The 113,784-nt window shown below is 64.9% G+C and carries 104 protein-coding genes, 3 pseudogenes and 1 CRISPR repeat array (2 of these 108 only partly in view); of the genes and pseudogenes, 37 read left to right on the top strand and 70 right to left on the bottom strand.

The features are described from left to right. On the top strand, window positions 1–651 hold the 3' portion of the coding sequence (locus ABID37_RS09815; RefSeq protein ID WP_354194111.1) for a glycoside hydrolase family 108 protein. Its footprint begins 99 nt before the window's first position; 651 of the gene's 750 nt are visible here — the last part of the coding sequence; its start codon lies beyond the left edge, outside the window; its stop codon occupies window positions 649–651. Next, window positions 648–1,172, top strand: a complete 525-nt coding sequence (locus ABID37_RS09810) for a 3TM-type holin (protein WP_354194109.1) — start codon at window positions 648–650, stop codon at window positions 1,170–1,172. The genes ABID37_RS09815 and ABID37_RS09810 overlap by 4 nt, the downstream gene beginning before the upstream one ends. A gap of 42 nt (window positions 1,173–1,214) precedes the next feature. On the opposite strand, the pseudogene ABID37_RS09805 reads toward ABID37_RS09810, so the two are convergent. Both ABID37_RS09805 and ABID37_RS09800 read right to left on the bottom strand, forming a co-directional pair. Then, window positions 1,215–1,723, bottom strand: a pseudogene (locus ABID37_RS09805) (GNAT family N-acetyltransferase). Continuing rightward, window positions 1,720–2,001, bottom strand: a complete 282-nt coding sequence (locus tag ABID37_RS09800; protein WP_354194107.1) for a type II toxin-antitoxin system TacA family antitoxin — start codon at window positions 1,999–2,001, stop codon at window positions 1,720–1,722. The pseudogene ABID37_RS09805 and the gene ABID37_RS09800 overlap by 4 nt, the downstream one beginning before the upstream one ends. A gap of 69 nt (window positions 2,002–2,070) precedes the next feature. On the opposite strand from ABID37_RS09800, the gene ABID37_RS09795 reads away from it, so the two are divergent. The 5 genes from ABID37_RS09795 (at window position 2,071) to ABID37_RS09775 (ending at window position 8,171) form a co-directional block, all read left to right on the top strand. Further along, window positions 2,071–2,955, top strand: coding sequence for a phage/gene transfer agent baseplate hub protein (locus ABID37_RS09795; protein WP_354194105.1), 885 nt, complete (start codon window positions 2,071–2,073; stop codon window positions 2,953–2,955). Then, window positions 2,952–3,416 (top strand): NlpC/P60 family protein, encoded by a 465-nt coding sequence (locus tag ABID37_RS09790; RefSeq protein WP_354194103.1) that lies wholly within the window; start codon window positions 2,952–2,954, stop codon window positions 3,414–3,416. Before ABID37_RS09795 ends, ABID37_RS09790 begins: the two co-directional genes overlap by 4 nt. A gap of 3 nt (window positions 3,417–3,419) precedes the next feature. Continuing rightward, window positions 3,420–7,376 carry a baseplate multidomain protein megatron gene (locus tag ABID37_RS09785; RefSeq protein WP_354194101.1) on the top strand — a complete coding sequence of 1,319 codons (3,957 nt, stop codon included), beginning with the start codon at window positions 3,420–3,422 and terminating at the stop codon, window positions 7,374–7,376. Window positions 7,377–7,378: 2 nt separating this feature from the next. Continuing rightward, window positions 7,379–7,738, top strand: coding sequence for a helix-turn-helix domain-containing protein (locus ABID37_RS09780; protein WP_354194099.1), 360 nt, complete (start codon window positions 7,379–7,381; stop codon window positions 7,736–7,738). A 142-nt stretch (window positions 7,739–7,880) separates the two neighbouring features. Further along, on the top strand, window positions 7,881–8,171 hold the full coding sequence (locus tag ABID37_RS09775; RefSeq protein ID WP_354194097.1) for a hypothetical protein: 291 nt from the start codon (window positions 7,881–7,883) through the stop codon (window positions 8,169–8,171). 334 nt (window positions 8,172–8,505) lie between these two features. Here the strand turns inward: ABID37_RS09775 and ABID37_RS09770 are convergent, their stop codons facing one another. Both ABID37_RS09770 and ABID37_RS09765 read right to left on the bottom strand, forming a co-directional pair. Further along, entirely contained in the window at window positions 8,506–9,297 is a 792-nt protein-coding gene (locus tag ABID37_RS09770) for a methyltransferase domain-containing protein (RefSeq protein ID WP_354194095.1), read from the bottom strand. A gap of 376 nt (window positions 9,298–9,673) precedes the next feature. Continuing rightward, window positions 9,674–9,952, bottom strand: coding sequence for an NAD-dependent epimerase/dehydratase family protein (locus ABID37_RS09765; RefSeq protein ID WP_354194093.1), 279 nt, complete (start codon window positions 9,950–9,952; stop codon window positions 9,674–9,676). Window positions 9,953–10,292: 340 nt separating this feature from the next. On the opposite strand from ABID37_RS09765, the gene ABID37_RS09760 reads away from it, so the two are divergent. From ABID37_RS09760 to istB, 3 genes are all read left to right on the top strand, one after another. Next, window positions 10,293–13,886 carry a glycosyltransferase gene (locus tag ABID37_RS09760; protein WP_354194091.1) on the top strand — a complete coding sequence of 1,198 codons (3,594 nt, stop codon included), beginning with the start codon at window positions 10,293–10,295 and terminating at the stop codon, window positions 13,884–13,886. Window positions 13,887–14,392: 506 nt separating this feature from the next. Further along, window positions 14,393–15,922: an IS21 family transposase gene (istA, locus tag ABID37_RS09755; RefSeq protein ID WP_133676467.1), complete on the top strand. Its 1,530-nt coding sequence runs from the start codon at window positions 14,393–14,395 to the stop codon at window positions 15,920–15,922. Further along, window positions 15,912–16,694 carry an IS21-like element helper ATPase IstB gene (istB, locus tag ABID37_RS09750; RefSeq protein WP_035028556.1) on the top strand — a complete coding sequence of 261 codons (783 nt, stop codon included), beginning with the start codon at window positions 15,912–15,914 and terminating at the stop codon, window positions 16,692–16,694. The genes istA and istB overlap by 11 nt, the downstream gene beginning before the upstream one ends. 81 nt (window positions 16,695–16,775) lie before the next feature. Here istB and ABID37_RS09745 read toward each other — a convergent pair. The 4 genes and pseudogenes from ABID37_RS09745 to ABID37_RS09730 all read right to left on the bottom strand — a co-directional run. Continuing rightward, window positions 16,776–17,510 (bottom strand): annotated as a pseudogene (locus ABID37_RS09745) (ISAs1 family transposase); the annotation flags it as partial. A gap of 188 nt (window positions 17,511–17,698) precedes the next feature. Then, window positions 17,699–18,022: a type II toxin-antitoxin system RelE/ParE family toxin gene (locus tag ABID37_RS09740; RefSeq protein WP_354194088.1), complete on the bottom strand. Its 324-nt coding sequence runs from the start codon at window positions 18,020–18,022 to the stop codon at window positions 17,699–17,701. Next, the gene (locus ABID37_RS09735; RefSeq protein WP_354194086.1) at window positions 18,022–18,303 is read right to left on the bottom strand and encodes a type II toxin-antitoxin system Phd/YefM family antitoxin; all 282 of its coding nucleotides are present in this window, start codon (window positions 18,301–18,303) and stop codon (window positions 18,022–18,024) included. Before ABID37_RS09735 ends, ABID37_RS09740 begins: the two co-directional genes overlap by 1 nt. A gap of 145 nt (window positions 18,304–18,448) precedes the next feature. Next, a complete protein-coding gene (locus tag ABID37_RS09730) occupies window positions 18,449–19,192 on the bottom strand; it encodes a glycosyltransferase family 25 protein (protein WP_354194084.1) in 744 nt (247 codons plus the stop codon). A 320-nt stretch (window positions 19,193–19,512) separates the two neighbouring features. On the opposite strand from ABID37_RS09730, the gene ABID37_RS09725 reads away from it, so the two are divergent. Then, the gene (locus tag ABID37_RS09725) at window positions 19,513–20,103 is read left to right on the top strand and encodes an antitoxin Xre/MbcA/ParS-like domain-containing protein (RefSeq protein ID WP_354194082.1); all 591 of its coding nucleotides are present in this window, start codon (window positions 19,513–19,515) and stop codon (window positions 20,101–20,103) included. A 63-nt stretch (window positions 20,104–20,166) separates the two neighbouring features. Here ABID37_RS09725 and ABID37_RS09720 read toward each other — a convergent pair whose 3' ends face one another. From ABID37_RS09720 to ABID37_RS09680, 9 genes are all read right to left on the bottom strand, one after another. After that, window positions 20,167–21,348, bottom strand: coding sequence for a porin (locus ABID37_RS09720; protein ID WP_354194080.1), 1,182 nt, complete (start codon window positions 21,346–21,348; stop codon window positions 20,167–20,169). A gap of 785 nt (window positions 21,349–22,133) precedes the next feature. After that, window positions 22,134–23,072 (bottom strand): ABC transporter permease, encoded by a 939-nt coding sequence (locus tag ABID37_RS09715; RefSeq protein WP_354194078.1) that lies wholly within the window; start codon window positions 23,070–23,072, stop codon window positions 22,134–22,136. Further along, the gene (locus tag ABID37_RS09710) at window positions 23,073–24,197 is read right to left on the bottom strand and encodes an ABC transporter permease (protein ID WP_354194076.1); all 1,125 of its coding nucleotides are present in this window, start codon (window positions 24,195–24,197) and stop codon (window positions 23,073–23,075) included. Continuing rightward, window positions 24,194–25,726: an ABC transporter ATP-binding protein gene (locus ABID37_RS09705; RefSeq protein WP_354194074.1), complete on the bottom strand. Its 1,533-nt coding sequence runs from the start codon at window positions 25,724–25,726 to the stop codon at window positions 24,194–24,196. The genes ABID37_RS09710 and ABID37_RS09705 overlap by 4 nt, the downstream gene beginning before the upstream one ends. 88 nt (window positions 25,727–25,814) lie before the next feature. Then, window positions 25,815–26,831 (bottom strand): BMP family protein, encoded by a 1,017-nt coding sequence (locus tag ABID37_RS09700; RefSeq protein ID WP_354194072.1) that lies wholly within the window; start codon window positions 26,829–26,831, stop codon window positions 25,815–25,817. A gap of 52 nt (window positions 26,832–26,883) precedes the next feature. After that, window positions 26,884–27,669: a 5-formyltetrahydrofolate cyclo-ligase gene (locus ABID37_RS09695; protein ID WP_354194070.1), complete on the bottom strand. Its 786-nt coding sequence runs from the start codon at window positions 27,667–27,669 to the stop codon at window positions 26,884–26,886. Window positions 27,670–27,804: 135 nt separating this feature from the next. Beyond that, entirely contained in the window at window positions 27,805–28,752 is a 948-nt protein-coding gene (locus ABID37_RS09690) for a LysR family transcriptional regulator (protein ID WP_354194068.1), read from the bottom strand. A gap of 172 nt (window positions 28,753–28,924) precedes the next feature. Continuing rightward, window positions 28,925–30,229 carry an MFS transporter gene (locus ABID37_RS09685; protein ID WP_354194066.1) on the bottom strand — a complete coding sequence of 435 codons (1,305 nt, stop codon included), beginning with the start codon at window positions 30,227–30,229 and terminating at the stop codon, window positions 28,925–28,927. A gap of 25 nt (window positions 30,230–30,254) precedes the next feature. Further along, window positions 30,255–31,856, bottom strand: coding sequence for a GMC family oxidoreductase (locus tag ABID37_RS09680; RefSeq protein ID WP_354194064.1), 1,602 nt, complete (start codon window positions 31,854–31,856; stop codon window positions 30,255–30,257). A 156-nt stretch (window positions 31,857–32,012) separates the two neighbouring features. Between ABID37_RS09680 and ABID37_RS09675 the strand changes: the two genes are divergently transcribed. Beyond that, on the top strand, window positions 32,013–32,771 hold the full coding sequence (locus ABID37_RS09675) for an IclR family transcriptional regulator (RefSeq protein ID WP_354194062.1): 759 nt from the start codon (window positions 32,013–32,015) through the stop codon (window positions 32,769–32,771). 3 nt (window positions 32,772–32,774) lie between these two features. Here the strand turns inward: ABID37_RS09675 and ABID37_RS09670 are convergent, their stop codons facing one another. The 6 genes from ABID37_RS09670 to ABID37_RS09645 are packed head-to-tail and all read right to left on the bottom strand — an operon-like array spanning window position 32,775 to window position 39,302. Beyond that, on the bottom strand, window positions 32,775–33,446 hold the full coding sequence (locus ABID37_RS09670) for an RraA family protein (protein ID WP_354194060.1): 672 nt from the start codon (window positions 33,444–33,446) through the stop codon (window positions 32,775–32,777). A 12-nt stretch (window positions 33,447–33,458) separates the two neighbouring features. Continuing rightward, the gene (locus ABID37_RS09665) at window positions 33,459–35,093 is read right to left on the bottom strand and encodes a dipeptide ABC transporter ATP-binding protein (protein ID WP_354194058.1); all 1,635 of its coding nucleotides are present in this window, start codon (window positions 35,091–35,093) and stop codon (window positions 33,459–33,461) included. Then, window positions 35,090–35,911, bottom strand: a complete 822-nt coding sequence (locus ABID37_RS09660; protein ID WP_354194056.1) for a creatininase family protein — start codon at window positions 35,909–35,911, stop codon at window positions 35,090–35,092. The genes ABID37_RS09665 and ABID37_RS09660 overlap by 4 nt, the downstream gene beginning before the upstream one ends. A 16-nt stretch (window positions 35,912–35,927) precedes the next feature. Beyond that, window positions 35,928–37,502 carry an ABC transporter substrate-binding protein gene (locus ABID37_RS09655; RefSeq protein ID WP_354194054.1) on the bottom strand — a complete coding sequence of 525 codons (1,575 nt, stop codon included), beginning with the start codon at window positions 37,500–37,502 and terminating at the stop codon, window positions 35,928–35,930. 40 nt (window positions 37,503–37,542) lie between these two features. Then, window positions 37,543–38,382: an ABC transporter permease gene (locus tag ABID37_RS09650; RefSeq protein WP_354194052.1), complete on the bottom strand. Its 840-nt coding sequence runs from the start codon at window positions 38,380–38,382 to the stop codon at window positions 37,543–37,545. Continuing rightward, complete coding sequence (locus tag ABID37_RS09645) at window positions 38,379–39,302, bottom strand: ABC transporter permease (RefSeq protein WP_354194051.1); 924 nt, start codon at window positions 39,300–39,302, stop codon at window positions 38,379–38,381. Before ABID37_RS09645 ends, ABID37_RS09650 begins: the two co-directional genes overlap by 4 nt. Before the next feature lie 104 nt (window positions 39,303–39,406). Here ABID37_RS09645 and ABID37_RS09640 point away from each other — a divergent pair, with 104 nt between their 5' ends. Then, complete coding sequence (locus tag ABID37_RS09640) at window positions 39,407–40,336, top strand: LysR substrate-binding domain-containing protein (RefSeq protein ID WP_354194050.1); 930 nt, start codon at window positions 39,407–39,409, stop codon at window positions 40,334–40,336. Window positions 40,337–40,354: 18 nt separating this feature from the next. Here the strand turns inward: ABID37_RS09640 and ABID37_RS09635 are convergent, their stop codons facing one another. The 6 genes from ABID37_RS09635 to ABID37_RS09610 form a co-directional block, all read right to left on the bottom strand. After that, window positions 40,355–41,314, bottom strand: coding sequence for a 2-hydroxyacid dehydrogenase (locus ABID37_RS09635; protein WP_354194049.1), 960 nt, complete (start codon window positions 41,312–41,314; stop codon window positions 40,355–40,357). A 20-nt stretch (window positions 41,315–41,334) separates the two neighbouring features. After that, window positions 41,335–42,948, bottom strand: coding sequence for a gamma-glutamyltransferase (ggt, locus tag ABID37_RS09630; RefSeq protein ID WP_354194294.1), 1,614 nt, complete (start codon window positions 42,946–42,948; stop codon window positions 41,335–41,337). A 262-nt stretch (window positions 42,949–43,210) separates the two neighbouring features. After that, on the bottom strand, window positions 43,211–43,771 hold the full coding sequence (locus ABID37_RS09625; RefSeq protein ID WP_354194048.1) for a sarcosine oxidase subunit gamma: 561 nt from the start codon (window positions 43,769–43,771) through the stop codon (window positions 43,211–43,213). 9 nt (window positions 43,772–43,780) lie between these two features. After that, on the bottom strand, window positions 43,781–46,780 hold the full coding sequence (locus tag ABID37_RS09620; protein WP_354194047.1) for a sarcosine oxidase subunit alpha: 3,000 nt from the start codon (window positions 46,778–46,780) through the stop codon (window positions 43,781–43,783). Then, window positions 46,777–47,079, bottom strand: coding sequence for a sarcosine oxidase subunit delta (locus tag ABID37_RS09615; protein ID WP_354194046.1), 303 nt, complete (start codon window positions 47,077–47,079; stop codon window positions 46,777–46,779). The genes ABID37_RS09620 and ABID37_RS09615 overlap by 4 nt, the downstream gene beginning before the upstream one ends. 13 nt (window positions 47,080–47,092) lie before the next feature. Continuing rightward, window positions 47,093–48,346, bottom strand: coding sequence for a sarcosine oxidase subunit beta family protein (locus tag ABID37_RS09610; protein ID WP_354194045.1), 1,254 nt, complete (start codon window positions 48,344–48,346; stop codon window positions 47,093–47,095). Between the two features lie 126 nt (window positions 48,347–48,472). Between ABID37_RS09610 and ABID37_RS09605 the strand changes: the two genes are divergently transcribed. Beyond that, the gene (locus tag ABID37_RS09605) at window positions 48,473–49,477 is read left to right on the top strand and encodes a GlxA family transcriptional regulator (protein ID WP_354194044.1); all 1,005 of its coding nucleotides are present in this window, start codon (window positions 48,473–48,475) and stop codon (window positions 49,475–49,477) included. A gap of 66 nt (window positions 49,478–49,543) precedes the next feature. Here the strand turns inward: ABID37_RS09605 and ABID37_RS09600 are convergent, their stop codons facing one another. The 6 genes from ABID37_RS09600 to ABID37_RS09575 all read right to left on the bottom strand — a co-directional run bounded on the left by ABID37_RS09600 (window position 49,544) and on the right by ABID37_RS09575 (window position 56,032). After that, window positions 49,544–50,869, bottom strand: a complete 1,326-nt coding sequence (locus ABID37_RS09600; protein ID WP_354194043.1) for an MFS transporter — start codon at window positions 50,867–50,869, stop codon at window positions 49,544–49,546. A 129-nt stretch (window positions 50,870–50,998) separates the two neighbouring features. Further along, window positions 50,999–52,093 carry an ABC transporter ATP-binding protein gene (locus ABID37_RS09595; RefSeq protein ID WP_354194042.1) on the bottom strand — a complete coding sequence of 365 codons (1,095 nt, stop codon included), beginning with the start codon at window positions 52,091–52,093 and terminating at the stop codon, window positions 50,999–51,001. Next, the gene (locus tag ABID37_RS09590) at window positions 52,090–52,926 is read right to left on the bottom strand and encodes an ABC transporter permease (RefSeq protein ID WP_354194041.1); all 837 of its coding nucleotides are present in this window, start codon (window positions 52,924–52,926) and stop codon (window positions 52,090–52,092) included. The genes ABID37_RS09595 and ABID37_RS09590 overlap by 4 nt, the downstream gene beginning before the upstream one ends. Then, on the bottom strand, window positions 52,923–53,768 hold the full coding sequence (locus tag ABID37_RS09585) for an ABC transporter permease (RefSeq protein ID WP_354194040.1): 846 nt from the start codon (window positions 53,766–53,768) through the stop codon (window positions 52,923–52,925). Before ABID37_RS09585 ends, ABID37_RS09590 begins: the two co-directional genes overlap by 4 nt. Before the next feature lie 122 nt (window positions 53,769–53,890). Beyond that, window positions 53,891–55,027, bottom strand: a complete 1,137-nt coding sequence (locus ABID37_RS09580) for a polyamine ABC transporter substrate-binding protein (RefSeq protein ID WP_354194039.1) — start codon at window positions 55,025–55,027, stop codon at window positions 53,891–53,893. A 90-nt stretch (window positions 55,028–55,117) separates the two neighbouring features. Beyond that, the gene (locus tag ABID37_RS09575) at window positions 55,118–56,032 is read right to left on the bottom strand and encodes a LysR substrate-binding domain-containing protein (RefSeq protein WP_354194038.1); all 915 of its coding nucleotides are present in this window, start codon (window positions 56,030–56,032) and stop codon (window positions 55,118–55,120) included. Between the two features lie 96 nt (window positions 56,033–56,128). Here ABID37_RS09575 and ABID37_RS09570 point away from each other — a divergent pair, with 96 nt between their 5' ends. Continuing rightward, window positions 56,129–56,908, top strand: coding sequence for a creatininase (locus ABID37_RS09570; protein ID WP_354194037.1), 780 nt, complete (start codon window positions 56,129–56,131; stop codon window positions 56,906–56,908). Window positions 56,909–56,965: 57 nt separating this feature from the next. On the opposite strand, the gene ABID37_RS09565 is transcribed toward ABID37_RS09570, so the two are convergent. Both ABID37_RS09565 and ABID37_RS09560 read right to left on the bottom strand, forming a co-directional pair. Then, window positions 56,966–57,169: a hypothetical protein gene (locus ABID37_RS09565; protein WP_354194036.1), complete on the bottom strand. Its 204-nt coding sequence runs from the start codon at window positions 57,167–57,169 to the stop codon at window positions 56,966–56,968. A gap of 17 nt (window positions 57,170–57,186) precedes the next feature. Continuing rightward, the gene (locus tag ABID37_RS09560; RefSeq protein WP_354194035.1) at window positions 57,187–58,425 is read right to left on the bottom strand and encodes a M24 family metallopeptidase; all 1,239 of its coding nucleotides are present in this window, start codon (window positions 58,423–58,425) and stop codon (window positions 57,187–57,189) included. Window positions 58,426–58,723: 298 nt separating this feature from the next. On the opposite strand from ABID37_RS09560, the gene ABID37_RS09555 reads away from it, so the two are divergent. Beyond that, a complete protein-coding gene (locus ABID37_RS09555; protein ID WP_354194034.1) occupies window positions 58,724–59,500 on the top strand; it encodes a Crp/Fnr family transcriptional regulator in 777 nt (258 codons plus the stop codon). 9 nt (window positions 59,501–59,509) lie between these two features. On the opposite strand, the gene ABID37_RS09550 is transcribed toward ABID37_RS09555, so the two are convergent. From ABID37_RS09550 to ABID37_RS09525, 6 genes are read right to left on the bottom strand one after another with little or no spacing between them, the layout of a single operon-like run. Further along, complete coding sequence (locus ABID37_RS09550) at window positions 59,510–59,746, bottom strand: cytochrome C oxidase subunit IV family protein (protein ID WP_354194033.1); 237 nt, start codon at window positions 59,744–59,746, stop codon at window positions 59,510–59,512. 3 nt (window positions 59,747–59,749) lie between these two features. After that, window positions 59,750–60,286 carry a cytochrome c oxidase subunit 3 gene (locus ABID37_RS09545; RefSeq protein ID WP_354194032.1) on the bottom strand — a complete coding sequence of 179 codons (537 nt, stop codon included), beginning with the start codon at window positions 60,284–60,286 and terminating at the stop codon, window positions 59,750–59,752. Beyond that, on the bottom strand, window positions 60,286–62,208 hold the full coding sequence (locus tag ABID37_RS09540; protein WP_354194031.1) for a nitric oxide reductase activation protein NorD: 1,923 nt from the start codon (window positions 62,206–62,208) through the stop codon (window positions 60,286–60,288). Before ABID37_RS09540 ends, ABID37_RS09545 begins: the two co-directional genes overlap by 1 nt. A 3-nt stretch (window positions 62,209–62,211) precedes the next feature. Next, window positions 62,212–63,015: a CbbQ/NirQ/NorQ/GpvN family protein gene (locus tag ABID37_RS09535; protein ID WP_354194030.1), complete on the bottom strand. Its 804-nt coding sequence runs from the start codon at window positions 63,013–63,015 to the stop codon at window positions 62,212–62,214. Between the two features lie 6 nt (window positions 63,016–63,021). Beyond that, entirely contained in the window at window positions 63,022–64,392 is a 1,371-nt protein-coding gene (locus tag ABID37_RS09530; protein ID WP_354194029.1) for a cbb3-type cytochrome c oxidase subunit I, read from the bottom strand. A 10-nt stretch (window positions 64,393–64,402) separates the two neighbouring features. Continuing rightward, the gene (locus ABID37_RS09525; protein ID WP_354194028.1) at window positions 64,403–64,855 is read right to left on the bottom strand and encodes a c-type cytochrome; all 453 of its coding nucleotides are present in this window, start codon (window positions 64,853–64,855) and stop codon (window positions 64,403–64,405) included. A gap of 21 nt (window positions 64,856–64,876) precedes the next feature. Here ABID37_RS09525 and ABID37_RS09520 point away from each other — a divergent pair, with 21 nt between their 5' ends. The 6 genes from ABID37_RS09520 to ABID37_RS09495 all read left to right on the top strand — a co-directional run bounded on the left by ABID37_RS09520 (window position 64,877) and on the right by ABID37_RS09495 (window position 70,950). Next, complete coding sequence (locus tag ABID37_RS09520; protein ID WP_354194027.1) at window positions 64,877–65,218, top strand: hypothetical protein; 342 nt, start codon at window positions 64,877–64,879, stop codon at window positions 65,216–65,218. Between the two features lie 247 nt (window positions 65,219–65,465). Then, window positions 65,466–66,890 carry a UbiA family prenyltransferase gene (locus ABID37_RS09515; protein WP_354194026.1) on the top strand — a complete coding sequence of 475 codons (1,425 nt, stop codon included), beginning with the start codon at window positions 65,466–65,468 and terminating at the stop codon, window positions 66,888–66,890. Between the two features lie 3 nt (window positions 66,891–66,893). Further along, entirely contained in the window at window positions 66,894–67,310 is a 417-nt protein-coding gene (locus tag ABID37_RS09510) for a GtrA family protein (RefSeq protein WP_354194025.1), read from the top strand. A gap of 3 nt (window positions 67,311–67,313) precedes the next feature. Then, on the top strand, window positions 67,314–68,636 hold the full coding sequence (locus ABID37_RS09505; protein ID WP_354194024.1) for an FAD-binding oxidoreductase: 1,323 nt from the start codon (window positions 67,314–67,316) through the stop codon (window positions 68,634–68,636). Between the two features lie 38 nt (window positions 68,637–68,674). Then, window positions 68,675–69,421, top strand: coding sequence for an SDR family oxidoreductase (locus ABID37_RS09500; RefSeq protein ID WP_354194023.1), 747 nt, complete (start codon window positions 68,675–68,677; stop codon window positions 69,419–69,421). Continuing rightward, on the top strand, window positions 69,418–70,950 hold the full coding sequence (locus ABID37_RS09495; protein ID WP_354194022.1) for a hypothetical protein: 1,533 nt from the start codon (window positions 69,418–69,420) through the stop codon (window positions 70,948–70,950). The genes ABID37_RS09500 and ABID37_RS09495 overlap by 4 nt, the downstream gene beginning before the upstream one ends. 8 nt (window positions 70,951–70,958) lie before the next feature. Here the strand turns inward: ABID37_RS09495 and ABID37_RS09490 are convergent, their stop codons facing one another. The 13 genes from ABID37_RS09490 to ABID37_RS09430 form a co-directional block, all read right to left on the bottom strand. Then, window positions 70,959–71,573 carry a biliverdin-producing heme oxygenase gene (locus ABID37_RS09490; RefSeq protein ID WP_354194292.1) on the bottom strand — a complete coding sequence of 205 codons (615 nt, stop codon included), beginning with the start codon at window positions 71,571–71,573 and terminating at the stop codon, window positions 70,959–70,961. Window positions 71,574–71,627: 54 nt separating this feature from the next. Further along, window positions 71,628–74,264: a TonB-dependent receptor gene (locus ABID37_RS09485; protein ID WP_354194021.1), complete on the bottom strand. Its 2,637-nt coding sequence runs from the start codon at window positions 74,262–74,264 to the stop codon at window positions 71,628–71,630. A gap of 217 nt (window positions 74,265–74,481) precedes the next feature. Continuing rightward, window positions 74,482–75,411 carry a FecR family protein gene (locus ABID37_RS09480; protein WP_354194020.1) on the bottom strand — a complete coding sequence of 310 codons (930 nt, stop codon included), beginning with the start codon at window positions 75,409–75,411 and terminating at the stop codon, window positions 74,482–74,484. Between the two features lie 115 nt (window positions 75,412–75,526). Beyond that, on the bottom strand, window positions 75,527–76,060 hold the full coding sequence (locus ABID37_RS09475) for an RNA polymerase sigma factor (RefSeq protein WP_354194019.1): 534 nt from the start codon (window positions 76,058–76,060) through the stop codon (window positions 75,527–75,529). A 144-nt stretch (window positions 76,061–76,204) separates the two neighbouring features. Further along, window positions 76,205–76,984, bottom strand: a complete 780-nt coding sequence (locus ABID37_RS09470) for a phosphodiesterase (protein WP_354194018.1) — start codon at window positions 76,982–76,984, stop codon at window positions 76,205–76,207. A gap of 82 nt (window positions 76,985–77,066) precedes the next feature. Then, window positions 77,067–77,978 (bottom strand): TIGR01459 family HAD-type hydrolase, encoded by a 912-nt coding sequence (locus ABID37_RS09465; protein WP_354194017.1) that lies wholly within the window; start codon window positions 77,976–77,978, stop codon window positions 77,067–77,069. Continuing rightward, complete coding sequence (phnE, locus tag ABID37_RS09460) at window positions 77,956–78,756, bottom strand: phosphonate ABC transporter, permease protein PhnE (RefSeq protein WP_354194016.1); 801 nt, start codon at window positions 78,754–78,756, stop codon at window positions 77,956–77,958. The genes ABID37_RS09465 and phnE (ABID37_RS09460) overlap by 23 nt, the downstream gene beginning before the upstream one ends. Next, window positions 78,753–79,562 (bottom strand): phosphonate ABC transporter, permease protein PhnE, encoded by an 810-nt coding sequence (phnE, locus tag ABID37_RS09455; RefSeq protein ID WP_354194015.1) that lies wholly within the window; start codon window positions 79,560–79,562, stop codon window positions 78,753–78,755. Before phnE (ABID37_RS09455) ends, phnE (ABID37_RS09460) begins: the two co-directional genes overlap by 4 nt. After that, window positions 79,559–80,338, bottom strand: a complete 780-nt coding sequence (phnC, locus tag ABID37_RS09450; protein ID WP_354194290.1) for a phosphonate ABC transporter ATP-binding protein — start codon at window positions 80,336–80,338, stop codon at window positions 79,559–79,561. The genes phnE (ABID37_RS09455) and phnC overlap by 4 nt, the downstream gene beginning before the upstream one ends. A 59-nt stretch (window positions 80,339–80,397) precedes the next feature. Beyond that, window positions 80,398–81,390, bottom strand: coding sequence for a phosphate/phosphite/phosphonate ABC transporter substrate-binding protein (gene phnD / locus ABID37_RS09445; protein ID WP_354194014.1), 993 nt, complete (start codon window positions 81,388–81,390; stop codon window positions 80,398–80,400). 229 nt (window positions 81,391–81,619) lie between these two features. Beyond that, on the bottom strand, window positions 81,620–82,483 hold the full coding sequence (locus tag ABID37_RS09440; protein WP_354194013.1) for an acid phosphatase: 864 nt from the start codon (window positions 82,481–82,483) through the stop codon (window positions 81,620–81,622). Window positions 82,484–82,604: 121 nt separating this feature from the next. Then, on the bottom strand, window positions 82,605–83,402 hold the full coding sequence (locus tag ABID37_RS09435; protein ID WP_354194012.1) for a DeoR/GlpR family DNA-binding transcription regulator: 798 nt from the start codon (window positions 83,400–83,402) through the stop codon (window positions 82,605–82,607). Window positions 83,403–83,478: 76 nt separating this feature from the next. Further along, window positions 83,479–84,309: an inositol monophosphatase family protein gene (locus ABID37_RS09430; protein WP_354194011.1), complete on the bottom strand. Its 831-nt coding sequence runs from the start codon at window positions 84,307–84,309 to the stop codon at window positions 83,479–83,481. A 207-nt stretch (window positions 84,310–84,516) separates the two neighbouring features. On the opposite strand from ABID37_RS09430, the gene fsa reads away from it, so the two are divergent. Continuing rightward, a complete protein-coding gene (gene fsa / locus ABID37_RS09425; protein WP_354194010.1) occupies window positions 84,517–85,170 on the top strand; it encodes a fructose-6-phosphate aldolase in 654 nt (217 codons plus the stop codon). Between the two features lie 194 nt (window positions 85,171–85,364). Continuing rightward, window positions 85,365–86,586: direct repeats of the CRISPR family, unit length 32 nt; unit sequence GTTTCGATCCGCGCTCCCGCGAGGGGAGCGAC. Window positions 86,587–86,889: 303 nt separating this feature from the next. Here the strand turns inward: fsa and ABID37_RS09420 are convergent. The 5 genes and pseudogenes from ABID37_RS09420 to ABID37_RS09400 all read right to left on the bottom strand — a co-directional run. Next, a pseudogene (locus ABID37_RS09420) lies at window positions 86,890–87,429 on the bottom strand (CRISPR-associated endonuclease Cas3''); the annotation flags it as partial. Between the two features lie 87 nt (window positions 87,430–87,516). Beyond that, window positions 87,517–89,655, bottom strand: coding sequence for a methylmalonyl-CoA mutase (gene scpA / locus ABID37_RS09415; protein ID WP_354194009.1), 2,139 nt, complete (start codon window positions 89,653–89,655; stop codon window positions 87,517–87,519). Continuing rightward, on the bottom strand, window positions 89,655–91,658 hold the full coding sequence (locus tag ABID37_RS09410; protein WP_354194008.1) for an acetyl-CoA carboxylase biotin carboxylase subunit: 2,004 nt from the start codon (window positions 91,656–91,658) through the stop codon (window positions 89,655–89,657). Before ABID37_RS09410 ends, scpA begins: the two co-directional genes overlap by 1 nt. Window positions 91,659–91,682: 24 nt before the next feature. Beyond that, on the bottom strand, window positions 91,683–91,964 hold the full coding sequence (locus tag ABID37_RS09405) for a hypothetical protein (protein WP_354194007.1): 282 nt from the start codon (window positions 91,962–91,964) through the stop codon (window positions 91,683–91,685). A 32-nt stretch (window positions 91,965–91,996) separates the two neighbouring features. Continuing rightward, window positions 91,997–93,529 (bottom strand): acyl-CoA carboxylase subunit beta, encoded by a 1,533-nt coding sequence (locus tag ABID37_RS09400; protein WP_354194006.1) that lies wholly within the window; start codon window positions 93,527–93,529, stop codon window positions 91,997–91,999. Window positions 93,530–93,719: 190 nt separating this feature from the next. On the opposite strand from ABID37_RS09400, the gene ABID37_RS09395 reads away from it, so the two are divergent. After that, the gene (locus tag ABID37_RS09395; RefSeq protein WP_354194005.1) at window positions 93,720–95,132 is read left to right on the top strand and encodes a helix-turn-helix domain-containing protein; all 1,413 of its coding nucleotides are present in this window, start codon (window positions 93,720–93,722) and stop codon (window positions 95,130–95,132) included. A gap of 48 nt (window positions 95,133–95,180) precedes the next feature. Here ABID37_RS09395 and amaB read toward each other — a convergent pair whose 3' ends face one another. From amaB to ABID37_RS09380, 3 genes are all read right to left on the bottom strand, one after another. Next, window positions 95,181–96,695 carry an L-piperidine-6-carboxylate dehydrogenase gene (gene amaB, locus ABID37_RS09390; RefSeq protein WP_354194004.1) on the bottom strand — a complete coding sequence of 505 codons (1,515 nt, stop codon included), beginning with the start codon at window positions 96,693–96,695 and terminating at the stop codon, window positions 95,181–95,183. A gap of 154 nt (window positions 96,696–96,849) precedes the next feature. Next, on the bottom strand, window positions 96,850–98,121 hold the full coding sequence (locus ABID37_RS09385; protein WP_354194003.1) for an RNA polymerase sigma factor: 1,272 nt from the start codon (window positions 98,119–98,121) through the stop codon (window positions 96,850–96,852). Continuing rightward, window positions 98,118–98,492 carry a YciI family protein gene (locus ABID37_RS09380; RefSeq protein WP_354194002.1) on the bottom strand — a complete coding sequence of 125 codons (375 nt, stop codon included), beginning with the start codon at window positions 98,490–98,492 and terminating at the stop codon, window positions 98,118–98,120. The genes ABID37_RS09385 and ABID37_RS09380 overlap by 4 nt, the downstream gene beginning before the upstream one ends. 103 nt (window positions 98,493–98,595) lie before the next feature. Here ABID37_RS09380 and ABID37_RS09375 point away from each other — a divergent pair, with 103 nt between their 5' ends. The 3 genes from ABID37_RS09375 (at window position 98,596) to ABID37_RS09365 (ending at window position 101,457) form a co-directional block, all read left to right on the top strand. Continuing rightward, window positions 98,596–99,627, top strand: a complete 1,032-nt coding sequence (locus ABID37_RS09375; protein ID WP_354194001.1) for a histone deacetylase family protein — start codon at window positions 98,596–98,598, stop codon at window positions 99,625–99,627. Window positions 99,628–99,970: 343 nt separating this feature from the next. After that, on the top strand, window positions 99,971–100,699 hold the full coding sequence (locus ABID37_RS09370) for a helix-turn-helix transcriptional regulator (RefSeq protein ID WP_354194000.1): 729 nt from the start codon (window positions 99,971–99,973) through the stop codon (window positions 100,697–100,699). Then, window positions 100,696–101,457 carry a helix-turn-helix transcriptional regulator gene (locus ABID37_RS09365; RefSeq protein ID WP_354193999.1) on the top strand — a complete coding sequence of 254 codons (762 nt, stop codon included), beginning with the start codon at window positions 100,696–100,698 and terminating at the stop codon, window positions 101,455–101,457. The genes ABID37_RS09370 and ABID37_RS09365 overlap by 4 nt, the downstream gene beginning before the upstream one ends. Here ABID37_RS09365 and ABID37_RS09360 read toward each other — a convergent pair. From ABID37_RS09360 to motA, 6 genes are read right to left on the bottom strand one after another with little or no spacing between them, the layout of a single operon-like run. Beyond that, a complete protein-coding gene (locus ABID37_RS09360; RefSeq protein WP_354193998.1) occupies window positions 101,447–101,896 on the bottom strand; it encodes a BspJ family T4SS effector nucleomodulin in 450 nt (149 codons plus the stop codon). The two genes, ABID37_RS09365 and ABID37_RS09360, sit on opposite strands and share 11 nt — an antisense overlap. Further along, a complete protein-coding gene (flhB, locus tag ABID37_RS09355; RefSeq protein ID WP_354193997.1) occupies window positions 101,893–102,975 on the bottom strand; it encodes a flagellar biosynthesis protein FlhB in 1,083 nt (360 codons plus the stop codon). The genes ABID37_RS09360 and flhB overlap by 4 nt, the downstream gene beginning before the upstream one ends. A gap of 8 nt (window positions 102,976–102,983) precedes the next feature. Continuing rightward, on the bottom strand, window positions 102,984–104,000 hold the full coding sequence (locus ABID37_RS09350) for a flagellar motor switch protein FliG (RefSeq protein ID WP_354193996.1): 1,017 nt from the start codon (window positions 103,998–104,000) through the stop codon (window positions 102,984–102,986). Between the two features lie 55 nt (window positions 104,001–104,055). Further along, the gene (gene fliN, locus ABID37_RS09345; protein ID WP_354193995.1) at window positions 104,056–104,433 is read right to left on the bottom strand and encodes a flagellar motor switch protein FliN; all 378 of its coding nucleotides are present in this window, start codon (window positions 104,431–104,433) and stop codon (window positions 104,056–104,058) included. A 28-nt stretch (window positions 104,434–104,461) separates the two neighbouring features. Further along, window positions 104,462–105,385 carry a FliM/FliN family flagellar motor switch protein gene (locus ABID37_RS09340; RefSeq protein WP_354193994.1) on the bottom strand — a complete coding sequence of 308 codons (924 nt, stop codon included), beginning with the start codon at window positions 105,383–105,385 and terminating at the stop codon, window positions 104,462–104,464. Window positions 105,386–105,413: 28 nt separating this feature from the next. After that, entirely contained in the window at window positions 105,414–106,289 is an 876-nt protein-coding gene (gene motA / locus ABID37_RS09335; RefSeq protein WP_354193993.1) for a flagellar motor stator protein MotA, read from the bottom strand. A 165-nt stretch (window positions 106,290–106,454) separates the two neighbouring features. Between motA and ABID37_RS09330 the strand changes: the two genes are divergently transcribed. The 10 genes from ABID37_RS09330 to ABID37_RS09285 form a co-directional block, all read left to right on the top strand. Beyond that, window positions 106,455–108,266: a DUF1217 domain-containing protein gene (locus ABID37_RS09330; RefSeq protein WP_354193992.1), complete on the top strand. Its 1,812-nt coding sequence runs from the start codon at window positions 106,455–106,457 to the stop codon at window positions 108,264–108,266. Between the two features lie 7 nt (window positions 108,267–108,273). Further along, window positions 108,274–108,996, top strand: coding sequence for a flagellar basal-body rod protein FlgF (gene flgF / locus ABID37_RS09325; protein WP_354193991.1), 723 nt, complete (start codon window positions 108,274–108,276; stop codon window positions 108,994–108,996). Window positions 108,997–109,008: 12 nt separating this feature from the next. Beyond that, window positions 109,009–110,406, top strand: coding sequence for a flagellar protein export ATPase FliI (gene fliI / locus ABID37_RS09320; RefSeq protein WP_354193990.1), 1,398 nt, complete (start codon window positions 109,009–109,011; stop codon window positions 110,404–110,406). Then, window positions 110,396–111,091: a hypothetical protein gene (locus ABID37_RS09315; RefSeq protein ID WP_354193988.1), complete on the top strand. Its 696-nt coding sequence runs from the start codon at window positions 110,396–110,398 to the stop codon at window positions 111,089–111,091. The genes fliI and ABID37_RS09315 overlap by 11 nt, the downstream gene beginning before the upstream one ends. A gap of 74 nt (window positions 111,092–111,165) precedes the next feature. Beyond that, window positions 111,166–111,546 carry a flagellar basal body rod protein FlgB gene (gene flgB, locus ABID37_RS09310; protein ID WP_354193987.1) on the top strand — a complete coding sequence of 127 codons (381 nt, stop codon included), beginning with the start codon at window positions 111,166–111,168 and terminating at the stop codon, window positions 111,544–111,546. A 5-nt stretch (window positions 111,547–111,551) separates the two neighbouring features. After that, complete coding sequence (flgC, locus tag ABID37_RS09305) at window positions 111,552–111,968, top strand: flagellar basal body rod protein FlgC (RefSeq protein WP_354193986.1); 417 nt, start codon at window positions 111,552–111,554, stop codon at window positions 111,966–111,968. Continuing rightward, window positions 111,968–112,276 (top strand): flagellar hook-basal body complex protein FliE, encoded by a 309-nt coding sequence (gene fliE / locus ABID37_RS09300; RefSeq protein ID WP_435521550.1) that lies wholly within the window; start codon window positions 111,968–111,970, stop codon window positions 112,274–112,276. The genes flgC and fliE overlap by 1 nt, the downstream gene beginning before the upstream one ends. Window positions 112,277–112,286: 10 nt before the next feature. Further along, a complete protein-coding gene (gene flgG, locus ABID37_RS09295; RefSeq protein ID WP_354193984.1) occupies window positions 112,287–113,075 on the top strand; it encodes a flagellar basal-body rod protein FlgG in 789 nt (262 codons plus the stop codon). 3 nt (window positions 113,076–113,078) lie between these two features. Then, window positions 113,079–113,564: a flagellar basal body P-ring formation chaperone FlgA gene (gene flgA / locus ABID37_RS09290; RefSeq protein WP_354193983.1), complete on the top strand. Its 486-nt coding sequence runs from the start codon at window positions 113,079–113,081 to the stop codon at window positions 113,562–113,564. Beyond that, a protein-coding gene (locus ABID37_RS09285) for a flagellar basal body P-ring protein FlgI (RefSeq protein WP_354193982.1) crosses the window boundary here: on the top strand, window positions 113,561–113,784 show its 5' end (the start). The gene runs 1,015 nt beyond the window's last position; only the first 224 of its 1,239 coding nucleotides appear in the window; its start codon is at window positions 113,561–113,563; the stop codon falls past the right edge of the window. The genes flgA and ABID37_RS09285 overlap by 4 nt, the downstream gene beginning before the upstream one ends.

Raw genomic sequence — 113,784 nt, 5'->3', positions numbered from 1 at the left:
ATCACGCTCGCCACCTATCGCCGCTACAGGCCGGGCGCCACCAAAACCCAGCTGCGCAACATTCCGGCAAAGGACGTCGATGCCATCTACCGCGCCGGCTACTGGGAACCGGTCAATGGCGACCGGCTTGCCGCCGGTGTCGATCTCGCCACCTTCGATGCTGGCGTCAACTCCGGCCCGGCACGCGCGAAACAATGGCTGACGGCGTCGATCGGCGGTCCCGATCACGAGACGGTCAAGAAGCTGTGCGCCAGGCGTCTCGGCTTCATGCGCTCGCTCGCCATCTGGAACACTTTCGGCCGAGGCTGGTCACGGCGTGTCGCCGAGATCGAGGCCAGGGGCGTCGCGTGGGCGCTCGCCAGATCGGTTGATTCCGCGCCGACCCGCGAGCAACTGGAGAAGGAGGCGACGGCCGCCAGCTCCAGATCAAATAAGCAGACCGTTGGCGCCGGCACAGCTGGTACGGCGACGACGGCCGGCGGCGGCGATGCGCTCATCAATCCGCAGCATGCCGACCAGATCGCCGGCTGGGTGCTGGGCGGCCTGCTGGCGGCCGGGGCGGTTGTCGCGGCCGTGCTGATCATCCGCGCCATCATCCACCGCCAGCGTGCTTCGGCCTATGCCGCCGAGGCGGAAAGGGTCGTGTCATGAACACCATTCTTGCTTCCATCCTGATCGAGGCTGCGACCAAAGTCGGCGCGCCAATCGTCAAGCAACTGCTGGAAAAGCATCTCGGCGGTTCGGTCGGCGAAATCGGCGGCATGGTCATCGACGCTATTGCCGGCAAGGCTGGTGTCACGCCAGAGGCCCTTCCATCTCTACCCGCCAAGGATCTGGAAGCCGCTGTGGCCGCCACCGAGGCGGAAACGCCCCGGCTTGTCGCCGCATGGGTCGAGCAGCAGCGCGAGGCCAACCGGCTGATGCTGGCCGAGATGGACAAGAGCGAAAGCTGGTGGACATGGGCCTGGCGGCCGGCGTGGATGTGGTTCCTTGGTTTCCTCTTCCTGTTCCGGTTGGTGCTAGTGCCGATCGCCGATGCCGCCCTCGGCTCCGACATCGCAGCGGCCGTTGATCTGCCCACCATGATGACGCTGACCGCCTGGTTCATGGGCCTCTATATGGGCGGCCACACGCTCAAGGATGCACTCACCAAATGGACGGCGCGCTCGTGATCGATGGTGAGTGAGAATAACGTGCGCTTGCCACCGCGCGCATCACCGCTCGCCCATTGCGGCGCGGATGTCATGAATGCGGGCGATCAGTGTCAGCGGGTCGATCGGCGAGATGGCGAAGCCACAGTTCAGATAAAAGGCCTTGGCCCGCTCATCCAGCGCATGAACCAGAACGGCGGCAATGCCGACCGCGTCCGCCGCCGCAGATATCCGCAAGAGCGCATCGCGCAGGAGCGCCCGGCCGAGCCCGTTTCCCTGTTCCGAGCGAGCGACCGCCAGGCGCCCCAGAACGATGACCGGCACGGGATCGGGCATGTTCTGCCGATGCCGGCGCGACGGCATTGCATGGGCTATCGATCCGGCCGCAAGCGCGTAATAGCCCACGACGCGGTCGCCGCGACACAACACATAACAGCGTGAGGCCCCCGAGATCTGGTTGGCATGCGCCCGGCGCCGCAACCAGACATCGAGCGTCGGTGACCGGAATCGAAACTGTCGATCTGGTGGCTGTCGTTCAGGAGTTCCGGCGAGCGCAGAGGCGGCGTGGTCATTTGTCCCAAGGCGCGGGCGTTGTCATCAGGCGGCGCAGCGCCTCGTTGGGCGCAGGCGGCGCATCGAGTGCCGCCAGGAACGCGCCGAATGCCCGAGCGTCGAGGTGAAGCAGGTTACGGTCGAGAAGCGCGTCCTCGGCGGCCTGTCGGCTTGCATCCATCATGAATTCCGACCGGTTCTTGCCAAGCGCCGCCGCCGCCCGGTCGATCAGGTCCCGGTCCTGTGGCGCCACCCGCAAGTTGATGAGTGTGCGTCGTGTCTGCGCGGGCGCGGCCATCGAAACCTCCTGACTTGCGGTCAATGTAAAGACAGATGCTTTACGCTTCAAGATGAGGGCACCCCGCTCATGAAATCCCTTTCCCCAGAAATGCAGGCCCATCTCGACGAGGGCACGACGACGCTTTGCTGGTGCTGGCGCATCACTCGTGCCGATGGCGTCGTCTTTGGCTTCACCGATCATGACCGCACGCTTGCCTTTGACGGCACCACGTTCGAGCCGGAGAGCGGGCTGACGGCGTCCGAAGTGCGCTCAGGCTCCGACCTCTCCGTCGACGCACAGGATGCGCAGGGCGTGCTGTCGTCCGACCGCATCACAGAAACCGACATTCTCGATGGCCGCTGGGACAACGCCGAAGTCGAGGTCTGGCGGGTCAACTGGACCGATACCGCACAGCGCGTTCTGCTGCGCCGTGGCGCCATCGGCCAGATCCGGCGCGGCCGGCTGGCCTTCATCGCCGAAATGCGCAGCCAGTCGCATGTGCTCGGCCAGACGGTCGGTCGCATGTTCCAGGCGACCTGCGATGCCGAGCTTGGCGATACCCGCTGCCTGGTCAATCTCGATGCGCCGGCCTTCAAGGGCAATGGTGCGGTGATCGATCTGCTGCGCGACCGCGCCTTCACGGCGTCGGGCCTCGGGAGTTTTGCCGCGGGCTGGTTTGGCTTCGGCACGATGACCTGGACCAGCGGCGCCAATGCGGGACGCCGGGCTGAAGTTCTGTCCCATGATCTGACGGACGGCATCGCCATCCTGACGCTGCTCGAGGCGCCGGTACGGCCGGTTGCCGAAACGGACGCTTTCGTCATCCATGCCGGCTGCGACAAGCGGCTCGCCACCTGCGCGGCGAAATTTGCCAATGTCGCCAATTTCCGCGGCTTTCCGCATATCCCCGGCCAGGATGCCGTGCTGCGCTATGCGACACGCGATGGTGGCCATGACGGAGCGGTGCTGTGACGCCGGCCGCTCCCCAAAAGGTCATTGCCGCCGCGCGCGCCTGGCTCGGCACACCCTATCACGACCAGGCAAGTCTCATGGGTGTCGGCTGTGATTGCCTTGGCCTCGCCCGTGGGGTCTGGCGCGCGGTGGTGGGCGACGAGCCGTTTGTCATCCCGCCCTACAGCCGCGACTGGGGCGAAACCGGTCCGCGCGAAGTGCTGGCCGAAGGCGCACGCGGCGCCATGATCGAGATCGCACCGGATGATGCCGGTCCCGGCGCACTGCTGATCTTCCGCATGGAACGCCGCGCCATCGCCAAGCATGTCGGCATCCTGACCGAGACCGGCACCTTCATCCACGCCTACGAGCGGCTCGGCGTCATCGAGGAACCGCTCACCCTGCCCTGGCGGCGGCGCATCGCCTTCGCCTTCCTGTTTCCGCAACCTGCCCAATTCGGGCGCAAGAAGAAGAAACCCTGATCCATGGCCACACTTGTTCTGGGCGTTGCCGGTGCCGCCATTGGCGGCTCGATCGGCGGCACGATCCTTGGCGTCAGTGCGGCCACCATCGGCGGCTTCATCGGCTCGACCGTGGGCTCGGTGGTCGACAGCTGGATCATTTCTTCTCTGGCGCCGACCCAGCGCATCGAGGGACCGCGGCTCGATAGTCTGCGCATCACCTCCTCGACGGAGGGCGCCGTCATCCCGCGGCTCTACGGCCGCATGCGCATCGGCGGCAACATCATCTGGGCGACCGATTTCCGCGAGGAGACCAAGACCACGACGCAGGGCGGCGGCAAGGGTGGCGGTGGCGGCAAGGTCAGGACGACGGAATATCTCTATTACGCCAGCTTCGCGGTTGCCTTGTGCGAGGGGCCGATCACCGGCATCGGCCGCATCTGGGCCGACGGCAAGTTGCTCGACACCGCCGGCATCACCTGGCGCTGGTATCCCGGCGACGAGAACCAGAGCGCCGATCCCTTCATCGCTGCCAGGATGGGCGCCGCCAACACGCCATCGTATCGCGGCACCGCCTATGTGGTGTTCGAGGAACTGCCGCTTGGTGACTATGGCAATCGTCTGCCGCAGCTTTCCTTCGAGGTATTCCGACCGCTTGACCTGCCCGACACGGCGGAAGGGCTGACGCAGGCCGTCACCATGATCCCGGCCTCGGGCGAATTCATCTATGCAACGCAGGCGATCCGCAAGGGCGGCGGGGGCGCGCAGGTGCCGGAAAACCTCAACGCAAGTTCCGACAGCACCGACATGGTGGTGGCGCTCGACCGGTTGCAGGCCATGGCGCCAAAGGTCGAGAGCGTCAGCCTCGTGGTCGCCTGGTTCGGCAATGATCTGCGTGCCGGCAACTGCACGATCAGGCCGGGCGTCGAGGTCCCCACGAAAGCCACCAGTCCGAGGACTTGGTCCGTCAATGGCGTTGCCCGCGCCAATGCCCATCTCGTCAGCCGTGATGCGGAAGATAGGCCCGTCTATGGCGGCACGCCGGCCGATTTCGCGGTGGTGCAGGCGATCCGCGAGATGAAGGCGCGCGGTCTGCGTGTCACGTTCTCACCCTTCATCCTGATGGACGTGCCGCCCGGCAATTCTCTGCCCAATCCCTACAGCGGCAATGCCGGCGCTGTGGGCCAGCCCGCCTTTCCGTGGCGTGGTCGCATCACCTGTTCGCCGGCAGCCGGTCATGCCGGCAGCGTCGACAAGACCGGCGCTGCTGCCTCGCAGGTCGCGAGTTTCTTCGGCGCCGCCACGCCAACCAACTTTGCCGTCTCCGGAGAAACCGTCAGCTGGACGGGGCCGGCCGGCGATTGGGGCTTTCGGCGCATGGTGCTGCATTACGCCCATCTGTGCCAGGCCGCCGGGGGTGTCGACGCCTTCATCATCGGCTCGGAACTGCGTGGACTCACCACCATCCGCTCCGGTGCGTCGACGTTTCCGACCGTGGCTGCCCTCAAGAGCCTGGCCGCTGCTGTCCGCGCAATCCTTGGGCCGCACACCAAGATCGGCTACGCCGCTGACTGGAGCGAGTATTTCGGGCATCAGCCAAGCGACGGAAGCGGCGATGTCTTCTTCCACCTCGATCCGCTCTGGGCCGACGCCAATATCGACTTCATCGGCATCGACAACTATATGCCGCTCTCCGACTGGCGCGACGGGTTCGACCATCTCGACGCACAGGCCGGCTGGCCCGCCATCCATGACCGCGCCTATCTGCAGACCAATATCGCCGGCGGTGAAGGCTTTGACTGGTTCTACGCCTCCGAAGCCGACCGGATCAACCAGACCCGCACCCCGATCACCGATGGCGCTTACGGCAAGCCATGGGTGTTCCGGACCAAGGATCTGCGTTCCTGGTGGTCGAACCTGCATTTTGATCGCCCCGGCGGGGTGGAAAGCGGAACCGCCACGCCATGGGTGCCGCAGTCGAAGCCGATCTGGTTCACCGAGCTCGGCTGTCCGGCCATCGATCGCGGCACCAACCAGCCCAATGTCTTCGTCGACCCGAAAGCGTCCGAAAGTTCTGTACCCTACTTCTCGCGCGGCTGGCGCGACGATGCCATCCAGCGGGCGTATCTGGAAGCCACCTGGCTGTGGTGGGGCACGCCCGCGAACAATCCGACCTCTTCTGTTTATGGCGGTCGCATGGTCCATGTGCCGGAATGCGCCGCCTGGACCTGGGACGCGCGACCTTATCCATTCTTTCCGGAGCTGACCAATGTCTGGACCGACGGCCCGAACTGGCGGCTCGGCCATTGGCTGAGCGGACGGCTCGGCGCCGTGTCGCTGGCAGCGCTGGTGCGGCATCTGTGCCTGCGTGCCGGTCTGCCGGAATCCCGCATCGATGTCTCCGGCCTGTGGGGTGCGCTTGAGGGCTACGTCATCGGCGCGCTGGAATCCCCGCGTGCCTCCATCTCCAACCTCGCCCGTCACTTCGGCTTCGATGCCGTCGAGAGCGAGGGGAAAATCCGCTTCGTCATGCGCGGGCGTGCGAGCATCGCCAGCATTTCAGCCGACGCCATGGTTGCGCCCGGTCGGGACGAAGTGCTGGAACTCACCCGTGGCCAGGAGACCGAACTGCCGCAGGCGCTCAAATGGCAGGTGGCGCGCGCCGACGAGGATTACGATGCTGCCGTGGTGGAAGCCCGCCGCATCACCGTCGAGGCATCCCGCATTTCTTCCGAAACCTTCCCCTTTGCCGTACCGCCCGAAGAAGCCGAACGCCGCTGCCGTCGCGCGCTGATGGAAGCCTGGACCGGACGCGAGAGCGCCGTCTTCCGCCTGCCGCCATCGCTTCTGGCGCTCGATCCGGCCGATGTGATCCGGCTCGACCATGACGGTCGCCAGCTCGATTTCCGCCTCGTGTCCGTCGCCGATGCCGAAGCCCGGTCCATCGAGGCGATCCGTCAGGACCGGCAGGACTATGACCTGCCACCCGGCGCGGCACGACCGGCGACACCATCGAAGATCGTCGCCTTCGGTGCGCCGGAGGTGGTGATCCTCGACCTGCCGCAACTGACGGAAACCCACATCCCGCACCATCCGCTGATCGCCGCCCATGCGGTGCCATGGCCGGGTCAGATGGCGGTGTTCCGCAGCCCGGAAAATGACGGCTTCGAACTCGTCACCAGTTTCGGCACCCGCGCCCGCATCGGCACGCTGGTCAACGATCTCTGGTCCGGGCCGGCCGCGCGCTTCGACCATGGCAATGTGCTGATCGTCGATCTCGCCTTCGGCCGGCTTGAAAGCGTCACCGACATGGCGCTGTTCGGTGGCGCCAACGCGATTGCCGTGGAAAGCGCACCCAACGTCTGGGAAATCCTGCAGGCCGGATCGGCCGAACTGATCGCGCCCGGCCGCTATCGGCTGACGCGGCTCTTGCGCGGCCAGCGCGGCACCGAATGGGCGATGGCCAGTCCGGCACCTGCCGGATCGCGCATCGTCGTCCTCGACGATGCCCTTGCGGCCTTGCCAGTCGGCCAGGCCGATCTCGGCCTGCCCTTCAACTGGCGCATCGGCCCGGCTGCCCGCCCGCAATCCGATGACACCTATGTCGCAACCACCTTCGCCCCGCAAGGCATGGGTCTGCGGCCCCTCTCCCCGGTCCACCTCAAGGCGGTCCGCAACCCCTCCTCCGGCGACATCCTGCTGTCCTGGATCAGGCGCACTCGCGTCAGTGGCGACAGCTGGGTGGCCGAAGTTCCCCTCGGCGAAGAGGTCGAAGCCTACGACATCGAACTGCTCGATGGGGCGACAGTGGTTCGCACCATGACCACCGGCTCACCCTCCGCCCTCTACACCGCGGCCGAGCAGCTGGCAGATTATGGCACCCCCCTTGCCGGCCCCTTCACCTGGCGGGTGTTCCAGACCGCGCCGTCCCATGGCCGAGGCACACCGGCCGAGGCCATCTCCTCCATCCAAGGTTTGTGAACATGAACGACACGATCGTGGTGGACCTTGACGCGCGCGACAAGGTCCTCGACTGGGCCTTTGTGCTGGCGCTGGTCGCCAACGAAACCGGCATCTCCGTCGCCCAGATCACCGCCCCCACACGCGTCAGCGCCAAGGCCAGCCGGTCGCGCCAGCTGGCGATCTATCTGGCCCGGGTCTGCCTTTCTATCACCTTGACCGATATCGGCCGTCTGTTCGGGCGCGATCGCGCCACGGTCATCCATGCCTGCGCCCTGATCGAGGACCAGCGTGATGATCCGGCCTTCGACGCGTTCGTCACCAATCTCGAAGCCGCGATCGCCGAATGGCAACGCGGACGCTGCCGCCGAAGGGTGGCATGAGGAATTCCTCGGAAGAGGCTGGTGCAAGGTGGCAGACGTTGTATCGGTCGCCGCGCCGGTTGACACGTTCGTGATTTCGGCGTCCCTTCGGGATTGTCACGCCAGTTTCGTTGGTTAAGCTACTTGTCAAGGGATGTGCTGCATGGATGACGTCCGGCATAAACTGCAACACATCGTCGGCTCCTTGGACAACCCCAGGGCGGACATCCAAACGCTGCTTGACGAAGCGCTCGACGGCAACCTCCACTCCGCCCTGGTGCTGTTTGCGGCTGTCTTTCCTGGCTGGGCTATTGGCGATGGCATCGACCAACCGATCGGCAAATTCGTTGCCAAGCTGTACGCGCCAGATGACACCATCATCGAGGGAGAGGGCCAGACATTCCTCGCAGCGGTTCTGGACGCAATCATCCAGGGCAAGGCGCTGGCTGCCTGAAACGCATTGTCATGCGGGTCTACCAACGATAGGGAAGGATGCGTCCTTTAGAACCGCAAAGGGATGCAGGGCCGGCGCGCCACTGCCTTTTCCGGCGCGTCGGCCATCTTGTCCAATTTGCGAAATCAGCTATTCTGCCGGCGCGGCTATGACCTGTGGCCGCATGGGCCGGCGCTCCCCTCACCCCCAAGTGACAGGCGTCGGCCCGTTTATTCAGCTTCGCCATCGTCATCAGGTCGGTTCGAGCGCCCCTTTGCGGGGAGTTCGCTATCTCCCACCTCACTCGTCCCGCCAGGTAGCGTGTCAGGCGAAGCAAGCGTTTGAGCCGCCGCGATCACCACCATCGCAGGAACTTGCGGCGCTTTCGGGATTCTCTGATTGGGTCTGGTGATGGCGTGTGCGGCATCTCATAGTCGCCCGCTAGTCTATAATCATTCTTGGTGGTCATGAACACCGTGCTTCCGTGCAGACCCATCTGTTGTGAAGCGGGAATATTACAGGCGCGTAGTTCTCGTTTTGAGAAGATTTTGGTGAGGTCGAAATCTTTCTCTAGGCGCATCAATGCGCCGAGGTGCCGATCAAAATCTTCGACGCCCAACCATCTCACATGATCCCACTGACCAAACCGTTTCGTTGCATCCTCCTTTGAAAGAGGGCCGAGATACTCATCATAGTGACCCGGCATGAGAGGGGCGGCAAATACATGAACGCCGTCTTCCTTAAGCGCGCGAAATACATGAAAAAAGAAGTGCGCTAAACTGATCGGCAGGTGCTCAACAATATGTGAATGTAGGATGAGATCATAAGTGCCGGTTGCCAAAGTCTCCATATCGGTAACCACGTCAAACTGACGAACTTTTAGAAACCGGTATCCGTCTGGCGCGAGGTCGACAGGATCGTACCCCTCTGGGGTAAGTTCGGCAAATAAGGTTGCCAAGCCTTTCTCGGGCGCGAAGTGCAGGATTTTCATCCCTGGCCGGAGGAGTTTGTGATGGTCAAGAAGCAGCTTGATAATCCTGGTGCGCTCCAACGAATTGCAATTGGCACATCGCACTCCCGCTCTCGACCCTTGGTCCTGCCAATGGCTGGAACCGCATAGATTACAGGATGATGTTCTGACGCGCATGGCGTGGCCTTGGGTTCTCGCGAGTTAATCGGGCCGGCGCTCGGCACTAGGGGAGTGGGAAGCGGTGCGCCGGCCCGAGCGGCCATTGGAGCAACCGCGCCGGCAGCATAGTCATAATCGCAAGGCGGACAAGATCGACCGGCGCGGTCATGCCCATGGCCGTAGGGCCGGCGCGCCAGACTTGATAGTCGGTATGGCAACCGCGCGCCGGCCGCACTGGCGACGCGCCCGTCAATGCACTAAGGCGTCGTACGTAGATAACTGCGCCGACGGTTTATCAATATGCGGCCGGTTCGCCGACCTCTGGCGAACCGGCCGATTCGGTAATCTACGTACGACGCCTAACATTCCAACCGGACCCGTCTGTAGGGGCTGATCAAAGCAGTGGTGGGCTGATCATTCCCCATCTGCAGGATGACGACGCCTTCGTCGCGGCGATCAGCAAGCAGATGGAGGTGATGCTTGACCCTGTGCTGCGCGTCGAACTGTCGCAAGAGACTGCTGCCACGACACAAAGCTTCGCGAGGTCCTCAACGTAGAGATAATCGCGCGCAACGCTGCCGTCGCCCCAAATTTCAATCTTCTGTTTTTGGCGGTCGCATGGTCCATGTGCCGGAATGCGCCGCCTAGACCTGGGACGCGCGGCCCTATCCATTCTTTCCGGAACTGACCATCAGACTCTCAGACGAAAACTTGCGGCCTGGGATGATGACTTCCTCGCAAGCCTCATCGCAAAATGAACTCACCCGATTCCCCTGGGCAACAGGCTTGCCTCCGAATACTTGTCGGAGTAGATCACCCAACGGGCACCCGACTTGATTGTTGCGGATATATGCCTTTGCTGCGTCCAATCTGACTTGATCAAAATGACATTACCTTTTCTCGGCCATCCTGCCAGCTACCCTTCGTTCATCCCGCCGGCCTCTGCCTGGCTCAGACACGGGCCCTTTGCACAGTGGCTGGTACGGGCCGCACGCCCGCGGCGGATTGTAGAGTTGGGCACACACTACGGCTTTTCCTATTTCGCGTTCTGCGAAGCCGTAGCCGCAGCTGGATTGCAGACGGAATGCTTTGCCGTCGACACTTGGCAGGGTGACGAGCACGCAGGCCTTTACGGCGAAGAGGTCTACGATCGCGTCACCCAAGAAAATGTGCACTACAGTTTCAGCACTCTTCTGCGCAAGACCTTCGCCGAGGCGCTCAACGATATTGAGGACGGTTCGGTCGATCTGCTTCATGTGGACGGGCGGCATTTCTACGAAGACGTGAAGGAGGACTTCGAAAGCTGGATACCGAAGCTTTCGCGACGCGCCATCGTGCTCTTCCACGATACCGAGGTCCGCAACCGCGGTTTCGGTGTATTCCGCTACTGGGAGGAACTTGTCAAACAGTTCCCCGCGGTCAACTTCCCCTACCAGCACGGGCTGGGTGTGCTCTTCTTCGGAGACGAATTTACCGACGAGATCGCAGAGCTCGTGGACCTGCTTACCACCACCATGGGACGAGAGCTCGTTACAAGCTTCTTTACCCTCGCCGGTGAAAGGTTCTTCTTGGAACAGCAGATCACGGCGCTATTGGCACAAGTCGCCGGACTCGGTTCCGACGCACTTCTACCAGACTCCCCTGCCGCACCTATGCCACGCGAAATCCAGGCGTTGCCCGATCGTGTCATTTCCGTCATGGCCAAGCGCGACGCGATCTTTGCCGACAAGCTCTCGATCAAAGAGGGAGAACTCCGCAACAAGGACCGCTCTATCGCCGAATTGGCGGACGGACTGCGCCGGGCCCAGAAGCTCTTACGCAAACCTATGCAGTCTGCGCTTCGCCGAAATCTGGCGAAATTCGCAGTCAAGCACCTGTTCATGCTGTCAGACGAACAGCGCGACCGTCTAACCGCGTCGATCGCTAAGCGCGAATATCGCACGATGTTCGGACTTCTCGACCCGAAAGGTCAGTTCCGTCCTTCCGCCGCGACCACGCTTGCTGCTGTCGCCCCCCCCCCGGCACGCCTGGTGCCGGTCGATCCCAAATTCTCGCCAGAAGCATCCGAAGCCTGGAAGGCCACGCTGCGGGGGACGGTCGCACGTTTGGCGGCTGATCCACCGCTCGTCTCAATCATTATGCCAACGAAGAACCGCCTGCATGTCATTGAACATGCGATCCTCTCGGTTCTCGCACAGAACTACGGCAATTGGGAACTCATCATCGTCGACGACGGATCAAGCGACGGCACAGTAGAGGCAATCCCCGAACGCTGGACCGATCCGCGGATACGCTTGCTTCACACCGAAGGACGCGGCGTCTGCGCAGCCCGTAACACTGGCCTCAAAACGGCTCAGGGCGACATCATTGCCTATCTGGACGACGACAATCGCTGGCGTCCGGATTATCTTGAGATCACGTTGCTCGAAATGCTCCGCTCCGGAGCATCGTGCTGCTATTCGGCCGTGCGCAGACTCCACAGCGGCTTCGACAATCCCGAAGTCGCGGATACGCTTTGGGTCGCCTTCGACTTACCGCGGCTGAAACTCGCCAACTACATCGACCTTAACGTCTTCGCCCATCGCCGACACGTCTTTGAGGAGTTGGGTGGTTTCGACGAGACGCTGCGCCGAATGGTCGACTGGGACCTGATCATCCGCTATTGCGCTGTGCACCCACCCGCGCTCTGCAATTCGATTGGAGCTGACTACGACAATTCCCACAATGCCCAACGGATATCGGTCACGGAGCATATATCGTATCTGTTCGTTGTGCGAAACAAGCACATGATAGACTGGGCTGGGCTGCGCAGTTCGGTGGGTGCGCGCGACCCCGAACTCGTGTCAGTGATTATCTGCGTCTATAATAACCCAGAACTCACCGATAAATGCCTGACCTCGATCTTTCGACATGAGGCAGGCCTGCCGTTTGAGGTCGTCGTCGTCGATAATGGCAGCAACGCGCAGACGGTTGACCTGCTGCGTGACTGGGCGGAGCGCGAGCCGCGGATAAAACTGCTACTCAACCCCGAAAACATGAACTTCTCTCTTGGGAACAACCTCGGCTTTGCGATGAGTCGGGGCGAGAAGGTCGTGTTCTTGAACAATGATACTGAAGTGACGCCGGAATGGCTGCGCTCCTTGCTGGCCCCGCTCGAACGAGAAGAGATCCGGGCTGTGCAGCCAAAGCTCGTCTTCCCGGATGGGACAGTGCAGTCCATCGGGTTGATATTCAGTGATCACTCACCCTTTGCCTACGGTCTTTACACTGGTCGTCCGAGTGATGATCCGCTGACCGGGCGCCGGCGCTGGTTCAAAGCGCTGACCGCGGCCTGCATCGCGCTGCGCGCCAGCGACTTCGTCGAAGCCTGTGGCTTCGACCCACTCTTCGTCAACGGGCAGGAGGATGTCGACCTATGCCTGCGAATCGGTCAGGGCAAGCCGGTCTTCACCTGCGCGACGGACTCCGTTGTCATTCACCACGAGGGCAAATCCGAGGGCCGTGGCAAGGCCATCCCGGTAAACCGCGCCATCTTCGCCGAACGCTGGAGTGGCAAAATCATAGGTGATGATAAAGCGCATTACGACGCCGATGGCGTGGTCGTCGAGAGCTATGCGCCGAGTTCCATGCAACTTGCGAAAATGGGCCTCGCGACGCAAATCCCGAGGTTGGTATATCCCCGCCCGCCGGCGCCGGCATTAGCGGTGGGTGTCACCGCGCTTCGGCTTCGAATTCCTTGCCCACGTCCGCAGCTGAAAGACCGCTGGGGGGACTATCATTTTGCCGTTGCACTCGCCAAGTCGTCAGCCCGTCTCGGCCTTGAGACACGGATCGACTTCCTTGAAAGTTGGTCGGACCCAGCCGCGAAGGGTGAAGCGGATTTGGTGCTCCGCGGCCTTTCAATGTTCCCAACTCCCCCGGCGGGCAGCACTGGACCCCGCCTGATGTGGATGATCAGCCATCCTGACAAAGTCACCGAAGAAGAGATCGACGGCTATGACAGTGTTTTCGTCGCCTCGGACCACTGGGCAAGGGAACTGGGTAATCGCGGACTGAAGCCCACCATCCGCCCACTCCTGCAATGCACCGAGACAGAGCGATTCAATCTCGACGCCCGTATTGGAGCGCCGCGTCATGAGCGGCTCTATGTAGGAAACTCTCGCAAGATTCTGCGCAGCACTATTGCTAAGGCGATCGCGGAGGAGGTGCCGCTCGATATCTACGGCGAGATGTGGGAGGGACTGGCCCCTTCCGACTGGATAAGGGCTGAGAACGTAGCAAATATCAGGCTACCCGCCTACTACGCTGCTGCCGGCGTCGTTCTCAACGATCATTGGGACTCGATGCGAAGCTATGGCTTTGTTTCGAACAGGATCTTCGACGTGCTGGCGACCGGTGCACCGCTTCTGACCGACAGCGTGGCCGCGATGCCGGAGGAAGTGCGGGCCGCCTGCACCATCCTTGAGGATGGTGCATCGCTGCGAGCTGGGATTGAAGCGGCGAAGACGCGTCGCAGCCAGGCAGAGAGGGAAGAGATCGCGGACTGGATCACCCAGCAGCACAGCTTCGGTGCCCGGGTGCGCGAAATCTGCGCCGCCCTGCGTTAAGCGACACGGCGTTCCTCGGCTCAAGCCGAGGAAGCAGCCCCCTACCAGCCAAAGGCGCGTCAGATGACACAAGAAGCGCGATCCAGCGTCGGCTACGTCGAATCCATTGTCATATGTGGAACGACCCGCCAAGCAACGGCCCCAAGTCGACATGCATGCTATGACCTTTCCTGACGCTGCCTACATTATTCGCGATAGGTCTCGAAGCCTCGAAGGGAGAATATCTGGAGGTCTTCGTCACTCAGAAGCTGTCGGGTTGAGGGGTTTGAGGGCGCTCTGGTCACCAGCGGCCGTTCGTTATCCAGCGCGACTGCTCAGCCCACGTATGAACCCCCGCAACTTCGACCGCCGCGCGGCATTGAACAGGACATGCGGCAGGAGAAGCTTCGAGTATGTTGATTTCCGCTGAGAGCTGACCCGGGATTGAGGGATTTTTCCATTGAGAAGTGACCCATGTTTGAACCCACCCCTGCTGGTTGATTGCAGGGGACTTTGGAGTGATAGACATGGCGTTACTGAGCGTTATCCGACGCTGGCATCTGCGAGATGGACATTCGATCCGGGAGATTGCACGGCGCACGGGACTGTCGCGGAATACGATCCGCAAATACCTGCGATCAGGTGAGGTCGAGCCCCGCTTCAAGGCGCCGGAGCGGCCGAGCAAGCTTGATGCCTATGCCGAGCGGCTGTCTGCCTGGCTGAGGACGGAAGCAAACAGGCCGCGCAAGCAGAAGCGCACGATCAAGCAGTTGCACGCCGATCTGATGAGCCTCGGCTATGAGGGCTCATATGGTCGTGTCGCCGCCTTTGCGCGGGCCTGGAAGGAAGAGCGCCAGCGTCAGATGCAAACGAGCGGGCGCGGCACCTTCGTGCCGCTGGCGTTCGAGCCCGGGGAGGCCTTCCAGTTCGACTGGTCGGAAGACTGGGCGGTCATCGGCGGCGAGCGCACCAAACTTCAGGTGGCGCACTGCAAGCTCAGCTACAGCCGTGCCTTCATCGTGCGGGCCTATCCGCTGCAAACGCACGAGATGCTGTTCGACGCCCACAACCACGCCTTCCGGGTTCTGGGCGGCGTTCCCCGGCGCGGGATCTACGACAACATGCGCACGGCGGTCGACAGGATCGGCCGCGGCAAGGAGCGGCAGGTCAATGCCCGCTTCTCGGCCATGGCCAGCCATTATCTGTTCGAGACCGAGTTCTGCAATCCGGCTTCGGGCTGGGAGAAGGGACAGGTCGAGAAGAACGTCCAGGATGCGCGTCACCGGCTATGGCAGCCAATGCCGCGCTTTCCATCGCTGGAGGCCCTAAACGACTGGCTGGAGCAGCGGTGTCGGGAGCTGTGGCAACAGATTCCCCATGGCCTCCGACCCGGCACGATCGAAGACATCCGGGCCGAGGAAGCACGGTTCCTGATGCCCATGCCACGCCTCTTCGACGGCTTCGTCGAATACACCAAGCGGGTCTCTCCGACCTGCCTCGTCCATTTGGAGCGCAACCGCTACAGCGTGCCGGCGTCCTTTGCCAACCGGCCGGTTAGCCTCCGGGTCTATCCGGAGCGGATTGTGGTTGCCGCGGAGGGGCAGATCGTGTGCGAGCACCGCCGCATCATCGAGCGGTCGCATGACGGCCCCGGTCGCACCGTCTACGACTGGCGTCACTATCTGGCGGTCATCCAGCGCAAGCCCGGTGCTCTGCGCAACGGCGCTCCCTTTACTGAACTCCCCGAAGCCTTCAAACGGCTGCAGCAGCACCTGCTCAGGAAGCCCGGCGGCGACCGCGAGATGGTCGAGATCCTGTCGCTTGTCCTGCAACATGACGAGCAGGTCGTGCTGACGGCAGTGGAGATGGCCCTGCAGGCTGGCGTGCCGACCAAGGTCCATATCCTTAATCTCCTGCATCGGCTGGTCGACGGCAAGCCGATCACGGCACCCGTCGTGGATGCGCCGCAGGCGCTGAGCCTGGTCAAGGAGCCACAGGCCAATGTCGAGCGCTACGATGCGCTGCGCCAGGTTCGGGAGGTGCGTCATGCGTCATGATCCCGCCAGCGGCGCCATCGTCATCATGCTCCGGAGCCTCAAGATGCACGGCATGGCGCAGGCCGTCGCCGAGCTCACCGAGCAGGCTTCTCCCGCCTTCGAGGCCGCCATCCCGATCCTGTCGCAGCTGCTGAAGGCCGAGATGGCCGAGCGAGAGGTCAGATCCGTGGCCTATCAGCTCAAGAGTGCACGCTTCCCGGTCTATCGCGACCTGGCAGGCTTCGACTTCGCCAGCAGCGAGATCAATGAAGCCCTCGTGCGTCAGCTCCATCGATGCGAGTTCATGGGCGATGCCAACAATGTCGTGCTTGTCGGCGGCCCTGGCACCGGAAAGACCCACGTCGCCACCGCCCTTGGCGTGCAGGCGGTCGAGCATCACCGCAAGCGTGTGCGCTTCTTCTCCACCGTCGAGCTTGTCAACACGCTCGAGCAGGAGAAGGCCCAAGGCAAGGCCGGCCAGATCGCCAACCGGCTCGCCCATTCCGATCTCGTCATCCTCGATGAACTCGGATATCTGCCCTTCAGCGCGTCAGGCGGGGCGCTGTTGTTCCATCTACTGAGCACGCTCTACGAGCGCACCAGCGTCGTCATCACCACCAACCTCAGCTTCAGCGAATGGGCGACCGTCTTCGGTGATGCCAAGATGACGACGGCGCTGCTCGATCGCCTCACCCATCATTGCCACATCTTGGAAACCGGAAACGACAGCTTCCGCTTCAAGAACAGCTCAGCACAGGCCGCAACGAGCAAGAAGGAGAAAGCCGCCCCTTGACCAAAACCTAAGACCCAAACCATACATGAAGGCGGGTCACTTCTCGGCGAAAATCCCGGGTCAGCTCTCAGCGGAAATCAACAGCCAGTCGAGATCGTGGCTGACATAGGCTCGCCGCCGCTCGATCCGGCCGTGATCGGCGTCCGTGGTCTCGAAGACGGCCAGTTCGCCGCGGATCGCCGGATCGGCAAAATACTCCTTGACCATCCGGTGCAGCGCCGGGCGGTTGCTCTTGAGCCGAAGCAGATAGTCGCCGCCCCGATCGAGGATCAGCTGAGCCGTATCGTTCTGGCAATGGAGGGCGTCGGCGGTGACCAACTGACCCGTCAGGTCCAGGCAGTTCAGCAATGCCCGGGCCGCCAGGATCTCGCTGTCGCCCTCGCTCACCCGGAAGCTCTCCTGGCCAATCACCGTGTGCGTTGCCGAGGCAAAGGCGGTGACCACCGCCAAGGGGCAACGAGAGGCGGCCGTGTCGAACGAGCGCCGCAGCGTCTTTCCGTCGATCGCCACAACGCCGGCGCCCGCCGCCCCCAAATCCGTTACGAACCGGCCAAAGCACGCCGCAAACGCATCCGGGTCCAGAAGCCGGAAGATGCGCGAGAAGGTGTCATGGCTCGGAACGCCATTCTCCAGACGCAGGAATGCCCCGAACAGGTCCGCCCGATCAACCGCAAAGTCGGCGAAGTCCGAGCACGTCTCCGCACCGCATACCGCCGCCGTCAGTGCCATCACCAGCACCTCCAGCAGGTCATGACGCTGCGCATTGCCGGTGCGCGGATCGGGAAGACTTTCAAAGGCACGAGCAAACCAGGACATGAGACCCCCCAAATCAAGGAAGCCTCCCAAAGAATCAATTCCGGCCCAATCCGCCACTCCTTTTTTCAAATGCGATTCCCCTGCGAACTCTACCGGCAGGTGATTGCCAGTCGGGCCGGGCGGCGCAGAGATTGACCGTATCGATGAATTGGCGTGACAGGATTGGCGAAGCTGCGGAATCGACGCGTTCAACGGAGCAGCCTTCGCTCCAGAAAGGACTGCATGTCCCGCCGTCCGTCGGTAATGCAGTAAATGATCACATCATCCCCGACGGTGCGGTAAATCATCCGCCATGGCTTGTGATGCAACTCCCGATATTCAGCCATGCCAAGCCCGCCCAACTCCTTCGGGACATTTCCCCGCTCCGGGAATGCTTCAAGCGCAAGACACGCCGGCTCGATTTCGCCGAGAATCCGGTCGGCAGTCTGCACACCGTCACGACCGGCAATGAAGCGGTAGACATCTTCGAGATCCTGCTCTGCATCGTCCGCAAAGAGAACGCGGTGCGACATCAGGCTTCGGGCTTTGACAGCCGAGTACGAAGGCGGGCAAAGGCCTCAGTGGCTGGACGAACCTTTCCCTCCACGACTTTGCGGTTGGTGAGCGCCAAAACCTTCAACAGGGCCAGCGTCTCCTGGATTTCCTCATATTGCATAACATCCTGAAGCACGGCTTTTGCCTCACCGTGCAGCGTGATGACCACAGGCTGCCGGTTGTCTCCAAGCTGGCGGATGACTTCCGGCGCATGTGCCTTGAGATAGCTGATGGGCTTGACCTGTTCCGATAGCTTCATCAATTCGATCCCCTTTTGACCAGAATATGGACCGTTAATAGTCCATATGGAAGTGGCTTCGCTCGCGGCGCCAGTCCAGGGGGTAGGGACACAAGCGGTACTACAAACTGTTCGGTGACCCCGTGGCCACCTAGAGCAACCCCGTCTACCTGCCTGCCAGAGCATACACGACGCGTGCCAGATAATCCCGTGTGCGGAAGGATAAGGCTCCGAGCCGCTTGAAGGCCGGAATTTTGACACTGCCATAGTCCTGGCGGCTCCCCACAGTCGTAATGGATCGGCTCTCACCCTCGAAAGCAACGAGAGGATGGCGGGTGGTAAATGTTTCCACCCCGGTCGCCCAACCGCGATCGAGCGCCACGTCATAGGGCAGAGACATGGGATCGAGCTTTTGCAAAAGCTGTCCGGCCGCCTGCCGGGTCACGACGTAACACGCGGATGAGCCCTGCGGTCCATGCATGCAGCGGCCGTAGTCGTCACCCAGCCGCGAAGTGCCGTATCTGACGAAACCCTTGACGCGATGATTGACCAGTTTGAGGAGGCCCATGCTGGGGCGAGCCTCGAACAGCGCCCTGACACGCTTCTCCAGATCTCCGTTAAGGACGACATCGTCCTCGGCGATGACGGCCAGTTCGTCGCCATTCTCGACGATTTCAGCAAATGCCCTCAGATGGCTGCGATAGCAGCCATACTCGCCGGCAAGCGCGACCTTGCCATGATTGCGCCGAAACAGGCCCGCGTCGAACCCGACCCATGCATCGGGCGGAATTTCGGCACCGTCGACGGCAGCGACACGTCGGATAAGCGATTTCGACTGTCTGGCGCTCGCCGAGATTTTCTCCCATCGCTCCTTCGATCGATCGAGATTGATCACCAGTATGGGCAGCATCCGAGGTCTTTCAGTTCCAGGGTCTCGCGAACGGTCATGATTCAATGGCAGGTTGATATCCCAAGCCAGACCGGCCGTGAAGGCCGGTCTCCGGCAGATATGGCCTGGTGCGTCTCAACCACGGCGCAGTGATCACGGCTTTGCCGAGGCAAGGTCAGGGTTCCATTGACGCGCGCGCAAAGATTGCCAGTCTGCTGTCGTGAAAGACAACGGGGTTCGGAAGATTGGCAACGAGACGGAAACTGTCCCGCGACATTTTCAGGGCGCGGCTGGCGAAGAGGGAAGAACTCGAAGCGAAGATCGCCAGGCTGATCGGCGAATTGCTGAAGGAGCATGACCCGACCCTGCAGCTGCCCGGTGTCCGGACGGCATCGGAACTGGCCGCGCAGATCGCGGCGCAGATCGCCGTCCAGCCTCAATCCGTGCAGCGTTCCATGGCCGCGCTGGAGGATCATCTCACCGAACTGGCGACGGATTTCGTCGCCAATGTCGTGGAGACGGCACAGGGTTCGCTTGACCACGGCATCCGGCGCTTCCAGGCGGCCGCACCTTCCGAGCCCGACGGGCTGCAACTGCCCGATGACTGGGCCGGCCCCGTTGCAGGCCCCACGCTGATCGAAAAACATTTCGGGATCAATCGTTCCACGCTGCATCGATGGCACAAGCGCGGCGAGTGTATCGCCCTGAATGCCAGGACCAGCAAGAAGCCCGTTTTCCCGCTCAGGCAGTTCCTCGACGGACGCCCGGTCGATGGCCTCGCGGAGGTCATTGCCATCTTCAAGGATCAGCGGGATGCATGGCAGTGGCTTGTTGCGCGAAACGTTGCGTTGGGTGGCAATGCTCCGATCGATCTGCTGATCCAGGGCGAACAGCAGCCAGTCATCGAGATGGCCCGTCGTTCGAAAGCCTGAGAATCAAGAAAAGGGCCCGGCAGTTGCCTGCCGGGCCCTTCTGTTCAGACGGTGAAACCGATCTTAGAACGAACGCTGGAAGCGGAGGTAACCGCCCCAGAAGTCTTCCGAGTTGTCGAAGTCGTCCTTCGCGGAGACATAGGCAACTTCCGGACGGATGACGAAGCCCGGAACGATGTTGTAGCGAACGCCAACAACAGCGGCGAAGGTCTCGACGTCGTCATAGGAGAGCTGCACGTCGAGCGCGGCCTTCTCGGTGAAGCGGTACTGACCGCCGCCCCAGACGGCCCAGTCGCCTTCCCAAGTGGCGTAGTAGCTGCCAATTTCGCCGATATCGTTGTCGGCGCCGGTGAAGCCAGCCATCGCCCACAGGCTCAGAGCGTCGTTGACATTGACGTCGACGCGGACCTTGCCGGAGACTTCTTCATAGTTCGAGTCATAGGCGACGACGCCGGCGATCTTGCCCCAGCCCTGCGTCCACGAGGCGCCAGCCACGACATGCGGGACATAGGAGTCGAGCGCGCCGTCAAAGCCGTTGCCGTCTTCAACACCGAGCGTGGCGGAGAAGCCGTTGCCGGCGTCGAAGGTGTAGGCGATGTAGTGCGACTTGCCCGGCGTGAAGTTGACGAGGTCGTCGTTGACGACGGTGCCGGCCGAGTCGGTCAGCGATTCGAACAGCGAGTCGGAGTAGGCGACGGTCAGGCCACCGAGCTGGATGATGGCATGGTCGATGTTCCAGCGATTGCCGCTCGTGGTTTCGCTGTAGAGGAAGGCATCCTGGTCATCAAACACATTAACCGCATTGATGCGCTCGTTGAAGTTCAGGGCGATGTAGCCGCGCAGGGTGCCGTATTCGGTCTCGGCACGGGCATCCATGTTCACCTGGACACGCATCTGCTTGAAATAGGTGTCGTTGGTGTCGATGGTGCCGTCGGCAAGGGCGGCTCGAATATCCCCGTCGGTAGCACCAGGATTGTCACGGACAAAGTCGGCAAGGTCCTTCTTGTCGACGACGTCGTTGTGACCGAACAGGTCGCCCACGCCGACGTCGTAGCGCAGATAGCCGCCGACCTTGAGGCAGGTCTCGGTGCCCGGGATGTAGTAGTAGCCAGCGCCGTAGACGTCGCAGATGCGGACGTATTCAGCGGGTTCCGGCTCGGCGACGACGATGGCGTCGGCGGCGCGCGCACCGGAAACTGCGACGAGGGCCGCAGCGGAGCCGAGAAGCAGGCTCTTGATGTTCATGTGTCTCTCCAGTCCAAAACTGAATGGTTTCTTGGTTGCCCGAGGGCAGTGATTGAAAAGATCGTGCGAGTCGCCCCTCTTTCCGGCTTGATTGATTTCCCACCGGGGCGATTCATTCAAGCCGAATTTGCCTCGTCAGGCTCCTGGCCGCCGCCATTCGGGAGGGCATGTGGCAATTTTGACACGATTGAGGCGGCGGCCTTAACAATGTGGTAAGGATTGACGTCGCCTGAACCGCTGGACCACGCGGCAGCATTATGCTTGTTTGCGGCTCTCGATCTCCAGTCGAGACGGGGCTTCGTGGGCCGTGCATTCCCTGCGACGCCGACGAAGCCCCACCCCTTGCCTTCCCGCATCAAGACGATCGCCTCCGGGCGACGCGCTCAGGGCTTGGGCGGATCGGTATCGGACTTCTCTGTCCGAGCCATGCCCGGAAATGGGTGATGAGGTCGATCAGGCGGCGCGGTTGGCTGATGCCGCCGGGTCGGCGCCACCGTCGGTGAACTGACGCCGGAGATGACCGTCGGCCACCGATTTTCACCCTTTTTCAGAGAGGGCACGGGTCCAGTTCGCTTCCCACTACCATTTTTTAAGTTTTTGATTTTACACGAAAATTGACCGGTTAACAGGCTCGGAAAGCTCCGGGCCGTACTTCGTTTCATGCCAATATGCGTGGGAATGCCACGGTACGGACTTCCCATTCGGCCGGCCGACAACGGCCGCCGCTTCATGCAGGCCCGCCTTCCGTTGGATTTGTGCCGCCTTGTTCCGGAAGGCGGTGCCGCCTACTCCCTGCGATAGGGCATCATCAGCGCGTCGGGCTGGTTGGCCTTGCCCAGAAGGCCCGACATGGCGATCACCGTGAGCAGATAAGGCAGGGCCAGCAGCAATTGCGGCGGCAGGCCGACCTGGAACAGTTGCAACGACAGTTGCAGCGCGTCCGCGGCGCCGAACACCAATGCCGCCAGTGCCGCCTTGTACGGGTTCCAGCGGCCGAAAATCACGATGGCGAGCGCGATGAAGCCCTGGCCGGCAATGATCGTTTCGCGGAAAAGGCCGACCTGCGCGAGAATGAGATACGAGCCCGCCGCCCCGGCAGCCGCGCCGGATATCAGCACGCCGACATAGCGCATGGCCGATACGCTGATCCCGGCCGTGCTCGCCGCACGGGGATTTTCCCCGACCGCGCGCAGCCTCAGCCCGAGCTTGGTGCGGTAGAGCACGAAGCCGGCCACGGGCACCAGAAGCATGACGGCATAGAGGAACACCGTATGCCTGAACAGGATGGGCCCAAGCAACGGAATCTCGGACAGGAACGGTATGGCGATCGGCTCGAACATGACGATTTTCTGCGGCCCCGAAACCCCGCCCATGAAAAGCCGGTAGAAGTAGCTCGCCAGGCCGAGCGCCAAGATGTTGAAAATGATGCCGACAACCACCTGGTTCGCCTGCACCGAAACATACATCCAGGCCAGGAACAGGCTGGCGGCAAGGCCGGCCAGCATGGCCGCCAGCAGGCCCATCACCGGGCTTCCGGTCTGCAGCGCGACCAGGTAGCTGGCGACCGCGCCGATCAGCATGGTGCCTTCTATGCCGACATTGAGGATGCCCGAGCGCTCGGCGAAGATCTCGCCCAGGGCCGACAGCAAAAGCGGCCCGGCAAGGCGCACGGCGGCCGCCAGCCAGGCGACGAGAAAGGTGGAGAGGACGAGATCCGATTCCATCTACTTCCTCCCGGCTTCCGTCATGATGACACGACCCGGCCGGCACGGGGTCGAGGGCCATCTGATCGCGTAGTAGCGCAGCAGGTCGCTGGCCAGCACGAAGAGCACGATCAGGCTCTGGACGATGAAGATCACCGAAGCCGGCAACCCCGCCTGCCGCTGCATGGCGTCGGCGCCGACCGACATTCCGGCATAGAGCAGGGCGGCAATCACCGCGCCGAGCGGATGGAGCTTGCCCAGCAGCGCCGTGACGATGCCGATGAAGCCGGTGCCTTCGGACAGGCCGTCGACCAGCCTGTGGTGCACGCCGAGCACCTCGACCATGCCTGCGAGCGATGCCAGCCCGCCGGCCAGCAGGGCGGCGATGATCTGCCGGCTGCCGACATTGATGCCGCCATAGCGCGCCGCCTTCGGGTTCAGCCCGGTCACCACCAGCTCGTAGCCGACACGGCTGCGAAGCAGCAGCAGCCACACCGCAACCGCCGCAACCATGGCGATCAGGATGCCGGCATGGGCCCGCGTTCCCTCCAGTATCACGGGCAGCCAGGTCTCCTGCGGCAGGCGCGGGCTGGCCGGCAGCTCGCCCTTCGCCCGCAGCGGTCCCGACACCAGATATTGCACCAGGAAGATGGCGATATAGTTCATCATCAGCGAGGTGATGACCTCGTTGCCGCCGAAACGGCTCTTGAACAGGCCGACGATTCCCGCCCAGACGGCACCCGTCAGCATCGCGACGAGAACGGCCAGCGGCAGGAAGACGGCAAAGGGCAGCGGCCCGATCGCACCGCCCTCGGCAACCTGGAGCGAGAACCAGGTGGCGCTGGCGGCCCCGACCAGCAGGCAACCCTCGAAGCCCAGATAGGCAAAGCCGGTACGCCAGGCGCAGATCGTGCCGAGACCGATGAGGATCAGCGGCGCGGCCTTGACCAGCGTGAAGCCGAAGCCGCGCCACGTGGCGAAGCCGGCCTCGAACAGCGCCCCATAGGCCTGGAACGGATTGGCGCCGAAGGGCAGGAACAGAAGCCCGCCGATCACCAGCGCCAGCACCACCGACAGACCGGTCGCAAGCGCCACCGCGGTGAAGGACGCCGCCGGCGTGGTCCGGCGCTCGATCAGTTTCCTCATGATGCTTTCTCCAGATCGGCGTCAGCCTGGCCGGCGCCGGCCATCATCATGCCGATCGAGGCAAGCGAGGCGTCCTTTGCCTCGACGATGCCCATGATGCGGCCCTCATAGATGACGGCGATGCGGTCGGCGAGGTTGAGGATCTCCTCCAGTTCGGCGGAAATCAGCAGGATCGCCTTGCCGGCATCGCGCTGGGCGATGATCTCGCGCCAGACCGCCTCGATCGCGCCGACATCGAGCCCGCGCGTCGGCTGCTCGACGATGATGGCCGCCGGGTCGCGCATCACCTCGCGGCCGAGGATGACCTTTTGCAGATTGCCGCCAGAAAGCTTGCCGGCGATGTAGGCAGGGTTTCGCGGCCGGACATCGAAGCGCTCGATCAGCCCCGAGGCGAAGCCGGCGATCTTCTGCTCGTCCATCAGCCCCATGCCGTTGGTGAAGGCACCCTGGCGGCCGAGAATGGCGTTGCGCCCGATCGACAGGTCGGTCAGGGAGCCGACATGGCGCCGGTCGGCGGGCACATAGGCAAGGCCGTGCCGGTGGTGTTCCGCCGGCGATGCGCATGTCAGGTCGATATCGCCCAGCAGCACCCTGCCCTGCCGCACCGGCCTGAGGTTCATGATGGCCTCTGCAAGCTCGGACTGGCCGTTTCCGTCGACACCTGCGAGGCCGAGAATCTCGCCCTCGCGCACCGTCAGATCGACACCGGCGACGGCGCTGTGCCCACGATGATCGGCGACATGCAGCCCCTCGATGCGCAGCACGTCCCTGCCCGCCGGCCGCGCGGCCTTGCTGGCCCTCAGTGACACGTCGCGGCCGACCATCAGCCGCGCGAGCTCGTCCTCCGAGCTTTCGGACGTCTTGACGGAGGCCACGACCCGGCCGTCGCGCATGATCGTCACCCGATCGCTGATGGCCATGATTTCCTTGAGCTTGTGGGTGACGATGACGATGGAGCGCCCATCGGCCGCAAGCTCGCGCAGCACACAAAACAGCGCTTCGGTCTCCTGTGGGGTCAGCACCGCCGTGGGCTCGTCGAGAATGAGCAGGCGCGCGTCACGGTAAAGCAGCTTGAGGATTTCGACACGCTGCTGCACGCCCACCGGCAGGTGCTCCACAAGCTGCCAGGGATCGACCTGAAGGCCATGGCGCTGTGAAAGCTCCTTCAGCCGCACCGCCGCGGCCTTGAGGTCGACCATCGGCCCCTTGCCGGCATCGAGGCCCATCACCACGTTCTCCACCACGGAGAAACGCCGCACCAGCATGAATTCCTGGTGGATCATGCCGATGCCACGGTCGATCGCATCGCGGGTGTGGCGGATGCGCGCCGGCTGGCCCTCGATCAGGATCTCGCCAGAATCCATGGCATACTGGCCATAGACGATCTGCATGAGCGTGCTCTTGCCGGCACCGTTCTCGCCCAGCAAGGCATGAATCTCCCCGCGCCCGACATCGAAGTCGACACGGTCGTTTGCCACCACGGATGCAAATCGCTTGACGATCTGCCGGGCGGTCAGGAACGGCGCCATCTTATCCTCCCTGCAACGGTGCCAGCTTCCCCTCGGCTCTCATGGCCGAAAAGGCCCGCCCGGCCTATAGCCGAACGGGCCTTCGATATCACGGCACGAGCGCGGCCACGTCGATGCTGCCCTCGCCGAGCTCTGCCCATACAGCCTGGAATTTCTGCCAGTTGTCATCCGACACGAGACCGGGATTGTAGTCGCCCATCGATGCTGCCCTGGGCGCCCACATCTCCGTCACCTTCGGCTTCCACTCGACGCCGCCCTCGAAGCTTCCGTCGGCGACCGAGCCGGCCACTTCCTTGACCATCCAGGCCAGGTTCATCACGAAGCTGGTGGCCATCTTGTCGGGTGCCAGTTCGGTCTGGTCCGAATAGCAGCCGATGACCGTCGCGCCGCCGGACACCGCGCCCTGGATGGCGCCGAGACCGGTGACGTTGGCGCCATGCCAGATGACGTCCGCGCCATTAGCGACCATGGTCTCGGCCGCCTCCTTGCCGCGCGCCGCATTCTCATAGTCGCCGGTCACGACGCCGAGGCCCCTGATGGCGGGCACGGCTTTCTCGGCACCGGCGATGAAGCACTTCATCATCCGCTGCTGGGTCGGGTTGTCGCCGCCACCGACGAAGCCGACGGCCTTGCCGTTCTTCGAAATCAGCGCGGCGAGCGTGCCGGCGCCATAGGCGGCAGGGAAATAGGCAAGGTCGATATAGCGCACATTCTCCGGCACCTCGCCCTCGGGCTTGAAGGTGGAGGCGAAGAACTTCTGGTCGGGATAGTCCGGCGCGATCTCGATGAACGCACTGCCGAATTCGAAGCCATGGCCGATGATGAGATCGTATCCGTCATCGGCATAGCCCTGGACCACCTGCGGAATCTTGGCCTGGGTGACGTTCTCGGCGTAGGCGACCTCGAAATTCCCGGTCTCGCCCAGCGCCGTCAGGCCCTCGTAGGCCGGCTGGGCCCATCCCCCGTCGGTGATGGGCCCGGTCATGATCAGGGCGACGCGGACGGGGTCCGCGGCGGCCGAACGCTTCACGGAACCCGCCAGCCCCAAGGCTGCCGCGGATGCCGTCAATGCGGTGTGCTTGAGAAAATTCCTGCGTGTCAGCATTTCGAACCCCTCTTTTGTTGGTGTTGGCAAGACTGCAGGCTTCCAGCGGCTTCTATCCGGCGCGGCGGGCCAGCAGGTTCTCCTTGAGCGTCTTGAGGAAGGGGATGTCGTCGAGCTGGTCCTGCTGCACCACGTCCCAGGCCACGCCGGTGGGCTGCGGATAGGGCGAGCGGGTCTCGATGACCTCCTTCTCGGTGACGATCCAGTTCAGCGCCGAATCGTGCTTGAGCATGATGATGCGGTCGTCGTCCACCACCTGGGTGGAATGGACGGTGGTGACGATCGGCGTGTCCGGCGAGACCTTGCCCAGTTCGCGGAAGATGCCGAGCTCGAGGTCGGCAAAGCCGCCGCCCTTGCCGGTGCGTCCGCCCTGCCGGGTAACGCCGACGCAGCCGACGATAACCACATCGAGCTCCATCATGTCCTCGAACGCCACCGGCTCGCCATGCTCGACCGCGCCCTGGGACGTCGCGGCCAGCTCGAACTGGACGTTGTTCTTCGCCAGCTTCTCGGGATCGAGCAGCACGAAGGGGAAGCCTTTCACCAGTTCCGGCACCGGCGTGTAGAGCAGCTTGCCGTCATAGAGGGCACGCAGCCTGGCCGGAATCTGGGGCGGGTCGGGATTGCACTTGACCACCTTGGCCTTCTTCCAGAAGGACAGCTCCGACAGCCGCTTGGCGGCCTCGTCGGCGCCGACGAAATTGGGGATGCGGCTCCACACCGGGCCGACATTGTAGTTGCCGCGCTCAAGCGCCCCCCAGACCTCTTCGCGCAACACGTCCTTGTCGGTGTTGCGGCCGGCCCATCGGCCGAGCTTCTCCGTTTCGCTAACCTGCATGTGAATCTCCTGTTTCCATCGTGTCGAGGCCACGGCCGACGGCCCGAATTGGTCACTGCAGCAACAGGAGAAAGGTGGCACCCCCACCCGCATATCGAAAGTGGCATGCAGCGAAAGAAGTTTATATCGATTCGATTATAGTACTGCGGCCGGACGGGTCGCGAGGGCGCGCGCCACCCCGATGATCTGGTTGCGCAGCCAATTGTTCTCGGGCGCGGCATGGGCCCGCTCATGCCACAGCAGGTAGAACCGCATCTTGCCGAACTCGGCGGGCGCGTCGATGGTGCGGATCGGCAGGAAGGCCGAATAGTGCTGGGCGAAATGGCGGCTGCTGGTGAAGACGAGGTCGGACGACAGCAGCACATAGGGCACGAGGTTGAACTCCGGCACCATCACCCGGATATCGCGTTTCAGCCCCAGTTCCGCCAGCCGCCCGTCGATCGGTCCCGGATCGGCCGAAGACATCGGCACCGGCGCCAGATGCTCCACCTCGAGATACCGGGCCATGGAAAGCGATTGCGCCGCCGCGAGCGGGTGCTGCTCGCCCATCAGGCAGACGATGTCGTCGGCCATGAGATGCACGGTCTTCAGGTTCTGCGGCGGGCTCGGCCAATTGCCGATGACGGCATCGAGCTCGCCCCGCTCCAGCGCCGCCGCATAGTCGTAGCCCTGCTCGATGGAGCGGATGGTCAGCCGGATTCCCGGCGCGGCCGTCCGCATCTGCGCGATCAGCCGGGGCAGGAAGAACGCCTCCATGCAATCGGCGGAGGCGATGTGAAAGGTCCCGCTCGCTTCGGCCGGCACGAAGGTCCTGGCCGGGCTGACGACCTGCTCGATACCGGCAAGCACGGCGCGGATGGGCTCGACCATGCTTCTCGCCCTTTCGGTGGGCACCAGCTTCGCGCCGCTGCGCACCAGCAGCGGGTCACCGACCAGTTCGCGCAGGCGCTTGAGCACCAGGCTGACATAGGGCTGCGACTGGTTCAGGATCTCGGCCGTGCGGGTGACGCTGCACTCCTCGATCAGCGTCAGCAGAATGCGCAATTGCCGGGCGTCGATTTGCTTGTCTTCGGACTTGAGCACGCGGGTCTCCGAAAGCCTGGCGATCTAAATGACACTCCCGCCAGGTCATGGCAATGCGAAGCGCACTCGTATCACCAACCCGCATGGACCCTGCCTAAGCAGCCTGCAAGACAGGACCGCCTGCGGCATCACCGTGGAGGCAATGCCGCAGGCATGGGTCGAAGGTCTGGCGTCACCGCTGATAGGCGAGTTCCGGTACGTCCAGCGGCCGGATCAGCATCGCCGAAACCATCGAGACCAGCGCCGCGAACACGACATAGCCCGCCAGCAGCCAGGGCGTGCCGTCTCCGAAGTCGATCAGGTAGGTCGCGATGATCGGCGTGATGCCGCTCGCGAAGATTCCCGAGAACTGGTAGACGAAGGAAATGCCCGTATAGCGGACCTTCACGTCGAACAGGTCCGAAAACAGGGCCGCCTCCGGGCCGTAGCACATGGCATAGATGATGCCGAACGGCACGACCAGCGCCAGCCCGATCCACAACAGGTTGCCGCTGCCCATCATCATGAAGGCCGGGAAGGTCACCAGCGCCAGAAGCAGGCTGCCGATGGCATAGGTCTTCGGCCGTCCCCAGTGGTCCGACAGCTTGCCGAAGACCGGGATCGACACGACCATGACGATTGCCGACAGGCACACCAGCACCAGCGCGGTGGTGCGCTCGACATTCGCGTATTTCGACAGGTAGACGATGGAGAACACCGCGAAGACGTTGAAGAACACGCCGTCGATATAGCGCGCGCCCATGCCCAGCAGGATGTTCCTGGGATATTTGCGGATCATCTCGGAAAAGGGGATCTTGACCTCCTCCTGCTCCTCCTTGACGGCGGCGAAGGCGGGTGTCTCGGTCACCTTGAGACGGATGTAGAGCCCCACGACGATGAGCACGATGGAGCCGACGAAGGCGACGCGCCATCCCCAGGCCATGAAGGCTTCGTTGGGCAGCAGGCTGAGAAGCGCCACGACGCCCGACGACAGGCACAGGCCGAGCGCCAAGCCGATCTGCGGGATCGAGGCATAGTAGCCGCGCTTGTTTTCCGGCGCGAACTCATAGGCCATCAGCACGGCGCCGCCCCATTCCCCGCCGATGCCGATGCCCTGCGCGATGCGCAGGATGAGCAGGGCTATGGGTGCGGCGACCCCGATCTGCGCGTAGGTCGGAAGCAGGCCGATCAGGACCGTCGCGACGCCCATGATGAGGATGGTGAGGACCAGCATCTGCTTGCGCCCTATCCTGTCCCCGAAATGGCCGAAGACCACGCCACCGAGCGGCCGGGCGACGAAGCCCACGGCAAAGGTCGCATAGGCCAGGACGGTCGAAACCAACGGGTCGGTGGTCGGAAAATAGAGCTGGTTGAATACGATGCCGGCAACGACGCCGTACAGGAAGAAGTCGTACCACTCGATGGTCGCACCGATCAGCGACGCGAATACGACTCGCCTTACTTCCTTTTCACTTTCGGTTCTTTGTTTCTTGATCATGGCTCTCCTCCCATTGGCCAGAAACCTATTCCTTGAGAAATTCGGGCAATCTCTCCCCGATCATGATTGCCGGCAGGTTGGTGTTGCCGGACACGATGCGCGGCATGACCGAGCAATCGGCGATCCACAAATTGCCGATCCCGCGCACCTTCAGGTCGGGGCCGACCACCGCGAGCGGGTCGTCCTCGCGCCCCATGCGGCAGGTGCTGGTGGGATGGAATATCGTGGCGCCGTTGCCGCGCGCGAATTCGAGGATGTCCTCATCGCTCTGGGCTGACGGGCCGGGCAGTTCCTCGCCCTCTATCAGTCCTTTCAGCGGATCGGTCGCGGCGATCCGGCGGGCGAGCCGTATCGCCGCCACGGCCGCCTTCCGGTCGTTTTCCTCGGACAGGTAATTCGGGTGGATATGGGGCTGGTCGCCCGGATCCGCCGAAGCCAGCCGTATCTGCCCCCGGCTTTCGGGGCGCAACTGGCACACGGACATGGTGAAGCCGGAAAAGGGGTGCACCTTGCCGCCGGCCATGTCGGCCGAAAGCGTGGCGACATGGAACTGGACATCGGGACGGTCCGAGCCCGGCGTCACGCTGGTGAACAGGGCGCCCTGGTTGATGCCGACCGCAAGCGGGCCGGAGCGCGACAACAGCCACTGCAACCCGATCTTGATCTTGCCCGGAAGGCTGTTGAGATCGTCATTGGTGGTGATGGGCCGGTTGCAGCGGAAGATCAGCCGGAACTGCAGATGGTCCTGCAAATTGCCGCCCACGCCGGGCATATCCGCCAGGACATCGATGCCGTGCTCCTTCAGATGCGCGGCCGGACCGAGACCGGACAGCATCATCAGATGCGGGGTATGCACGGCCCCCGCCGACAGGATCACGCCTTTTCGCGCGTCCATGCGCAGCGTCTTGCCGTCGCGCCGATAGTCGATGCCCTCGGCGCGGCGTCCCGCGAACCGGATGCGGGTCACCCTTGCGTCGGTCACGACGGTGAGGTTGGCGAGCCCGCGCGCCGGGCGCAGATATCCAACCGCAGCACTGCTGCGCAGACCGCTTCGCGTGGTGAGGTGGTAATAGCCGGCCCCCTGCTGGTCCGGCCCGTTGAAATCACTGTTGCGGGGGATGCCCAGATTGCCCGCCGACGCGATGAAGGCGTCGATCAGCGGATGGCCGCGGCGGATGGGGTCGACACGGATCGGCCCGGACTTGCCGTGATAGTCCGGATTGACATCGTCCGTGAACGTCTCGGACTTCCGGAACCACGGCAGCACCTCGCGGAAGCTCCATTGCTTCCCGCCATATTCGGTCCACTCGTCGTAGTCCTGCGCCTGTCCGCGAATGGCGATGAGGCCATTGATGGACGAACAGCCGCCGAGCACCTTGCCGCGCGGCCAATAGATCGGGCGGCCGTTCATGTTCGGATCGGGCTGCGTATAGAGCTTCCAGTTGACGCGCTCGTCCCACATGGTCTTGCCATAGCCCAGGGGGAGATGGATCCAGGGACTTGTGTCCCGGGGGCCGGCCTCGATCAGGGCGACGCGGAACCTGCCGTCTTCGGAAAGCCGCGCCGCGACCGCGCAGCCTGCCGAACCGGCACCGATCACGATGTAGTCGTATTGCGCTTCGCTCAATTCAACTTCCTCCCACCGCCAAAAGCCGGCAAAGAGGCATCGTGTGTCAAAACTTTATGAGTTCGTTCGTCTCACTGGTTGAGATCATGACAAAAATATGCAGGATTTTTTCATCGAGATTGTTTGCTGTCTCACTGGATGAGACAAGGAGGCACCATGAACGCGCAGGCCGATCCCTCAAGTTCCGCCATCACCCGCAGCCTCAACATCATCGAGCTGATCGGCCTGGCGGACCGTCCGGTCACCTTGCCGGAGCTGGCCGGGCATATCGACATGCCGAAGGCCACGTTGCATCGCCTGTGCCAGCGGCTGGTGGACGAGGGCTTCCTGTTCCGCGAGCCCGACGGGCGGCATTACTCGGTCGGGCCGCGCCTGTTCCGCATGGGCCTCAGCATCGTGCGGCTGGGGGTCGGGACCCAGCGGCACGCGATCCTCCAGCAGGTCGTGGACATCACGGGAGAGACCTGCAATTTCGTGACGCGAACCGGCACCGAAGCGATCTACCTGGCCCGCGTCGAGGCCAACTGGCCGCTGCGCGTGCATCTGGAGGTGGGCTCCAGGGTTCCCCTGCACTGCACGGCCAGCGGCAAGCTGTTGCTGGCCCACATGGACGAACAGCAGCGACAGAAGCTTCTGTCGCTCGTGACTTTGGAGCGGTACACCCCGACCACCCTGAGCGCGCCCGAGGCGCTGGAGTCGGAATTCGCCGCCATCCTGCGCAACGGCTACAGCACCGACCGGGAGGAATTCATGGTCGGGCTCATCGCCATCGCGGTGCCGGTCCTGGACCGCAACGGGCGGGTCGTGGCCTCCCTCGCCTGCCATGCTCCCAAAGCGCGGATGAGCCTTGAGAAGGCAAAGCGCTACATCCCCGTGTTGCAGGCCGCCTCGCGAAAGCTGTCCCAGACCTTCTGAGCGTCAGCGCAGCCCGGCGGCCACCAGGGCGCTGGCGCCGGAAAGATCGCCCAGCTTCTCGCCCGCTTCGATGCGGCCGCGATTGCGGTTGGCGCGCGCCTGCCGGGCTGCACCTTCCTCCAGCACCTGCGGCGCCTCGTCCGGCGGCAGAACCAGCACGCCGCAATTGTCGAGCATCACCACATCGCCGGGCAATACCGGCACACCGCCGCACGACACCGGCTTGTTGAGGCTGCCACCGAGATCGTTGAGCCTTGTGGTGATGCCCGAAATCCCGGTGCAGAACACCGGCAGGCCCACCTCGACGATCTCTTCGGCGTCGGTGCACGGTCCATCGAGAACGACGGCGATGGCCCCCGCCACTTTGGCGGCGAAAGCCACGCCCCCACCCAGGCAGGCGTGGCGGGTGTCGCCCAGACGGTCGATGACCAGCACGTCGCCCGGTCTCACAACTGACAGGGCGTGGTGCAGAAGCGTCGAATCCGTGGCAGGAATCGCCACGGTGATGGCGGTGCCGACAAGCGTATGCCCAAGCGGCGCAAGGGGGCGCAGGCGGTGGCTGACGAAGCCGCGATGGCGAAAATGGCCGATGGTGGCGATCTCCACCGCCCCCAGTCCCTCGATAAGCGTCTGGTCGATACGGTTCGGCTCGGCGCCGACATGGTATTTCTGCATGGGCTGGTTCCTTTATTCGCCCGCCGGCAGCGGCGGGATATCCGGGGCATTTTGCCAGTCGCGTCCCGGAACGGCCGCCAGCAGCGCGCGGGTATAGGGCTCGCGCGGCGCGGCGAAAAGCGTGGCGGGCTCGGCCTCCTCGATCACCTTTCCCTGCCGCATCACGGCGATCCGGTCGCAGACCCGCGAGGCGACCCGCAGGTCGTGGGTGATGAACAGCATGCCGAACTTCAGCCGCTCCTGCATCCTCGCCAGCAGGTCGAGGATCTGCGCCTGCACGGAGACATCGAGCGCCGAGACGCTTTCGTCCGCGATCAGCAATTCGGGCTCCACCGCGAGCGCACGCGCGATGCAGATCCGCTGCCGCTGGCCACCCGAGAATTCATGCGGGAAACGGGAAGCGGCGGATCGGTCGAGACCCACGGCTTCCAGCAGATCGAGAGCCCGTTCGCGTGCCTTGTCGCGGGACAGGCCGTGGATCATCGGCCCTTCCGCGATGGCGGAGCCCGCCGCCTGACGGGGATCGAGGGCGGTATAGGGGTCCTGGAACACGATCTGCACCCGGCGGCGGGCCGCGCGCAGCGCCGCGCCCTTCAGTCCTGTGAACTCTCCGCCGGAAATGATCACGTCGCCGCTGTCCGGCTCGATCAGCCGGATGACGCATTGCGCCAGCGTGGACTTGCCCGAACCGCTTTCGCCGACCAGCCCCACCGTCTCGCCGCGGCGGATGGCAAGGTCGACATCGTCCACCGCCCGCACCTCGCGCGCCGTTCCGAGGATGCTGCGTGTGCGGAACAGCTTGTCGATGCCGGTCGCTTGCAGCACGGCCTCGCCGAGACCGGGGCGCGAGCGCCTCGGCTCCAGCCTCGGCACGGCCGCCAGAAGCTTTTTGGTGTATTCGGCCTGAGGATTGGACAGCACCTGCGCCGCCGGGCCGATCTCGACCAGCCTGCCATGGCGCATGACGGCCACCCGGTCGGCGATCTCGGCCACGACGCCGAAGTCGTGGGTGATGAACAGAATGCCGGTGCCGTGTTTTTCGCGCAGGTCCAGCATCAGCTTCAGGATCTGCGCCTGCGTGGTCACGTCCAGCGCGGTGGTCGGCTCGTCGGCGATCAGCAGCGCCGGGTCCAGCGCCAGCGCCGAGGCGATCATCACCCGCTGGCACTGGCCGCCGGAAAGCTGGTGCGGATAGGCGCCGAAGATCTCTTCCGGGCCTGGCAGGCGCACCTCGTGGAACAGATCGATCACCCGCTTCCTGATTTCCGCGGCGGGAAGGTCGGTATGGAGACGGAACGTCTCCGACACCTGTTCACCGACCCTGTAGATCGGGTTGAGGGCCGCGATGGGTTCCTGGAAGATCATCGCCAGCCGGCTGCCCGCCATCTTGAGGCGCACCGAACTCGGCAGGGTCAGCAGGTCCCTGCCCTCGAACAGAACCTGCCCACGCGCTGGCGGCAGATTGGGCGGAAGAAGGCCCATCGTCGCCATGGCGGTCAGCGACTTGCCCGATCCGGTCTCGCCCACGATGCAGAGGATCTCGCCCTTGGCCAGCGTCAGCGACAGGTCCTCCACCGCATAGGGCCGGTCCGCGCCCCCGGGCAGCGGCACGAACAGGTTGCGGATATCCAGCAGCGGCGCGCTCATTCCACCACCTCGGCAAGCGGGAGGGCAAAGGGCTGGCGCGGATCGCACCGGCGCATGTGGTCGACGAAGCGGGCGACGAAACCGGTGACGTGATCGAAGATGCGCGCCCCGGCCTCGGCCGAGGCCAGCATGGCATCGCCGGCCAGCATCCCGTCGGCATTCACCTCCTGCGCGTCGAGCGGCAGGTTCACCTGCGCGCCCTCGAACGTCACGCCGGCGACGGAGGCTCCGGGCAAGCCGAAGGCCGTGGCCGCGCTCGAAGGACGGATCAGGTCGGGGCGCATCTTTTCGGGATAGAGATAAAGGCCCAGCGACGTCAGCGGATCGGCGCCGTGCCCCCGGGCGCGGGCCGCGTCGGGGCCATGGATGTCCGACCAGAGGCTGTCAGGGATCGAGCGCCACAGGTCGATCGAGGCCACCGCCACGCCGCGCTCACGGCGCACCTTGCGCTGCACCTGGTCGATGAGGGTGGAATTGGTGGTGTGGCCGTTCAGGATCACAAGCCTTTCGATGCCGTGGTCGAGAAACGCGCCGAGCATATCCTCGACCAGCGCGGTGAAGGTCGCGGCGCGCAACTGGATGCCGCCGGGAAAGCCTCGGAAGAATTCGGCATAGCCGAACGGCACGCAAGGAGCCGCGATGGCGCCGGAAAGCTCAGCCGCCTTGCAAGCGACCGCATCGGCCAGCATGTAGTCGCCCATGGGCGCATGCGGCCCCTGCTCCTCCTGGCTGCCGAACGGCAGGAGGATCACGGTTTGCGGGGTGAGACGGTCGCGGAATTCCGCGACCGTCATGTCTTTCAGGGCGTGTTTCGACACCTGATGCCTTCTCCGGTCAAAGCTTGGTGTAGTCGCCGAAGATGCGCATCTCGCCGTCCGGGCGCGGCACGAACTCGATGTCGGAGCGGTGGGCCCAGTTGTAGACACTCTTCCACATGTAGTAGCCGGGCGTCACGTTCTGCCATGCCTTCGACAGCTTGAGATAGGTGGCCTTGCGGCTTTCGAAGTCGGTCGCCTCCTCGAACTCCTTGCCGGCGGCGAGATATTCCGGCGTCGGGTCCCATGTCTTCCAGTGGGCGGTGGAGCGGCTGGCGGTCGGGCCCCAATCCAGCCACAGCGGCTGATAGGGGTCGCCGGGGATGAAGTCGGTGGACATCGACATGTTCATCAGGTGGTAGGGCCGCGTGTAGACCAGCTCGAAATTGTCGAGGATGATCGCCTGCACGTTCACCCCCACCTGCCGCCACATCTCGATCATGATCTCGGCCGCCGCCTCGTAGTTCGGATAGAACGAGCGGGTGATGTGCCAGCGCAGCGGCTTTCCGTCATAGCCCGACTTGGCGATCAGCGCGCGCGCCGCCTCCTGGTCGTAGGGCAGAGGATTGGGCATGTCCGGGTCATAGAACTTCCCGTATTCGGGGAAATTGAACGGCACCGCCGGATGGAACGTGGTTTCGCCGAACAGCGCCTGCACGATGGAATCCATGTCGATGGCCTGCACCATGCCCTTGCGCAGGTTGACGTCGACCAGAGGATTGTCCTCCGGGTCCGCGCGACAGTTGAAGGCGAAGGCCGGATAGTTTCCGGCCAGCGCCCGGGCGACCGTGATGTCGGAATAGCTGCCCATCTGCGCTTCCTGGTCGGTCGGGATGTTCGCCATGAAATCGAACTCGCGCGACACCAGGCCGGCCATGCGGCCGGCGAATTCCGGCACGATCTTCCAGATGAGCTTCTGCGCCGGGGGCGGGCCTTCCCAGTAGTCGTCGAAAGCCTCCATCTCGAGCACCTCGCCCGAGCGGAAGGTGGTCACCCGGTAGGGGCCCGAGCCGACCGGCGCCTGACCGAAGGCATCGACGCCCACGTCCAGATAGTGCTTCTTCGGCACCACGAAGCCGATATAGCCGGTGAGCTTGCCCGGGATATAGGGATCGACGCGCTCGGTCTCGATCTCGACCGTCAGATCGTCCTTGGCCTCGACGCGCACGAAGCCGGCGGCGAAGGTGCGCCCGCGCGGCTCGAACGGTTGGTCGCCCCACAGGCGTTCCGGACCGAGCGTAAAGGCCACGTCCTCGGCGGTCATCGTCTCGCCGTTGTGGAACTTGACCCCCTCGCGCAGCTTGAAGGTCCAGACCTTGCCGTCCTGGTTCCATTCGGTCGCAACCCCGGGGCGCAGGATGAGGCCTTCCTTGTCGGCGATGTAGTCGCGCTCCACCAGGTGCGAGTAGATGTTGGGAAAGAAGCGCCGCGTGGTGGTGGCGATCCCGTTGATGGTGTTGATGTTGGCCCAGAGATTGTCCACCGCGATGGTGATGGTGGGGCGCGATTGGGCGAAAACCGTTGTGATCGGCTGGGTGAGAGCCGCCATTCCGGCCCCAAGCGAATATTTGCCGAAAGTCCGTCGGGTAATCATCAGCCTGCCTCCTTGTTCCCTTGTGTCGTGAATCGGTACATCAGCTCGTTCTCGTCTTCAGCATCGGGTCGAGCCGGTCGCGCAGCGCATCGCCCAGGATCGACATCGACAAGGTGATCACGAAGATCAGCACGCCCGGCCAGACCGAGATCCACCAGGCGGTGGAGAGATAGTCGCGGCCGTCGCCGAGGATCTGGCCCAGGCTGGTGTTCGGCGGCTGTATGCCGAGCCCCAGGAACGACAGAGCGGTTTCCAGCAGGATGATCTGCGGGAAGGTGAGCGTGATCTGCACGATCAGCGCCGAGGCCACATTGGGCAGGATGTGCTTCACATAGAGCTGCAACGGGTGCGCGCCCAGCGCCACGACGGCCCGCGCATAGGGCTGCGACGTGGCCGACAGCACGACGCCGCGGGCAAGACGGGCATAGGTTTCCCAGCCGAACAGGCCCATCAGGATGATGAACAGCGTCATCGAGTTGCCGAAGAAGGCCAGCAGCGTCAAGGCGATGAGGATGAAGGGCAGCGAGGCCTGGAAGTCGACGAACATCATCAGCACCTCCTCGACCCAGCCGCGGAAATGCGCGGCGATAAAGCCGATGACGGTGCCGAAAACCGCGCCGATCAGGGTGCCGGCCAGCGCCACCGAAAGCGACATCTGCAAGCCGGCGACCAGCCGGGCCACCATGTCGCGCCCGATGCGGTCGGTGCCCAGCGGATATTGCTCGGGACCGCCGAGGAAGGCGGGCGGCTTCAACCGGTTCAGCAGGTCCTGGCCGGTCACGGCGTGAGAGGTGAAGACATTGCCCACCAGGGCGACGATCACCACGGCCAGCAGGACCAGCGCCGAAAGGATGACGATGACGGAAGGGCGGCGTTTCATCGTGCACCTTTGCGTATGCGCGGATCCAGCAGGCCATAGGTCAGGTCGACGGCCAGATTGGCGAGCACCATGGTGGCGGCGATGACCAGCACCAGCCCCTGCACGAGCGCCAGATCGCGCTGCGAGACGGCGGTGACCAGCAGACGGCCGACGCCGGGCCAGGCAAAGACGGTCTCGACCACGATGGCGCCCGCAATGAGCTGGCCCAGATTCAGGCCGACGATGGTGACGATGGGGATGGCGGCATTCGGGAAGGCGTGGAACAGGATGCGCTTCACCGCCGGCACGCCCTTGGCGGCGGCGGCGCGCATATAGGGCCGCTCCAGAACCTCCAGCATCGCCGAGCGGGTGAAGCGCGCCAGCGTTCCGGCGGTGAACGTGCCGAGCGTCACGGCCGGCATGATGAAATGCCATATCGTTCCCGTTCCCGACGAAGGCAGCACCTGAAGCATCAGCGAGAACAGGAGGATCATCAGGATGCCGAGGAAGAAGTTCGGCAGCGCGAAGCCGAAGACCGCGAAGGCCATGATTGCCCGGTCGACGAATCGCCCGCGCCGCAGGGCGGCGATGATGCCCGCCGGAATGCCGACAAGCGTCGCCAGCAGATAGGCGACCAGCCCCAGGCTCACCGTCGCCGGCACCCGTTCGAGGATGATGTCCATCACCGGCCGGTGGTCGCGCAGGGAATCGCCGAACTGGCCGGTCGCCATCTGCCCGATATAGCTGAGATATTGCACGATCAGCGGCTGGTCGAGGCCCCATTGGCGGCGGAACTGCTCGATCTCGTCCGGCATCGCATCGCCGCCCAGCAGGGCGACGACCGGATCGCCGGAAGTCCTGAGCACGACGAAGGTGAAAGTCACCACGAACCAGAGGGTGAGGATCGTGCGCAGGAGTTTGATCAGCCAGAACCGGGTCATCTTGTCAGGAGCATCTCCGCACGCCGTCGACAACCACGTGAGCGAAACACGCGAATTTATTTAGATCAATTGCCAAATAAGCAACCATTTAATATGTTTTCGATATGAATAGCGGGGTCGATCTGCGCCAGTTGCGTTACTTCGTCTGTCTGGCGGAGGAGTTGCATTTCGGACGTGCCGCCGAGCGGCTGGGCATGGCGCAAGCGCCGCTGAGCCAGCAGATCCGGCTGATGGAGGAGCGGCTGGGCGTTGCCCTGTTCCACCGCACCACGCGGCGGACCCGGCTGACGTCGGCGGGCCATACGCTGCTTCGCCATGCGCGCGAGCTTCTGGACGCCGCCGACCGCGCGGTGGCGCACACAAGAGCCATGGCCGGCGAAGCGACAGGCCGCATCACGGTCGCAGGCGTCAACGTGGCCATGACCCACGTGATCCCGCCGGTGCTGGCGGCATTCCGCAAGCTGTGGCCGGCGGTAATCGTCGATGTCGTGCCGCTGGGCACCGCCGAGCAGTTGCGGACACTGGAGACGGGCGAGATCAACATCGCCTTCATCCGCCCGACCGAGCGCGCCGCCCACATGCAGGTCGAAACCATCCTGAGCGAGGGATTCGTCGCCGCATTGCCTCGCGGCCACCGTCTGGCGGAGAAATCCGAGATCGCGCTGCATGACTTTCTCGACGAACCGCTGATCGGTTACGCACCCATTCTCGGCGCCAAATACGCCACCATCATGATGGCCGCCCTGAGAAAGGCCGGGCTGCAGGCGCGCGTGGTGCAGGAATGCACGCACACCACGGCGGTGGCGGCACAGGTGGCGTCGGGCCTCGGCGTGGCGATCATGCCCTCATGGATTGTCAATATCCGCTCGCCCTACCTCGAATTCCGGCCGATCCCCGAACTGCCGCGTTCCATCGATCTGGTCGTCGCCTGGCCGACGGGCGAAACCTCGCCCATCGTGCGGGATTTCATCGCCACGACCCGGCACGTTGCCGGGGAGCTTGCGCAACGCTACGGCCAGGAGCCCGTTTCCTGAAGCGGCCGGCGGACCGCATCACACCAGAACGTCGACCGGGTTCGGATCCTCGCCACGGGCGATGGCATGCAGGTTGCCGATCATCCTGGTGATCGAAGGCGCGAACCCGTCGGCCGAGACGGCGCCGATATGCGGCGTGGTGATGACCCGATCCAGCCCGACCAGCGGATTGTCCGCCGATACAGGCTCGAACTCGAAGACATCCACTCCCGCGCCCCGCAGCCGCCCTTCGCGGATGGCCTCGGCCACATCCGCCTCGACCATCACCCCGCCCCTGGCGGCATTCACCAGCAGCGCATCGGGCTTCATCAGCGCCAGCGTGCGGCGATCGATCAGATTGCGGGTCGAGGCATTCAGCTCGCAGTTGAGCGTCACCACGTCGGCGCTCCGCAGCAGTTCCTCGAGCGGGGCGAACCGGATCCCCGCTTCGGCCTCCTCCGCAGCGCTCAGGGGCGTGCGCTTGGTGTAGAGGATCGTGCAGCCGAAGCCGGAGAGCAGCCGCGCCAGCGCCTTGCCGATATACCCCATGCCGACGATGCCCACTGTCTTGCCCGAGAGCCGCATCGATGTCGGCGACAACTCGCCCTTGCGCCATTCGCCGCCGAGGATACCGACATGGCCGCGCACGAGATTGCGGTTCAGGGCGAGGATCAGGCCCAGCGTCGTCTCGGCCACGGTCACCGCGTTGGAGCCGGTGGTGCGCAGCACCCGCACGCCGTGCCGGCGCGCCGCGTCGAGGTCGATGTTGTCGTAGCCGACGCCCCATTTATGGATGGCGCGCAACCCGTGGGTGGCCATCATCTCGGGCGTGACCGGCACGTCGCCGGTGATCCCGAAGGTCGCGCCCGAAAGGGCGGCGATCTGGTCCCCGGCCGCGCGCGAGGCCGTGGTCGCCAGTTCCCACCCTTCCGGCAGGAACGGCCGTATCCGGTCCAGCCGGGCAGGCGTCGTGGGGTCGAGCATCACCAGTCGCACCATTCGCACTCCGATCTTCGCATTCAAATATGGAACCGCACGCCGGGCCGGGCCAGCCCTCCGCCCTGGGCCATGACGGTGCCGTCCGCACGCCAGCACGCGGCACCGGTCATCATCCCGTCTTCGCCGAAGGCGATGGCGTTCATGCCGCCGCCGATGGTCTTCACCAGCCTCACCTCGCGGCCGCCGGCGGCGAGCGCCGCTTCCATGGGCGCATAGGCAGGCTCCAGCTCCATATGGTGGCCATCGGTCCACAGCCGCGGCGCCTCGACCGCCTGTTGCAGGCTCATGCCGTGATCGATCAGGTTGACGATGGCCTGCATGGCCGAAGGGAAGATCCGCACCCCGCCCGGCAGGCCAAGGGCAAAGAGCATTTTGCCGTCCTTCAGCGCCATCATCGGCGCCATCGAGGTCGGCACCCGCTTGCCGGGCGCGATGGACATCGCCTTGCCGGGACGCGGGTCGTAGTTCAGCATGTAGTTGTTGGGGATGATCCCCGTGCCCGGCACCATGATGCGCGCCCCGAACAGGCCATTGATGGTGTGGGTGGCGGCAACCACATTGCCGTCCCGGTCGGCCACGGTGACATGGGTGGTATCGCCGCTTTCACGAAGTCGCGGCTGCATCAGGCGGGGCAAGTCCCGTATCCGGCCGAGACAGATGCGGGCGTAATCCTTGGAGGTGTAGAGGTCGACCGGCACGTCGACGAAATCGGGATCGCCCGACGCGGCGCGCCGATCCTCGAAAGCGATGCGGATCACCTCGGCCAGCAGATGCAGGCTTTCGACAGTGCCGAAGCCCATGGCACGGACGTCGTAGTTCTCCAGCATGTTGAGCATCTGCACGACATGCACGCCGGATGAGGCCGGCGGCGGCGGGCCGGCGATGGTGTGGCCGCGATAATTCCCGAAGATCGCTTCGCGCTCGACGGCACGGTAGGAGGCGAGATCGTCCAATGTCAGCACGCTCGCATCCGGGCCGCCGGTCTGGAGCCGCTCGATCAGGGCCCGCCCCAGCGCGCCGCCGTGCAGCGCCGATGCGCCCTCGGCCTGCACCAGCCGAAGACTGTCGGCATAGGCGCCCATCACCATGCGGCTACCGGGTTCGGCCGGTGCGCCGCCGGGCAGCATCATGCGTGCCATCTCGGGATCGGCCGCGAGGTCGGCCTGGTGTTCGCGGATCGCCCCGTTCAGATAGTGGCTTACGGCAAAGCCGCGCGCGGCGGCGCGAATTGCCGGCTCGACGACGTCGGCAAAAGGCAGCTTGCCGTATTTCTCGTGCATCAGGCACCAGCCGCGCAGGTTGCCCGGCACCGCGACGGCCGAGGGGCCGACCAGATTGCGGCGCTCCAGCGTATCCATATATTGCCCCGGCAGGTCCGAGACCGGGGTGAACATGGTTGCGCTCATCGCCGCACCTGCCGTCGACAGCGCGTCCACCACCACATGCCGCCCGTCCGCCAGCCGGATATGCGAAACGCCGCCGCCGGCAATACCCACCATCATGGGCTCGACCACGGTGAGCGTCAGCAGCGCCGCCACTGCCGCATCGACGGCATTGCCGCCAACCGCCAGCATCTCGTTGCCGGCGGCGGTGCCCAGCGGCGCATTGGTCACCACCACCCCTCTCGCCCCCATCGCCGGGCGCTTCTCGCAGGTGAAGGGGAGATTTGGGTGGGTCAACACGACTTCCTCGCTACACATCGGCTGACGTCCGGCGGCGGTTCGGGGTCAGCCTTCAAGCCGAAGGCTTAAGGCGAAGATAGCGGGAAGAAAAGTCGGAAAGCACATATTCCGGATGCGGTCCGGCCAACCCCGGGCCGCGATCCGGCAGGGGCCGAAATTGGCGGCTGACCATTGCCGATGGCTGGAAAGCTAGGCCGGGTCCGGAAAAATTCGGTCAGATATCGAGCGCGACTTCGCGGCTGGCGGCCTGAAGAATGCCCCAGACATGATCGGCGAAGGTGCGCCAGACCTCGATGCGGAAGCGGTGCTCCGCCTCGCGCAGCAGCACGATCTGGGCCTTGTCGAAGATGGTGCGGCAGCCGCTGCCGACGGGCATCGCCTCGATGTCGAAGGCGATCGCCGAGCGCAGCGCAAGCAGCGCCGCCCTGCCCTCCACCTCGATGCCCACCTCGCGATGGCCGATATCGACGAGGCTGTGGATCGCCGTGGCGTAGAGGTCGGCGAAGGCAGCCTCGACGGCTTCCTGCTCGGCCAGCGGCGCCGTCAGATACCATTCGTCCGGCCCCAGACAGGCCGCAATCCTGCCGCCGGCGACGGCGACGGCGCCGATCTTCGCCGGAAGTCTCAGGCCGAAAGCCTTCGACGCCTTCTCGATGTGTGACGGATCGAGCCTCAGGTTGAAGCGGGCACAATCGGCAGCCACGCGGATGCTGAGCGGAGCGGCTTCCCGGACCGCGATCTCGCGGCCCACCAGCGGGTGATGTTCATGCAGCATGGGTCACTCCTACGCACTGAGGCGCTTGTTTTCAGGATCATAGAACACAGTTCCGGTGACGCTGGCCTCCAGCGTGCGGCCCGGCATCGGGATATGCACCGTCTCTCCCTCGCGCGCCCGTCCGCCCTCGATCACCGCCAGCGCGACGGAACGGCCGAGCGCGGCGCTCCAGTAGGAGGAGGTGACGTGGCCGACCATCTTCATCGGCAGGTTCTGGTTCGGGTCGAGCACGATCTGCGCGCCCTCCTCCAGTATCGTGTTCGGGTCCGCCGTCAGCAGGCCGACGAGTTGCTTGCGGGCGTCCTTCACCATGTCCGGCCGGGTCAGCGAGCGCTTGCCGACGAAATCGGGCTTGGCCTTGCCGATGGCCCAGCCGAGGCCGGCATCGTCCGGCGTCAGCGTGCCGTCGGTGTCCTGGCCGACGATGATGTAGCCCTTCTCGGCCCGCAGCACGTGCATGGTCTCGGTGCCATAGGGCACGATGCCGTATTCCTGCCCGGCTTCGTGGAGCTTTTCCCATACCGCACGGCCGTAGCGCGCCGGCACGTTGACCTCATAGCCGCGCTCGCCGGTGAAGCTCATGCGGAACAGCCGGGTCGGCACGCCGCAGATGCGCCCTTCGGCCACCGACATGTGCGGGAAGGCCTCTTCCGACAGGTCGATGCTCTCGACCAGCGGTTCCAGCAGCTTGCGCGCGTTCGGTCCTTGCAGCGCGATGACCGCCCATTGCTCGGTGGTGGACGTGAGCCAGACCTTGAGATCCGGCCATTCGGTCTGGAGATAGTCCTCCATCATGGCCAGCACCCGCGCAGCACCCCCGGTCGTGGTGGTGACGTGGAAACGGTCGCTGGTCATGCGGCCGATGACGCCGTCGTCGCGGATGAAGCCGTCCTCGCCGAGCAGCAGGCCGTAGCGGCAGCGGCCGGGCGCCAATTTCGACCACGGATTGGTGTACATGCGGTTGAGGAACTCGGCAGCATCCGGCCCGACGATCTCGATCTTGCCGAGCGTCGAGGCGTCGAACATGCCGAGCGACTCGCGCACCGCCTTGCATTCGCGCGCCACGGCGGCATGCATGTCCTCGCCCGGCTTCGGGAAATACCAGGCGCGGCGCCACAGCGACACCGGCTCGAACACGGCGCGGTTCTCCTCGGCCCAACCGTCGATGGGCGTCTTGCGCGTCACCTCGAACAGCTCGCCGCGATTGTAGCCGGCGAAAGCGCCGAAGGTCGTCGGCGTGTAGGGCGGGCGGAAGGTGGTGAGGCCCACCGCCGGTGCCGGCCGCTTCACCGCATCCGAGGCGATGGCGAGGCCGTTGATGTTGGAGGTCTTGCCCTGGTCGGTCGCCATGCCGGTGGTGGTGTAGCGCTTGATGTGCTCGATGGACTTGAAGCCCTCGCGCACGGCAAGGCGGATGTCCTTGGCAGTGACGTCGTTCTGGAAATCGACGAAGGCCTTGGCCTTCGACGCATTGCGGTCGGTCGGCAATTCGCGGTTGCTGACGCCGGTCAGCGCCATCTCACCCTCTACCGCGTAGCTGCCCGCTTTCGCCTTGAAGCCGGCGTCTGCCGCCGCTGCCGCACCGGCTTCGGCACCTTCAGCAAGCGCGGCCGCAAGGCCGAAGCTGCCATTGCCGGCGCCGGCGCAGCGGCTCGCCTCGGCATGTTCACCCGGCAGGAACATCTGGCCGTCCTCGTGCCAGTCGAGCTTGCCCTTGGTGTGCGAGAACAGATGCACGCTCGGCGTCCAGCCGCCGCTCATCAGGAGCGCATCGCAGGCAATGGTGCGGGCGGGCCCGACCACGCCGCCGCGACTGATCGGGTTGACGCGTACCGAGGCGACGCGCAACCGGCCGCTGGTGCCGGTAACGGTCCAGCCGGTCAGCACCTCGATCCCCAGGGCAGCGGCGCGCTGCTTCAGATGGCCGGCGACCTCGGGCCGGATATCGACGATGGCCGCAACCTTCGCGCCGGCCTCGGTGAGGTCGAAGGCGGCGAGCCAGGCGCTGTCGTGCGAGGTCACCACCACCGGGCGGTTGCCGACCTTGACACCATAGCGGTTGAGATAGCTGCGCGCGGCGCCCGCCAGCATGACGCCGGGGCGATCGTTGCCGTCGAACACCAGCGGCTTTTCGATCGCGCCCTGCGCCAGCACCACCTGTTCTGCGCGCACTTTCCACATGCGCTCGCGCGGCGCACCCTGCGGCGGGTTGGGAAGATGATCGGTCAGCCGCTGGCACAGGCCGACGAAATTCTGGTGGTAGTAGCCGATGGCCGTGGTGCGCGGCAGCACGGTGACGTTCGCCAGCGCCGCCAGTTCGTCGGTGGCCGCCTTCAGCCAGTCCCAGCCGGAGCGGCCGTCGATGCGCGCATCCGTTTCCGACAGCAGCGAGCCGCCGGGCTCGGCCTGCTCGTCCACCAGCATGACCCTGGCGCCGCTGCGGCCGGCCTCAAGCGCGGCCGCCAGGCCCGTCGGGCCGGCGCCGACGACAAGCACGTCGCAATGGGCGAAGCGGCTGGCATAGCTGTCCGGGTCCGGTTCGGTCGGCGACTTGCCGAGGCCGGCGGCGCCACGGATGAACGGCTCGTAGACCTTGTTCCAGAAGCTCTTCGGCCACATGAAGGTCTTGTAGTAGAAGCCGGCCGAAAACAGCATGTAGAGCGCGTCATTGATCGCGCCGATGTCGCGCTTCAGCGACGGCCAGTGGTTCTGGCTGGTGGTGGCGAGCCCGTCATATACCTCAAGCACCGTCGCCCGCGTGTTGGGCTCGAAGCGCCCCGGACCGCGACGGGTGCCGACCAGCGCGTTCGGCTCCTCCGACCCGGCCGACAGGATGCCGCGCGGGCGGTGATACTTGAACGAGCGGCCGACCAGATGCACGCCGTTGGCGAGCAGCGCCGAGGCCAGCGTATCGCCCTGATAGCCGTTGTAGCTGTCGCCGTTGAAGGTGAAGCGCACCGGCTTCGAGCGGTCGATGCGGCCCTTGCCGGAAATGCGGTAGCTGGTCATGACCGTGCATCCTCGAGTTCGGTCTCGCTCGGGCGCGGCAGCCCGGCCTTGTAGGTCATCACAAATTTGTCGCTCACGGTGTCGCGCACCGCGTTGAAGAAGCGCGCGCAGCCATGCTGGTGGCGCCAGCGTTCATAGTGAAGGCCGCGCGGATTGGAGCGGATGAAGAGATGGTCGCGCCACTCCTCGTCGCTCAGCTTCGACGGATCGGCGGGCCGCACGATATGCGCCTCGCCCGCATAGGTGAATTCAAGTTCCGGGCGCTCGGCCTCGCAATAGGGGCAACGGATAAGCAGCATCGCGGAACCTCCTTCAGTGCGCGACGGCGGCGGCCGCCGCCTCGTCGATCAGCCGGCCGGTGGTGAAGCGCTCCAGCGTGAACGGCGCGTTGATCGGGTGCGGCTCGTCGCGGGCGATGGTGTGGGCAAAGACATGCGCCGAACCCGGCGTCGCCTTGAAACCGCCCGTGCCCCAGCCGCAATTGACGTAGAGGCCCGGCACAGGCGTCTTGCCGATGATCGGCGAACGGTCAGGCGTGACATCGACGATGCCGCCCCATTTGCGCAGCATGCGCATGCGGGTGAAGATCGGGAACACCTCGCAGATCGCCGCCACGGTGTGCTCGATCAGCGGCAGGCCACCGCGCTGGCTGTAGGACACATACTGGTCGGTGCCCGAGCCGATCACCAGCTCGCCCTTGTCCGATTGAGAGATATAGGCGTGCACCGTGTTGGACATGACCACGCAGGGGAAGATCGGCTTCACCGGCTCGGAGACGAGCGCCTGCAGCGGATAGCTTTCCAGCGGCAGGCGCACGCCGGCCGTGTCCATCACGACAGAGGTGTTGCCGGCAGCGACGACGCCGACCTTCTTCGCCTTGATGAAGCCTTTCGCCGTCTCGACGCCCATGACGCGACCGTCCGGCCCACGTCGGATCGCCGTCACCGGGCAGTTCTGGATGATGTCGACGCCGCGCGCGGCGGCTCCGCGCGCATAGCCCCAGGCCACCGCGTCGTGGCGGGCGACGCCGCCGCGCCGCTGCAAGGCGGCACCCATCACCGGGTAGCGGGCATTGGCGGCGATATTGAGCGGCGGGCAATAGTCCTTGGCCTGCTCGGGCGTCAGCCACTCATTGTCGATGCCGTTCAGCCGGTTGGAGTGGATGTGGCGCTTGAAGCTCTGCACGTCGTGGACATTGTGCGCCAGCATCATCACGCCGCGCTGCGAGAACATGATGTTGTAGTTGAGTTCCTGGCTCAGGCCCTCCCACAGCTTCATGGCATGCTCGTAGATGCCGGCGGACTCGTCATAGAGATAGTTGGAGCGGATGATGGTGGTGTTGCGCCCGGTATTGCCGCCACCCAGCCATCCCTTCTCGATGATGGCGACATTGGTGATGCCGTATTCCCTGGCCAGGTAATAGGCCGCCCCCAAGCCGTGGCCGCCGGCGCCGACGATGATGACGTCATACTCGGGTTTGGGCTCGGCATCGGGCCATTGCGGCTGCCAGTTCTTGTTGCCGGTCAGGGCATTGGTCAGGAGCGACGAAAACGAAAAGCGGGTCATGGCACTCCCCGGTGTTCAACATGGCCGCACTATTCATGAAACGCCGCCATGTTGGACAGAACGATTGCGTCAGCGTAATGTTATCCCTGCGACAGCCCCTTCGACAGGCAGGCTGGGGGAGGCCCTATGGAACAAAGCGTCAGGTCCAGGCAGCAGCCGGGGCGCGCCAGCCCTGCCCCGCGCCTGTCGGTGGGCTTCATCCTAGCCCGCCGTTTCACGCTGTGCGCCTTCGCCAATTTCGTCGACGTGCTGCGCCTTGCCGCCGATGAGGGCGACCGCAGCCGGCCGATCCTGTGCGAATGGACGGTGCTATCGGACACGATGAGCCCGGTGGCGTCGAGTTGCGGCGTGCTGGTACAGCCCAATGAGCGGCTCGGCGATCCACGCAAGTTCGATTACATCGTCGTGGTCGGCGGGCTGATCGACGAAATCCCCAACCTGAGCCCCGACTATACGCGTTACCTGCAACGCGCGGCGGCGGCGAAGGTGCCGTTGGCGGGGGTGTGCACCGGTGCCTTCATCCTGCACCGCGCCGGCCTGATGGACGGCTATCGCTGTTGCGTGAGCTGGTTCCACCATGCCGATTTCCTGGAGCAGTTCGACGGGCTGAAACCGGTTTCGGACCAGATCTTCATCGTCGACCGCGACCGGCTGACCTGCTCGGGCGGCGCAAGCTCGGCCCATCTGGCCGCGCATCTGGTGGAAAAGCATGTCGGCCGCGCGCAGGCCCGCAAGAGCCTGCACATCATGATCATCGACGACGCGCTGCGGGCGGAGAAGCCGCAGCCCGGCATTCCGCTCGATCTGGCCACCGACGACGCGCTGGTGAAGAAGGCGCTGCTCCTGATGCAGCAGAACATTGACACGCCACTGTCGGCCACGGAGACCGCCAGGCGGCTCGGCGCCAGCCGGCGCCAGCTGGAGCGGCATTTCCAGGCCAGTGTCGGCATGGGCCCGGCATTGGCCTACAAGATCATGCGGCTGGAATATGCCGAATTCCTGCTGCGCCACAGCGAGCAATCGGTGACCGGGATCGCGACCGCATGCGGCTTCTGCGATTCCTCGCACTTCATCCGCGCCTTCCGCGAGCGGCACGGCACCACGCCGGCATCGTTCCGCAAAGCAAACTGAGAACGGCTCGAAAAAAGAGGCGGGCAAACGCCCGCCTCGCTTCAAAGTCTGCTGTGCGCCGCCAGCTCAATCCTTCAGCGGCTTGCCGGCGGTTTCGGTGGCGGCCACCATGGCCACCAGCGCCATCACCGCCGCCGCGACCAGATACCAGGCCGGCGCCAGCTTGCTGCCGGTGGCGGCTATCAGCCAGGTCGCCACGAACGGCGCCGTGCCGCCGAACAGCGCATTGGCGGCATTGAAGGAAAAGGCGAAGCCGCTGTAGCGCACCCTGGTCGGGAAGATTTCCGACAGGAAGCACGGCAATGTCCCGTCGTTGATCGTCAGCAGCGCGCCGAAAGCGATCTGGATCAGCACAATGGTCCAGAAGCTGGCCCCGTCGAGCATGGTGAACAGCGGCACCGTCAGCACCATGAACAGCACCGAGGCGACGATCAGCGCGGTCTTGCGGCCGAAACGATCCGACAGCATGCCCATCAGGAAGATGAAGAAGATGTAGGCGGCGAGCGCGATGCTGGTGGCGATGAAGGATTCGCTCTGGCCCATGCCCATCTCGGTGATGAGATAGGTCGGCATGTAGCTCAGGATCAGGTAGAAGCCGACCGCGTTGAGGCAGGTCGCGCCGAAAGCGATGGCGATCTGGGGCCGGTAGCTGGTGAACAGCTCGCGCACCGGCGTGGCCTCGACGTGATGCGCCTTTTCCAGCTGGCGGAACTTCGGCGTGTCCTCCAGCCGCAGGCGGATGTAAAGGCCGATCAGCCCCAGCGGCGCAGCCAGCAGGAACGGCAGCCGCCAGCCATAGGACTGCATGTCCTCGGCGCTGAGCATGGCGAAGAGGCCGGCCGACATCAGCGATCCCGCAAGCAGCCCGGCCGCCGTGCTCGCCGGCACCATGCTGGTGTAGAAGCCGCGCCTGGAAGTCGGGGAATATTCGGCGATGAACGAGGCGGCCCCGGCATATTCGCCCGAGGCGGAGAAGCCCTGCACCATGCGCACCAGCAACAGCAGCACCGGCGCCAGCAATCCCACCTGCGCATAGGACGGCAGCACGGCGATCAGCGTCGTCGCCACCGACATGATGATGATCGACCACGACAGCGCCGCGCGCCGGCCGATCCGGTCGCCGATCGCCCCCCAGACGATGCCGCCCACCGGGCGGATCACGAAGGAGATGGCGAACACCGCGAAGGTGGCGAGCAGGGCCGCCGCCGGCGCGATCTCGGGAAAGAACACCACCGCGATCACCGTGGCGAAATAGCCGTAGGAGGCATAGTCGAACCATTCGACGAAATTGCCGATGAAGCTGGCGGTCAGCACCTTGCGCAGGACCTCCGGCGACGCCTCGGTCTGGTCCAGCGGCCGGCCGGCCGCTGCAATGGCATCGGTTGTGGTCATCGTTCTTCTCCCTTCAATCGCCGGTATCGGACCGACGGCCGCGATCGTCCGCCCGCAGACAGCGCGGCCGGTGGACCCTGCTCCTCTCATATGCCCGCCTGTGCGCGGCGCGGGCCGCCGCCGTGAACCCTATTCGCCGGGCAGGATGTGCGTGGCTTCGGGCCGCCACGACACCCAGATCAGTGCGCCCGGCTCCAGGTTCAGCTTCTCCAGTTCCTCATGGCTCTTCTGCGCCTTGATCTCGGTGCGATCGGCTCCCTCGAGGTGAATGACCGCCGTGGCGCCGACGAACTCCTCGCCCACCACCGAGGCCTGCATGCCGTTATAGCCGTCGGCCGGCGGCTCGTTGCTGAGCTGCACGCGGTCGTCCGAGACCACGAAGGTCGCCTTGTCGCCCTTGGCGAGCCGGCGCGCCGCATTCGGCACGACGATGAACTCGCCGGCCGGCGTGGCGATCTTCACCGACTGGCCGTTGGCATAAGAGACATTGCCGGCGAAGATGTTGGACGAGCCGAGGAACTCGGCGACGAAGCGGGTGTGCGGCGCGCGGTAGATTTCCTGCGGATTGCCGATCTGCTCGATCCGGCCGCGACTCATGATGACGACGCGGTCGGCCATCGAGAAGGCTTCCGACTGGCTGTGCGTGACATAGACGAAGGTGATGCCGAGTTCGCGCTGCAAGTTGGAAAGCACCGTCTGCATGCGCACCTTCAGATGCGCGTCGAGCGCCGAAAGCGGTTCGTCGAGCAGCAGGATTTCCGGCTCCGTCACCAGCGAACGGGCAAGCGCCACACGCTGGCGCTGGCCGCCTGAAAGATGCGCGACATTGCGCTCGGCGAACTCGGTGATCTGCATCCGCTCCAGCCAGGTATCGGCGCGCCTGCGGCGCTCCGCCTTGCCGACGCCGCGCATGCGCAGGCTGAACTCGACATTCTCGCGCACCGTCAGGAACGGAAACAGGGCAAGGCTCTGCCACACCATCGGCGTGTCGCGCTTCCAGGTCGGCAGATCGTTGATGCGCTTGCCGGCGAGGCGGATTTCGCCCTCGCTCGGCGCCTCGAGCCCGGCCAGCATGCGCAGCGTCGTGGTCTTGCCGCAGCCGCTGGAGCCCATGATGGCAAGGAACTCGCCCTTGCGGATTTCGAAGTCCGTCTTCTCGACGGCGACGAAACTTCCGAAACGCTTGGCGACGCCGTCGAAGACGACGAGGGGCTGGTCGGTCATGACAGCTCTACTCCGGCTGGAATGGCCGCTGCCCTCGGCGCGGCGCTGCGTTTCATGAGCAGGATCTGGGCCAGCACCACCAGCGTCATCGAGGCGATGAACACGAAGGTGCCGATGACGTTGATGCGCGGGCTGACCTGCCCTTGGAGGAAGCCGAGCACCTTGACCGGCAGCGTCTCGTTGAGGCCCGAGACGAACCAGGCGACGGCGAACTCGTCGAAGGAGACGGCCATGGTGATGAACAGCGCCGCAAAAATCGCCGGCTTGCAGAAGGGAACGATGACATGGCGCATCGCCTTCCATTCCGATGCGCCGAGGTTCCACGCCGCTGCCTCCAGCGTGGGGTCCATCTGGGACAGCCTGAGGCGGATGATCGCCATGGCGAAGGGCGCGCACATCACCACATGGGCGATGATGACCGAATGGATGGCGCCCGACAGGTTGATGTTGGACAGGAACGCCAGCATGGCGAGGCCGAGGATGACCACGGGGATCGTCGGCGGCAGCAGCGCCAGCGCGAGATAGAGGTTCTTGCCGAAGAACCTGTAGCGGAAATCGGTATAGGCCGCGCCGAAACCGAGGGCCGTCGCCAGCACCGACACCACAAGCCCGGCGACCAGCGTGTTGCGCAGGCCTTCCCAGACCAGCGGATCGGCCGCAACCGCCTCGTACCAGACCGTCGAGAACCCGCCGAGCGGCAGCGAGGGGAAGCGGTCGACATTGAAGGAGAAGACGAAGCTCGCCGCGATCGGCGCGAAGATGAAGGCGAAAGCTAGCAGCACGTAGAGCTTCAGCGCCCAGTCGATCAGCCGGTTGCTGTTGAAGGTGTTCATCGTCCGCGCTCCCTGTAGGCATAGCGCACGGCGGCGAAGGCGACCGCGAGCAAGGTCGCGATCATGGTCAGCGCGATGACCGCCGCGCGCGGCCATTGCTGGCCGGACTTGGTGGTGTCGGTGATCAGGATCGACAGCGTGGGCGGATCGCCGCCGCCGAGATAGAGGGGGCTGACGAAATCGCCGAAGGTGAGGATGAAGCAGAACAGCGCCGCGATGACGAGCCCCACCCTTGCCGAGGGCACGACGACCTCGAACACGGTGCGCAACCGGCCGCAGCGCAGATTGTGCGCCGCCTCGATCAGCGTCCTGTCGACGAACACCAGGCTGAACAGTTGCAGGAGCACGACGAGCGGGAAGCTCAGGGTCAGGTAGCCGACCATGGTCCCGAAATTGGAGTTGAGCATGCCGTACGGCCCGAGCCCCGCCTGGGCGAGCAGGGCGTTGATGATGCCGTTGTCAGAAAGGAATATCTGCCAAGAATAGACCCGCACCAGATAGCTGGTGAAGAAGGGAATGACCATCAGGAACACGGCCCAGCGCCGCGCCGTCTCCGACAGCTTGAAGGCGATGGCATAGGCGCAGGGAAAGGCCAGCGCGCTGGTGATGACCGCCGCCGCCGTCGCCAGCCCGAAAGTGCGCAGATAGGCGTCCCAGAAGACGCCGCGGCCGAGCATCCGGACCCAGTTGACGGTATCGAAATCCGGCTCCATGCGGAAATTCCGCACTGTCCAGAAGCTGAGCGCGATCAGGAACAGCAGGGGCGCCAGAAAGAACATCACCTGCCACACCAGCATCGGCAGGGAAAAGGTCAGTCCGTAGAGTGTGATCGACTTCCGCATCGCCTCGGTTCCAGGCTCATGATCCGCCCTGCCGGCCGGCTGCCGTGCAGGGATTGCGGGAATGGGGCAGGCGCGAACGCCCCTGCCCCGCCTGTGGTCAACTGGCGGACCGCAGGCCCTGACTACGAGCCCTTGTATTCGGACCAGAAGTCGTTCCAGTCCTCCAGGCTCTGCTGCACGGGCAGTTGGCGATATTTGATGCGGCCGCTGCGGATGAGGTCCATCGCGTTGCCCTCGTTGAGCAGCATGCCCTGCCGCCTGGCTTCCTCGGGCGTTTCCGTGGCCAGAAGCTCCCAGCCCTTCCTGTTCGGGATGAGGCAGGGATATGCCGCCATGTTGGCCGACTTCACCTGCCCCTTGGGCGAGGTGATGTACTGGATCCATTTGCGGGCCAGATCGGCCTTCTGGCTGCCCTTGCCAATGGAGAAGGACTCTGTGAACTGCAGCCCGCCCTCCTCGGGGATGACGCTTTTGACCTTGGCGCCGTTGCGCTCCAGCGTGCCGGTGATCCAGTCGCCGATCCCGGCCATGGCCAGCATCTGCCCGTTCTGCAACGAGGAGAAGGTGCCGCCATAGTCGAAGAAGCCGCCGATCTGCGGCCGCAGCGTCTTCATCTTTTCCTGAAGCTTCTCCCAGGCTCCCTCATCTATATCGTAGGGCGAGGCATTGCCTTCGAGCAGGCTGATCTGGCCGAGATTGGGCAGGTGCCAGTCGAAATGGCCGACCTTGCCTTTCAGCTTCCCGTCCCAATAGACATTGTAGGTCGAGGCTTCCTTTTCGGTGAGGGCATCGGTGTTGTAGGCGACGCCGAGGAAACCGAAGCGGGTGAGCACCGAATAGAGCTTTCCATCCTGCCAGTGGCCGGGAAACTGCTGGAACTCGGGGAAATAGTCGTCGAAATTGTAGTCCTTCGGGTCCAGCTCCTCGATATAGCCGGCGGCGTTGAGCTGCTGGACGTATTCGGCATCCGACAGGATGACGTCGAAGGTACCGGGCGGGGACTGGGCGATCAGGCCCAGCATATTGTCGCCGCCGGTGTAGTATTTCGGCTTGAACTTGACGTTGTTCTCGGCCTCGAACTCGGCCACCACGTCCGGCTCGGCGTGACCGTACCAGGCCAGCATGGTGAGTTCGACCGGCTGGGCGAAGGCAAGCCGGCCAAGATAGGGCATGGCGAGGACCCCGCCTCCCAGAATACTCGCACCCTTCAAGATGTCGCGCCGGCTACGACGGACGGACAGTTTCTTCCCGATGGTCATCGCATTCCCCTTTTTGCTTTTGTTGCGCCAAGGGTAGCAGCCCGGATACATTTGAAAAATTAATTCTCATAATTTTCGCATTTGCATTGCTTATTGCAAATCGAGCACTCCGGGGCTCCGGGCGGGATCGCCGACGACGCCGGCCTCGTCGAGCCGGGCAATGATGTGGTTCACCAGCCGGATGCCGGCATCCGAAAGGCGCGGATGCTTGTAGAACAGCCCGACGCGGATTTCGGCCAGCGGCGGAAAGCCGTCGCTCTCGTCCAGCAGGCGCATGCCCGGCAGCATCGTGTAGCGCGTCAGCGCGCTGACGCCGAGCCCGTTGACCACGGCGTTCTGCAAGCCGCCGATGCCGGAGCCCGTATAGGCGACGCGCCAGCGGATATGGGCGGCATCGAGCGCCTGGATCATGCGCGCGCGGTAGGCGCAGCCTTCCGGATGGGCGGCCAGCGGAATGCCGTCGGCCGGGTTGAAGCGCACCCCTTCCGCCGCCGCCCAGATCGGCCGCTCGATCCACGACCGCGACAGATATTGCGTGCGCTCGTTGTTGACCATGGCGATGGCCAGGTCGAGTTCGTCGGCGCGCAAGCGGTCCAGTATGTCGGCGCTCCAGCCGCAATAGATCTCCAGCGAGATACCCGAATGCTGGCGCTGATATTGCGTGATCACCCCTTGCAGGAACGCCACCGCGTAGTCGTTGGGCAGGCCGACGCGCAGCACGCCCGAAATCCGCGACCGGTTGAAATAGGACGCAACCTCGTCATTGAGCCGCAAGATTTCGCGTGCATAGCTCAGCAGCATCTCGCCCTCGCTGGTCAGCAGCAGCGAGCGCCCCGATTGCCGGATGATCGGCGCGCCGACCAGTTCCTCCAGCCTGCGCATCTGCAGCGAGATCGCCGGCTGGGTCCGGCCCAGCACCTCGCCGGCCTTGGTATAGGCGCCGAGATCGATGACGGATACGAAGGTGCGCAGGAGATCGGTCTGGAAATTGACGATATTGGCCATGGATTTCCATTCCTCATGGGAGGATGACAATTATAAATTTCCCATATCATGCACGGAGCTTCAAATCATCCATGTTCGCAAAAATGGGAGATGACTATGCACGAGCAATCGGTCTTCGCCGCGGAGCTTTCGTGGCCCGACTATGAAGCCCGCGTCCGCGATGGTGCGACGCCGATCCTGTTGCCGACCGGCTCGATGGAGCAGCACGGCCACCACATGCCGATGAATGTCGACGTGCTCTTGCCGGTCGAGTTCGCGCGCCGCGTCGCCGGCCGCATCGACGCGCTGGTGGCGCCGCCCTTCACCTATGGCTACAAATCGCACCAGAAATCCGGCGGCGGCAACCACCTGCCCGGCACCACCAGCCTCGACGGCGCCACGCTGGTGGCGGCGCTGCGCGACGTCATCAAGGAATTCGCCCGCCACGGCGTACGCCGCATCTGCCTGTTCAACGGCCACTTCGAGAATTCCTGGTTCATCGCGGAGGGCATCGACCTGGCGCTGCGCGAACTGAAATGGGGCGGCATCGACGACATGAAGATCGTGGTGCTGTCCTATTGGGATTTCGTCGACAAGCCGACCATCGCGCGGCTCTACCCCGACGGCTTCACCGGCTGGGATCTCGAACATGGCGGCGTTCTGGAAACCTCGCTGATGCTGGCGCTCTATCCCGATCTGGTCAGGATCGACCGCGCCATCCACCACGAGCCGGCGTCGTTCCCGCCCTATGACGTCTATCCGGCAAGGCCCGAATGGACACCGGCGAGCGGCACCCTGTCCTCGCCCCGGGAAGCCTCCGCCGAGAAGGGCGAAATCCTGCTCGACGTCTGCATCGAGGGGATCGTCAAGGCGCTGGAAACCGAATTCCCGCGCTGAATCCCCCCAAACAAAAAAGCCGCGATTGCCCGCGGCTTTTTCTTTCTTCCTTCCATTCTACAGCGGCCGCCGGATGATCGCGGTCCTGCGTGCCTTCACCACTGCCAAGGCCGAAGGCCTGCCCGTTGGCAGCATAGCGGCAACGCAGGCCCCGATGCGGGCCAGCAGCCCCGGCCCGCGCGGCGGCCGGCGAGGCGGGGACGGCGGCAAGGGCTTGCCGATCCGCCCCTGCGGCCAGTCGACCGGGATATAGAACCCCATGACGAGCCCCTGTCCGCTCAGTTCCTGATGATGTTGTGCTCGGGGCCGAAGGGGAAGCCGGTGATGTTCTCGGCGCCGTCCTCCTTGACGATCAGGATGTCGTGCTCGCGATAGCCCCCGGCGCCCGGCGTGCCTTCCGGCAGCATCACCATCGGCTCCATGGAAACCACCATGCCGGGCTCCAGCACCGTGTCGATGTCTTCGCGCAGTTCCACCCCGGCCTCGCGGCCGTAATAATGGCACAGCACGCCGAAGGAATGGCCGTAGCCGAACGAACGGTATTTCAGCAGGTCCCACTCACGATACATGTCGTTGAGCTCGAGCGCGATGTCCTTGCAGCGGGCACCCGGCTTGATCAGTTCCAGCCCCCGGCGATGGACCGCCACGTTCTTCTCCCAGATGTCGAGGCTGGCATCGTCGACATGGTCGCAGAACAGTGTGCGCTCAAGCGCGGTGTAATAGCCGAAGATCATCGGGAAGGTGTTGAGCGAAAGGATATCGCCCGACTGCACGACGCGGTTGGTGACCGGGTTGTGCGCGCCGTCGGTGTTGATGCCCGACTGGAACCAGGTCCAGGTGTCCATCAGTTCGACGAATGGGAACGACTTGGCGATCTCGCGGACCATGGCGTTGGTGGTGGCGATGGCGATTTCGTGTTCCGGCACGCCGGCCTTGATCGCCGCCGCACAGGCCGCGCCGCCCACGTCGCAGACGCGCGCGCCCTCGCGGATCAGCTTCTGTTCCTCCGCCGACTTGATCGTGCGCATCCACATCGAGGGCTGGCCGACATCCACGAACTCGACGCCCGGCAGCGCTTCCTCGAGCTGACGGCGGAAGTCGAGCGAGACGTGGTCGAACTCGATGCCGACGCGCTTGGCGCCCTTCGTCAACTGGCGCACCGCCTGATAGAAATTATCCCGGCGCCAGTCGGTATAGGTGATGTTGTCGCCGAAGCTGCGCCGCCAGGGCTGGCCGCCATCGATGCCGGCGGAGACGGTGGTCGCCTTGTCGTGGTCGATGACCATGCCGTATTTGCGGCCGAAATAGCAGTACAGCCACCCGGAATAATAGTTGATGCAGTGATAGGAGGTGAACAGAGCGGCATCGACGTCGTTCTTGGCCATCCAGCCCCGCACGTCGTTCTGGCGGCGGGTCATTTCGGCCTCGGAGAACGGCGAATAGTCCTTCTCGCCATTGTGCCATTTCATGACATGCAGCATGTCGTCGGTCGTCGCATGGGAGAGATTGTCGGCCATCGGGTGCTCCTCCTTGAAGTGCCGGGTTTATGGGCCCAGACTAGAGTCGCCGATGGCATTTCAAAAATTTATTCAAGAAATGCCGCCATGAACATTGCTTATATTGACTGGCGGTGCCTGCCGAACCGGGGCGGCAATCCACAGACTGCTACCGGAATCTGTCCCCTGTTTGCGAAATCGCAAGCAGCCCGATACCGATCCGGCGTAGGGTTCCTCCAACAATGGAGCAGAATTGCCGGCGGAACGGGAGGAGCACAGCTGGGGATCGCCAGCGATTCGGACAGATGAGGATCACCGGATGAGAAACGTCATGGAGCAGTGTGCGCAGACAGGTTCCGTCCTGGCGCATGAAAAATCTCCCCCGGCTCCCTCGGGCCTGTCTCCCGCACTTCGCCAGATTGCCTGCCAGTCGCGGCTGTTCTCGACCCTGCCGCCCGAACTGCGGGCACCTCTGCTCGATGCGGCCCGCGTCACCCGTCATGGCCGCGGCACCACGATTTTCCACCGCGGCGACACCGCCCGCTCCATCCACATCGTCGCCGAGGGCTGGGTGAAGCTCTACCGCATCGCCCCGAGCGGCACCGAGGCGATCGTCGGCGTGATGACCCGCGGCCAGAGCTTTGGCGAGCCGATCGCGCTGCGCCACGCCGCCTATCCGGTTTCGGCCGAGGCCAGCACCGCCTGCCGGCTGATCGCCGTGCCGGCCACGGCCCTGCTGGCATTGCTCCAGTCGCGCCCGGAAGCGGCGATCTCGATCCTTGCCTCGACCTTCCTGCACCTTCAGGGGCTGGTTGAGCAGATCGAACAACTCAAGGCCCGCTCGGGCGCGCAAAGGGTGGCCGAATTCCTGCTGGAACTGTGCCCCGAGGGCGCGGAAAGCGCCACCGTCACCCTCCCCTACGACAAGGTGCTGATCGCCGGTCGGCTCGGCATGAAGCCAGAAAGCCTGAGCCGGGCCTTCGCGCGGCTGCGCGAGCATGGGGTGACGGTCCAGCAGAGCAGCGCCGTCATCGCCTCGGTGAATGCGCTGTGCGACCTCGCCAATGCCGACCCGGCCGCCGCATGGGCGCGCTGACCGCAGATTTCAGATCGCGTAGAGCCCGAAAAGCACGGTGAGCCAGATGCCGAGCGGCACCGTGGCCACGAATATCCAGCCCGTCGCCCGCTTCAGGTGCAGGAAGCCGGACAGAATCGCGCGCGCCTTGAGGAAGGCCAGCACCAGCAGCAGGGCCGCCGCCACCCGGCCGTCGAAGAAGGCCAGCGTGGTGGTTGCGGCCGTCAACGCCACGAGCAGAAGCCAGGTGCGGGTCAAGCCCTCCATGCGTCACGCCAGCAGGTAGATGGGCGGCAGGATCAGCACCCAGACCAGATCGACCATGTGCCAGAAGGCGGCACCCGCCTGAACGGCCTCGGCCCGCGCCCGCAGCCCGACGATGCCGAGCAGGACGATGCCGGCCAGCACATGCGCGGCATGGAAGCCGGTGATGAGGAAATAGAAGGTGTAGAAGGGGTGGGTCTCGATGCCGATGCCCGCCTCCATGTCGGCCGCATATTCCATGCCCTTGACCACGAGGAACAGCACGCCTCCCAGCGCCGCCAGCCCAAGGAACAGGCGAGCCGCGCGACGCTCCTGATGCGCCGCCGCCCGCTCGGCCCGCGCCGCGAACAGGCCGGAGGTGACCAGCACCACGGTGTTGAGCGCCGCCATCCGCCCGTCGAGCATGGCTTGGGCGGCTGCGAATCCTTCCGGATCGGTGAGCCTGACCGAAGCCATCGCCGTGATGCCGGCGGCAAAGACCAGCACCTCGGAGGCGATGAGCACCCACATCAGGAGCTCGCCGGGCAGGTCCTCGATCCGCATCAGCCCACCAGATGCCGGTAGATGTCCGGAAGCGCGGAAATCAGCCGGTCGGGATCGCGGATCACCGAAAAGCCGCCCTGCCCGAACAGGCGCGGAAACCAGGCCTGGCCGTCGCGGTCGATGGTGATGCCGTAGACGGCATGGCCGGCGCGGCGCGCCTCGCGCACCGCCATGGCGCTGTCCTCGATGCCATGGCGTCCCTCGTAGTGGTCGAGGTCGTTGGGCTTGCCGTCGGTCAGCACGATCAGCAGCCGGCGGGCCCGCGCCTCCTGTGCAAGGCCGGCCGAGGCATGACGGATCGCGGCGCCGAGGCGGGTGTAGAAGCCCGGCCGCAGCGCGGCGATGCGGGACTCGATGACGGCATTCATCGGCTCGTCGAAGCTCTTGCAGCCATGCAGCCACACCCGGTCGCGCTTGAGCGACGAGAAGCCCTGGATGGCGAAGCGGTCGCCGCAGGCATGCAGCCCCCAGGCCAGCGCCGTGAGCGCCTCGCGGGCGATGTCGATCACCGGGCGTCCGGTGACGGCGGATTCGGTGGAGCGCGAAACGTCGAGAAGGATGGAAACGGCAAGGTCGCGCTGCTCGGGCCGGGCCTGCCGCCAGATCCTGTGGCTGCCGCGCCCGGTGGCGCGCAGATCCGCGACGGAGCGCAGCGTGGCGTCGAGGTCCAGTTCCTCGCCGTCCGGCTGGGCATGGCGGATGATCTTGGCCGGCCGCAGCGCCTCGAACTGCTGGCGCACCGCCCGGATGCGCCGCCGCGCCATGGCGTCGAAACAGCCGCTTTTCCCGGGGTCAGGCTCCACCGGAGCGGCCAGGACTCGGGTGTGGGCGGGAAGATAGGCTCCGGTGCGGACGTCCCATTCGGGATAGGTGAAGACGCCGGCGATGCGCTCGCGGTCCACATCCTCCGGGGCGAGGTCGAGATGCAGCTTCAGCCGGGTGGCGGGCGCCTTCGACACCTGCCCGAGGGCGATGTCGTCGTGATCCTCGGCCGCCTTCTTGGCGTTGTCGAAATCGTCGTTCTCGACGCGGCGGTTGAGGTTGAGGAACTCGGTCCAGGACAGCAGTGCCTCGAATTTGTAGAGGATGATGCTGTCCTTGCGCTCGGCCTGGTCCGCCTTCCGGCGGCGGGCGCGGCGGGCGGGCCCGTCGCTGGATTCCTCCGGATCGCCGCCGGTGGGAACGGCCTCGACCTCGGACGGGGCCGACTTCGCCAGACGACGCAGGTCGACCCACATCGGCACCGGCAGGAAGGTGCGATAGCCGCGCGGCGCGCGCCAATGGGCCGGCAGGGCATGAAGCGCCGAAAGCAGCGACGGGTCCGGTGCCTCGGGTGCGCCGAGCAGATGACGGACCAGCGCCTCCACCTTCGCCTCGGTGCCGCGCAGGTTCGGGCGGGTGCGCAAGGAAAGGTGCGCCGCCGCCAGCCTTTGCCAGAGCGGGCGCAGGCCCGGCGCTGCGGCCAGCGTGGCGCGGGTCATGGCTTGTGCCGCCACGATGGCGGCGAGATCGGCGCGGAAGAGATCGTCCTCGTCCGGCGCCGCCGCAACACAGGCCGACGAGGCCGCCAGCCACAGATAGAGCGCCTCATTGTCGGCACGCTCGGGAAAGACCGCCAGTTCGACCGGCAGGCGCAGGGCCTCGCCGTCGAAGCTGGCGCGCGCCACGCGCTCCGCAGGCGTGGCGAGACGGCGGCGGAACGAGCGCCTATGCCGGCTTTCCTCCTCGGCCACCGCCTTGACCTCGACCGCCGGATCGCCCCCCAGCCCACGGAACATCACCCCGATGCGCGGGCGCATCGCCTCCAGCGTCACCCCGGCTTCGGGAAAACTCGGCGGCGGGTCGAAACGGCTGGCAAGCCCATGCCAGAGCTTGCCGACCGTCTCCTCCGGCTCCCAGGGGATGATCTCGATATGCCCCATGCCTCAGCCTGCCACCGCCGTGACCAGATCGGCCAGGCCGCGCTTGACCTCGGCATCGTCGGTGAGCGGCTCGATCATCGCCACCTGCACCGCGCGGTCGAAGGACATGCCCTGCGCGATCAGCGTGGCGCAATAGACGACCAGGCGGGTGGAAACGCCCTCCTCGAGGTCCTGCCCCTTCAGGCCGCGCAGCTTGCCGGCGATGCGCACCAAGAGCCTCACCCGGTCTTCCGCCAGCCCGCTTTCGGCGATCACCACCGGCACTTCGTGCTCCGGCTTCGGGAAACCGAACTCGACCGAGAGGAAACGCTGCCGCGTCGAAGGCTTCAGCGTCTTGAGGATGTTCTGGTAGCCGGGGTTGTAGGAGGCGACCAGCATGAAACCGGGGCCGGCCTGCAACTCCTCCCCGGTGCGGTCGATGGGCAGGATGCGCCGGTCGTCGGTCAGCGGGTGCAGCACGACGGCGACGTCCTTGCGGGCCTCGACCACCTCGTCGAGGTAGCAGATCGCGCCCTCGCGCACGGCGCGGGTGAGCGGGCCGTCGACCCACACCGTCTCCCCGCCCTTGAGCAGATACCGGCCGATCAGGTCGGCGGCCGAAAGATCGTCATGGCAGGCGACCGTATAGAGGGGCCGCCCGAGCTTCGCCGCCATATGGGCGACGAAGCGCGTCTTTCCGCATCCCGTCGGCCCCTTCAGCAGAAGGGGCAGGCAGGAGCGATGGGCGGCGGCGAACACGTCGCATTCATCGCCCTGCGGAAGGTAGAAGGGCACGGTCCCGCTTTCGGGATTTACGAACTGGTCCATTTTTCCCTACTCCGCCGCGTGCTTGACCACGGGGCCGGGCTCGATCATCTCGCTGCGCGGGAAGAGCGAGGAGAAGATGAAGATGAGCGCACCCAAGACCACCGCCACGCCGGAGCCGAAGCGCATCCAGTAGAACAGGGCCAGTTGCTCCTGAACCTCCATGAAGTTCATGCCCATGACGCGCTGGAGATGGGTCTGCACCGTTCCGGCGAAGGTCAGTGCGAAGGTCATGAACACCATGCCGCCCGACATCAGCCAGAACGACCCCATGTTCAGCACCTGGTTGTAGGGATCGCGGTTGCGAAGCTGGGGCAGCGCATAGGTGAAGAGTGCCAGGTTGAGGCAGACATAGGCGCCGTAGAAGGCCAGATGCCCGTGCGCCGCCGTCACCTGCGTGCCGTGGGTGTAGTAGTTGACGCCGTGCAGCGTGTGCAGGAAACCCCACACGCCGGCGCCGAAGAAGGCCAGGACCGAGCAGCCGAGGCTCCACAACAGCGCCGCCTTGTTCGGATGATCGCGCCGGCCCTTCCAGACCATGACGAAGGCGAAGGCCATCATGGCGAAGAAGGGCACCACCTCGAAGGACGAGAAGATCGAACCGATCCACTGCCAGTAGGCCGGCATGCCGATCCAGTAATAGTGGTGGCCTGTGCCGAGGATACCGGAGAACAGGGCGGTCGCGACGATGACATAGAGCCATTTCTCGACCACCTCGCGGTCAACGCCGGTCAGCTTCAGCATCAGGAAGCCGAGGATGGACGCCATGATCAGTTCCCACACGCCCTCCACCCACAGATGGATGACGTTCCACCAGTACTGCTTGTCGAGCGCGAGGTTGGGCGGATTGTAGAAGGCGAAGAGGAACAGCAGCGCCAGACCCCACAGCCCGATGAGAAGGATGGAGGAGATGGCGGTCTTGCGCCCCTTCAGCACGGTCATCGAGACGTTGTAGAGGAAGATCAGGGCCGCCACGACGATGCCGACCTTGACCCAGAGCGGCTGCTCGAGGAACTCGCGGCCCTGCTTGCCGAGCAGGAAATTGCCTTCGAAAAAGTTGAAGAGATAGGTCGCCACCGCGCCCAGCGTGCCCACGGCAAGGATGGCGAGTTGCAGGTAGGCGAGCGCCGGCGAGTGGATTTCCCGCTCCGCCTCTTCGGGGATCAGGAAATAGGCCGCGCCGAAGAAGCCGAGCAGCAGCCACACCACCAGCGCATTGGAATGCACCATGCGCACGATGTTGAAGGGCAGGAGTTCCGACAGGAAGTTCGGCTGGACGTAGATGTAGCCGAGCACAAGCCCCGCCGAGACCTGTACGGCGAAGAGCGCGAGCGCCACATAGATATAGGCCAGCGCGATCCGTTGAGATTGATATTTCATGACATGCTCCTCAGCCGGCTTCGTTTGGCGGCCAGTCCTGGGTACGGATCTTGTTGGTCCACAGCAGGAAGTCGGACAGTTCGCGGATCTCCTGATCCGTCAGGTGGAATTGCGGCATCTGGCGACGCCCCTCGGCCCCCGAAGGCTGGGACTCCATCCACCCCTTCAGCACCTCGAAGGCGCCGTCCGGGTCGTCCTGGACGCCCCAGCGGGTCATGACGTTGCCGACCTCGGGAGCGAAATAGGCGCCCTCGCCGAGGATGGTGTGGCAATTGACGCAGCCGTGCTTTTCCCACAGGTGCTTGCCGGCCGCGACGCTGTCGGTCAGGCCGGCGCGATCGGTGGACGTGTTCACGATATAGATGTGGCTATGCACGAAGAGCGCAGCGAATATGAGAATGAAGAACAGTGACCCGCCATAGAAGATGTTGCGGGCCATGCTCTTCGTCAGGACTTCGCGCATGGCGAGGGGCTCCCGGAGCTGTTGACGAACACCCCACGGATGCCCCTCCCCGTCGCGACCGGCCTTAACCAAAGTCAAGGCTGCGGCGTTTTGACGGAGGCACTATCGGGCATGAACAAAAAGGATCGAACGATGCACGATGGCTGGCCGGTCTGGAAGCTGGCGCTGCTGCTCTATGTTTTCGCGGCGGCGGCCGTGGCCATCAACCTGTTCATGCTCGGGTTGATGTTTCAGAAGTTCGGCTTCGCCGCGCTTTCGCCCGTCCAGAGCCTGCTGCTTTCCGGTCCGCTCGGCGTTCCGGCAGCCTGGGCCGCCGGCCGCTGGGCCCGCCATTTGCTCGATGAGGCCGCCGAGGGCAACTGAACCCGTACCGCTTCCGCATTAATCGGGCCTGAACCCAAGAGGTAGAACCCTCTTCGGAATTCAACGCAATGCGGAGCCCGCAGCGACGATCCCGAGATGATAATCGCAACGGGAAAGGCCTATATTCGCCAATCGTCAGACCAGATGCCAATCGCCCGCAAGAGCGGAGGTGCATGGCCGGCACGCAATACGAAACGAAAGCATCTCCAGCAATCGTTGCGTACTGCATCTGGGACGGGGTGCATGAATGGACAGGCTTCCAATTCTTGCCGTGGATCTCGACAGGACATTGATCGACGGCAACATCCTGCATGAGGCCGCCTGGGAATATGCCTCCAGAAACATCTGGGGCTTCTTGCAGGCGCTCGTCCTGCTGCTGCTCGGCAGGGCGCAGTTCAAGGCGCATCTGTCGCGATGCGTGACGGTCGACCCCGCCCGGCTCGCCTATAATCCCGAGGTTCTGGACTACATCCGGGACTGGCGGGCGCAGGGCGGGAAAGCGGCCCTGGTGACCGCCACGGACCAGCACGTCGCCAAGGCCATTGCCGACCATCTGGGGCTCTTCGACGAAGCCCATGGCTCGGACGGGACGCACAACCTCAAGGGAAACCGCAAGGCCGGCTTTCTCGTGCAGCGCTACGGAGCGGGCGCCTACGACTATATCGGCGATGCCCACGCCGATCTCCCGGTCTGGAATTCGGCCCGCAAGGCCATCACGGTGGGGCTGTCGCCGATGGAACGGAACCAGGTGCATTCCCTCGGCGGGGAGGTGGTCCACCTGCCCGGCACCCGGAAGGACATCGGCCCCTACATCAAGGCCCTTCGGCCCCATCAATGGGCGAAGAACGTGCTCGTCTTCCTGCCGTTGATCGCCTCCCACGAGACCTCGCCATCGATGTGGTTCAACGGCGTCGCCGCCTTCATCTGTTTCAGCCTGGTCGCTTCGAGCGTCTATGTGCTGAACGACCTGCTGGACCTGTCCGCCGACCGCATCCACCCGCGCAAGTGCAAGCGGCCACTGGCCTCCGGCGCGCTGCCGATCGAGCACGGGACATGGATGGTGCCTGCCCTGCTGCTGGGCGGGTGCCTGTTCGGCCTGCTTGTCCAGAGCCTGGCCTTCTTCGGGGTCATAGCGCTCTACTACCTGCTCACCCTGGCCTATTCGCTCAGCCTGAAGCGCAAGCTCATCATCGATATCTGCACGCTTGCCGGGCTCTATACGCTGCGCATCTTCGCCGGCGGCACGGCAGCCGGCTTGCCGATCTCGGAATGGCTGCTGGCGTTTTCGATCTTCTTTTTCTTCTCGCTCGCGGCGGTCAAACGACAGGGGGAACTGGTCGACACCGCCCATTCCGGGCATACCAAGGTGGCCGGGCGCGGCTATGAGTGCGACGACCGCCTGATCGTGTCGATGATGGCCGTCAGCTCCGGCTATGTCGCGGACCTCGTGCTGGCGCTGTATCTCGATTCGCCGACGGTCCGGCAGCTCTACGCGCACCCGGTCTATCTGTGGGGTATCTGCCCCATCCTGCTCTACTGGATCAGCCGCATGGTCATGACCGCGCATCGCGGCTGGATGGACGACGATCCCATCGTGTTCGCCATGAAGGACCCCGTCAGCCGCTATTGCGGGGTGATCGTATGTCTGGTCATCACGGCCGGGGTCGTGTGACCCATGCTGCAACTCGTCATCCGCTACAGCCTCTTCGCGGCGATTGCGACTATCGTGAACCTCGCGACGCAGCGCCTGGTGCTGGCAGCCTCCGGGACGGCCGGCGGCATGAGCTTCGCGCTCGCCATCCTGGCCGGGACGGCGACGGGGCTGCTGACGAAGTACATCCTCGACAAGAGATGGATCTTCTTCGACACCTCCACCGGCCTCGCCACCCACGGTCGGAAGTTCGGCCTCTACACGGTCATGGGCATCGTCACGACCATGGTCTTCTGGGGCACCGAGACGGCCTTCTGGCTCGCCTGGGGAACGGATGTGGCGCGGGAAGCGGGCGCCGTCATCGGCCTGACGGTCGGCTATGTCATCAAGTACAATCTCGACCGCAGGTTCGTGTTCACCCTCCGGAAAGCGGAGGCGTGAGCAATGGAGATTTGCGGCTGGGGGCGTTTTCCGCGGGTCGAGTGCCGGATCGGCTTTCCGCATGACGAGGAAAGCCTGCGCAGGCTCGTCACCTCCGGCCGCAGCATCGCCCGCGGCAACGGCCGCGCCTATGGCGACAGCGCCCTCAACCCCGCCCGCACCATCGACATGACCGGCTTCGACCGGATGCTGGCTTTCGAGCCGCAAACCGGGTCGCTCACCGTGGAGGCCGGCGTCATTCTCGGCGATATCATCGAGGCCTTTCTGCCGCGCGGCTGGTTCCCGCCCGTGACGCCCGGCACCAAATTCGTCTCGGTGGGCGGCATGATCGCGGCCGACGTGCATGGCAAGAACCACCACAAGCACGGTTCGTTCGGCGCCTTCGTGGAGTGGATTGACCTCATGGTCGCGGACGGCAGCGTGCTGCGCTGCTCGCGCGGCGAAAACCCGGACCTCTTCGCCTTCACCGTCGGCGGCATGGGGCTCACCGGCATCATCCTGCGCGCGGCCATCCGGCTGATGCCGGTCGAAAGCGGATGGGTAAGGCAACAGACCATTCCCGCCTGCTGCCTGGCGGACGCCATCGAAATCTTCGAACGGTCCCGTAGCTGGACCTATTCGGTGGCCTGGATCGACTGCTTCGCGCAAGGCAACGCGCTTGGCCGGTCCATCGTCATGCTGGGGGAACATGCCGTCCGCGCGGAACTCGACGGCAGCACGAAATCCACTCCCTACGCCATGGCGCCCCGGCGCAGGCGCCGCCTGCCGCTGGACGCGCCCCGCCTTGCGCTCAACCGCTTCTCGATCCGCGCCTTCAACGCATATTACTACGCAAAAGGCCGGCGAAACGCCGGTTCGAGCCTCGTCGACTGGGACAGCTATTTCTATCCGCTGGACACGATCCTCGACTGGAACCGCATCTACGGACGACGGGGCTTCGCGCAGTTCCAGTGCGTGCTGCCGCTCGCCACGTCGCTGAAGGGCCTGAGCGAATTGCTGGCGGCCATTTCGAGCGCCCGCCAGGGCTCGTTCCTTGCCGTGCTGAAACGCATGGGTGCCCAGGAAAGCCGCTTCTCCTTCCCGATGGAAGGCTACACGCTGGCGCTCGACTTCCCCGTAGGCGCCGCCAGCCTGGCGCTGATGGAACGGCTGGATGCCATCACCCTCGCCCATGGCGGACGCTTCTATCTGGCCAAGGATGCCCGCATGAATGCCGCGACCCTCGAAAGGGCCGACCCGCGCGTCGGCGCCTTTCGTGAAATGCGCAGCATCTCGGGCGCCGCCCACCATTTTTCCTCATTGCAGTCGGAGCGGCTTCTTCTCTGACACCCCGGCACTGGAGGTCTGCACGCATGGAACCGATCATGGCGACACAGAAAAGGTCCCTGCTGGTCATCGGCGGCACCTCCGATATCGCGAAGGAGACCGCGCTCACCTTTGCCCGCAACGGCTGGACCGTCATCATCAGCGGCCGCGATCCGGACGATATCGCGGCCGAGGCGGCCAATCTCGAACTGCGCGTGCCGGGCAGCAGGGTCGCGGCCGCAGCACTCGACATACTCGATACCGAAAGCTTCGTGCCGTTCCTCGACCGCCTGCCTTCCCTGCCGGATGCGGTGCTGTGCGCCGTGGGCCTGCTCGGCAACCAGGGACAGGCCGAGCGCGACCCCGCCCATGCCTCGCTGATCATGCGCTCCAACTTCGAAGGCCCCGGCCTCTTGCTCGGCCTCATCGCCGATCGCTTCGAGGCGCGCGGCCAAGGCGCGATCATCGGCATATCCTCGGTGGCGGGCGATCGCGGCCGCGCGTCGAACTATGTCTACGGCGCCGCCAAGGCGGGGCTTTCCGCCTTCCTTTCCGGGCTGCGCAACCGGCTCGCCGGAAAGGGTGTGCATGTGCTGACGGTCAAGCCCGGCTTCGTCAGAACCCGGATGACGGCCGGCATGAAGCTTCCCGCGGCGCTGACCGCCGAGCCGCGCGAGCTTGGCGAGGCCATCTACCGGGCCGTCGAGAAGCGCAGGAACGTCATTTATGTGCGGCGCGTGTGGCGGCCGATCATGTTCCTTATCGGGTCCATACCGGAAACGGCATTCAAGAAGATGTCGCTATGATCTTTATCAACTCAAGACGCCCCGCAAGCAAGGACCGTGGAACCATCATGGTTTCATGGATCGACGGGCTGAAATCATATTCCGGTCTTCTGGCCACGAGCCAGCATGACTACGGCCCTCATTTCCGGCTTGCGATCGCCATGCAGGCCGTTTTGGCGGTGCTTGGCGCGGCATTTCTGGTCATGCTGTTCGCGGACGGGTCCTATTTTTCCTTCGTCATCGCCGCTGACCAGCCATGGACCTTGCACTGGCACCGTTTCCCGGCGCGCGCCACCGCCTTCCTGTTCACCGCCGCCCCGGTCTGGCTCGCCAACAAGCTCTTCCACATGCAGGGAATTCCGCTTGTCCGCCTCTATTCCTTCGTTTTCAGCCTGGTCATCCTGCTCCAACTCATAGCCGTCTATAAACTCGCCGGAAAAAATCACAGGAACCTCCTGCTCTTTCCGCTGCTTGGCTACGTTCTCGGCCCTGCGCTGGGATATGGCTTCCCCTCCGAGATGATGCTGTCTCCGGGATTCTTCTGGATCTGTCTTTTCCTGCTGATTCAGGACAAATCAAACCTGATTTATTTTTATATGTCGGAAACGCTTTTATTATTCACGCATGAGCTATCTATAATATTATTTTCTCTCATTTTCGTATCGTATTTCTATTTCATAAATAGAAAAAATATAATTCATATTATATACATAGTATCTTTGACCTGCGTCTGGGCTTACCTGAAGCTGTCCGGGTCCAGTTCGGGCGGAGATGGAAACATCATCTATGTCCTGGACCCAAGAAGGGTTCTCAACAATCCAACGCTTTGGCTTGTCATTCTCCTTATGGGGGCCGGCTATTTCAGCGCGAGGATAGGTTCGGCCAGAGTCAGGATCGCAACGTTCCTGTCTTCGGCCATCCTCATATTTTGCATTTTCATCTATGCCGGGTTCAACTTTTCCAATGGGCGCTACGATTCCGCGAGAACCGTCGCGGCATTCGCAAACCTGGCTCTCGGAATAGTCTTCCTTCTGGGGCAGATGGAAAAGCGACGAGACGCATCCGTACTGTGGAGACCTGTCGACAGGCAACGATCCGAAAGGTCTTCCCGCTTCCTCGCCGCGTCCTCATTGATCGCCGTGTTCCTGTCTTCGGCGATATTCCTTCACCAGTGGAACGGCATCAGGGACGAGGTCGTCGAATCGACGAACGCCGGCGTGGGCTCCGGCCCCCTCAATATGATTCTGTTCGAGGACCTGCCCGGCTCCGACAAATTGAGGACCGCACTGGAACGATGGGGGCCGGGAACGTCGTGGACCTGGCCCTATGCCGGCATCATGGTCGCGCCCGACTATCGCCCCGCCCAGATTGTCCTCGATAGGCGATCCGCCTTTGCATTCTGCGAACGGCAGCGCGGGGTCCGGCTGGGCGACGGCACGAGGATCGATCCCCTGATCCTGGCGCAGATCGCCCGCTTCGCCTGCAGCCAGCCGCCGCCGGAACGGCACAAGGGCCTGCTCGGGCGGATGCGGGAAGCGCTTTTCGGGTAACGCGCCGTTCAGCCGAAGACCCGGCTTACCTGTGCGTGGACATGGCCGAAGGCCTTCTCAGCGCCGGCAATGACCCGCGCTTCCTCCGCCGGCGACAGCTCGACGGCATCGAGGGCGGCGGTGAAGGTGCGCCAGTGCAGGCCGCGCCCTTCCGGGGCGCCGGCCAGATGACGGGCGCCGAACTCTTCCGACAGGCCGAGTTTCTGCGCGTCCTTGAGCAGGAAGGCGGCCCCGAGGTTCGAGCCTTCCGCCACATAAAGCCAGCCGAGCGCGGTGGCCACGTCCACCGCAGCTCCGGCGGCGAAGGCCGGCTGGCCGTCATAGGCCGGCACATTGATGCCGAGATCGGAAAGATCCTGCTCGATCTGGGAAAGCCGGCGCCGCCCCTGCAAATCCGGCAGCATCCGGTCGAGCCCGGCGTCGTCATAGAGGGCATCGATTTCCCGGTGGAAGGCATGCTGGACCGCCACGAACAGCCCGTAGCGTTCGCGGCCGGCAAACGGCTCGCCGGCCATGATCGCCTGGTCGAGGCGTTGATGCGTCTCGCGCGTCGCCGCCTTCAGCCGCTTCGCGCGGCTCGCCTCATCTGCCGTGATACCGGCGTCCAGCACTTCCACAGTCATCATGTCCTTTCCTGCCCCCGGGGCATAGTCACGAACCGCTCCCAAGGCGGCATTTCAGAAGTTGGTCGTCACACTTGCCCTGAAGGTCCGCCCCGGCGCGGGCACGGCTGCAAGGCTCATTGCGTCCATATAGAACCGGTTTGTCAGATTCTCGCCCGAGAAGGAAACCGTCACGCTGTCGTTGACCTTGTAGCTGGCGAAGGCGTCGACCACGGTATAGGGGGCCCATAGCTTCTTGGGCATGATCAGGCCGCCGTCGAGGCTGCTGGGCGCGCTGATCGCCCGCTTGCCGACCTTCGAGACGCGCGCGCCGATCGTCAGCCGCTCGTCGAACAGCCGCACGCCCAGCGTCCCGGAGAGCGTGTATTCCGGCGGGATGTAGTTGGTGGAATAGTCCTCCGGCAGGGAATGGTTTACGCAGCCCGCGACCGGCAATCCGGCGCCATAGCCGGCCACGCCGTCGCAAAACGCGATCCTGCTGTAGCGGATGCCGTTCGCCTCGACGAACCAGGAGCCGGCGTCGTAGGAGGCCGATGCCTCCGTGCCGGCGAATTTGGCGGCGCCCATATTGTAGGGAATGAGCATTCCCAGCCACGGATAGCTGGCTTTGGTGAAGGTGCCGCGGGCGATGTAGTCCTTAATCGTGTTGTCGAAATAGGCGACCTTGAGGCGAAGCTTGTCGCCGGGCACGAACACATCGTCCTTCAGCACATTGGCCCCCAGCTCCCAGTTCTGCGAGCGCTCCGCCTTCAGGTAGGGGTTGGGGAAGAAGTCATACTTGAAATTGGCTTCCGTCAGGCTCGGCCCGCGATAGCCGGTGGTGTAGTTGGCGAAGAGCTGCACGCTATCCACCGGCGTCAGCACGACGCCGAGATGCGGCGACCAGCCCGAACCGTCGAGCGCATTGCGCGAGATGCCGTATTCGTCGAGGAAATACTGCTCGTATTGCGGGTAGTTGCGGTAGGAAACCCGGTCCTTGGTCTTGTAGGCGGTGTATCGGAGGCCGCCATTGAAGCTCAGCCAGTCCAGGGGCGCATAATCGAAGCGGGCGAATGCGCTTCCTTCGTGCCGGCGGCCGTTCTGCGGCAGATACCAGTTGCCTTCGTCCAGCGGCTTGGTGTCCTCCAGCAGGTAGGAGGCGCCGTAGTTCAGGGTCAGGTCGCCGTAATCGGAATGGAAGGAGGAGGTATTGGAGATTTCCGACCCCACCATGTAGGTGTCGATGGGAACGATCGAGCGGCTGTTGATCGGCAGGGTGTTCGGGTCCCAGATGACGGGCGTCGCCGAGCGCGTCTTCTGATCCAGCAAGGTGCCCCACACATTGAAGCGCAGGTCGATCAGGTCGCTGTCGTCGGGCTTGTAGCCATATTTGGCGATCAGCCTGTGCGCCGTCACCTGGTTCGGCTCCTGCTGGCCGACAAAGTCCCAGCCGAAGCGCGACACCTGCGAGGGCATCACCTCGCCGAAATCGCTGTCATAGTAGACGTAGCTGGCCTCGACGCTGTGGCCGCCGTCGAAGCTGGCCTTGCCCTTGACATAGGCGGACAGGACCTCGCGCTGGCTGTTGACGATCTCGCTGTCGCGCTTGACGGCGGTGATCTGGTGTTCCTGGAAGGAGCCTTCGGTGGTCTCCTCCAGGATGGTATCAGGGCCGTGCCTGCCGGTGAAATAGTTGCCCTGCTTGCGGCGGGCCAGGCCGGCGACGATTTCGGCGTCCCCGAAACGACGGGCCGCGACGATGCTGCCGTGGCCGCTGGCAATATCGAACAGGCCGGGAGCGCCGATCCTCTTGTCGAAGGTGCCGATCGGCGGTGCGCTCACGCTGTTGCTGGACACGCTGCCGCGCAGGCGGATGCCCCAGTCCTTGCCTTCCTTGATGATGTCGTCGGCATCGAGGGTCCGCATGTTGATAACGCCGCCGATGCTGCCGGCGCCGTCGGCGCCTGCGCCCGGCCCCTTGGTGATGTCGATGCCGGCCAGCAGGTCCGGATCGACATAGGTGCGGTTGGAGGCGCCGAAATAGCCGAGATAGACGGGCACGTTCTGCAAGGTGCCGTCGACCCGCACCGGTGTGCGGTTCATGCCCTGCACGCCGCGTATGTTCACCTCGATCGCCGGGCTGTTGCGCCCGTCCGCGGCGATGACGCCCGGCGTGTTGCGGAAGATGTCGCTGGTCGAGGTGCCCCCTGTGCGGTCGAGTTCCTCGCGCGAGATATGGTTCACCGAAGCCGGCGTCCTGTAGGGCGCGTCGGCGCCGCCCGTGCCGACCACATCGACGGGATCGAGCACCAGGGCACCCTGCGCGTCGACCGGAGCATGAGCGGCCGACACGCGGTCGCCGATCGTCACCGTGTCGGCGCTGGTGAAGCGGTAGGATAGGCCGGTGCCGGCCAGGAGCCGCGACAGCGCCTCCTCCCGCGTCATCGTTCCCGAAAGCGCCGGGCTGGTGCGGCCGGCAACGACGCCCGAGGGCAGCAAGAGCCTGAGCCCGGCCTGATCGGCGAATATGGTCAGCGCCGCACCCAGATCCTGGGCGCGGACATTGACCGAAACGGTGCGCGCGGCCTGCGCATGCGCCACGCCTGTGCCGCACGCCCCCGCCGCCAGCAGCAGGGCGGCCGAGCCGAGAAGCCCCGCCCTGAACCGCCTGAAACCGTAATGCCAGCCTTGCCCCGAAGCCACTTTGCGCATGAATACTCGTCCTGCCGTGTTGACACCCTTCGAGGACGTGGCTGGCAGCTTTCGCTCATGCTGCCGGGCACTCGTGCTTCGGCGCGGTCTGGCTTGGTCCTCATCCCCTAGGACGAAATGACGGGCACGATCCTGCACCGGAAAATCGAATAAACTTGATATTTTCTATCAACTTATTGATATCAAAGCGTTCTATTTTCGTCCCTGGCGTGCGGCCCTACCGGATCACCGTCACGAACGGCAGCCGGGTGACATGCACCGGCAAGGTCTGTGCCATGACCTCCAGCACCGAATCGGGATCGGCAAGGTCGAACACGCCGGTCACTTCCAGCGCCCGCAGGCGCGCCCCGGCGATCACGATCGGCCCGGCGCGATAACGCTCGATCTCGGCCACCACTTCGCCCAGCGGCCGGCGGTTGAAGATCAGCTTGCCGCGGCGCCATGCGGTCGCCATTTCGGCATCGACCGTCTCTATGGCCGACACGACGCCCCGCATGTCGTAGCGCACGCGCTGGTCGGCATGGGCGACGACCGGCGCCGCAGGCCCGGTCCTGCCCGAAACGCCGACCGCGCCTTCCAGCACCGTGACCACCACCTGTCGCGGGCGGATATCGACGTCGAAGACGGTGCCGAGGGCGCGCGCCTGGCCGCCATCCGCCTCGACGACAAAGGGCCGCGCCGCATCATGGGCGACGGTGAAGGTCGCCTGCCCCCGGAACAGGCGCAGGGCCCGGATGCTTTCGCTGAAATCGACCGAAAGCGCCGATCCCGCATTGAGGAATGCCGTCGAGCCATCCGGCAGACCGATGCTGCGCTGCTCGGCAATGCCGGTCACATGGTCGGCAAACAGAAGCGGCCCCAGCACGCCGCTGCCATAGAGGGCCGCGCCCGAAATCGCGGCCACGCCGCCGCCCAGCACCGTGCGGCGGGTGACGCGGGCGCGCTGCGCCTTGCGCTCGGCCTGCCGCACAGTGCTGCCGGCAAGGCCCACGCCGTCCCAAATGGCTTGCGCTTCCCGCGCGGCCTCTTCATGGGCGGGGCTGCGCTTGCGCCAGCGGTCGAAGGCGGCATGGTCGGCCTCGCCGGCCCGACCGGAATGGAGCCGGACCAGCCATTCCAGCGCTTCGTCGCTCAGGCCGGTGTCCATCTGTCGCTCCTCACGATTTTGCCACGCTCCCGCAAAGGCGCACCCCGGAACCAGAGCCCTCTATAGCAAGGACGAATCGAGGCCCGGGAACTTGCACCCTGCCCGCGAAAAAAGCTCAGGACTGGTCGCGGAAATGGTCCCGGCAATGGCGCAGCGCCTGCATCAGATAGCGTGCGACCATGCTTTCGGACACCTCGAGCCGGGAGGCGATCTCCCGGTGGGAAAGCCCGTCGCAACGGTTCATCAGCAGCGCGGCGCGCGGTTTCGGGGGAAGCTGCGCCAATGCGAGGACGAGAAAGCGCAACTGGTCACGATCGATAACCACCCGCTCCGGCGAGGGGCAGCCATCCTCGATGGCCTGGAGCACCGCCTCGTCGCTGACGCAGCGGGCCGAATGACGCCCCTCCTTGCGGGCAAGGTCGATGGCGATGTTGCCGGCCACGCGCAGGATGAAGGCGTGCTGGTCGCGAATATCGACAGGCTGGCCCTTCATCCGCGACAGCCGCAGCCAGGTTTCCTGCAAGGCATCCTCGGCCAGTTCGCGGGAGCCGGTCTGGCGCTTCAGCCGCGCGCACAACACGCTCCACTGGCGCAGATAGACGGAGATCAGTTCGTGATACGCGTCCGAGGCGGCGGCACTCATGGTCATCGCTGTGTTGCTGGAACCGAAGGCTCCTCTTAGCGACATCGAAAAAGTGACGCAACATCAATGATTTGGAGAAGTTCTAAACAACACGCCGGGACTGCCCGCCGGCAGCCCGCGATTCACCGCGCCGTCAGGCCCGGCCTTGGATCAGAGATCCACATAGCGCGTATGGACCACGACGCCCCCTACCGCGTCCAGCCTGTGGATGAAATAGGCGAACGGTTCCTGCACCGGGCGCGACTTGGCCGCCTGGCCGTCGAGATCGAGGCCGATCTGGAAGGCCGGGCTGCCGGCGACCGTGCACAGCACCCCGTTCCATATTGCCTGATAGGGCCGATGGACGTGACCGGACAGGATGCGCAGGCTTCCGGAATAGGCGCGCACCAGCCTGGCCAGCCGCTCACCACCCTCGACAAGGCCGCGCCGGTCCAAGGCGCCGATCCCGGAATCGAAGGGCGGGTGGTGCATGAGCACCAGCGTCGGCCCGGCATGGGCACGGTCCAGCCTGTCCTCGAGCCAGTCCAGGCTTTCCTCGGCCAGACGGCCCTCGACCTTGCCTTCGATCAGCGTATCCAGCGCCAGGATGCGAAGATCGCCATGGCTCGCCTCATAGTTCAGATAGGTTCCGGCCGCGAACGGAAGACGGTCGGCGAAGGCGGCGCGCATGGTGGCGCGCCGGTCGTGATTGCCGGGAATGACGAAGACCGGTACCGACAGCGGCGACAGCACGTCCTTCAGCAGCGCATAGTCTTCCTCGGTGCCGCCATCGACCAGATCGCCGGTCAGCATCACCGCCTCGACGGCGGGCGTGAAGGCCGCGATGTTGGCGACCAGCTTGCGGGCCGCTTCTGTGGCATCGGCTCGCACCAGCGCCGATTCCGGCCTGTCGGAAAACAGATGGAAGTCCGAGATATGGGCGATCAGCATGAGCAAGTCCCGACAATGTCACGGCGCCCGCAGCCGCGGACCGGCCGCCGCGAATGGCAGCCGGAAGCGGACCGCAGGACCATTACCAGCGGAAGGAAGGTACCATGAAATCGGGCACGAGCCCGGTTTCGGCGAACAGGCGCGCGCAATCCTCCGGATCGGGCATCCCGCCGGTCCAGTGCAATTGCTTGTAGTGGATGCCGCCGGCCACGAAGATGCTGCCCAGCGCCGCCATGCGGGCACCGGCCACGTCGTGGTCGAGGGAATCGCCGATCGCCGCCACACGTTCCGCCGGCAGCCCGAGCAGCTTGAGGCAGGTGGCATAGATGCGCTGATGCGGCTTGCCGTGATAGCGAACCGCGCCGCCCAGCGTCTCGTAGACACGGGCGACGGCGCCCGGTGCCTCCAGCAGCTTGCCTTCGGGGCTCACCCGCACGAAGTCGGGATTGGCGCAGATCATGGGCAGGCCGCGCGCGGCCGCCTTCCGGAGCAGGCCGTTCCATCCCTGCACGGACTGATAGGCAGGTTCCATGCTGAGCAGGAGGAGGAAATCGGCGTCGTCGACCTCCCTGACCAGTTCCAGGCCAAGCCCGTCGGCCAGGTGGTCCTCGCCGTCGCGGGCCATCAGCAGGCACCGCTTGCCGAGCCCCGCATAGAAGGGATCGGGATCGTTCAGGATGGCGTCGCGGGCATCGTCGCCGGCCGGCATCACGGCCTTGTAGAGCGAGCGGTCGAAGCCCATCGCGGCCAGCAGGTCCTCGTTCTCGGCCGCGCGGCGCCCGGAATTGGACAGGATCACCACTGTCTTTCCGGCCTCGCCCAGGCGCTGCAACGCCTCGACGGCCCCGGCATAGGCGCGCTTGCCGTCATGCAGCACGCCCCATTGGTCGATGAGGAAACCGTCATATCCGGCCACCGCCTCGGCCACACCCTTCACCGAAGTGAAGGATGTGGCGGCGGCGCGGACGGCCTCAGGAGATGCGAGAACGGACATAGGCCGAGATGCCTTCACTGATGACGACGATGGCAAGGATGGCAATCAGCACGACCAGCACCTGCGACCAGGCGAAGCCGTTGATCGAGGCGTAGAGCTGGAGGCCGATACCGCCGGCGCCGACGAAGCCGAGCACGCTCGATTCCCGCACGTTGATGTCCCAGCGGTAGATCGACGTGCCGATCAGCACCGGCTGGATCTGCGGCATGATCGCGGTGGCGTAGACTTGCAGGGTACGCGCACCGGTCGCCTCGATGGCCTCGATCTGGCCGTGGTCCACCTCCTCGATCGCCTCGGCGATCAGCTTGGCGATGAAGCCGACCGAACGGGCAGCCACGGCGAAGATGCCGGCCAGCGGTCCCGGACCGAAGATCGCCACGAACACCAGGCCCCAGATGACCGTGTTGATCGAGCGCGACGCCACCAGGATGGCGCGGCCGAGCAGCCAGGTGGCCGAGTTGAGGGTGGTGTTGCGGGCCGCCAGGAAGGCGACCGGCAGCGCCAGCACGATGGACGCCATCGTGCCCAGCGTGGCGATGTGGATGGTCTCGATCAGCGGCTGGATGATGACCGGCAGATATTCCCATCTCGGCGGCCACATGCGGGTGACGAGATCGAGCGCCTGCTCATGGGCATCGGCGAAGAAGGCCCATTCGATATCGAGGGCCGACACCGACCAGGCGGCGGCGAACGCCGCGCCCGCGAGCCACAGCCACTGGACCAGCCGCTCGCGCGGGGTGTAGCGCTGCCAGATGTCAGGATAATTCTTGGTGTTCACCGCAGCTTCCTCCTCACCCAGTCACTGAACCATTCACCAAGCGCGACCATGGCGGCGATGGTGAGCAGGATGGCACTCGAAAAATCGAAGTCGTAACGCGAGAACGACGCCGACAGCGTCTGGCCGATGCCGCCGGCACCGACGATGCCGATGACGGTGGAATGGCGCAGATTGGCGTCGAGCCGGTAGATGATGACGCCGAGCGTCTTGACCAGCACCTGCGGGGTGACCGCGTAGAACACCACCTGCCAGAAGCTCGCGCCGGTGGCACGCACCGCCTCGACCGGACCTTCCTTCATGTTCTCGATGTCTTCCGCCAGCATCTTGCCGAGGAAGATCGCCGAGGCGAAGGCCAGCGTCAGCAGGCCGGCGATGGGACCGAAACCGAACAGCTTCACGAAGAAGATGGCGATGACGACCTCGTGGAAGGTACGGCCGACCACGATGAGGCCGCGCGCCGCCAGATAGAGCGGCTTCGGCGCCAGGTTGCGGGCGGCGCAGATGCCGAGCGGAATCGACAGCACGATGCCCACGATGCTGGCCGCGATGGCGATCTGGACGCTTTCCAGCATGCCGGTCACCAGGAGCGGCCAGCGCTCGAAGTTCGGCGGGAACATGCGCGTGATGATGTCCAGCGCACGCGGCAGGCCGGCGACGGCACGGGCGAAATCGATGTCGATGGTGGTCAGCGACCACACGAGGTAGACGATGACGCAACCCCAGAAGACGGCGCGCTTGAGGCGCGTGCCGAACAGGGTCGGCGGCCGCCATGCGGCGGCGCGGTCGGAACTGGCGAGGACGCTCATGACCTGGTCGCCTCGCCGTCGTCAGCCGGAGGATTCCAGTCCTCGTCGCCATAGATGCGTGCCAGCGCCTCGTCGGTCAGGTTGGCCGGCACGTCGTCGAAGACGATGCGGCCGTCGTTGAAGCCGATGATGCGGTCGGCGTGCGCCTTGGCCAGCGCCACGTCATGGATGTTGATGATGGCCGGCGTCTTGCGCTCGTTGACCAGTTCGCCGACCAGACGCATGATCTGACGCGACGTCTTGGGGTCGAGGCTGGCGGTCGGCTCATCGAGCAGCAGCAGCTCCGGCCGCTGCATCAGCGCGCGGGCAATGCCCACGCGCTGGCGCTGGCCGCCCGAAAGGGCGTCGGCGCGGCGGTTCTCGTAGCCTTCGAGGCCGACCCGGTCGAGCAGCTCGAAGGCCGCCCGGATATCCTCGGGCGGGAACTTGTAGCGGATCGAGTTCAGCAGGCCGACATAGCCGAGGCGGCCGGACAGCACGTTCTGCATCACCGTCAGCCGCTCGACCAGGTTGTATTCCTGGAAGATCATGCCGACGCGGCGGCGCGCTGCCCGCAGCCCCTTGCGGTCAAGGCTGACAATGTCCTCGCCATTGAGCAGGATACGCCCCGACGTCGGCTCGACCAGCCGGTTGATGCACCGGATGAACGTGCTCTTGCCGGCGCCGGAGGAGCCGATGATGGCCACCACTTGCGGCCTGTCGATGATGAAGTTGACTTCCTGAAGCGCGCGCTTGCCGGTCTTGTAGACCTTCACAAGGTTCTGCACCTCAAGCAACGGACGCTGCGCCTTCATTGCTAGCTTCTGCACCTGCTCTTGCGTGGACATGTGTCCCATCATTCACGCCCCAACTTGGAAAGACCTTCTTGCGTATAGGTTGCACCGGTTTCCTTCTGGATGGTCCGGACATCGGTCCAACCCGTCTTGTAGTCGACCGGCACGAAGCCCTTCTCGTCCTGGAATTCCGCAGCCAGCTTGGAATGGAGGAAGTCGAAGCTCAGGAAGGCTTCCTGGATCTTCTTCTGCAGCTCCGGATCGAGATCGTGCGCGACACCAAAGGCGGTTCTCGGGAACGGCTTCGATTCATAGATCGCCCGGACATCGCCCTCCTTCAGCATGCCGCGCTCGATCATGCGGTCGAGGACGTTGGAGGCGATCGGCGCCGCGTCGTAGTCCTTGTTGGCCACACCCATGATGGAGTTGTCGTGCTTGCCCGAATACAGGACCTCGTAGTCCTTGCCGGGCTCGACGCCCATTTCCTTGAACAGCACGCGCGGCGCCGTGTCACCGGAATTCGACGACGGCGACACATGCGCGACGCGCTTGCCCTTGAGATCGGCAACGGTCTTGATCGTGCTGTCAGCGGGAACGATCAGCTCCAGCGTGTAGCCGATGGTGCCGTCCTTCTTTTCCATGGCGACCTGCGGGCGGAAGCCGGCGAGGTTCACGGCATAGGGCACCGCGCCGCTGGACACGCCGGCGATGTGCAGGCGGCCCGAGCGCATGGCCTCGACCTGGGCGGCATAGGATTCGGCGGCGAACCACCGCACCCGCTTGCCGGTGACCTTCTCGACGTGAGCCATCAGCTCTTCGAAGACGTTCTCATAGACGGAAGGGTCCTCGACCGGCGTGTAGCTGAAGATCAGCGAGCTCGGATCCTTCCAGTCGTCCTTGTTGGCGGGCACATCGGCCAGCAGATCGCCATCGGCGTCGCAGTAGCGCTCATCGAGCGTGCCGCGGCTTGCGCAATCGTCCGCCCATGCGGCTCCGGTGTTGGTAAACATGGCGACGCACAAAAGGGCTGCCGCCGAAACGAGGGTCTTAAGCATCCAATCCTCCCAAGGAGACGAACTAAAACCTGATAACTGGCACGGACCTCCGCGCAAGTCATCCACGTTAATCACTTTCTTCCACGAAAGTCAACGTTTTGTTAGATATCTAACACTGGTGTTGTTTCATTGCTTCCATGCGACATGGCACGGCGGATTCCGGTAGGCCCGCCCGGCCGCGCAAGCAGGCGGCGGCCTCCGACTGCGGAGCCGCCGCCGTTCATTTGGCTCAGTAGGGCCGCTCCGCAGCCGCTGCCAGCGTAATGTCGCACTGCGCATCGCCGGCCTTGGCGGAACCGCGCACCGCGGCAAGTTCGGCCCGCGCCTTTTCGAGATCGGCCCGGAACGCCGCATCGCCATGCAGCGCCGCCACCAGCGCGGCACCGCCGCTGCGGCCGGCCTCGACGTCACTCGGCCAGTGCACGCCGCACACCACGCGGCTCTCACCCAGCGAGCGGGCCCGCGCCATCACCGCATCCGAACGGTCGGGTACCAGTTCGGCAAGCACCAGCCCGGCAACCCATCCGGTCGTGGCGTGGCCCGAAGGATAGGAAGCGCTGCTGGCCAGGTGATCGTTCATGGTTTCGCAGATTTCGGTGCCCGGCAGCGTGACGAAAGGACGGGGACGCGCATATTTGGCCTTGGTGTCCTTCAACGCCTGCTTGGCATCCTGGTAGATCCGGCCGAAGAGCTGGTGCAGCGTCGGCGCCTGCGCCTCGTCCGCGTGAATGCCCAGCGCGCAATCGAAATGGCTGAGCAGCGGCTCGGGGTGGACGTCGGCGTCGATCACCGCCAGATCCCAGCGCGGCTGCCCCTTCAGCGCCCGCGTCTGCTGGATGATGGCGCGCTCGGCATCCTGGGCCGGGGTGCCGTCAGCCGGCGGCGCGATGACCACGTCGGCAAGGTTCGGCATGGCCTCCTTGGCCAGATAGGGCAACGGCTTCGCCGGCTTTGCCGCCTCGCCCTGCGGCGCGGACGCAGCGCTTCCCGCATCGGCGGCCAGCGCAGGACTTGCCAGCAAAGGGCCGGCCAGCAGGGCCGAGACCGCCGCCGCATGGCACAAAGTGACGATGGATCTTTGGATAACGGGCATCGCTTCCTCCCAGAATGTCGATAAATGACCACGCCAAGTAAGTTTGGCGTCACAATCGATCACTATCTTACAAGGGAGTCAATAAATTTGGCGTATATCTACCAAATCGATGTTGGAAAAATTACGCCCCGGCCACCACGCATGCGACACCCGCCTCGCCGAAGGCCCGCCGCAGATGTTCCGGAGGCTCGGCATCGGTGACCAGCGTCTGGAAGGCCGAGAGGGGCGCCAGCCGCATCACTGCCGTGCAGTCGAACTTCGAGGAATCGACCACCGCGACGGCGTGGCGGGAATGATCGAGCCCGGCCTGGCGAACGGCGATCTTCTGCAGGTCGAAATCCATCGGCGTGCCGTCGCTGTCGAAGCCGGCGAAGCTCACCACCGAGAAATCGACCTTGAACAGGCTGATCTGCTCGACGGTGACATTGCCCACCAGCGAGCCATTGGCCCCGCGCAGCAGGCCGCCGGTCAGGAACACTTCGATGTTGGGGTGTTCGGTGAACAGCATGGCCACCGCCGCGCTGCAGGTGAAGATTTGCAGGCCGCGCTTGTCCAGAAGGGCGCGCGCCACCGCCTCGACCGTCGACCCGACATCGAGGAACACCGAAGCGCCGTCCGGGATGAGATCGGCGACCGCCTGGCCAATTCGCTCCTTGCCCTCCACCGCGATGACCTGCTTCTGGGCATAGCCCAGCCGCACCGAACTGTCGCGCAAGCCGGCCCCGCCATGGAAGCGCTGCAGGAAATGCGCCTTCTCCAGCGTGATGATGTCGCGCCGTACCGTCTGGGCCGACACGTCGAACTGACGCGCCAGGGCCTCGATGGTGACGAAGCCCTGCTCCTGGACCGCGGCCAGCACCTGTTGCTGGCGACGGGTGAGTTCTTCCACGGCAATGGGCGGAGTTGGCTGATGTTTCATGGCGGTCAGCTCCAGTTTCTGCCCTGAGTGTCAATCACAGCGCCGCCGATATGGCAACGCTTGCCCCGCGTCCCGTTCAATGAACGCCGAAAAGCGCGCCATGGATCGCGTCCCAGTTGCCCTTGTCGGCCGCATAGAGGATGCCGCCGTCGGTGCGCGTCGGCAGATAGGGCGAACCATCCAGCCGCGCCGAATAGCCGCCCGCCTCCCGGTGCAGCAGCCAGCCGGCGGCATGGTCCCACGGCATCAGCTTGGCATACATGGAAAAATCCGCATGGCCGGCGCACAGGAACCGATATTCATGCGCCACGCAGCGGTAGGAATTGACCACGGCGAACTGGGCGAGATTGGTGGCCACGGTGCTGCGGACAGGCTCCGGCAAGGCCTTCCACGAGACGAGCCCGCTCATATCCGACAGGGCAGTGGTGGCGGAAACCTTGAGGTCGCCGCGCACGCCCTCGGCATTTTCCGTCCAGGCCCCCTCGCCGCGCACGGCGAAGGCGAAATCGTCGAGGATCGGGTCGTAGATCACCCCGCCGGCGACCTCGCCCGAAACCAGCACCGCCGCGATGACGCCGAACAGCGGCAGGCCCGAAGCGAAGTTCTTGGTGCCGTCGACGGGATCGATGACGAAGGCGAGGTCCGCCGACGGCAGGCGATCGAGGATGGAGGCATCGGCCGCCGCCGCCTCCTCGCCGACGACGACGGCGGAGGGAAAGGCCCGGGCCAGCGCCGCCGAAATCGTCCGTTCGGCCGCGACATCGGCATCCGTCACCAGATCGTGCGCGGAGGATTTGCGCCGCACCTGGCCATGGGCAAGCTGGCGGAAGCGCGGAAGAATCTCGTTCTGTGCGGCCTCGCGCAACACATGGCCCACCGTCCTCGCATCGGTTTCTGAAATCAGCATCTGGCAACTATCCCGTTTGGTATGTCCATCTTCTATAATCGAATGTAAGATAATTTACAAACCTCTCCTGAACCTGTATGCGTCACGTCGCAATGTCGAAGGCGCGGCCGGCGCTTGCCGGGCAGAACCGCCGGTTCCGTCACCGGGCCGGCGGGAAGCTTGCGCGCTGCCGCCTCCCCGCCACATCCATTCACAAGGGACCGTTTCATGAAGTTTTTCGTCGACACCGCCGACGTGCGGGAAATCCGCGAGTTGAACGAGCTGGGCCTGCTGGACGGCGTCACCACCAATCCGTCGCTCATCCTCAAATCCGGCGGTGACATCGCCGAGGTGACGAAGGAGATCTGTGGCATCGTCGAGGGTCCGGTTTCGGCCGAGGTGGTCGCCACCGACTACGCGGACATGATGCGCGAGGCGGAAATCCTGTCCAGGATCGCCGACAATGTCTGCATCAAGGTGCCGCTGACGCTGGACGGGCTGAAGGCCTGCCGGGCGATCACCTCGGACGGGCGCAAGGTCAATGTCACCCTGTGCTTTTCGGCCAACCAGGCCCTGCTTGCCGCCAAGGCGGGCGCCACTTTCATTTCCCCCTTCGTCGGCCGCATCGACGACATCGGCATCGACGGGATGGAACTGATTGCCGAGATCCGGCGCATCTACGACAATTACGATTTCCAGACGGAAATCCTCGCCGCCTCGATCCGTACCGTCAATCACGTCAAGCAGGCAGCCCTGATCGGCGCGGATGTCGCGACCGTGCCGCCGGCAACCCTGAAGGCGCTGGTCAAGCATCCGCTCACCGACAAGGGGCTGGAAAGCTTCCTCGCCGACTGGGCGAAGACCGGCCAGAAGATCGGCTGACGAAGCCTTGCGGTGACATAACACCGATACCGGCGGCACCGGCGGGCACAACAGCACCCGCCGGCCACCCTGCCCCTTCCGAAAGGCGCGACACAACGCCGTTGACCCGCGCCCAATGGTTCCACGCGTTTCAACCCACGCTCCCTACCGGGAGCGACAGCGCATTCCATGGCCACATGCATGGCCTGTTCCTGGTTTCGACCCGCGCTTCCGCAAGGGGAGCGACGCGAGCTGGCCGCCAAGGGCCCGCAGCCGGAAACGTTTCGATCCGCGCTCCCGCGAGGGGAGCGACATGATAATCTCGGCGGTTTCCATCATTTCGAACTGTTTCGATCCGCGCTCCCGCGAGGGGAGCGACCGGATAGCGCGCCAGCCCGTGCCGTCCCCTCGTAAGTTTCGATCCGCGCTCCCGCGAGGGGAGCAACGCTCAACCTGACGTCATCACCTATGCCGATGCCGTGTTTCGATCCGCGCTCCCGCGAGGGGAGCGACGTTGCTGCTGGGTGGCGTATCGCCAAGAGCGGCGGTTTCGATCCGCGCTCCCGCGAGGGGAGCGACTGTCCTTGCCGGTGCCGTAAATGTCCATCCACTCGTTTCGATCCGCGCTCCCGCGAGGGGAGCGACGCCATACCTGGCCAACTGGTTGCCGGCCATGTCGCGTTTCGATCCGCGCTCCCGCGAGGGGAGCGACTCGCAAACCGCCTCAACGTTTTGCAGAGACGGGGTTTCGATCCGCGCTCCCGCGAGGGGAGCGACAAGGCCACGCCGATAACCAGCTGCATCAAGAATGGTTTCGATCCGCGCTCCCGCGAGGGGAGCGACAGCCATCCGCCGATGACCAGAAAGGCCCATACCGGTTTCGATCCGCGCTCCCGCGAGGGGAGCGACACCGTACCCAAAGCGCACGGGGGCAGCCGTGACAGTTTCGATCCGCGCTCCCGCGAGGGGAGCGACGTGCGTTGACCTGTGTCCATGCACCTGCGTAAATGTTTCGATCCGCGCTCCCGCGAGGGGAGCGACATTCCAGCTTGTTGCCGCCGCCCTGCCCGGGTTTGTTTCGATCCGCGCTCCCGCGAGGGGAGCGACGCCATCCGCCGATGACCAGAAAGGCCCATACCGGTTTCGATCCGCGCTCCCGCGAGGGGAGCGACCGCCACGCGGCCCATTGGCCAGCACTGCCGTCAGGTTTCGATCCGCGCTCCCGCGAGGGGAGCGACCCGTCCTCGATCATCATCTTCAGGTTGGATTTGGTGTTTCGATCCGCGCTCCCGCGAGGGGAGCGACGCTTCGCCGCGAGAGCGTTGGTGACGGTGGCGGCGTTTCGATCCGCGCTCCCGCGAGGGGAGCGACCCATCAGGTTGCCATGTTTGTCCTGACCGACGACGTTTCGATCCGCGCTCCCGTGAAGGGAATGGCGTAGATGATGCGGCTGTGGCCGTGGAGACGCGCATGGGCGAGCGCAAAGCCCAGCGAGGCCAGCGTCTTGCCGCCGCCGGTCGGCACGTTGAGCGTGAAGAATCCCGGCTCCATCCGCGCGCCGGAACGGACATGGGCGAGGATTTTGCCCCGCAGGCGGCCGAGATCGCTGTCACTGGCCAGCTTCGCCATATGCGCGTCGAACCGCGCGGTGAAATCCGGCAGCAGGTCCTGAAGCAGAGGCCATTCGCGGTCGGGCTGCAAGCCCTCCAGCTTCGCATAATAGGCCTCGGTGTTGCGGAAATCGGCATCGACCAGACACGAGAACAGAAAGCGCGTGACCACCGAAAGATCGAAACACGCATCTTCACGGCTCTTTCGTGCCGAAAACTTGCGCAGCAGTTCCGGCGGCATCAGCCCGGTCAGATCGGCCTTGATTTCGCGTTCCCAGATCGGATCGAGCCGGCCCTGAAACTCTTCCAGCCGGCGCCTGACGCAATGGCCGAATTCGTTCTGCTTGTCCGGCAGGCCGGCATGGTGGCCGAGGATCGCATAGACGATGAGCTGGGCGACATCGGCGTCCATGCCGCTGGTGCGGTCGCGCAGCACCACGGCACCGGCCGTCGAATGATCGACGCGGATCTCCGCCCCGTTGAGCCGCTTCTGGAAGGCCTCGGCATATTTGCCGAGATCGTGGAACAGGCCGGCGGTGAAAGCCGCCTTTTCAAGACCGAAGCGCACGGCGAACGAGGCCGCCAGTTCCGCCGTCTCGTAAAGATGGTCCCGCAAGGCCTGCCAGTCGCTCCGGTCGGCGAGCCGGCCGGAATGCGCGAAATAGTCCATGCGCCCCCGCGACATGTTCGTTTCACCCGGGGAGCAGCCTATCCGATTCGCCTGGCCTGGCCAGGCTGGTTCATTGAGCCAGCCCGGTCATATGTTACGGCGCTTGCCTTCCATCAGGTCGAGCACGGCGCGGGCGGCGTCGAGCACATTGGTGCCGGGGCCGAACACGGCGGCCACGCCATGGTCGAGCAGGAACTTATAGTCCTGACGCGGGACGACGCCGCCCACCACGACAATGACCTCGTCGGCGCCCCGCGCTTTCAGTGCTTCCACCAGTTGCGGTGCCAGCGTCTTGTGACCGGCCGCCAGCGACGACATGCCGACGACCTGCACCTTGGACTTCACCGCAAGGTCGGCCGCCTCGTCCGGCGTCTGGAACAGCGGGCCGGCGATCACCTCGAAGCCGAGGTCGCCGAAGGCCGAGGCGATCACCTTGGCGCCACGGTCGTGCCCGTCCTGCCCGAGCTTCGCCACCATGATGCGGGGTGAGGCTCCAAGCGCTTTCGAGAACTGGTCCAGCCGATCCACCAGATTCTCGTATTCCGGCTCGCCCTCATAGGCGGGGCCGTAGACCTCGCGCACCACCTTCGGCACGGCGGAATGGTCGCCGAAGGCATCGCGCATGGCGTCGGAAATCTCGCCGAGCGTGGCGCGTTCCCGTGCCGCCTCCACGGCGGCTTCGAGGATGTTGCCCTTGCCCGAGCGGGCCACCTCGCGCAGGCGCGCCAGCGTCTCTTCCGTCCGCTTCGGGTCGCGCTGGCGCCTGGTGCGCTCGATGCGGGCGATCTGCGCCTCGCGCACCGCCTTGTTGTCGATGTCGAGAATGTCGATCTCGTCTTCGGTTTCGAGGCGATATTTGTTGACGCCGACGATCACCTCGTCGCCGCGGTCGATGGCCGCCTGCTTGCGGGTCGCCGCTTCCTCGATCAGCCGCTTGGGCAGCCCCTCGTTGACGGCTTTCGTCATGCCGCCCATCGCCTCGACTTCCTCGATCAGCTTCCAGGCGGCGTCGGCAAGCTCCTTGGTCAGGCTTTCGACATAGTAGGAGCCGGCCAGCGGATCGACGACCTTGGTGACGCCCGTCTCGTGCTGGAGGATGAGCTGGGTGTTGCGGGCGATGCGGGCCGAGAATTCGGTCGGCAGCGCGATCGCCTCGTCGAAGGAATTGGTGTGCAGCGACTGGGTGCCGCCGAGCGCCGCCGACATCGCCTCGAAAGCCGTGCGCACGATGTTGTTGTAGGGGTCCTGCTCCTGCAGGGACACGCCGGAGGTCTGGCAATGGGTACGCAGCATCAGGGAAGAGGATTTCTTCGGCTCGAATTCCTGCATGATGCGCGTCCATAAAAGCCGCGCAGCGCGCAGCTTGGCCGCTTCCATGAAGAAGTTCATGCCGATGGCGAAGAAGAAGGACAGCCGCCCGGCGAACTCGTCGACATCGAGGCCCTTCTTCAGTGCCGCGCGCACATATTCGCGCCCGTCGGCCAGCGTGAAGGCAAGCTCCTGCACCAGCGTCGCGCCCGCCTCCTGCATGTGATAGCCGGAGATGGAGATCGAGTTGAACTTCGGCATCTCCTTCGAGGTGTATTCGATGATGTCCGCGATGATCCGCATCGAAGGCTCGGGCGGATAGATATAGGTGTTGCGGACCATGAACTCCTTGAGGATGTCGTTCTGGATTGTGCCCGACAGCTTGGCGCGCGGCACACCCTGCTCCTCGCCGGCGACGATGAAATTGGCGAGCACGGGAATGACCGCGCCGTTCATGGTCATCGACACCGAGATCTGGTCTAGCGGGATGCCGTCGAACAGGATCTTCATGTCCTCGACGGAATCGATGGCCACGCCCGCCTTGCCGACATCGCCAACCACACGCGGATGGTCGCTGTCATAGCCGCGATGGGTGGCGAGGTCGAAGGCCACCGAAACGCCCTGCTGGCCGGCGGCCAGCGCCTTGCGGTAGAAAGCATTCGATTCCTCGGCCGTCGAGAAACCGGCATATTGGCGGATTGTCCACGGCCGCCCGGCATACATGGTAGCGCGCGGCCCTCGCACGAAGGGCGCGAAGCCCGGCAGGCTGTCCAGATGCCCGCATCCTTCGAGGTCGTCCTGCGTGTAAAGCGGCTTGACCGGAATGCCTTCCGGCGTCTCCCACACCAGTGTGTCGGGATCGCGCTTGACCTCCTTTTCGGCCAGCTTGCGCCACTTTTCGAGGTCGGTATCAGTCATCACTCGAACTCCATGATGAGTTCGTCGACGGCCAGGCTTACGCCCGGCTCGACGGCGACGCGCTTGACCTTGCCGCGCTTTTCGGCGCGCAGGACATTTTCCATCTTCATCGCCTCGACGGTGGCGAGCGCCTGTCCTTCCTGTACTTCATCGCCTTCTTGCACGGCTATGGCGGTGACCACGCCCGGCATCGGGCACAGCAGCATCTTCGACGTATCGGGCGGAAGCTTGACCGGCATCAGTTGCGCAAGCTCGGCGACGCGCGGGCTGCGCACATAGGCCTTGGCATCGATGCCGCGCCAGCGCAGCCGCGTGGGCGAGCCGTTGAGCGTCACCTTCACGCCCATGGCCTCGCCATCCACCGTGAAGCCGGCATGGGTGGCGCCCGGCAGCCAGTCGCCCGCCACGCTCACGCTCGGACCATCCGCGAAGGTGACGATGTCGCCGGCCTCGCCTTCGGTCACGGCAAGCGCGAACTCGTGATCGGCCACCGTCGCCACCCAGTCCTTGCCGATGGCGCGCGGATGGTTGGCAAGCACGCCCGAAATCTGGGCCGCCCGGCGAGCGAGCTTCACATGGATGAAGGTCGCGACGGCGGCGAGCAGGCGCGCCTGGCGCTCGCTTGGCGTGACGCCGGCAAAACCGTCCGGAAACTCCTCGGCGATATAGGCCGTGGTCAGCCGGCCCTCGCGAAACCGCTGCTGGTCCATCACCGCCGACAGGAACGGCAGATTGTGGCCGATGCCCTCGACCTCGAAATCGTCCAGCGCGCGCCCCATCGCCTCGATCGCCCCGATGCGATCCGGTGCCCATGCGCACAGCTTGGCGATCATGGGATCGTAATGCATGGAGATTTCGCCGCCCTCGAACACGCCGGTGTCGTTGCGGATGACGGTGCCGTCCGACTGCTCGCCCTCCGCCGGCGGGCGGTAGCGCGTCAGCCGGCCGATGGAGGGCAGGAAGTTGCGATAGGGGTCCTCGGCGTAGAGACGGCTTTCGATGGCCCAGCCGTTCAGCTTCACATCGTCCTGCGCGATGCGCAGCTTTTCGCCGGCCGCCACCCGGATCATCTCCTCCACCAGATCGATGCCGGTGATCAGTTCGGTCACCGGATGCTCGACCTGCAAGCGGGTGTTCATTTCGAGGAAGTAGAAATTGCGGTCGCCATCGACGATGAACTCGACCGTGCCGGCCGAAAAATAGCCGACCGCGCGCGACAGGGCCACGGCCTGCTCGCCCATGGCCTTGCGCGTCGCTTCGTCGAGGAAGGGCGACGGGGCTTCCTCAATGACTTTCTGGTTGCGGCGCTGGATCGAGCATTCGCGCTCGCCGAGGTAGAGAATGTTGCCGTGCTTGTCGCCCAGCACCTGGATCTCGATGTGACGCGGCTGGGTGACGAATTTCTCGATGAAGATGCGGTCGTCGCCGAAGGAGGATTTGGCCTCGTTCTTCGACGACTGGAAGCCCTCGCGCGCCTCGGCATCGTTCCAGGCGATGCGCATGCCCTTGCCGCCACCGCCGGCCGATGCCTTGATCATCACCGGATAGCCGATCGAGCCCGCTATGCGGACGGCCTCGTCCGCATCTTCGATAAGCCCCATATGGCCGGGCACGGTGTTGACCCCGGCTTCCGCCGCCAGCTTCTTGGAGGTGATCTTGTCGCCCATGGCCTCGATGGCCTTGACCGGCGGACCGATGAAGGCGACGCCCTCCTGCTCCAGCGCTTCGGCGAAGGCGGCGTTCTCCGACAGGAAACCATAGCCCGGGTGAACGGCATCGGCGCCCGTCTTGCGGATGGCTTCGAGGATCCTGTCGATGACGATGTAGGACTGCGACGACGGCGCCGGGCCGATATGGACCGCTTCATCGGCGAGCCGCACATGCAGCGCCTCGCGGTCGGCGTCGGAATAGACCGCGACCGTCCTGATGCCGAGCTTCTTCGCGGTACGGATGACCCGGCAGGCGATTTCGCCGCGATTGGCGATGAGGATCTTCTTGAACATCAGCCGGTCTCAGCCCCTAAAGGTTCAATCTTTGAATTTCTTTTCATACGGCAGGGTGAGAATGGCCGAGGCCGTCACCACGCCGCCGAACACGAAGGCGAAAGGCGCGATGATCAGCAGCGCCGGAATGATCGGATTGGCCGCCCGCCCGATCCGCGTGCCGATCCCGCCAATGTCGAGCCAGATGAGGGCCACGGCGGTGAGCGCGCCGATCAGCGCGCCAACCGCGGCATTGATCGCCATGAAGCGCAACATCTGCCGGTGGTCCTTGCGGGCCTCCTCCGGCGTCAGCTTCGGCTTGTCCATCCTTCCCATCGGCCCGTACAGCGGCCTCTCCGTCAAAGCGGCATCGTATCATGCTTGCGCCACGGCCCCTCGACCTGCTTGGTGCGCAGCGCGGCGAAGGCGCGCGCGATGCGGCGGCGCGAGGAATGCGGCATGATCACCTCATCGATAAAGCCGCGCTCGGCCGCCACGAAGGGGTTGGCGAAGCGCTCCTCATATTCGGCCGTGCGCGCAGCGATCTTTTCCGCGTCGCCCAGTTCCGAGCGGTAAAGGATTTCGGTCGCGCCCTTGGCGCCCATCACCGCGATCTCGGCCGTCGGCCAGGCATAGTTGATGTCGGCGCCGATATGCTTGGAGGCCATGACGTCATAGGCCCCGCCATAGGCCTTGCGGGTGATCAGCGTCACCATCGGCACGGTGGCCTGCGCATAGGCGAACAGGAGCTTTGCGCCATGCTTGATGACGCCGCCATATTCCTGCGCGGTGCCGGGCAGGAAGCCGGGCACGTCCACCAGCGTCAAAAGCGGAATGTTGAAGGCATCGCAGAAGCGCACGAAACGCGCGGCCTTGCGCGAGGAATCGATGTCGAGGCAGCCGGCCAGCACCATGGGCTGGTTGGCCACCACACCCACGGTCTGGCCCTCGATGCGCATCAGGCCGGTGATGATGTTCCTGGCGAAGGCTTCCTGGATCTCGAAGAAATCGCCCTCGTCGGCGATGGCGGTGATCAGTTCCTTCATGTCGTAGGGCTTGGCCGCCGAATCCGGCACCAGCGTGTCGAGCTTCATGTCGATGCGCGCCGGATCGTCATGGAAGGGCCGCACCGGCGGCTTCTCGCGGCTGTTGAGCGGCAGGTAGTCGAACAGCCGCCGCACGCCCTCGAGCGCCTCGATGTCGTTCTCGAAGGCCCCGTCGGCCACCGAGGATTTCTGCGTGTGGGTGCGCGCCCCGCCCAGCTCCTCGGCCGTCACGATCTCGTTGGTGACGGTCTTCACCACGTCCGGCCCGGTGACGAACATGTAGGAACTGTCGCGCACCATGAAGATGAAGTCGGTCATGGCCGGCGAATAGACCGCGCCGCCCGCGCACGGCCCCATGATCACCGAAATCTGCGGCACCACGCCGGACGCGTCGACATTGCGCTTGAACACGTCGGCATAGCCGGCGAGGGAGGCGACGCCTTCCTGGATGCGCGCGCCGCCGGAATCGTTGAGGCCGATCACCGGCGCGCCGTTCTTCACGGCCATGTCCATGATCTTGCAGATCTTCTGCGCATGGGTTTCCGACAGCGAGCCGCCGAGCACGGTGAAGTCCTGCGAAAACACATAGACCAGCCGGCCGTTGATGGTGCCCCAGCCCGTCACCACGCCGTCGCCCGCCACCTTCTGGCTGGCCATGCCGAAATCGGTGGCGCGGTGGGTGACATACATGTCGAACTCCTCGAAGGAGCCCTCGTCCAGCAGCACCTCGATGCGTTCGCGCGCCGTCAGCTTGCCCTTGGCGTGCTGGGCGTCGATGCGCCGCTGGCCGCCGCCGAGGCGGGCTTCGGCGCGGCGCGCCTCCAGTTGATCGAGAACGTTGCGCATCACAATGCCTCCTGCGCGGCGGGCCGCAAAACGGGCGCGAAAAGATATGCGGGCATGGCCTCTCCCTCGCCGGTGTGAGCCGGCTTCCTTCACCTTGTCCCTAGTGCGAAGGCGGGCTCAAGAAAATGCTGGAACAGGTGGAATTGCATAGTGTAGAAATTTGCAAATTGCGAATTGTAAAAATGCGAACATGACAACAGGCAAGCTCTATATCGGCCGCAAGGTGCGCGAGTCCCGCCTTGCCCATGGCCACACGCAAGCCGCCTTCGCCCAGCGGCTCGGGATTTCGACCAGCTATCTCAACCAGATCGAGAACAACCAGCGTCCGGTTTCGGCGACCGTGCTTCTGGCGCTGGCCGAAAAATTCCAGATCGAAATGTCCGAACTTTCGGCCGGGAGCAGCGACCGCCTGCTTTCGGCGCTTTCGGAAGCGTTGACCGACCCGCTGTTCGAGACCTATTCGCCCAGCACGCAGGAACTGAAGCTTGTGGTGCAGAACGCGCCGGGGCTCGCCCATGCGCTGATCGCCTGCCATCAGGCCTATCGCCGCAACAGCGAGCAGCTGGCCGGCTTCGACGACCAGATGTCGCGCACCAATGCCTTTGCCGAACCGACACCCTATGAGGAGGTGCGCGACTTCTTCCACTTCATGGACAACTACATCCATGAGATCGACATGGCCGGCGAGAATCTGGCGCAGTCGATCGGCATTCCCGAGCGCGAGGCCGGCGCCGCGTTGGCCGCGCATCTGGAAAAGCGGCACGGCGTGCGCATCCTGAAAACGGCCGAGGGCGAGGACGTTCTGCGCCGCTACGATCCCGCCTCGAAGCTTCTCTATCTCAATGCCTACTCGCCGGCCGCGACGCGCAGCTTCCAGATGGCCTATCAGGTGGCGGCACTGGAACTGAAGACCGAGATCGACGCCATCGCCCGCCGGGCCGAATTCCGCTCGCCGGAATCGGTCGAGATCTGCCGCATCGGTCTGCGCAACTATTTCGCCGGGGCAGTCACCCTGCCCTACCAGGCCTTCCTCACCGCCGCGCGCGAGTTGCGCCACGATCTGGAACTGCTCGCCGCCCGCTTCGGCGCCAGCCTCGAACAAGTGGCGCACCGCCTCTCCAGCTTGCAGCGCCCCGGCATGAAGGGCGTGCCGGTGTTCTTCGCGCGCTTCGACCGGGCCGGCAACATCACCAAGCGCCACAGCGCCGCCAAGCTGCAATTCGCCCGCTTCGGCGCCGCCTGCCCCTTGTGGAACGTGCACCAGTCTTTCGAGATGCCCGGCCGCATCATCCGGCAACTGGCCGAGACGCCGGACGGGGTACGCTATCTGTGCGTGGCCACCGAAATCGCCAAGTCGGGCGGCGGCTTCAACGCCTCGCGCCGCCGCTACGCCATCGCGCTCGGCTGCGAGGTCGCCTATGCCGGCGACTTCGTCTATGCGGACGGGCTCGACCTGACCAACCGCGCCGCCTTCGATCCGATCGGCATCTCCTGCCGCATCTGCGAGCGCGCCAATTGCGACCAGCGCGCGACGCCGCCCTTCAAGCGGCGGCTGCGGGTCGATCACGATCTGCGCCCGCCGGTGCCCTACCGGCTCGAATGAAAAAGGCGGTGCCGGGCACCGCCTTTCCCGTTGTCGGCCATCAGCCGCTCAGTCGATGTCGAAGGACACGCCCTGCGCCAGCGGCAGGGCCTTGGAGTAGTTGATGGTATTGGTGGCGCGGCGCATATAGGCCTTCCAGGCATCGGAGCCGCTCTCGCGCCCGCCGCCGGTCTCCTTCTCGCCACCGAACGCCCCGCCGATCTCGGCGCCCGACGTGCCGATATTGACATTGGCGATGCCGCAGTCCGAGCCTTCGGCCGACAGGAAGCGCTCCGCCTCCTGAAGGTCGCGCGTGAAGATCGACGACGACAGGCCGGCCCCTACCGCGTTGTGCTGGGCGAGCGCATCGTCGAAATCGGCATATTTCATCACATAGAGGATCGGCGCGAAGGTCTCTTCCAGAACCGGGCCTGTCTGGGACGGCATCTCCACGATGGCCGGGCGCACATAGTAAGCCCCGGCATGATCGGTCTCGACGCGGGCGCCGCCCGTCACGGAACCGCCGGCGGCCTTGGCCGCTTCGAGCGCCTTCTGCATGTTGTCGAAGGCGGATTTGTCGATCAGCGGCCCGACCAGCGCCTTGCCCTCCAGCGGATTGCCGACGGAAACGCTTTCATAGGCCTTCTTCAGCCGCGGCACGATCTGGTCGTAGACGCTCTCATGCACGAACAGGCGGCGCAGCGTGGTGCAGCGCTGGCCGGCCGTGCCCATGGCCCCGAAGGCGATGGCGCGCAGCGCCATGTCGAGATCGGCCGAGGGACAGACGATACCGGCATTGTTGCCGCCCAGTTCCAGAATGGCGCGGGCGAAGCGGCCGGCCAGGCGCGGACCGACCGCCCGGCCCATGCGCGTCGAGCCGGTCGCCGACACCAGCGGCACCTTGGCATGATCGACCAGCGCCTCGCCGGCATCGGCACCGCCGATCAGCACCTTGAGCAGGCCCTCCGGCGCATCGTCGCCGAAGCGCTTGACCGCACGGGCGAAGATCGCCTCGCAAGCGAGCGCGGTCAGCGGGGTCTTTTCCGATGGCTTCCACACCACACTGTCGCCGCACACCAGCGCCAGCGCCGCATTCCACGACCACACGGCAACCGGGAAGTTGAAAGCCGAGATCACGCCGACCACGCCGAGCGGATGCCAGGTTTCCATCATACGATGGCCGGAACGCTCGGTGGCGATGGTCAGGCCGTAGAGCTGGCGGGAAAGACCAACAGCGAAGTCGCAGATGTCGATCATCTCCTGCACTTCACCCAGTCCCTCGGACGGGATCTTGCCGACCTCGATCGACACCAGCCGGCCGAGTTCTTCCTTGTGGGCGCGCAGTTCCTCGCCCAAGAGTCGCACCAGCTCGCCGCGACGCGGGGCCGGCACCAAGCGCCATTTCAGGAACGCCGCATGGGCCGCATCGATCGCCTTGCCCACATCCGCGCCGGACACCTGCCCGACCCGCGCGATCTCCTCGCCCGTCACCGGGCTCCTCACCACAAGGTCGCCGCCCGACAGGGCCGAACCCGATACGCCGAGTTTCGAAAGCAGCTCGCCAGTTTCTTTCGCTATGGACATAAATCACCTTCCGGAACGAAACCATGTTCGACGGCCCCGACGGCCGCCCTGCCCCTGCCCCGCACGGTCAGGGATTTTGTCCATGACTTAACGTCTCCGGCACGATTCCGCCACCCCGCCATGGACCAAGGCGGGAACCGGGAATTGAACCAGATCAGCGGCGGCTTGCGGCCTGGGGTGCGGTGGCCTTGCTGGCCAGGCGGTCGATATGGCGGCGGATATGGGCAGCCTCGGCAGGCGTATTGGCCAGCGCGATGGCGCGGTCGAAAGCGATGCGCGCCTCCTCGTTACGGCCGAGTTGCATGAGCAGGCCGCCGCGCAGGCCGTGGAAATGGAAATAGCCGGAGAGCCGCTCCTCCAGCGGCTCGACCATGGCGAGCGCCGCCTCCGGCCCCTCCACCTTGGACACGGCCACGGCGCGGTTCAGCGTCACCACCGGCGACGGCTGCAGGCGTTCCAGAAGGCCGTAGAGCAGGTCGATCTCGCCCCAATCGGTGTCCTCGGCCCGCCTGGCGCGGGCATGCAGCGCCGCAATCGCCGCCTGCACCTGATAGGGGCCGGGCTTCCAATGGCGCAGCGCCTTGTCGACCAGCGCCAGCCCCTCGTCGATCATCTTGGGGTGCCACAGGCTGCGGTCCTGGTCCTCCAGCAGCACGATCTCGCCATCGGCATCGAAGCGGGCCGGCGTGCGTGCATGCTGCAGCAGCATCAGCGCCGTCAGGCCCATGATCTCGGGCTCCGTCTGGAACAGGCGCAGCAGGAGCCGCGCCAGCCTTATCGCCTCGTCGCACAGCGCACCGCGCGCTTCCGCTTCGCCGCTGCCCGCCGAATAGCCCTCGTTGAAGACCAGATAGAGCATGGCCGCCACCGAGGCGAGCCGCTCGGCCCGCTCCACCGGTCCCGGCGTCTCGAAGGGAATGCCGGCAGCGGCGATGCGTGCCTTGGCCCGCGTGATGCGCTGCTCCATGGCGGCCTCGCTCACCAGGAAGGCGCGCGCGATCTGCCGCACGCTGAGGCCCGAGACGATGCGCAGCGCCAGCGCGATCTGCTGCGTGGCCGGCAGGTCGGGATGGCAGCAGACGAACAGGAGCCGCAGGATGTCGTCCCGATAATGGGCGCCGTCGAGCCGGTCGGCGATATCGGTTTCGGCGTCCTCGAGATCGGAAATCTTGTCCTCGTCCGGCATTTCGGCCTGCCGGCTGCGCTTGCGCACCGCATCGATGCCGCTGTTGCGCCCGACAAGGATCAGCCAGGCGGCAGGATCGCGCGGCGGCCCGTTCTGCGGCCAGTTCTTCAGCGCCCGGAGGCAGGCGTCCTGAAACGCCTCCTCGGCCGTGTCGAGGTCGCGGAAATAGCGCAGCAGCGCGCCCATGGCCTTGGGCCGGGCCGCTGCAAGTGCCGCGCTGATCCATTCGGCATCGTTCATATCGTGGCCTTGACCGGGTTGAGCACGCCGACGGGCCGGATCTCATAGGAGCCGCCGCTCGGGTTTACGTCCGAAATCTCGCGCGCGAACTGCACCGCCTCGTCGAGATCGGCGCAGTCCACCGTGTAGAAGCCGAGGAACTGCTCCTTGGTTTCCGCGAACGGTCCGTCGATCACCACCGGCTCGCCCTTCACCTTGCGCAACGTGGTCGCGGCGGTGGTCGGCAACAGCCGGGCGACGGGACCGAGCTTGCCGGCACGGGCATATTTCTCCTGCACGGCGGCGAGCTTGGCCATGACGGCGTCGTCCTGTTCCTTGCTCCAGCCGGAGACGACATCCTCGGAGGCGTAACAAAGTATGGCATACAGCATCGGAAGGCCTTTCACTTCTCATCAAAGGACGGGAAAGTTAGGTCGCTCCCGACATGGCGTCGATAATTTTCTGGAAAGCGGGTGTCCCGAGGGGAAGGATCGCATGAAAACCATATTCTCGCCGCTGCATGCCGGCCATTCCGACACGCTGGAACTGGTCGCGGGGGAACTGGTCCCCGGCTTCGAGAAGCCGTCGCGCGCCGAATTCATCAAGGCGCGGGTGGAAAGCGAAAGACTGGGGCCGATCCTGCCGCCCGAGGCGCATGACCTTTCGGCGGCCAAACGGGTGCATGCGGCCGACTACATCGATTTCCTGCCCACGGTCTGGTCCGCCTGGGAGGCGGCGGGCCATAGCGGCCCGGCGCTGCCTTTCGTGTGGCCGACGCGCGGCCTGCGCGGCGACGTCAGGCCCCACGCCACCGAAGCCCGGCTGGGCTTCTACTCCTTCGACGGCGGCGCGCCGTTCGTGCAGGGCACATGGGACGCGATCAAATCGTCCTACGACGTCGCGCTGACCGCCGCCGCGCTGGTGAACAACGGCGAGCGCGCCGCCTTCGCGCTCTGCCGGCCGCCGGGCCACCATGCCGGCTCCGCCTTCATGGGCGGCTATTGCTACATCAACAATGCCGCCGTCGCCGCCCAATGGTTCCGTGACCAGGGCGCGGCGCGGGTCAGCATCCTCGACGTCGACTATCACCATGGCAACGGCACGCAGGAAATCTTCTATGCGCGGGGCGACGTGCAGGTGCTCAACCTGCACTGCGATCCGCTGACCGAATATCCCTTCTTCCTCGGCCATGCCGACGAGCGCGGGCAAGATGCCGGCGAGGGATTCAACCACAACTACCCGATGCCGGCCGGAACCACCTGGGAACGCTGGAGCGCGGCCCTCGACGACGCCTGCGCAAGGATCACCGATTACGGACCGGACGCAGTCATCGTCTCGCTGGGGGTCGATACGTTCGAGAAGGACCCGATCAGCGAGTTCAAACTGAAAAGCAGCGACTATCCGCTGATCGGCCGGCGCATCGCCGGGCTCAGCCTGCCCACCCTGTTCGTGATGGAAGGCGGCTATGCGGTGGAGGAAATCGGCATCAACACCGTCGGCGTCCTGACCGGTTTCGAGGGCGGCTGAGTACCGCCGCGAGTCGCGAACGGACTCCGAATCGAAGTTTTGTCAATTCTCATTTGATGTCGGATTCGAGTGAGGGTAGATTTAACCCGAATCAGCCGATCCTTCGGGGGCGAGGCGGGCAATCACAAGTCTGACGTTTCGGGGACAGCAGCCCGAGGCAAGACGCGATGGCTTTCGCGTTCCCTGACGGATTCGTCCGATCGGGTGTCGTCGGCACTCTTGTGTTTTCCGGCATTTGCGTTCCCAAACCATACGCGTTCCTTCGTGAATGTGATGCGTACCCACCCTGCCGCGGGCCTCCCTCCTGCGGCGGACAATGATGGATTCCGGCCAGAAAACCGCGATGGACAGTCCCGCATCCTCCTCAGGCACCGCATCCTCCTCGGGCATCCGCACTTTGGCGAACCGCCTCGCCTCGCGCGGCGACCTCACCGGCTTCCTCGCGGGCATGACCGAAAATGTCGGTGCCGACAGCTATATGCTGGTCGCCATCATGCACGGGGAAGCCCGCAACCAGGCACGCATCGTCGCCTCCAACTGGCAGTTCGACACCATTGAGCTGATCGGACGCCAGCTCATCGCGACCCTGGCGCAAGGCCCCTGGGCCGCCACGCCGGGCATGCGCCCCACGGCGTTGATCGCCGGCGCGGCGCCGGGAACCGGAGCGCTGATCAACGGCGAGGAAGCGCGTCTTCTGGACGTGCTCGGCCACGGCGAAATCTATTCGCTTGGCCTCAATGTCGGGCGCCAGCGCCTGTTCATGCTGCTGTCGTCCGAACAGGCCGGGCAAATCGACCTTTCCGCGCTGGCCCGCGCCCAGTTCGAGTGCTGCTACGCGCTGTCGCGCATTCCCGACCTCGTCGCGCAGGGCGCAGCCGAGGACCCGCTTTCCGACCGCGAGCGCGAGTGCCTGTTCTGGGTTTCCGAGGGCAAGACCACGGATGAGGTGGCCGTTATCCTCGGCGTGTCCTCCAATACGGTTAACAGCTACATCACCCACGCCATCCAGAAATTCTCCGCCAGCAACCGGGCCATGGCCATCGCCACGGCGATCAGGAGCGGCATCATTTGATCCACGCAGCCGTCAACCAGCACGCCGGTACGCCGCTGAACGATCAGCCCGGTCCGTTCGGCGCCTTCGGCCCGCAAGGCGGCAGCCATGCGCTGACCTTCGCCGATGCCGTGCGCCGCTGCCGATGGATCGCCCTTGACATCAACGCGGATTCCTTCGCGCTTTTGCTCCTTCCCTCGGTGCAGGAAGGGGCCCGGCTGGTGCCGTGCCTCGATTCCGACTATCCGGCCGTCGGCTTCTCGAAGAAGATCGCCACCGACGACGAGCAGGTCGTGCGCCATGTCCGCGCCTCGACCGAGCCGCTGTGGTGGAGCGCCGGCGAGGACACTCCGGCTGCGACGGCGCTCGGCAGCCTGTCATGGACGAGGCGCATTTCACCCTTGGCAGAGGGAACCTGCGGCATCGCCTTCCCCGTCCATGCCGAGCGCAACCAGTGCGGGCTCGCGGTCTTCGCCGGAGAGCGGATCACGCTGGCGCAGGACATGCTCTACGACATCCACGGCCGCTGCTTCTCGCTGTTTGCCGCGCTCACCCGCCTGCGCCCCGGCCATGCCGGCCCGGCACGGGCGATGACCCGGCGCGAGCTGGAATGCCTCAAGCTGACGGCCAACGGCTATACGAGCGAGGAGATCGCACGCCTGCTCAAGCTGTCGGTGCACACCACCAACCAGTATCTCACCCAGTCGGTGCAGAAGCTGAACGCCGTCAGCCGCACCCAGGCCGTGGCCAAGGCGCTCCGGCTCGGCCTCATCGAATAGCGCGGTCGAGGTCGATCGCCTCGGTCGGCCTGATGCGGGCCTGCTCGATCACCTGGCGCAGCAGCGCGGTGTTGGACTGCGGGTCCTCGCGCGGCTTCTCGAAGGCGACATAGTTCACCACCACCGAAGCCTGTTGTTCCTCCAGCGTGAGCTGAAAATAGACGGTGACGCCCGTCGGCCGCAGCTCGAGGTCGAGCACGATGCGCGGGCTGCCGCTCCAGTCCACATAGGCCTCGCCGCCATGGCCGAGCTTGAGGGTTCCGGGCATGAAATAGAGTTCGGCCGCCGAATCCACCAGATCGGACAGGCAGGCGAAATGCTCCAGCCGGATGAAGGCGATGTAGTCGGCCACGTCAACCAGGCGCAACTCGCCCACCACCTGTTCGATGGCATGGGCCACGATGCTTTCGCGTGTCTCTGCGTGTGGCTGCCTTATCATGTCACCTGCCGGCGCTTGGCCTTGTTGGAATAGACGATCCGCACCAGTTCGGCGACGGCCTGATAGAATTGCTGCGGTATCACGCTATCCACCGAAACTTGCTTGTACATGGAGCGGGCGAGCGCGACGTCCTCGAAAACCGGAATGCCGTTCGCCTCGGCAAGCTCGCGGATCTTGAGCGCCACGAGGTCCTGCCCCTTGGCCAGCACCACGGGCGCGGAATCCTCCTCGCGCACATATTTGAGCGCGATGGCGTAGTGGGTCGGGTTGGCGATCACCAGCGTGGCGCGCGGCACCGCCGCCATCATGCGCCGGCGCGCCCTGTCACGCGCCACGGAACGGATGCGCGACTTCACGATCGGGTCGCCTTCGGACTGTTTCAGCTCGTCCTTCACTTCCTGGCGCGTCATGCGCAGGTCCTGCTTCCAGTGGAAACGCTGCCAGATGAAGTCAGCAGCCGCGATCGCGCCCATGACGAAGACGATCACCACCAGGATGTCGACCGCGAAGCCGCGGATCACGCTGCCGAACTCGACCGGGTTGGTGAGCATGCCGGCCAGCAGGCGCCCGACACTGTCGGACAGCGCGATCACCAGAACGAGGATGGCGAAGCCGACCTTGGCGACGGACTTGAGGAATTCAACGAAGCCCTGCACGCCGAACATGCGCTTCCACCCCTGCGCGAGGGAGATGCGCGACGCCTGGGGGCGAATGCGCTCGCCGACGAAGCGGGGCATGTTCTGCGCGACCGAGCCGACGATCCCGGCTATCACCAGAAGCACCAGCAGGGCGGCCACCGCCCGGCCGATCTCCATCATCACGCTGCGATACAGCGCGATGATGTCCGTCTCGTTGGCCATGGGCCAGGCATCCGGCTTTTCAAGGAACAGGGACAGGAAGACGCCCAGCTCCACGGCCGCGTCGCGCGCATAGAAGACGGTAAAGGCGAGAATGGCGACGAAGGAGGAGAAGATCGCGGTTTCCTTCGAATGGGGCAGCTTGCCCTTTTCGACGGTGTCGCGGATCTTCTTCTCGGTCGCTTCCTCGGTTTTGGAGTCCTTGTCGACGCCCTCGGACATGGCTCAGGCTATGCCGCTTCGGCAGCCGCCTGCGCGCCCGGCAACTCGAACGCGCCTTCGCGCGAGAGACGCACAGTGGCCGAGGCGACCGTCTTGCGTGCCTGCATGATGTCGGCCAGCGCGATGCCTTCCGAACCCGTGGAAAGCTCGGATTCGATCATCCGCCGCGACCGGGCGCCGATGGCCGAAAGCACGGCCTCGACCAGTTCTTCCGGCGCGCCCCGCAGCGCCAACGTGATGACGTCGGTCGACATGCCGTCGAAGACCAGCACCCGCGCCTTCTGGGACAGAAGATGCATGTCGTCGAAGGAGAACACCCGCGCCTTGACGCCGGCGAGATCGGGCGTCCCCACGGCCTCCAGGTCCTGGATCACCTCGTCGAGCTGCGTCTTGTCCATTTCGTTCAGCACGCTGGCCAGCCTTGCCTGGCCCGTCGATGTGTCCTTGGAGGAGGAGCCGTCGAGCAGGCGCGTGCGGATCTGGTTCTCCACCAGCCGCATCGCCGCCTGCGGCGCGCTGGCCATGGTCACCATGCGCTTCATGATCTCGCTGCGCAGCGGCTTTTCCAGCGTGAGCAGCACCTGGGCGGCAAGCTGCGACGACAGTTTCGACAGGATCAGCGCCCCGGTCTGCGGATGCTCGCCGGCAAGGAAGCCGCCGATGCGCATCGGCTCGAGCTGCTCCACCTGGGGCCAGACGGGCAAGGGCCCGGTGTCCGGCTTCTTCTGCCGGCCTTCCATGATGGCGCTGACTTCCTCCGGCGACAGCGTTTCGCTGAGCAGCGTGTCCATCTTGTCGGCCGAATCGAGCAGGCCGGCACCTTCGGTGAATTCGGCCTCGAACTCCGCCACGATCTTTTCGAGATCGGCCTGCGGAATGGTGCGCAGCATGCGCGCGGCTTCGATCAGCGCCTTCAGTTCCTCCTGCTTGAAGAACTTGAGCAGGCGACCGGCGGCCGGCTTGCCCATCGCCACAAGGATCGCCGCCGCCTTCTGCGGCCGGGTCAGCGTCAGCGATGTCGTCATGCGGCTCTCCCCTGCTTCCGGCCCATGCCAGCCATTTGCCCGGCCACTCGCAATGTCAGGCGCCCTTGGCGGTGATGATCTCGGTCAGGCGAATGGCGAAGCGCGAGGAATCGCCTTCCAGCACGGTGATCTCGCCCCGCGCGATGCGCCGCCCGTTGACCACCACGTCGATGGGCTCGCCGATGCGGCGGTCGAGCGCCACGGTGGAGCCCTTTTGCAGGGTCATCAGTTCCGACACCGACATTTCGGTGCTGCCGAGCACGATCTGCACGTCGACGGGAATGTCCATGATGATGCTGCTGTTGGAGGCGCCGGCAGCCTCGTCCTGCGGGCGCTTTTCCTCCTGCTGGAGCACGCCGCGCAATTCCTCGATGGCCCGGTCGAGCTGTTCGTCCGGGACTTCGCTCACGGCTTCCGCCTTGGCCTGGTTCATACTGGTCTTCTCCTGTCGTCCCGCCGGATCAACCCGGCAGCAGCCCGTCCATGAAATCCTGGGCGTCGTCGTAGGGCTGCTTGATACGCACCGTGTAGTTCTGGCCGAGCTTGCCGAATTCGCAGACGAACAGCGTGCGGTCCCGTGCCGCAAGCTGCGCCTGGGTCTGCGCCATGTCGCCAAGCTCGAGTACGTCGCCGACGCGCAGGCCGGCCAGTTGCCCGAGCGTGAGCCGGGTCAGCGGCATCGTCGCCTGCAGCGTGATGGCCGAGCGCATCACCTCCTCGGAGAAATGCGCTTGCCAGCGCGATGTGTCCTCGGCGTCGGCCTCGACGGCGTTGCGCGCCAGAAGCACGCGCTGCGGAATGGTGATCGCCACGGTGCCGCTGTCGGTGGGCGTCGAAAGGGCGAAGACGATGCACACCGCCGGGCCGTCGCGCAGCACCCGCCGCCGCGCTTCGAGGCCGGCCATGGCGCGCGGCACCGGCAGCTTGAGATCGAGCGAGCGGCGGCCGGTGCCGTTGAGAATGTCGGCGAATTGCTGGAACACCAGGGTCGCCACGTCGATTTCGACATGGGAGAAGTCGCGTTCGATCGCCGCGACCGGCTGGTCGAGATCGCCGCCGAACAGCGCGCAGACCATGACGGAGACGGCTGGCGCATCCATCACCAGCGTCATGGCGTCGGAGGATATGCTCGAAGCGACGATGGTCATGGCGAAGCTCTCGCCGGACCGCGAGCGCGCCTCGGCGACGCGCGAAACCTCGACGGCCTGAAGGTCGACACGCACCGGCGCGCCGATCTCCTCGGCCAGCCGCTTCATGACCAGCGGCAGCGCGCGCTCGGCCATGGACCGGCCGGCGCCGATCACCTGCCCGGCGTCGCCGCTGTCGCCGAGCAGGCGCTCGATGATCAGGGAGCGGGTGCCCGAGGGGCTCGCCGGACCGGTCATGGAACTGTTCCGCACGCCGTCATGGCCGTCACGCCGCCTTCTTCTCGGCGATGACCGCGTTCATCGTGCTCTGCTCGACGGCATCGATGGACGGCCGGTCGTACGAGGAAATGGTCTTGCGGCCGAACTCGATGGCCACCTGCGGCAGCGACCCGTTCATATAGGCCAGCAGCGTCTGCTTCACGATGATGTAAAGGCGGTTCTTCTTCTCGCGCACCGACTTGATCTTGGACGCCACCGGCCCGACGATGGCATAGGACAGGAAGATGCCGAGGAAGGTGCCGACCAGCGCGGCGCCGATCAGCCCGCCGAGGATTTCCGGCGACTGGTCGAGCGCGCCCATCGCCTTCACCACGCCCAGAACCGCCGCCACGATGCCGAGCGCCGGCAAGCCGTCGCCCACGGCGACCATGGCATGATAGGCCTTGAGCTTGTCGGCGCGGATGGTCTGGATCTCCTCGTCCATCAGCGCCTCGATCTCATGGGGACGGGCATTGCCGATGATGATGATGCGGCAATAGTCGCAGATGAAATTGGTGAGGTCCTTGTTCTGCAGAACCGTCGGGAAGGCCTGGAAGATCGCCGATTCCTCGGGGTTGTCGATATGGGCCTCGACCTCGCTGCGCGACTTTGAGCGCAATTCGCGCATCAGGCTGTGCAGCACCCCCAGCGTCTCCAGATATTCGCGCTCCTTCGGCACGGACTGCTTGATGGCCTCGAGGATGGCGCGGCCGGTGTCCTTCACCGTCTTCATCGGGTTGGCGACGAGGAAGGCGCCGAGCGCAGCGCCGCCGATGATGACCAGTTCCCAGGGCTGCATGAGCACATGAAGGTGACCGCCCATGGCCATGAAGCCGCCGAGAACGCAGCCGAGCGTGACCACAAATCCGATCAGAATGCCCACTATCCGTCCTTCCGCTTCTCACATCAGGCAATTTGAATAGCGCGCGTGCCTTGTGTGAGGCTTGAATCGCGTGAGGCTTGGATCGCGCGACCGGAACCCGATTCAGTTTCGCGCAAGGAAGTAGGCCTATTCTCGGCATGCAGCTTCGGCCGGAGGCATGTCGTTTTGAACACTTACATCAGTTACCAGCTGATTGCGCGGGACATACCCAAGGCGATCGATCGCATCGAGCGCCAGCCGATCGTCGACCGCGAGACGAAGTATTACCTCGACAATATCGGCAAGGTCAGTTCCATCGACGAGTTCGTGAAGAACGACCGGCTGTTCAAATATGCCATGAAGGCGTTCGGCCTCCAGGACATGAGCTACGCCAAGGCCTTCATGGTCAAGGCGCTGAAGGAAGGCGTGACCGATCCCGACAGCTTCGCCAACAAGCTGACCGACAAGCGCTACGCCGAGTTCGTCGCCGCCTTCAATTTCGCAAAATATGGCGAGGAGGCGACCGTCTACAGCCAGGCGAAGCAAGGCGTGGTGAAGAACTTCGCGCTCCAGTTCGAACTCGGCCCGGTGCAGGAAGGCTTCACCTTCGCGGAAGCGGAAACCTCCTATTTCCTGGCCAACGTCACCTCGGTGAAGTCGATCGACGACCTGATGGGCAATGAGCGGCTGCTCGACTATGCCATGACCGCTTTCGGCCTCGATGCCGAGACCGAATCGCCGGATCGCATCCGCCAGATGCTGGAAGGCGGCATCTCCGATTCCGACAGCCCGGCCAACCGCCATCCCGACAAGCGCTACGCCAAACTCGTCGCGGCCTTCGATTTCGCCGCCCATGGCGACCAGGCAACCCTGCGCGACGAGGTGCTGCGGGGCGTGCCCAAGGCCTTCATGGACGAATCCGGCCTGCTGCTCATCAAGACCGATGCGGACCACATCGCCGCCGAAGCCACCTACTACGCCCAGAACATCTCCAAGGTGACCTCGATCAGCGACCTCTTGTCCGACCGCCGCCTGCTCACCGTCGCCATGGCCGCGTTCGGGCTCGATGCCGATGCGGAATCGCCGCAGCGCATCCGCGAGATGCTGGCGGGCGGCATCGCCGATCCGGCCAGCCCCGCCAACAAGGAAACCAACAAGCGCTATGCCGCCTTCGTCAAGGCCTTCAACTTCGCGGAGTACGGCGCGGCGACAACCTCGCGCCCCGAGGTGCTGCAGGACACCGGCCGCTTCTATGTGGTGAAGTCGGAGCTGGGCCTGTCCAAGCCGAGCAACGCCTGGTTCCAGGCGGAGACCGCCTATTACCAGGCCAGTATCGGCAAGGTGCGGTCGGTGGACGACCTGATGGCCGACAAGCGGCTTTACAATTACGCCATCGCGTCTTTCGGGCTCGACCCCGACAAGGAAGACCGGGCCACCATACGCAAGGTTTTGGAACGCGGCGAGGCCGACCCCGCCAGCTTCGCCAACAAGACCGGCGACAAGCGCTACATCGCGCTCGCCAAGGCCTTCGATTTCACCGCCCATGGCGAGGGCGCCACGACCTACAATGCAAGCCGGCAGGACGTGGTCGACAAGTACATGCGCCAGACGCTGGAGGAAGATGCCGGCAACAGCAATGAAGGCGTGCGGCTGGCGCTCTATTTCGAGCGCAAGGCCGCCGGCCTGACCAACTGGTACGAGGTGCTGGCCGACAAGGCGCTGGCCACCGTCGTGCGCACCGCCTTCGGCCTGCCGGAATCCTTCGCCGCCGCCGACATCGACCGGCAGGTGAAGCTGTTCGAATCGAAGATGAAGATCGAGGACTTCACCGATCCGGCCAAGCTCGCAACGTTCATGACCCGCTTCACCAGCCTCTACGAGATCAACAACCCCACCTCGCCAGCCTTGAATGCCGCCAGCATCCTGTTTGCGCAGCCCACCACGATGGGCGTGTCGACCAACCTGCTGATGGCCATGCAGCAGCTCAGGTCACGATAGGCCCGCCATGCAGGACAGCCTCTATGTCGCCCTTTCCTCGCAGATCGCGCTGGAGCGGCGGCTCAACACCATCGCCGACAATGTCGCCAACTCCTCCACGGTCGGCTTCCGCGCCACCGGCGTGAAGTTCGAGGACGTGGTGTCGGGCACCGGCCCCCGCTCGGTCTCCTTCGCCTCCTCCGGCTCCACCTTCCTGTCCACCTCTAGCGGCAGCATGGTCGAGACCGGCAACCCGCTCGATTTCGCCATCCAGGGCGATGCCTGGTTTGGGATCTCCACGCCGGCCGGCACGGTGATGACCCGGGACGGCCGCTTCACGCTGGCCAATTCGGGCGCGCTGGTGACGGTCGAGGGCCATCCCGTGCTCGATGCCGGCGGCGCGCCGATCCAGCTCGACCCCAATGACGGCCCGCCGCAGGCCGGCGCCGACGGCTCGCTCACACAGAACGGGCGGCTGGTGGCGGCCATCGGCCTCTTCGCCTTCGATCCCGGCCCGGATTTCACCCGCTACGGCAATTCCGGCATCGTGCCGAAAACACCGCCGCAACCCCTGGTCGACCGGCAGGATATCGGCGTGTCGCAGGGCTTCGTCGAACAATCCAACGTCAACCCCCTGATGGAGATGACGCGGCTGATCCAGGTGCAGCGCGCCTTCGAGAACGTGTCGGCGCTGATTCGCAACGCCGGTTCCTCGGTCGACGAGGCGATCAAGACCCTCGGCTCCAAATAGCGGCCGGGCCAGATGACGCAGGACCGCACGCTTGTCAGGACATCGGAGCGCGATTCCACGCCCACCGACCCGCTGACGCTGCTGGAACATGTCTGGCGTCGCTTCGACGAGCCTTCGGCGCTGCTGAAACGCGGCGGCCACGTCCGCGAGGTGTCCTCCACGCACTACAAGGTAGGCGGCCTCAGCGAACTTGCCCGGCTCGGCGATCTGGTCGAGCATCGCGGCCGCCGCGGCGGCACATTGGGCGAGGTCGTCCATATCGCACGCGGCGAGGTGGTGATCGCGCCCTTCGAGCGCAATGCCGATGCCGGCATCGGCGATGCCGTGTTCCGGCGCGGCCCGCTGGCCGTTGCGCCCCATCCTTCCTGGCGCGGCCGCGCCATCGACGCGCTGGCCCGTCCCATGGACGGCGGCCCGCCGCTGCTGCGCGGCGCCGAAGATGCCCCGCATGCTGAAAAAACGCCCGGGGCCATGGAGCGGCAGCGCGTCGGCACCGGTTTCCACACCGGTGTGCGCGTCATCGACATCTTCACCCCCCTTTGCTTCGGCCAGCGCCTCGGCGTCTTTGCCGGATCGGGCGTCGGCAAGTCGACGCTGCTTGCCATGCTGGCCGGCGCCGATGCCTTCGACACGGTGGTCGTCGCCCTGATCGGCGAACGCGGCCGCGAGGTGCGCGAATTCCTCGAGGACACGCTGGGCGAGAAGAACATGGCCAAGACCGTGGCCGTCGTCGCCACCAGCGACGAAAGCGCCATGATGCGCCGGCGCGCGCCCGATACCGCCATGCGCGTGGCGGAATATTTCCGCGACCGCGGCGACCGGGTGCTGCTGGTCCTCGATTCCATCACCCGCTTCGCCCATGCCTTGCGCGAGGTCGCCACCGGAACGGGCGAGCCGCCGGTGGCGCGCGGCTATCCCGCCTCCGTGTTCACCGAACTGCCCAAGCTGCTGGAGCGCGCCGGGCCGGGCGCGGAAGGCGCCGGCTCGATCACCGCCATCATTTCCGTTCTTGTCGACGGCGACGACCACAACGATCCCGTCGCCGATTCCGTGCGCGGCATTCTCGACGGCCATGTCGTGCTCGACCGCGCCATCGCCGAGCAGGGGCGCCTGCCCTCGGTCGATCCACTGGCGTCGATCTCGCGTCTCGCCGGGCGCGCCTGGACACCGGAGCAGCGCACGCTGGTCACGCAGCTGAAGGCGATGATCGCGCGCTTCGAGGACACACGCGACATCCGGCTGCTCGGCGCCTACCAGCCGGGCGCCGATCCCGAACTCGACATGGCGGTCACGCAGGTGCCGCTGATCTACGAGGCCCTGCGGCAATCGCCGGCCGATCCGGCCTCGGCCGATGCCTTCTCCGATCTCGCGCGCCACTTGAGGAGCAGGAGCGGCGACCATGGCCACTGAGCGCCAGCGCACCGAGGCACTGCTCCAGAACCTGCTCGCCAAGGCGCGCGCCGAGGAGGAAGCGGAAGCCGCCCGCGCCTCGCTGCTTTCGGGCCTGTTCAACAGGCCGAAGGCCCGGCAGCCAGCGCCCGCCCCGATTCCCGAAAGCTGGCCGGCACCACCGCCGACACCCTTTCCCCGGATCGACAAGGCATCCCGGCGGGCCGACCGCCGCAGCGACCTCATCATCGCCGGCCTCGGCGTGGCCCTCGGCCTGATCTGCGCACTGTTTCCATGGTACATCTTCTTCAATCAGGAGCAGTTCGGCGTCCGCGCCATGCGGCTGGGCGGACAGGGCACCAATTCCGGCCGCGTGATGGTGGATGCCGCCTCGGCGCCGGCCCGGGTGCGGGAAATTCCCGAACTGCCCGGCGACCTCGACCTGTTCAGCACCGGCAACATCGCCGATAGCGCCACCGGCACCCCGCCCGGCCTCGACGAGCAACCCTTCCCCGGCGCGGCGACCGAATTCCGGCTGGTCCACGTCGCCAACGGCAGGGCGATGATCGAGGACGACGCCGGCCTGTGGGTGGTGCAGAACGGCTCCCGGCTGCCCGATTCCAGCCGCGTCGCCGCCATCGAGCAGCGCGCCGGCAAATGGGTGCTGGTGACGAGCAAGGACAGGGTGGTCGAGATCTCCGAGTAGCCCCGAAGCGAGCGGCAGCCGCAAGGCCCGCGCAAGACTGGGCGCCTACCATGGGCACGTTACCGGAGAACCCCATGGAGCCCGTCAACCTCTTCGATCTCGCCACAAGGCAGTCGCAATGGCTGGCCGTGCGCCAGACGGCCATTGCCGGCAACGTCGCCAACGCCAACACGCCGGGCTATCTGGCGCGTGACGTCGAGCCGTTCGAGAAGGTTCTGGAGCGCACCGCCGTTTCGCTGAGCGCCACGCAGCAGGGTCATCTCGGCTTCGGCGCCACCGAGGCCGCCTTTGGCACCAGGGTCCAGGAATACGACGGCGCCATCCTGCCCTCCAAGAACACCGTGGTGATGGAAACCGAGCTGATGAAGGCCGGCGAGGTGCGCCGCGCCTTCGAGCTGAACACGGCCATCGTCAAGGCCTTCCACTCCATGCTGCTCACCGTTTCGAAGGGCTGACCGCAATGGACGCCCTGACCGCCACCCTCAAGATCGCGGCATCCGGCCTCGGCGCCCAGTCGGAGCGGCTGCGCATCGTCTCGGAAAACCTCGCCAACGCCCAGTCGACCGGCAATTTCCCGGGCGCGGACCCCTACCAGCGCAAGACCGTCACCTTCGTTTCGGAGCTGGATCGCGTCTCCGGCGGCTCGGTCGTCGAAGTCGGCGCCATCGACCGCGACCCCAGCGCCTTCCCGCTCGAATTCCAGCCCGGCAACGTCGCCGCCGACGAGAACGGCTATGTCAAGCTGCCCAACGTCAACGTGCTGATCGAGATGGCCGACATGACCGAGGCCAACCGCTCCTACGAGGCCAATCTCCAGGTCATCCGCCAGGCCCGCGACCTGATCTCCATGACCATCGACCTGATGAGGACGCCGTGATGATCGGTCCCGTCGGCGCCCTGCGCCTCACCCCTGCCCTCGGCACGGAAACCGCCAGGACCTCCTCCTTGCAGGACGGCGCCGTGGCCGGGTCGTCCTTCGCCGACGCGCTGGCGCAGGCCGCCTCGCGCACCGTCGGCAAGCTCGAAAACGCCGAGCAGGTGTCGCTGGAGGCGCTCAAGGGCAACGCCGACACCCGCGAAGTGGTGGATGCGGTGATGAGCGCCCAGCAGACGCTGCAGGCCGCCGTCGCCATCCGCGACAAGATCGTCACCGCCTATCTCGAAGTCAGCCGGATGAGCATCTAGGAGCCGGACCGTGAAAGCACTCGCCATCGCCGCCACCGGCATGAACGCCCAGCAGACCAATCTGGAAGTCATCGCCAACAACATCGCCAACATCAACACCACCGGCTACAAGCGGGCCCGCGCCGAATTCTCCGACCTGCTCTATCAGGTGGACCGCGCCCGCGGCGTGCCGAGCCGCGCCAACGCCTCCATCGTGCCCGAGGGCGTCTCGGTCGGCCTCGGCGTCAAGACGGCCGCCGTGCGCAACGTGCACATACAGGGGCCGCTGACCAATACCGGCAACAATTTCGACCTGGCGCTGGTCGGCAAGGGCTGGTTCCAGATCGAGGGCGCCGACGGCGGCACCCTCTACACCCGCGCCGGCTCCTTCAACACCAATGCCGAAGGCCAGCTCGTCACCATAAACGGCGCCGCCGTCATTCCGGCGATCACCGTGCCGGACGATGCCGTCGAGGTCGTCGTCAACAAGACGGGGCAGGTCTTCGCCCGCTTCGAGGGCGTCAACGAGCTGGAGGAACTGGGCCAGTTCCAGATCGCCAACTTCGCCAACGAAGCCGGCCTGGCGCCGCTGGGCGACAATCTTTTCCAGGAAACCGCCGCCTCCGGACAGGCCGTCACCGGCATTCCCGGCGACCCGGGCTTCGCCAGCGTCGAGCAGGGCTATCTGGAAAGCTCCAACGTCGACCCGGTCAAGGAGATCACCGAGCTGATCTCGGCCCAGCGCGCCTACGAGATGAACTCCAAGGTCATCCAGGCCGCCGACGAGATGGCCTCGGTGGTGTCCAAGAACCTCAGATAATCCATGCCGATCCCGCACCCCCTCACCGCCCTTCGCCGCATCGTTCTCGCCGCCGCCACGGCCGCGGCGGTCTGCGTGCCGGCATGGGCGAGCGCATGGGCGCAGGAGGTGGTGCTGATCCCCAGCCGCGTCATCTATCCGGGCGAGACGATCTCGGCCGGCGCGCTGCGGCAGGTGACGCTGGTTCCGGGCAAGGTGAAGCCGGACGCCGTCGCCACGACGCTTGCCGAACTCGACGGCAAGGTGGCGCGACGCACGCTGCTGCCCGGCCGCTACATTCCCACTGCTGCCCTGCGCAATGCCTGGCTGGTCGAGCAGGGCGCTTCCGTGCAGGTCAATTTCATCGCCGGCGGGCTGACCATCTCCGCCACCGCCGTGACCCTGCAACCCGGATCGCCGGGCGACGTGGTGAAGGTGCGCAATGTCGACAGCGGCAAGGTGCTAACCGGCACGGTGATGGAAGACGGCAGCATCAGGGTCGGCACATGAAGCGCGCGCTCGTCCTCGCCCTCGCGGTGTTGATCCCGTTGCAGCCGGTGCTGGCCGACGGCCTCACCGACAAGCAGAAGCGCGCCCTTGCGGCACAGCAGGGCGGCCTCGTCGAGACCGACTATGATCCCGCCACGGCCGCGCGCATGTTCGAGGTCGCGTCCGCGCCCAGCAATCTGCCGCCCGGCCAGATCGCGGCGCGCATCAAGGACGTGGCCCA

Origin of the sequence: Aquamicrobium terrae, assembly GCF_040545735.1 — a bacterium.
In the GTDB taxonomy this organism is placed as follows: domain Bacteria; phylum Pseudomonadota; class Alphaproteobacteria; order Rhizobiales; family Rhizobiaceae; genus Mesorhizobium; species Mesorhizobium terrae_A.
The sequence above is the reverse complement of the archived record's forward strand: the minus strand, read 5'-3'. Positions and strand labels throughout refer to the sequence as shown.

Bases quoted from the DNA above. Each gene is read 5' to 3' on its own strand.
- ABID37_RS09810 (WP_354194109.1), top strand. From the start codon at position 648: ATGAACACCATTCTTGCTTCCATCCTGATCGAGGCTGCGACCAAAGTC.
- ABID37_RS09800 (WP_354194107.1), bottom strand. From the start codon at position 2,001: ATGGCCGCGCCCGCGCAGACACGACGCACACTCATCAACTTGCGGGTG.
- ABID37_RS09795 (WP_354194105.1), top strand. From the start codon at position 2,071: ATGAAATCCCTTTCCCCAGAAATGCAGGCCCATCTCGACGAGGGCACG.
- ABID37_RS09785 (WP_354194101.1), top strand. From the start codon at position 3,420: ATGGCCACACTTGTTCTGGGCGTTGCCGGTGCCGCCATTGGCGGCTCG.
- ABID37_RS09780 (WP_354194099.1), top strand. From the start codon at position 7,379: ATGAACGACACGATCGTGGTGGACCTTGACGCGCGCGACAAGGTCCTC.
- ABID37_RS09775 (WP_354194097.1), top strand. From the start codon at position 7,881: ATGGATGACGTCCGGCATAAACTGCAACACATCGTCGGCTCCTTGGAC.
- ABID37_RS09770 (WP_354194095.1), bottom strand. From the start codon at position 9,297: ATGCGCGTCAGAACATCATCCTGTAATCTATGCGGTTCCAGCCATTGG.
- ABID37_RS09765 (WP_354194093.1), bottom strand. From the start codon at position 9,952: ATGGATAGGGCCGCGCGTCCCAGGTCTAGGCGGCGCATTCCGGCACAT.
- istA (WP_133676467.1), top strand. From the start codon at position 14,393: ATGGCGTTACTGAGCGTTATCCGACGCTGGCATCTGCGAGATGGACAT.
- istB (WP_035028556.1), top strand. From the start codon at position 15,912: ATGCGTCATGATCCCGCCAGCGGCGCCATCGTCATCATGCTCCGGAGC.
- ABID37_RS09740 (WP_354194088.1), bottom strand. From the start codon at position 18,022: ATGTCGCACCGCGTTCTCTTTGCGGACGATGCAGAGCAGGATCTCGAA.
- ABID37_RS09735 (WP_354194086.1), bottom strand. From the start codon at position 18,303: ATGAAGCTATCGGAACAGGTCAAGCCCATCAGCTATCTCAAGGCACAT.
- ABID37_RS09730 (WP_354194084.1), bottom strand. From the start codon at position 19,192: ATGCTGCCCATACTGGTGATCAATCTCGATCGATCGAAGGAGCGATGG.
- ABID37_RS09720 (WP_354194080.1), bottom strand. From the start codon at position 21,348: ATGAACATCAAGAGCCTGCTTCTCGGCTCCGCTGCGGCCCTCGTCGCA.
- ABID37_RS09715 (WP_354194078.1), bottom strand. From the start codon at position 23,072: ATGGAATCGGATCTCGTCCTCTCCACCTTTCTCGTCGCCTGGCTGGCG.
- ABID37_RS09710 (WP_354194076.1), bottom strand. From the start codon at position 24,197: ATGAGGAAACTGATCGAGCGCCGGACCACGCCGGCGGCGTCCTTCACC.
- ABID37_RS09705 (WP_354194074.1), bottom strand. From the start codon at position 25,726: ATGGCGCCGTTCCTGACCGCCCGGCAGATCGTCAAGCGATTTGCATCC.
- ABID37_RS09700 (WP_354194072.1), bottom strand. From the start codon at position 26,831: ATGCTGACACGCAGGAATTTTCTCAAGCACACCGCATTGACGGCATCC.
- ABID37_RS09695 (WP_354194070.1), bottom strand. From the start codon at position 27,669: ATGCAGGTTAGCGAAACGGAGAAGCTCGGCCGATGGGCCGGCCGCAAC.
- ABID37_RS09685 (WP_354194066.1), bottom strand. From the start codon at position 30,229: ATGATCAAGAAACAAAGAACCGAAAGTGAAAAGGAAGTAAGGCGAGTC.
- ABID37_RS09675 (WP_354194062.1), top strand. From the start codon at position 32,013: ATGAACGCGCAGGCCGATCCCTCAAGTTCCGCCATCACCCGCAGCCTC.
- ABID37_RS09670 (WP_354194060.1), bottom strand. From the start codon at position 33,446: ATGCAGAAATACCATGTCGGCGCCGAGCCGAACCGTATCGACCAGACG.
- ABID37_RS09665 (WP_354194058.1), bottom strand. From the start codon at position 35,093: ATGAGCGCGCCGCTGCTGGATATCCGCAACCTGTTCGTGCCGCTGCCC.
- ABID37_RS09655 (WP_354194054.1), bottom strand. From the start codon at position 37,502: ATGATTACCCGACGGACTTTCGGCAAATATTCGCTTGGGGCCGGAATG.
- ABID37_RS09650 (WP_354194052.1), bottom strand. From the start codon at position 38,382: ATGAAACGCCGCCCTTCCGTCATCGTCATCCTTTCGGCGCTGGTCCTG.
- ABID37_RS09645 (WP_354194051.1), bottom strand. From the start codon at position 39,302: ATGACCCGGTTCTGGCTGATCAAACTCCTGCGCACGATCCTCACCCTC.
- ABID37_RS09640 (WP_354194050.1), top strand. From the start codon at position 39,407: ATGAATAGCGGGGTCGATCTGCGCCAGTTGCGTTACTTCGTCTGTCTG.
- ABID37_RS09635 (WP_354194049.1), bottom strand. From the start codon at position 41,314: ATGGTGCGACTGGTGATGCTCGACCCCACGACGCCTGCCCGGCTGGAC.
- ggt (WP_354194294.1), bottom strand. From the start codon at position 42,948: ATGGGGGCGAGAGGGGTGGTGGTGACCAATGCGCCGCTGGGCACCGCC.
- ABID37_RS09625 (WP_354194048.1), bottom strand. From the start codon at position 43,771: ATGCTGCATGAACATCACCCGCTGGTGGGCCGCGAGATCGCGGTCCGG.
- ABID37_RS09620 (WP_354194047.1), bottom strand. From the start codon at position 46,780: ATGACCAGCTACCGCATTTCCGGCAAGGGCCGCATCGACCGCTCGAAG.
- ABID37_RS09615 (WP_354194046.1), bottom strand. From the start codon at position 47,079: ATGCTGCTTATCCGTTGCCCCTATTGCGAGGCCGAGCGCCCGGAACTT.
- ABID37_RS09610 (WP_354194045.1), bottom strand. From the start codon at position 48,346: ATGACCCGCTTTTCGTTTTCGTCGCTCCTGACCAATGCCCTGACCGGC.
- ABID37_RS09605 (WP_354194044.1), top strand. From the start codon at position 48,473: ATGGAACAAAGCGTCAGGTCCAGGCAGCAGCCGGGGCGCGCCAGCCCT.
- ABID37_RS09600 (WP_354194043.1), bottom strand. From the start codon at position 50,869: ATGACCACAACCGATGCCATTGCAGCGGCCGGCCGGCCGCTGGACCAG.
- ABID37_RS09595 (WP_354194042.1), bottom strand. From the start codon at position 52,093: ATGACCGACCAGCCCCTCGTCGTCTTCGACGGCGTCGCCAAGCGTTTC.
- ABID37_RS09590 (WP_354194041.1), bottom strand. From the start codon at position 52,926: ATGAACACCTTCAACAGCAACCGGCTGATCGACTGGGCGCTGAAGCTC.
- ABID37_RS09585 (WP_354194040.1), bottom strand. From the start codon at position 53,768: ATGCGGAAGTCGATCACACTCTACGGACTGACCTTTTCCCTGCCGATG.
- ABID37_RS09580 (WP_354194039.1), bottom strand. From the start codon at position 55,027: ATGACCATCGGGAAGAAACTGTCCGTCCGTCGTAGCCGGCGCGACATC.
- ABID37_RS09575 (WP_354194038.1), bottom strand. From the start codon at position 56,032: ATGGCCAATATCGTCAATTTCCAGACCGATCTCCTGCGCACCTTCGTA.
- ABID37_RS09570 (WP_354194037.1), top strand. From the start codon at position 56,129: ATGCACGAGCAATCGGTCTTCGCCGCGGAGCTTTCGTGGCCCGACTAT.
- ABID37_RS09565 (WP_354194036.1), bottom strand. From the start codon at position 57,169: ATGGGGTTCTATATCCCGGTCGACTGGCCGCAGGGGCGGATCGGCAAG.
- ABID37_RS09560 (WP_354194035.1), bottom strand. From the start codon at position 58,425: ATGGCCGACAATCTCTCCCATGCGACGACCGACGACATGCTGCATGTC.
- ABID37_RS09555 (WP_354194034.1), top strand. From the start codon at position 58,724: ATGAGAAACGTCATGGAGCAGTGTGCGCAGACAGGTTCCGTCCTGGCG.
- ABID37_RS09550 (WP_354194033.1), bottom strand. From the start codon at position 59,746: ATGGAGGGCTTGACCCGCACCTGGCTTCTGCTCGTGGCGTTGACGGCC.
- ABID37_RS09545 (WP_354194032.1), bottom strand. From the start codon at position 60,286: ATGCGGATCGAGGACCTGCCCGGCGAGCTCCTGATGTGGGTGCTCATC.
- ABID37_RS09540 (WP_354194031.1), bottom strand. From the start codon at position 62,208: ATGGGGCATATCGAGATCATCCCCTGGGAGCCGGAGGAGACGGTCGGC.
- ABID37_RS09535 (WP_354194030.1), bottom strand. From the start codon at position 63,015: ATGGACCAGTTCGTAAATCCCGAAAGCGGGACCGTGCCCTTCTACCTT.
- ABID37_RS09530 (WP_354194029.1), bottom strand. From the start codon at position 64,392: ATGAAATATCAATCTCAACGGATCGCGCTGGCCTATATCTATGTGGCG.
- ABID37_RS09525 (WP_354194028.1), bottom strand. From the start codon at position 64,855: ATGCGCGAAGTCCTGACGAAGAGCATGGCCCGCAACATCTTCTATGGC.
- ABID37_RS09515 (WP_354194026.1), top strand. From the start codon at position 65,466: ATGGACAGGCTTCCAATTCTTGCCGTGGATCTCGACAGGACATTGATC.
- ABID37_RS09510 (WP_354194025.1), top strand. From the start codon at position 66,894: ATGCTGCAACTCGTCATCCGCTACAGCCTCTTCGCGGCGATTGCGACT.
- ABID37_RS09505 (WP_354194024.1), top strand. From the start codon at position 67,314: ATGGAGATTTGCGGCTGGGGGCGTTTTCCGCGGGTCGAGTGCCGGATC.
- ABID37_RS09500 (WP_354194023.1), top strand. From the start codon at position 68,675: ATGGCGACACAGAAAAGGTCCCTGCTGGTCATCGGCGGCACCTCCGAT.
- ABID37_RS09495 (WP_354194022.1), top strand. From the start codon at position 69,418: ATGATCTTTATCAACTCAAGACGCCCCGCAAGCAAGGACCGTGGAACC.
- ABID37_RS09490 (WP_354194292.1), bottom strand. From the start codon at position 71,573: ATGACTGTGGAAGTGCTGGACGCCGGTATCACGGCAGATGAGGCGAGC.
- ABID37_RS09485 (WP_354194021.1), bottom strand. From the start codon at position 74,264: ATGCGCAAAGTGGCTTCGGGGCAAGGCTGGCATTACGGTTTCAGGCGG.
- ABID37_RS09480 (WP_354194020.1), bottom strand. From the start codon at position 75,411: ATGGACACCGGCCTGAGCGACGAAGCGCTGGAATGGCTGGTCCGGCTC.
- ABID37_RS09475 (WP_354194019.1), bottom strand. From the start codon at position 76,060: ATGACCATGAGTGCCGCCGCCTCGGACGCGTATCACGAACTGATCTCC.
- ABID37_RS09470 (WP_354194018.1), bottom strand. From the start codon at position 76,984: ATGCTGATCGCCCATATCTCGGACTTCCATCTGTTTTCCGACAGGCCG.
- ABID37_RS09465 (WP_354194017.1), bottom strand. From the start codon at position 77,978: ATGTCCGTTCTCGCATCTCCTGAGGCCGTCCGCGCCGCCGCCACATCC.
- phnE (WP_354194015.1), bottom strand. From the start codon at position 79,562: ATGAGCGTCCTCGCCAGTTCCGACCGCGCCGCCGCATGGCGGCCGCCG.
- phnD (WP_354194014.1), bottom strand. From the start codon at position 81,390: ATGCTTAAGACCCTCGTTTCGGCGGCAGCCCTTTTGTGCGTCGCCATG.
- ABID37_RS09440 (WP_354194013.1), bottom strand. From the start codon at position 82,483: ATGCCCGTTATCCAAAGATCCATCGTCACTTTGTGCCATGCGGCGGCG.
- ABID37_RS09435 (WP_354194012.1), bottom strand. From the start codon at position 83,402: ATGAAACATCAGCCAACTCCGCCCATTGCCGTGGAAGAACTCACCCGT.
- ABID37_RS09430 (WP_354194011.1), bottom strand. From the start codon at position 84,309: ATGCTGATTTCAGAAACCGATGCGAGGACGGTGGGCCATGTGTTGCGC.
- fsa (WP_354194010.1), top strand. From the start codon at position 84,517: ATGAAGTTTTTCGTCGACACCGCCGACGTGCGGGAAATCCGCGAGTTG.
- scpA (WP_354194009.1), bottom strand. From the start codon at position 89,655: ATGACTGATACCGACCTCGAAAAGTGGCGCAAGCTGGCCGAAAAGGAG.
- ABID37_RS09410 (WP_354194008.1), bottom strand. From the start codon at position 91,658: ATGTTCAAGAAGATCCTCATCGCCAATCGCGGCGAAATCGCCTGCCGG.
- ABID37_RS09405 (WP_354194007.1), bottom strand. From the start codon at position 91,964: ATGGACAAGCCGAAGCTGACGCCGGAGGAGGCCCGCAAGGACCACCGG.
- ABID37_RS09400 (WP_354194006.1), bottom strand. From the start codon at position 93,529: ATGCGCAACGTTCTCGATCAACTGGAGGCGCGCCGCGCCGAAGCCCGC.
- ABID37_RS09395 (WP_354194005.1), top strand. From the start codon at position 93,720: ATGACAACAGGCAAGCTCTATATCGGCCGCAAGGTGCGCGAGTCCCGC.
- amaB (WP_354194004.1), bottom strand. From the start codon at position 96,695: ATGTCCATAGCGAAAGAAACTGGCGAGCTGCTTTCGAAACTCGGCGTA.
- ABID37_RS09385 (WP_354194003.1), bottom strand. From the start codon at position 98,121: ATGAACGATGCCGAATGGATCAGCGCGGCACTTGCAGCGGCCCGGCCC.
- ABID37_RS09380 (WP_354194002.1), bottom strand. From the start codon at position 98,492: ATGCTGTATGCCATACTTTGTTACGCCTCCGAGGATGTCGTCTCCGGC.
- ABID37_RS09375 (WP_354194001.1), top strand. From the start codon at position 98,596: ATGAAAACCATATTCTCGCCGCTGCATGCCGGCCATTCCGACACGCTG.
- ABID37_RS09370 (WP_354194000.1), top strand. From the start codon at position 99,971: ATGGACAGTCCCGCATCCTCCTCAGGCACCGCATCCTCCTCGGGCATC.
- ABID37_RS09360 (WP_354193998.1), bottom strand. From the start codon at position 101,896: ATGATAAGGCAGCCACACGCAGAGACACGCGAAAGCATCGTGGCCCAT.
- flhB (WP_354193997.1), bottom strand. From the start codon at position 102,975: ATGTCCGAGGGCGTCGACAAGGACTCCAAAACCGAGGAAGCGACCGAG.
- ABID37_RS09350 (WP_354193996.1), bottom strand. From the start codon at position 104,000: ATGACGACATCGCTGACGCTGACCCGGCCGCAGAAGGCGGCGGCGATC.
- fliN (WP_354193995.1), bottom strand. From the start codon at position 104,433: ATGAACCAGGCCAAGGCGGAAGCCGTGAGCGAAGTCCCGGACGAACAG.
- ABID37_RS09340 (WP_354193994.1), bottom strand. From the start codon at position 105,385: ATGACCGGTCCGGCGAGCCCCTCGGGCACCCGCTCCCTGATCATCGAG.
- flgF (WP_354193991.1), top strand. From the start codon at position 108,274: ATGCAGGACAGCCTCTATGTCGCCCTTTCCTCGCAGATCGCGCTGGAG.
- fliI (WP_354193990.1), top strand. From the start codon at position 109,009: ATGACGCAGGACCGCACGCTTGTCAGGACATCGGAGCGCGATTCCACG.
- ABID37_RS09315 (WP_354193988.1), top strand. From the start codon at position 110,396: ATGGCCACTGAGCGCCAGCGCACCGAGGCACTGCTCCAGAACCTGCTC.
- flgB (WP_354193987.1), top strand. From the start codon at position 111,166: ATGGAGCCCGTCAACCTCTTCGATCTCGCCACAAGGCAGTCGCAATGG.
- flgC (WP_354193986.1), top strand. From the start codon at position 111,552: ATGGACGCCCTGACCGCCACCCTCAAGATCGCGGCATCCGGCCTCGGC.
- fliE (WP_435521550.1), top strand. From the start codon at position 111,968: ATGATCGGTCCCGTCGGCGCCCTGCGCCTCACCCCTGCCCTCGGCACG.
- flgA (WP_354193983.1), top strand. From the start codon at position 113,079: ATGCCGATCCCGCACCCCCTCACCGCCCTTCGCCGCATCGTTCTCGCC.